The organism is Gordonia jinhuaensis (assembly GCF_014639795.1).
GTDB lineage: Bacteria > Actinomycetota > Actinomycetes > Mycobacteriales > Mycobacteriaceae > Gordonia_B > Gordonia_B jinhuaensis.
Genome location: NZ_BMGC01000003.1, coordinates 57,672 through 171,772, shown reverse-complemented (window position 1 = coordinate 171,772; position 114,101 = coordinate 57,672). Strand labels below are relative to the sequence as shown.

Genomic DNA, 114,101 nt, shown 5'->3' with positions numbered 1-114,101 from the left:
TACCGTCGTTGACACGGTGGCCCAGTGCACATGCGACACGCCCCCACGGGGTCGGCAGAGCGCTGTCTCGGCAGGTCACCGCCCCGTCCGGTGCAGGCGGTCCGACCGGTCTACGGTGGGCGGGGTGCAGCGCATGACCCCGACCCCAGAGGTCGATCTCGACTTCCCCCGCGAGTGGTTCGAGTTCTACGACCCCGCCGATCCCCACCACCTGATCGCCGCCGATCTCACCTGGTTGTTGTCGCGGTGGACATGTGTTTTCGGCACCCCTGCCTGCCAGGGGATCGTGGAGGGGCAGGAGGACGCGGGTTGCTGCTCGCACGGCGCGTATCTGTCCGACAAGGACGACCGCAAACGCCTCGCCAAGGCCGTGAAGATGCTGACCGCCGACGACTGGCAATTCCACGAGAAGGGGTCGGGCAAGGACCCGCTGGGCAAGCGCGGCTATCTCGAAGAAGGTGAACTCGAGGACGAGCCCGCGCTGAAGACGCGGCTACACAAGGGTGCGTGCATCTTCCACAATCGCACCGACTTCGAGCACGGCCCCGGATGCGCACTGCACCGGATGGCGCTGCGCAAGGGCCTGGAACCGCTGACCGTCAAACCCGACGTGTGCTGGCAGCTGCCGGTCCGGCGGCTGCAGGAGTGGGTGGAACTCGCCGACGGCACCGAGGTGCTCAAGACCACCATCACCGAATACGACCGGCGCGGCTGGGGGTCGGGCGGTCACGATCTGACGTGGTACTGCACCAGCTCACCCGACGCCCATGTGGGCTCCACCCAGGTGTGGGAGTCCTACGCCCCCGAGCTCACCGAACTGCTCGGACAAGCCGCCTACGACGAACTCGCCCGGGCCTGCAAGCGCCGCAACGGGCTCGGTCTGATCGCCGTACACGCGGCGACCGAACGCGCCACCGGCCACCGCGACACCGACATCAAATACGAGAAGCTCTCGGACTGAGGCGGCGCGGCGCTGGCACTGCCCGGCTCACGGCTCGAGCTTGTAGCCCAGCCCGCGCACGGTGATCAGATGTTTCGGGTTGCCGGGATCGGCCTCGATCTTCGAGCGCAACCGCTTGACGTGCACATCGAGTGTCTTGGTGTCGCCCACATAGTCCGCACCCCACACCCGATCGATCAACTGCCCTCGGGTCAGCACCCGGCCGGAGTTGCGCAGCAGGTATTCGAGAAGGTCGAACTCCTTGAGCGGCAACGTGATCGGCACGCCGTTGGCGGCGACGGTGTGGCGTTCCACATCCATCGACACCGGGCCGGCCTCGAGCAGGCCGTCGTCGACGATCCCGTCGTCGCCCGCGTCGGAGCCGCGGCGCAGCACCGCCCGGATCCGCGCGATCAGCTCACGTGCCGAATACGGCTTGGTCACGTAGTCGTCGGCGCCGAGTTCGAGGCCCACGACCTTGTCGATCTCGGAATCACGCGCGGTCACCATGATCACCGGAACCGACGAGCGGGTACGCAACGACTTGCACACCTCGGTGCCCGACATGCCGGGCAGCATCAGATCCAGCAGCACGATGTCGGGCGAGACGCGATCGAACTCACCGAGTGCGCGGGAGCCGTCGGCGACGATCGTGGTCTCGAAGCCCTCTTTGCGCAGGAGAAACGCCAGCGGGTCGGCCAGCGATTCCTCGTCTTCGACGATCAGCACATGTGTCAACGGATCAGTTCCTTCTGGTGGGTGGGAGTCGGGCGGATGGGGGTCGACGGGCCGTGCCTGTCGACACGGGAGGTACCGCCGCGCTGAGAGCGGTCGGTCGAATGGTCTTCGATGCTGGGCGAGGCGAGCAGCTCGTCGTCGGGCACCACTCGCGGGATGCTGAGGGTGAAGGTCGACCCGGTTCCGGGTTTGCTCCACAGTGAGATGTGTCCGTCGTGGTTGGCCGCGACGTGTTTGACGATGGCCAGCCCCAGGCCCGTCCCGCCGGTCGCCCGCGATCGCGCCTTGTCGACCCGGAAGAAGCGCTCGAACACCCGCTGCTGGTCGCGCGGGGCGATCCCGATGCCGCGGTCGGTCACCGCGATGGCCACCATCTCGCGACCGTCGGCGTCGGTGACCAGCCGTCTGCTCACCGACACCGTGCTGTTGGCCGGCGAGTAGGCGATCGCGTTGTTGATGAGGTTATCCAAGGCCGTCAGTAGCAGACCGCGGTCGCCACGCACCCTCAGCCCACTGGGTCCATCCGACGACAGATACGTCTTGGCCGCCTCGGCGGGGATCTGGGCGTGCGACAGCGCGTCGGCGATCAGCGCGTCGACGTCGACGATCTCGAGGTCGGTGAGCGGTTCGGAATCCTGCAGGCGCGACAACGAGATCAACTCGTTGACCATGTTGCCCATTCGCGTCGACTCCGCGATCACACGTCGTCCGAAGTGATCGACCGCTTCCGGGTCGTCGTTGGACTCCAACAGCGCCTCGGTGAGCAGGCCGATCGCGCCGACCGGAGTCTTGAGTTCGTGAGAGACGTTGGCGACGAAATCACGTCGGGTGGCCTCCACACGTAGGTTCTCCGAGTCGTCGGTGCCATAGATGACCGCATAGCGTTCGGTGCGCGCGGCATCGGCCCGCCGGCCATCCGTGGAGGATCCGCCGGCGAAACCGCGCTCGGTGACCGGATTGTCGCCGGGCACCGCCGACACCAGTCGCGCCAGACACCGCACGCCGAGCACCGGACGGCTGGTGACACGGCCGGTCGACACGAAACCGCTGGTGTAGTGGGGCGGGCGGAATTCGAAACGCACATCGAGGTCGTGATCGACGAGCATGTCGAGGTCGTGGTCGGTGTGGATGCCCGCGCGCTGATCACCGTAGGCGGTGGTGGGCGGCTCCGAGGCCATGATCGGCCGCTCGAACATCGGCTCCACCGCGCGCCAGATCTTGTCGTCGATCAGCTGGTCGCGCACCAGCCCCAGATGGTGGGCCTGTTCGTTGTAGAGCACCACATCGCGGTGGCGGTCGACGACCACGATGGCCGATTCGGTCTCCCCGACGATCAAACCCAGGAGCGCGGCGCGGCTCATCCGGCCGCGGGCAGTCTCGGTACCCGGCTCGACCAGCACCGACGGATGGATGTCGGCCACCTCGGCTGGTTCGACGGCACCCGCATCACGCCTGCGCGCGAGCACTGCACAACCCAGAGTCGCCAGACCTGCGACGAGCGCGACCAGCCCGACGACGAGAACAATCAGAGCAGCGGTCACGCGAGCACCTTACGACCGCTTGAACACAACACTTCGACAGAATGCGGCCACGAAGCCTGTCGTCACAAGTTGCCGTCTCACAGTTGGGTCCGAATTCACCAGATCTTCAGTTTGGGACACCGCCGCACTCCGAGCGGCGATGTCCGTCGCGTCACCGACCCCCCGGGGCGGCGACCATGTCGGAGTATTCGGGATGTTTGCCGATGTAGTCGGCCACATAGCTGCACAGCGGGACCACCGTACGGTCCTTGCCACGCAGGTCATCGAGGACGTATCTGACGAGCTTGGACGCGTAGCCGCGACCGCCGTACTGCTGGTCGACGACCGTATGCGTGATCACCACGCTGCCGCCCTCGTCGACGTAGTCGAGGTAGCCGACGTATTCGCCGTTGACCTTCGCCTCATAGCGTTCCTGCTGAGGCGAGTGAACGACCTGGACCAAATCCGTGCTCTCCTGCGATGCCGCCATAACCCACGGTACCGCGGGCCGGTGACCGTCGGAGGAGACGATTCGATTACGCCGGGCTACTTCTGTCCCTGCGCGGCGACTGCGGCCGCTCCGGCCTCGGCGGCCTCGGGATCGAGGTAGTAGGCCTTCTCGGTGGGCTTGAGATCGCTGTCGAGCTTGTAGACCAGCGGGTTGCCGGTGGGGATGTTCAACGAGGCGATGTCCTCGTCGGAGATCCCGTCGAGGTACTTCACCAACGCACGCAGCGAGTTGCCGTGAGCGGCGATCAGCACGGTCTTGCCCGCACGCAGGTCGTTGCCGATGACCTCGGTGAAGTACGGGATCAGTCGTGCGACCACATCCTTGAGGCATTCGGTCAGCGGCACCTCGGACAGATTCGCGTACCGCGGATCGTGGGTCTGGCTGTACTCGGATTCCGGATCGATCGGCGGCGGCGGGGTGTCGTAGCTCCGACGCCAGAGCATGAACTGCTCCTTGCCGTACTTCTCGAGCGTGTCGGCCTTGTTGAGGCCCTGCAGCGCGCCGTAGTGGCGTTCGTTCAGACGCCAGTCGCGGGTGACCGGGATCCAGTGACGATCGGCCTTGTCGAGCGCGATCTGCGCGGTCGAGATCGCGCGGCGCAACAGCGATGTGTAGAGCAGTTCGGGAAGCAGGTCATGCTCGACGAGCAGGTCGCCCGCATGCGCAGCCTCCGATCGACCCTTGTCGGTGAGTGCCACGTCGACCCAGCCGGTGAACTGGTTCGAGGCGTTCCACTCGCTTTCGCCGTGGCGCATGAGGATCAGCGTGCCGTTGCTCATACGTCGAGTTTTCCACACCTGGGCCGTGACCGGCAGTCGGCTGTGTGCAACCGCAGGACCGACGTCGGTGAACCGCGTCGCGATCGGGGTGCGCAGGTGCGCACATCCTTCGAATTGCGAAGGTGGCGTGCCACCGTGCACAGTTCGCATCGAGCCGCGTCGGTGTGCGCCCGGCTCGCTACCGCGACCACCGCGCGAACGAGTCTGCTCGTGCGACTGCCGGCGGCAGCCGCACAACGATGCATCAGTGGAGGACATGTGACCGGCACCGAGACCACAGACAACGCCGAGGCGCTCGACTATGGCGCCAAGGTGATCGCGATCGAGCCGGGCGGAGCCGAGTGGATACCTCCCGAAGCCCGTCACGGACATCCGATCTCGCTGTTCTGGACATGGACGTCGCCGAATATGGAGTTCGCGACGATCTTCGTCGGTTTTCTCGGCGTCGCCGCATTCGGACTGAACCTCTGGCAGGCGATCGTCGCGATCATCATCGGCAACGCCCTCGGTTCCATCACCCACGGATTCCTCACGGCCCGAGGACCGTCCATGGGTGTGCCGCAGATGGTGCTGGGCAGGTTGTCGTTCGGCTACTTCGGCAACGCGGTGCCCGCGACCCTGATGTCGTTGATGAGCGGCGTGGGCTGGTTCGCCACGAACTCGGTGAGCGCGACATTCGCACTCAACACACTGACCGGTCTGCCGAAGGTACCGTCACTGGTCATCGTCGTCATCGCCGAGCTGGCTCTCGGATTCTTGGGCCACAACATGATCCACGCATTCGAGCGGTTCGCCTTCCCCATTCTCGCGATCATCTTCGTGATCGCGGCGATCGTGATCTTCACCAAGACCGACCCCTCCTACCGTCCCAGCCACCACGGCGGGTCGGCCGGATTCCTGCTCACCATCGGCGCGGCGTTCGGCTACACCGCCGGCTGGAATCCCACCGCAACCGACTACAGCCGCTACCTGCCGACGTCGGTGCGCGGCTGGGTCGCCGGCGTGTACGCGGGGGCCGGACTGTTCTGGTCGACCACGCTGCTGATGATCGTCGGCGCCGCATCGGCCACGATTCCCTACAGCGGCAACGGAAGTCCCACCGATCAGTTCACCTCGCACTTCTCCACCTGGCTCGCCGATCTGGTACTGATCGCCATCGTGCTCGGCGGGGTGTCGGCGAATGCGGTGAACGTCTACTCCGCGGCGATGTCGTTCTCGGCCGTGGGATTCAAGACCAAGATGCACATCCAGCGGGCCGCATCGGCGGTGCTGTTCGGGGTGATCGGGTTCCTCGTCGCGTGGTGGGCGTTGAAGGATGCTGCGAGCAGCTACGAGAACTTCCTGCTGATCATCGCCTACTGGATCGGGCCATGGCTCGGGGTGGTCTTCGTCGATCAATTCCTGCGGCGGGGACACGACGTCAGACCACTGCTCTACGACCGATCGCATGCCAACTGGTGGGGGCTGATCTCGTTCGCGATCGCGGTGGTGGGATCGATCCTGTTGTTCGCCAACCAGACCGAGTTCCATGGTTACGTCGCCAAGCACGCACCGTCGGTGGGTGATATCACCTTCTTCGTCGGCTTCGGCATCGCCGCGATCCTCTACGCGATCGGATTCCTGGCGACCGACAAGAACGCCGCGACCACAGCACAGGTCGCCGAGGAGGAAGTGAGCACACGATGACGCTCAGCGCGCAGGCCATGCTCGACGCGGCGGTCGAGGAGGCGCGCCTGGGCGCCTCCGAGGGCGGGATCCCCATCGGCGCAGCACTGTTCCGCACCGACGGGACACTTCTGGGGCGGGGCCACAACCGACGGGTACAGGACGACGACCCGTCGTCGCACGGCGAGACAGATGCGTTCCGCAACGCCGGCAGACAACGCACCTACCGCGACACGATCATGGTGACCACCTTGTCGCCGTGCTGGTATTGCAGCGGTCTCATCCGCCAGTTCAACATCGGAGCCGTGATCATCGGTGAGGCGCAGTCGTTCTCCGGTGGTCACGAGTGGCTCGCCGAGAACGGCGTGTCGGTGACCATCCTCGACGACCCGCGCTGCATCGACCTGATGAGCACCTTCATCACCGACCACCCCGACATCTGGAACGAGGACATCGGCGAGTAGGTCGAGTGGTGATGTGCGGGCGGGGCTGGTCGCGCGGGTGCTGTGTGCGTGTGAACTGGTTGCGTCGGTGCTCGCGCGACCACTTCCCACAAACGCGACCATTGCAAAGGTCGCGTACACAAAAACTGGTCGCGTACGTCCACGCGCAACCAGTTCTGGACGGCGCTACCAGTTCACGACGGCGCAACCAGTTCTGGACGGCGCTACCAGTTCACGACGGCGCAACCAGTTCACGAGCGACCACCGACCGACGAGCCGTCGGTAACAGGCCACACATCAACAGGCCACACATCCCCCGTAGACAACACAATCGGCGGACACCTCCTGATGAGGTGTCCGCCGATGTCGACTAGCTGTACGTGAGACGCGGTAACGATCAGCCCCAGCCGGAGGCGATCGAGGAGTTGGTGGCGCTCATGTCCTGGTTGCCTGCCTGGGCAGCCGAGATGATCGACTGCAGGACCTGCTGAACATCATTCGAGCTCGAGATCCAGTTCTGGTAGACCTGCTGGAAGGCGTCGGCCGACTGCGGGTCCTCCCAGAGGCTGGCGCACTGGTTGCGGATCGAGTTCATCTCCTCGTTGAGCTGCACGAGCTGGCTCTGCTCGGAGTGTGCCTGCTGCAGGAGGCTGTCGATGCCGGCGTAGTCATAACGCAACTGGTCGCTCATGGTGGCTCCTTAAAAGGTGTTCGAAAGTCGTTGGGGTGTAGGTGAATACGTGACGCGTGAGCGCGGGCGATCAGCCGAGGTTGAGGCCGCCGCCGGCCGACTTCAGCGACGAAGCAGCCTGCTCTTCCTGCGAGGCGTACTTGTTCATGTTGTCGTTGAGCATGTCGATCATCTGCTGCATCGACGTCTGCATCTTGTTCGCCGCCTCGTGGTACTCGGCGCCGACCTGCATGAATGCCGCCTGGGCCGAACCCTTCCAGACACCCGAGGACTCCTGGACGGTGCTGTTCACCCGACCAAGCAGTGCGCCCATCTGGCTGTGTGCATCCTTGGCCTTGTTGATGGCCGCATGCATCCCCTGAATATCAAGCTGCGTTGCCACAGTGGCTTCCTTTCGTCGTCAGGCATCCGCAGTCGAACGCCTTCGTGTAGGTGTCTGCGATTGCGACGACACCACGTCCCCCGTGCACTGTCACAACAGCGCGCCGTCGGGAAGATTCTCTGCCAGTCGGCGAAGTGCCGCGGTCACTCGATACCCCGGTCCGGGAGCAATCGACGTCCACCAGTCCTCCACCGATCTGTTTGTCTCAGCGACGATTCGACCATAGGACGTGTCGAGCACAGTCACCACAGCGTCGCGGGACAAATAATTCAGACGCATGACAATTTCGGTCTGCCCGCAACACGAGGTGAGCGCCGAACCCATCCGACGGGCCGCCATCTCCCCCACGCCGAGCCCGAACAGCGCCTCGGCGTACTCGATGTCGGTCTCGCAGCCGCGCAGCGCGGCCTCCATGTCGTCGGTGGGAAAACGCATCTCGGCGACGTCTGCACCGTCGGTCTCACCGATCAGCGCGCCGAACACCGACACGAACAGTGCCGCGTCGTCGTCACTGTCGGAGGCGTCGATCGAGATCTGGTCACCGAGCCGACTCACGCGTACGCGGCGCGCACCGTCACCGGCCAGGCACACACGTAAGGTCTGGTAGGCGTCGACGCGCCGACATTCCGCTGTCCAATCGGGAGATCCGAGCACGCGCAGCATCTGCACGAGATCTGCGTCGATCTCACCGTCGTCGGCGATGTAGTCACGCTCGACGAGCCGCCGACGCGCTGCGGCAAGCGCCTGATCGCGCTCGGCGACGGTGTCGTGCCGTTCGGTCATGGCGATCACATCAGGCATGGTCTGCACATCCATCGCCGCACACAGCGCGATCAACTCGTCATTGTCGACGTCGAATGTCCGTGGATCGCCGAGGAGCCGCATCATCGCCCACCCTCCGCCGGGTCACGGGATGGCGGCGCGGCTGTCGTCTTGTCGGGAGCGCCGAGAACCGCCGGAGCGACACGGCTTTCGCCATCGGAGACGACCTGGGTGGTCTCGGCGCGCGTGGCGAGATGCAGATCCGAGGCGACGCTGTGTGCCTGGTTGGACACGCTGGCGACAGGTGCGGGCGGGACCAGTGGAACGGCCTGGGTGGTCTGGACGACCTCGTCGACCTCTGCCACCGCAGCCGGCTGACTGACACCGGTTGCCGCGGTCTGCAGACGAAGGGTCGACTGGCGGGCGGTGAGCACACGCTCCTCCACCATGCCCATCGGACTGGCCATCATCGCGGCGAGTCCAGCCATCAGCGCCTGCGTCCCGGGCACATCCGCCGCTGCCTGCTCGCCAGGCAACGCCGCCCGGTCGGTCTTGGCCTTCTCCTGCCTGGCGATGTGGCTGTGGACGAGCTTCTCCGGCGCCGACACCGGCTCCCACGGATGCGACACGGGGGTCGTCGCGGTCTCGTAGGACTCCATCACACGGGCCGCCTGTGCCGTGGTCTGCCGCATCGAGGACTCGACCTTGGCCATCCCCCCGGCCAACGCGGACCCGGCGGGGAAGGCCAGGTGGTGCAGAGACTCCTCCAGCTTGTTCAACGCCGTGATCTCCGCCGGATCGGGCATCGCAGTGCGCGCGACGGCGTTGGCGACGGCTTGGCGCTCGGCGGCGACCGCGTTGTCCTTGGCCATGTCCGCGGTCTCGGTCAACCACGACGACACCTTGGTCAGCGCACCGATCATCTCGTTGTCACCCTTACCCCGCCAACTGTCGGAGAGGTTGCGGATCACGACGGCCAGTTCGTGGTGCAGATCGGTGAGCACGCCGGCGATCTGCGCCCACGACATACCGGCCTCGAAGAGTGGCTTGGGACCCGGACCGTGGTGCAGGTCGCGCGCGAGTCGTTCGGGTTCGCGTGCCTCCCACACGATTCCGGTGAAGCCTTGCATGGCCCTTCCCTCACTCATCCTTCACGAGACAGTGGTGCGACGACTCATTCGTCGCAGTGAATCCCGCGAGATCGCGGGACATGAACAACAGGAACAGATCAGCTTCCGGCGATCTCCGCCGCCACCTGGTCGTCACGCCCGACGATCGCATGCGTCTGAGTGCGGATCACATCGGCGACGTCGCGGATCGCAGCCACACCCTTGAGCACCTGATCCTCGAAGCTGTCCGCGACCTCGTTGAAGGTCTTGGCAGCAGCCACCGACACCTCGTCGCTGCCTGCCGCCGGAACCGTGAGGGCGTCGCGATTGGCCGCGACGGCCTGCTCGAGCTTGCCCGCGATGTCGTCGAGATGCGCCGCCGAGTCAGCGGTGCGCTGTGCATCCACCGACAGTGAGTTACTCATGATGTGTCGACTCCCTTTGAATCACGAAAAACAAATTCCCTTGAGTATTTCTGAACGTGAGAACCTCTGAACCGCGGTGGCACGAACGGATCATCACGACTTGTCGCGGCCATCTCCGAACGGGTCACCCTCGATCTCCGGGGGCTGCCGCTTCGGTCTCGGCGGCGCCGAGAACGGTCGGACTGGCATTGGGCAGGTCGCCGACGATCTCGGATGCATTGCGCGCGGTGGCGAGGTGGTTGCGCGACTCCGAATCGTTGTTCGCGTTTGCGGCCGCCGCGAGACCCGCACCTCCGGGCATGACGCCGCCGGGCGAGGCTACCGGCCGACGCATCATCTGCTCTTCCTCGGCAGCGGCCATCCGCGCAGCGGCGGCACGAGAGCTGTTGGGCGACAACGAATCCGGTGTTGCCCTCGGAGTGAGCGGAGTGCTGGCGGAAGCGGCAGAAGTACCGCCGGTGCCGAGTAGTCCTCCAGCCCCGGTCATTGCGGCACCCAACGCACCGAACTCGCCACCACCGAATCCGTCGGCACCGCCGGCGGCTTCGAGAGCCTGAGCCTCCGAGAGTTCTGAGCCCGCCCCACCACCGAAGTGGTCGAGTCCGTGGAAGTCTCCGGTGGCATCGATTCCCGCCCGACTGATGCCGCCACCGGAATGCACGTTGCTGATGAACGATTCGATCGGAGCAGACGCGGTCTGCACCACCGTCGAGGCCATCCCGGGAATCTCACCGGCCAGCTGCGGCACCGCGGTCACGAGGACCGGCTCTGCGGTGGCCATCATCGATCCGGTGTGCACCGCCAGCTCTGCGCGTGTTGCTGCGACGACGGCGGTGCCCTCGGCGATGCTGTCCGTCGCGAGAGTCATCATGGCGAACTGTCCGGGCGGCGTCACGATCATCGGCAGGATCGCTCCCGCAATGGAGAGGAACTTGCCGATGACACCCTCGAGCAGCGCAACACCCTTGGCGACCACGGCCATCGCCGCCTGCACCTGCACCGAGATGTCGGCGCTCTGGCCGCCGGTCTGCCCACCGTTCTGATGCGCCTCCAACCCCTTGGCCATGGTGTTGCCGAAAGCCGGGCCGCTCCAGAACGGCTCGAGCGCCGAGATTGCCTGCGTACCCAGGCTCATCATCGACTGGAGTGTCTGGAAGATCCCGTCGAACAATTGGGTGGGATCGAACGGCGCGTCTGCCATGCTGCCGCTGCCGAACCCCGCGAGCAGATCGGTGAGCGGCTTGATCAGCGCCGTCAGATCGATCTGCGGCAACGGGGGCATGTGCGGCAACGGCGGCAGCGAGGGCATCTGCGGCAACGGGGGCAAACCGAGGTGGGCGAGCACATCGGGCACCGGCATATTCAGCAGCGGCGCAATCGGACTGTGGTCCAACAGATCCTGGACGGTGGGGCCGGATGCGGTGCCGGTCCCGTCGGTCACAGCCCCGTAACCGCTTTGTTCAGCGCACCGGAGGTGCTGTGGTCGGTTCCCTCGTACTGGGCGGCACTCATCGCGGCGCTGATCGCCGAGCCCTGGTGCACTGCAGCGAGCTGTGCCAGCGATGTGACGTTGGCGAACTGCGCGAGACCGAACGAGGCCAGGAAGTCCTGGCCGATCAAGCCGAAGAGCGGGACCATCACAGCCATGTTGGCAGCGAGATCCATGCTGCCGGCGGCGGTGACGGCATCGCCGATTGCCGCAGATGTGGCCCCGTAGGCCCGGATGGCATCAGGATCGGCATGAAAATCACCCATTGTGTTCCCCCTGTTCTCGGTCGCACACCCCTCGCGACGGTGTGACCTTATCGGATATCGGCGTGGTGCTCCATTGCACCTTTAGCAAAGTTCACCACATTTGTGATGTTTCATAATTCGTTACGGTCGCGTTGGTGATGTGTCCAGATTGAGCGGTCCTGCGGCGTACGCGCCGCCGGAGTGGTCATCGGCAATCGCGGTGTCGAGTATCGAGGAGATGGAATCGCTCGACAGGATCCCGTTGCCGTCGGTACCCCCGTCGTCCGCCATCAGTGCGGTGTCGAGCGATGCGGAGATCGACGCCGCCGACAGCGGGACGTCGTCGGATCGAGGTGTGACCGTGCTCGACCCGCTGCTGCTCGCCGCCGCAACCCCCGATGTGGCGACCGGGGTCGACGACGGTGACGGGGTGACCGTCGGCGGGGTCACCGGCGGTGGTGTTCCGGCCGGAGGCATCACCGTGGGCGGGGTTACCGGCGGGGCTACCGGAGCAACCGTCGCAGAGCTCCACGATCCGCCGCCACCGCTCACGTAACCGCCCGACTCGTATGCACTGCCACCGTCGTTGCCGCCGCCGTATTGACCGCTGCCGTATTCACTGCTGCCGTGACCCGAATAGGTCGAATCCGACAAACTCGGGGCCGATGCGGCGTGACCGCTCACCTCGTCATGGTGACCGGTGAGCAGGTCGCCGACCTTGTCGAGGCCATCGGCCACCTTGCCTGCGACGCTGCCGGCGGCCTTCATCTCGCCGCCGACGATCTTCTGCGCACCTCCGACGGGATCGCCGGTGACGGCAGTCACCACACCGCCAGCCATGTCGGAGACCCCTGGCGCACCGGCCACGGAGGTCGCTGCGTCCTTCGCCGCGTCGATACCCTTCTCGGTGGCACTCGAGACACCCTCGCCGACCAGGTCGGCCGTCGCCTCGATACCTTTCTCCACCTTTTCGGAACCTTCGCGCACACCGTGTTCGAGTGTCGACTCCACGCTGGACGAGGCGGTCTCGCCGGCACCGTCGGCGGCGCCTTCGATACCGCCGTCGACGGCCGCCTTGCCGATCTCACCGACGTCATATCCCTTGCGGAATCCGAACATGTTCTCGATGGTCTCTTTGCCGATCTCCTCGGCACCGCCCTTGAGAGCCCCCTTGGCCGCCTCCTCGGCGATCTCGACGGCAGCCTTGCGGACCAGTGCCTGTACCGCGTTCTTGGTGACCGCCGACTCGATCTCGCCGACCAGTTCCTTGATGATCATGCGCAGGGAGATCCGCGTTGCGGCCATCGCCGCACCGGCCTCCAGTGCCGACGCGCCGAAGGTCTCGATCGCCGTGGCGGCGGCCTGGACCAAGACGATGGCGAGCTCGCCCAGCGAGACGGCGTAGGCGCCCTTGGCGATGACCGTCTGGATGGAGGTCTCGGTGCACATGAGACCGCACTTGTCGAAGTCGCCGGCCACCTTCTCCAGCCCCGACGGGCCGGTGGCGAGGTCGGTGAAGTACCGGGCCATCTGGTCGTGCACGTCACCGCGGATGACCTCGCCGAGCGCATCCGACCCCTGCTGGACCTCCCCGGAGATCGAGCGCAGTTCGTCGGCGCATTCGCGGTAGGAGTCACCCATCTGCGAGAGGGCACCCTCGTCGGCCTGAGGCCACTCGTCGACACCGAGCATCTCGGCGACCCATTCCAACGGAGCGGGCAGCGGTGCGCCGCCCATCAGTGCAGCCCGGCCTGAGTCACGCCCGCCGCATTGGCCGTCTCCTGTTCGAACAGGAACTCCTCAGTGCGTCGCACGCCGTCGGCAGCGGCGCCGAGCGCCTGCGAGGCGTGTTCGATGTTGGCGCGACCGTTGTCGTGCGCCTCGGTGTAGCCGTATCCGAAGGTGCCGCCGGGCTCGTCGTCGCCCCACACTTCTGTTCCCTTGCTGTCGATCTCCGAGGAGATCTTGCCGAGCAGCGTCTGGAGTCTGTCGTGGGTGTTGCTGAATGCTCGCGCCGACGCGGCCAGCCCCTCGAGATCAGCGAAGAATTCACCGGAACCCATATCAGCTCACCACTCCTCACGGTCGGTCAGGCCGAGCCGACGACGTGACTCTGCGTCGGGTCCGGCCATACTGGGTGCAGCGGGACGACCCAGTTCCGCGAGCCCGGGGATCGACCGCAGCCGCTCGCTGAGTCCGGATGTGCCGGTGACCGCCTGGATCTCGGCCGTCTTCTCGGCGACCTTGGCCGCAACCTTCGTCGCGGCAGCCTGCGTCGTCTCGGTGATCGTCACTGCCAGCTCGTCGGTGTCGAGCTTGTCGAAGGCGTCGTCATCGATCTCGGTCTTGATCACCACACCGGCGGCGTTGACCCAGATGGTCACCAGGCGGTCGCGCGACTGCGCCCACTCGGTGAACGCCTTCGCCTCGTTCGAGAGCCGGGTGACCTCCCGGATCTGATCGGCCAGAGTCGCCTGCAGTTGCTCGAAGTCGACCGCTGCGTGCGCCGATGTCATGGCCCCCCTCATTCCTCCGATGACCTTGCGGAAGGGATAGTAAGCATGTCAGCGGCACTCTTCCCATCTTCTTGTGGCCGCCGGCGGAGAAGTCCCAGGACGCGTGTCCCCCATGCGAGCGACACTGTCGTCCAGGTGACCGACACTGCGTTCGGCCCGGTCGATCCTGCGCCGACAGGAGTGCCATCATGTGTCACGAACACCGGTGCCGGGACTGACGAGTCCGCGCGACGCTTCTCGACGCTGCCGCCACCGCATGCCGACCGCAAAGGAGTCCCGTGGCTGTCCGATACGACGACAACGACGGTTACGACCGCGAGTACGACGAGTTCGGCGACGCCTACCGTGACTACGAGGACACCTACGCCGACGATCCGCAGTCGCCGGAGCAGGGCGGCTCCGATGCGGTGGCCGCCTCACTTCCCACGGTGGGCCACGCATCGTCGCCGAGTGGCGGGATCGTGGTGGCCACCACCGAACAGGGTCTGCCGACCAGCATCCGTCTCGAGCGCTCGGAGATGGACAAGCCGGCGCAGACCCTTGCCCGCGACATCCTGTCCCTGTGCCGACTTGCCGGCCGACGTGCGGCCGCCGCACGACGCGAGGAGATGATCGCCGCCGGGGTGGGATCGGAGGCGCTGTCATATCTCAACCTGCCGACCACCCGGGATGTCCTCGAAGAAGAGGCTCGCCTCGACGAGGACATGGGTGCCGACGAGCCGACGACCTGGATGAGGAGGGCGTGATGGACCGCGACACCACCGCCGCGCGCAGCGGATTCCCGCCGCCGGCTCCGATTCCCGCCGAACCGCCGATGCCGCCCGACATCGGCGTCACGATCGACGACCTGATGGCCGGGGCACGCCGCGCGCTCGACGCGATGCAGTCGGCCACCGAGAACATCGCCGGTATCTCGGCGAGTGCCACGTCGGAGGGCGGCGAGGTGAGCGTGACCGTGAGTGCGATCGGCGAGATGACCCACCTGCAGATATCCGATGCCGCGATGTCACTGGCCCCCGCGCAGCTCGCGGAGCTCGTGGTCTCGACGGCTCAGGTGGCCGCCGGGGAGGCCTTCGGCGCGATGGGCCAACAGATCACCGAACTCAACGAACGCCTCCACGAATGACATCGACTCGAGTGCTCAGCAGGCGATGGCGCCGAGCACGGCGTCGGTGAGCTCCCGACGGCAGATCACCAGATCGGGCAGATACACCTGCGCCTGGTTGTAGAGCAGCGGGGATCCGTCGATCCTGCTGCACCACAATCCCTTGGCCGCGCAGACCGACACCGGTGCGGCCGAATCCCACTCGTATTGCCCGCCGGCGTGGACGTAGGCGTCGGCTTCGCCGCGGACCACCGCCATGGCCTTGGCGCCCGCCGATCCCATGGCGAGCACCTCGCCGCCGATCGCCTCGGCGACCGCCGCAGAGAACTCCGGCGGACGTGACCCGCTGACCACCACGCGCGGCTTCGGTGAGGTCCGGGGCTCGGCGAGACCCGCGGTCGCCTCGACCGGATCGGCTGTACTGGTGTAGGTCACACCCAACGCCGGTAGCGAGACGGCACCGGCGGTCAGTCCCGACCCTTGCTCCCACAGCGCGACATGCACAGCCCAGTCGTCTCGCACACCGGTGCGGAACTCGCGGGTGCCATCGAGCGGGTCTACGATCCACACCCGGTCGGCATCGAGGCGGCTGCGATCGTCGGCCGATTCCTCCGAGAGCACCTTGTCGTCGGGGCGTTCGGCGGCGAGTCGGTCGAGGAGGAAGTCGTTGCTGCGCGCATCCCCTTCGTCACCGAGGGCATGATCGTTGAGGCCTGAGTCGGCCCGGATCCTCATCAGCAGCGCACCTGCCGCGGTGGCGAGCTCTCCGGCCAACCAGATGTCGTCGTCGACGCCGGTCATCATCACCCTCTTCTCCCCGAATCCACTGTGGATTCTCGATCCTCGAATGCGTTCTCGCCGAACGTGATCTACAGCCCGAGTTGTTCGATGATCTCCTCGGCCACCACCGCCGGGCCGCCGTCGCCAGGCACCACATGCACCTCGGGCTTCTCCGGGGCCTCATAGGGCGAGTCGATCCCGGTGAACGACCGGATCTCACCGCGGCGGGCACGGGCGTAGAGCCCCTTCACATCTCGTTGCTCGCACTGTTCGATCGGGGTGTCGACGAACACCTCGTAGAACGGTAGGCCCTGTTCGTCGTGGACCTCCCGCGCCCGTGCGCGTTCAGAGATGAACGGACTGATCAGCGACACCAGCACCACCGTGCCGGCGTCAGCCATCAATGCAGCCACTTCAGCTGTGCGCCTGATGTTCTCGCGACGGTCGTCGTCGGAGAAGCCGAGATCGGAGTTCAGTCCGTGGCGCAGGTTGTCGCCGTCCATCACATAGGCCGGACGTCCACGGGCCACCAGGGATCGCTCGATCTCGGCGGCGATGGTCGACTTACCCGACCCCGACAGACCCGTGAACCACACCGTGGCACCACGATGGGGACGGTCCTGTCTGGTCACCGACATCTGTTGCCACACAACGTTCGTGTCGTGGCTGACCGGTCCGGTCACCGTCGCGACCGCCAGCGTGCGCACGGTCGGGGACTCCTCGGCCAGCAGCGCGATGGTCCCGGTGAGGCGATTGTTGCGGTGCGAATCGACCACGACGGGGGCGTCGGCGTGGATGGTCACACGCCCCACCTCGCCTGCGCCTAGTCCCGATGCGACCCGGTCGCGATGCCGGGTGTCGGTGTCGAGTCGATATTTCAGGTCGCTGATGGTGGCAGGGGTGAGTCGGCCCGGGGTCGCGATCGTGACCCTTGTGCCGCGCCGCAACACCACTTCCTCGCCGTCCCCGCCGTCCCCACCGACCACCATCACCATCAGGTCGAGGTCGGTGGCGACATGCGGACGGTTACCGGGTCGCGCAATGACGTCGCCGGCGGCGACCGTCACGCCTGCGGGCAGGTCCACTTCGACGGCCATCGGCGAGAATGCTTCGGCCAGAGTCTCTTCGGAGCCCTGGACGCGACTCGGCGAGGTGAGCGCGCCGATCGTGGTGTGCTCGCCACCGGGGAGCACCACCACCTCGTCACCGGTCCGCAGCACACCACCGCTGATCGAGCCGAGAACAACCGATCGCTCACCCGCAGTGCCGGTGTACTGCACCGACAGCCGTCCGTCGATGAGGTTGCGATCGGAGGCGATGTGGATGTCGTCGAGATGGTCGAGCAGGATTCGCCCGCGGTACCACTCCATCGCCTCACACGGTCGGCGTACGCACTCCCCTGCCGCCTCGGAGACGGGAACGAAGGCCAGATCACCGAAACGCAGCCGCGAGGAGAACGACACCACATTGCGACGGATCTCTTCGAAACGGCTCTGAGAGAAGGACACCGACTCCATGCCGGTGACACACACCACCACATGCGGTACGCCGTACATCGACACCGCGAACGCGGCCCGGCGAAACAGGTCCCCGGTCGCAGAGCCTGCGGTCACATCAGAATCGGCGGGGAGCACCAGCAGCGCGACGTCGGCACGCGCGAGCGCGAGCGCGTCGTGGGGATCCATGTCGTCACCGGCACCGAGATCCCCGACCACGAGGTGTCGGCGTGGGGTATCGGCGAATCCGGTGCGTACCGCGGCGTTGCCGTCATCCTCGGCGCACAGGGCGGCCACCAGGTCGTTCACCGCCTGCCCCGGCGCACCGAGCGCGACCACCCGTACCAGCTCGGCCGAGCCGAATCGGTCGCCGTCCTGATCAGCGCCGTCGAGATAGCGCTGCAGGTCGGTGGTCGTCCAATTCCAGAACGGGTCGACCACGACAGCGCCCGGCCGGTTCCCCCGGGCGTCCGCGTCGGCGGTCTCGCGCAGCCAACCGGGGGCGGCGAGCGACCCGAATGCGCGGATGCACAGGCGGTCGAGCGCCGGTCGGCCGTGGGGTCCGTGCGCGCGGACCACCACGTCACCCGGCACGCAGGTCGCGGCGATCTGGCGCAGCAAGGCGATCGATTCGGCCTCGAGGGTGTCGCTTCGAGACAGGCGATATCCGTCTGGTCGCACGCACGTCCCCTCGGCGGTCTCTAGTGTCCGGTCGACTCTCATGATGCCCGCATCGGCGCTCTTCGCGCTCCACCGCGCCACAACGGCCTGTCCTTCGCTACCGTTGTGGAGCCTCGGGGGAAGGCGCGATCGTCGTCGCGTGCGCTCACACCTGCCCTCGTGGTGACCCGCTTGTCAGGAGACGATCCGGACCGGCTGGTCGGGATGGATGCGGAGCGACCGAAACTCCGGATCCATCTCAGCTCGGACGAACTCAACTCGGACGAGTCCACATTCGCATGAACACCGTATTCGCATGAACACCGTCGCATCAGGAGCACACATGACAACGTCGCTGAAAGAGGCCGTGGCCGACCCGGCCACCGCGGATGCCATCGCCAAGGATCTCGCGGGCGTGGTTGACGCGGAGGTGTCCGACAAGAAGGGTCTGTCGGGTACCGCGCTGCGTACCGCTTTCGGAGCGGCCAAGAAGGTCAAGCCGCAGCTCGTCGAGCGCGCCACCGCCACACTGCTGCCCGAGTTCGCCTCGGCACTCGACCCGCTGTGGTCGTCCAAACCCGAAGGCACATCCTTCGGAGCTCACCTGTCGGCCAACTCCGATGTGGCTTCCGACGCTCTGCTCTCGATCACCGATGCACAGTCACAGTCGGCTCCGCAGGCGCTGCAGAAGGTGTACGGGACGCTGCGCGGCAAAGCGAAAGACAATGTGATCGAAGCGCTTCCGCGTGTCGGGGATGTCTTCGACAAGCACGTGCACTGATACATCCACTGCACTGACAGTGCTCCACCCACTGCGCTGATGCGCCCGCGATCAACAAGCAGTCGTCGCGCGGGCGCATCGGTGCAGAATCACGATGGTGGAGACCCCTCTCCCCACCCGCGTCCGCACCGGTGCGGCGGCGGTCGCGGGTTATCCGGCCGTCACCGCGATGAGGACGAGCCCGGTCGACAGTGCGGCCAGCGAGGCCACCATCGCGAGCACACGCCAGACCCGTACCGGCGTACTCGCCGCGGGAGGTCCTGCGCCCTCGGTCGGCGTGTTGGTGTTGGTTGCGCCGGAGATGTCCATCTCGACTCACTTCCTTGTGGTCGTCATCTGCCTCTGCTCGGCAAGCTCATGACACCGAATCGCCCCCGACCGCAGGTGAAGACGCGGCCGGTCGCCGTGGTTCGAACCCCTGTCGGGGCGAGGCAGACCATCGTTGTCATGCGTGGCAAATGTGACACAAGTGACAGTTGATACGCTGAACTCTCTGTGCATGTCGGCATAACGATTGCGCAACACCCCGACCGCGATAGCGTTGAACCGTGGGAGCCCAGACGAACGTGAGCTCACAGACCCGGTGGCAGACGGCGTGGCTCATCACCGTCGTATGCCTTGCTCTGGCGCTCGTGGTGGCCTCGATGGCGGCACTGAACACCGCGCTGCCCGAGATCGCGCCCGAGATCGGCGCCACCTCCAACCAGATGACATGGCTGATCGACGGATACACGCTCACACTTGCAGCACTGCTGCTGCCCGCCGGCGCGATCGGTGATCGCTTCGGTCGTCGCGGGATCCTGATCGCCGGTCTGATCGTGTTCGCGGTGGCCTCGGTCCTTCCGGTGTGGATCACCGATCCGAATCTGATCATCGTCACCCGTTGTCTGGCCGGCGCGGCAGCCGCGTTCATCATGCCGGCCACCCTGTCGCTCACCTCATCCGGTGTTCCGACGTCGAAACGTCCACTGGCCGTGGCGATCTGGTCGGGAGTGGCCGGTGCGGGTGCGATCATAGGATTCTTCATCACCGGACTCCTGCTCGAATTCTTCGCCTGGCACTCGATTTTCATCACCTTCAGCGTCACGGCCGCGGTCATCGCACTGCTGTCGTTCACCATCGGCAGTTCGAAAGACCCGCATCCCAAGCGTTTCGATCTGCTCGGTTCGATCACAGTGCCGGTGGCGGTGGCACTGTTCGTCTACGGACTCGTCGAGGCACCACATCGCGGGTGGAACAACCCGCTGGTGATCGTGATGCTCGTACTCGGCGTGGTGCTCGGCGCCCTGTTCGTCCTCATCGAACTCCGCGTCACCGACCCGTTGCTCGACGTCCGGCTCTTCGGCAACCGCGCGTTCTCCGCCGGCGCATTGTCGGTGCTGTTGTCATTTCTCGCCTCGTTCGGCGGCTTCTACGTGCTACTGCAGGATCTGCAGCTGGTCTTCGGGTACTCGGCACTCAAGTCGGCGTTCGCCCTGGTACCGATGGTCGCGACGGTGATGGTGTTCTCACTGCTGTCCAACTGGTTTGCCGTGCGGTTCAGTCTGCGCACCGCGCTGGCTCTCGGCGCCTTCCTGATGGGGCTCGGGCTCGTGCTCATCGGGACCGTCGACTACACCACGTACTGGCCGTTGATGGGGATCCTCGTGGTGGTGGCCATCGGCATCGGTATCGCGGCTGCGCCGTCGACAACCGCAATCATGGTCAACACCCCCGAACGCAGCCACGGTGTCGGTTCGGCGGTCAACGACACTGCGCGCGAGCTCGGGGCGGCAGTGGGTATCGCGATCGCGGGCTCGATCGTGGCCGCCGGCTACACCAGCCGTGCACATGCCACCACCGACCTCGCCGAGCAGGGGTTGCACCGGCAGGCACAGGCCGCCGCGGCCGCGGGTAATCAGGACGCCGCATCGCAGATCGAATCGCTGATCCCCGGGGTCGGCGAGCACATTCACCGGTCATTCGCCGAAGCCGTTCAGGTGGCACATCAGATCAGCGCGCGATTGCCCGGCCCGCTCGGGCACGAGATCTTTGTCAGCGCCCAGAACGCCTTCATCGAACCGATGAACCAGGCGTGCATCACCCTCGGCTCGATCGTGATCTTCTCGGGTGCAGTGTTGGCGGTCCTCACCCCCGACCGCGTGGACGCCTCACGGCGCCCGGCCGGTGGAGACGATGCCGGCGAAGACGATGCCGGCGCAGGTGCTGCCGCCGGATCTCAGATCGAGGATCCAGACGCCCCCGGCGCCGATTCTGCTGAGCCCGACTCCCCTGGTGCGGTGGGTTCCGACAGCGACCGGTGATGGCAAAAATCGTCCCCCGCAGCGCCGCCAAGGGCAACATGCCCTCGCTTCGGCTCAGGGGGACGATTTTTGCCGCGACCGACCGGCGGTCGACTCAGTACCGGCTCAACCCGCGCACATTCTCGGCTCGGCGCATCGCCTCGTAGCCGTCGTTGATCTGGTCGAGGGTGTACTCGTGGGTGATCATCTCGTCGAGCTTGAGCTGGCCCTCCATGTAGAGACGCAGCAGATGCGGGATGTCGTAGCGGATGTTGGCGTTGCCGAACCAGGATCCGGTGAGCGTCTTGCGCATCGAGGTGAGGTCGAAGAGGTTCATCGCCACGTCGTTGTCGCGGGGATCGCCCACCGACACCTGCACGCATGTCCCGCCCTTGCCCACCAGACTCATCGCCGGCGCGATGAGAGCACCGTCGGCCACCGCCACCGTGATGATGACCTTGTCGGCCATCGTTCCCCAGGTCAGCTCGTTGAGCAGCGGCAGTGCCTCGTCGATACTGGCCGCGGTGTGGGTGGCGCCGAAGATCTTGGCCTGATCACGTTTGAACGGCGACGGATCCACGAGCACGACGTGGCGGGCACCGGCCAGTGCAGCGCCCTGCACCGCACCACAGCCCACACCACCCATCCCGAGGACCACGACGGTCTCGCCGGCTTCGACTCCGGCGGCATACGCCGACGAGCCCCACCCGGTGGTCACGCCGCAGCCCACCAGCGCGGCCTTCTCCAGCGGGATGTCGTTGGTGATCTTCACACACGATGCCTCGTTGACCACGGTGACCGGGGCGAAGGTTCCCAGCAGACACATGATCCCGGCGTCCTGACCGTTCACGTGGTGGCGCGCGGTGCCGTCGGAGATCTGCAGACCGGTCAGCAGATTCGCACCGAGATCGCAGATCGATGACTTGCCGCGGGCACATGACGGACAGCGACCGCAGGCCGGGATGAAGCCCAGACACACGTGATCGCCCACCTCCACGGTCTTCACACCGGGCCCGATCTGGGTGACGATGCCCGCACCCTCATGCCCACCGATGAACGGGTAGGTGCCCGAGGGCATGCTGCCGTCGCGGACATGCTCGTCGGAGTGGCACATGCCAGAGGCTGCCAGTTCGACCTTCACCTCGCCGTACTGGGGGTCGTCGAGTTCGAGCTCCTCGACCTGCCACGGGGTTCCGGGTTCGAATATGACTGCTGCGCGGGTCTTCATTGACTGCCTCTCCTCTGGGATGGGACTCGGCAGGCACACCCGCCGTTCCAGGGACATCCCGGTCACGTGATGCCCCTCATGATTATGGACGAAAGAGACCTGCGACACTCCTGCTTTGGCCATGGCAAGCAGCGGTGACGGCCGACTCCCAGGCTGGGGTCCTACTATTCGGCTCGATGGCCGACAACAACGCGCACCATGTCGCCGCCGGTGACACCGCAGACGACGACAAGCCGCAGAGCGCGGACGCGCTTCCCGACGAGGTCGCCGCAGAGACGGTGCCCGCACCGCCGGGTAAACGACCCACCACGCGCATCGCCGCGGTGTTCGCCTCGTTGGCGGTCCCCAACTACCGGCTCTACTTCGGCGGGCAGGCCATCTCGCTGATCGGCACCTGGATGCAGGCCACAGCACAGTCGTGGCTGGTGCTCACCCTCAGCAATTCGGCGACCATGCTCGGCGTGGTCGTCGCACTGCAGACCGTCCCGGTGCTGGTTCTCGGACCGTATGCGGGCGTGGTCGCCGACCGCGTCGATCGCCGCACGCTGATGATCGCCCTGCAGTCGATCATGGGTGTGCTCGCCGCGATCTTGGCTGCACTGACCTTGTCGGGAGTGATCGCGGTGTGGCAGATCGCGATCCTCGCGGTGGCGCTGGGCATCAACAACGCCTTCGAGAACCCGTCGCGCCAGGCGTTCATCCATCAGATCGTCGGCGAATCCCTCATCCGCAACGCGGTGACGCTGAACTCCGTGATGGTCAACGCCGCCCGGGCCATCGGTCCCGCGGTGGCAGGCGTTCTCCTCGCCGCCGTCGGGGCAGGCTGGTGTTTTGCGATCAACGCGGCGAGCTTCGTGGCGGTGGTGGTCTCATTGGTCGCGATGAACTCCGCGCAGATCATCTACGAGAAGCCCGTGGCTCGTGCGAAAGGCCAACTGCGCGAGGGACTCGTCTACGTGTCGCGCCGACCGGTGCTGTGGGCGCCACTGGTGATGATGGGACTCGTCGGCACGCTGGCCTACGAATTCCAGGTGTCGCTGCCGGCCGCGGCCAAGGAGTCCTTCGACGGCGGATCCACCGCATACGGATTCATGACCTCGGCGATGGGCGTCGGAGCGGTGGTCGGTGGCCTCATCGTCGCCGCCCGCGGGTCCACCGGACTCCGACCGCTCACGCTGGCTGCGCTCGGCTTCGGCATCACCATCGCGATCACCGCAGCAGCACCCTCGCTGGCCGTCGCGATCATCGCACTGTTCTTCGTCGGCTGGCTCAGCGTCACGTTCATGTCGACCGGAAATGCGACGCTGCAACTGAACTCGTCGCCGCAGATGCGCGGCCGGGTGATGTCGATGTGGTCGGTGGCATTCATGGGCACCACCCCGATCGGCGGTCCGATCGTCGGCGCCATCAGCGAGGCCTCCACACCGCGGGCAGGCCTGTGGGTCGGCACTGCGGCATGCCTTGCCGCCGTGGCGATCGGGGCGGGTGTCATGCGGGCGGGCCGAAGCGCCGGGAGCGGATCAACCGCATGACCGGCGGCATCGACCCGTCGATCAGAAGATGCGCGGAAGATCCGTCGAGACGCTGTCGGTGAATTCGGGATCCCTCTTCTCCAAGAACGACGTCACGCCCTCGGCGGCGTCGTCCATCGTGCCGCGATAGAAGATCCCCTTCGAATCGGCGGCGTGCGCCGCATACGGGCTGTCGGCACCCCCCATACGCCACATCAACTGTCGCGTCAGCGCCACCGAGACCGGTGCCGTGCCATCGGTGAGTTCCCGTGCGGCGGCGATCGCCTCGGCCAGCACCTGATCCTTGGGGACCACCTTCTGCACCAAACCGTGTTCGAACGCCTCTGCGGCGCTGACCATCTGACCGCCCATCGTCCAGCGCAACGCCGTCGGCAGCCCGACCAGTCGCGGCAGAAACCAGCTCGAGCACGCCTCGGGAACGATGCCGCGGCGGACGAACACGAACCCGAACCGTGCGTCGTCGGAGGCGATCCGCAGGTCGGCGGGCAAGGTCATGGTGACACCCACGCCGGCCGAGGGTCCGTTGACCGCGACCACCACGGGTTTGAGCGATTCGAAGATCCGCAACGACACCATCCCGCCGCCGTCGCGCGGCACCTCACCGGGGGCACCGGTGCGCAGTTCGAAGGTGCTCGACCCGCCGCTGAGATCGGCACCCGCACAGAAGGCGCGGCCCGACCCGGTGATGACCACCGCTCGCACCGAATCGTCGGCGTCGGTGTCGTCGAGTGCGGCACGGATGGCCGAGCCCATCTCGGCGGTGAAGGCGTTGAGACGCTGCGGGCGATTGAGCGTGATGACGGCGATCTCGTTGTCACGGTGGCACACCACCGGTGCGGTGTCGGTGGTCTCGGCAATGGCGGTCATCCTCGCGACGCTACCCGGGCGCACAGCGCACAAGGGCCGCAACCGTGAAAACGGTTGCGGCCCTTGTGTCTAGAGAACCTCAGCGGGGTGATCGCCGACTCGGACTCACTCCGAGTCGCTGGCTCCTGCGGTCAGCTCGGCGGGAGCGTCGGGAACGGCTGCGGGCTTCGGCTCACCCTTGAAGGTGAACTTCGCATCCTCACCGGCTCCTTCGCCATCCCAGTTCTCGACGTCGACAAGGACGATCTGTCCCGGACCGACCTCGTTGAACAGGATCTTCTCCGAGAGCTGATCCTCGATCTCACGCTGGATCGTGCGACGCAGCGGTCGCGCGCCGAGCACCGGGTCGAAGCCGCGCTTGGCCAGCAACGACTTGGCCTTCTCGGTGAGCTCGATATCCATGTCCTTGTTCTTCAACTGCGTCTCCACGCGGCCGATCATGAGGTCGACCATCTGGATGATCTCGCCCTGCGTCAGCTGGTGGAACACGATGACGTCATCGATACGGTTGAGGAACTCGGGCCGGAAGTGCTTCTTCAGCTCGTCGTTGACCTTGAGCTTCATCCGCTCGTAGTTGCTCTGGCTGCCATCTCCGGAGGAGAAGCCCAGACCGACCGCCTTGGAGATGTCGGATGTACCGAGGTTCGAGGTGAAGATCAGCACGGTGTTCTTGAAGTCGACCGTGCGACCCTGACCGTCGGTGAGTCGTCCGTCCTCGAGGACCTGCAACAGGGTGTTGTAGATCTCCGAGTGGGCCTTCTCGATCTCGTCGAACAGCACCACGGAGAACGGCTTGCGGCGCACCTTCTCGGTGAGCTGACCGCCCTCTTCGTAGCCGACGTATCCCGGAGGGGCACCGAACAGACGCGACGCGGTGAAGCGATCGTGGAACTCACCCATGTCGATCTGGATGAGCGCGTCGTCCTCGCCGAACAGGAAGTTCGCCAGCGCCTTGGACAGCTCGGTCTTACCGACGCCGGACGGGCCGGCGAAGATGAACGAGCCCGACGGGCGCTTGGGGTCCTTCAGACCGGCGCGCGTACGGCGGATCGCCTTGGAGACGGCCTTGACCGCATCCTCCTGGCCGATGATCCGCTTGTGCAGCTCGTCTTCCATGCGCAGGAGACGGGTGGTCTCCTCCTCGGTGAGCTTGAACACGGGGATACCGGTCCAGTTGCCCAGGACCTCGGCGATCTGCTCATCGTCGACGGTGGCCACGACGTCCATGTCGCCGTTACGCCACTGCTTCTCCCGCTCGGCGCGCTGGGCGACGAGTTGCTTCTCCTTGTCGCGCAGACTCGCGGCCTTCTCGAAGTCCTGCGCGTCGATGGCGCTTTCCTTCTCCTTGCGCGCCTCGGAGATCTTCTCGTCGAAGTCGCGCAGGTCTGGCGGAGCGGTCATCCGGCGGATGCGCATCCGCGCGCCCGCCTCGTCGATGAGGTCGATCGCCTTGTCGGGCAGGAACCGGTCGTTGATGTAGCGATCGGCCAGCGTCGCCGCGGCGACGAGTGCGCCGTCGGTGATCGACACCCGGTGATGCGTCTCGTACCGGTCGCGCAGACCCTTGAGGATCTCGATGGTGTGCTCCACCGACGGCTCGCCGACCTGGACCGGCTGGAAGCGACGCTCGAGTGCGGCGTCCTTCTCGATGTACTTGCGGTACTCGTCGAGGGTGGTCGCACCGATAGTCTGCAGCTCACCGCGGGCGAGCTTCGGCTTGAGGATGCTCGCGGCGTCGATGGCACCCTCGGCGGCACCTGCGCCGACGAGCGTGTGCAGCTCGTCGATGAACAGGATGATGTCGCCGCGAGTGTTGATCTCCTTGAGCACCTTCTTCAGGCGCTCCTCGAAGTCACCGCGGTAGCGGCTGCCCGCGACCAGCGATCCGAGGTCGAGGGTGTAGAGCTGCTTGTCCTTGAGTGTCTCGGGCACCTCGCCGTTGACGATGGCCTGCGCGAGACCCTCGACCACGGCGGTCTTGCCGACGCCGGGCTCACCGATCAGAACGGGGTTGTTCTTCGTGCGGCGGCTCAGCACCTGCATGACCCGCTCGATCTCCTTGGCCCGGCCGATGACCGGGTCGAGTTTGCCGTCGGCGGCTGCAGCGGTCAGGTTTCTGCCGAACTGGTCGAGGACCAGTGACGTCGACGGGGTGCCCGACTCGTTGGCGCGACCACCGGTGCCGGCCTCCTGGGGCTCCTTGCCCTGGTAGCCCGAGAGCAGCTGGATGACCTGCTGACGCACGCGGTTGAGGTCGGCCCCGAGCTTGACGAGGACCTGTGCGGCGACGCCCTCACCCTCGCGGATGAGGCCGAGCAGGATGTGCTCGGTACCGATGTAGTTGTGGCCGAGCTGCAGTGCCTCACGCAGCGACAGCTCGAGCACCTTCTTGGCACGCGGGGTGAACGGGATGTGGCCGGACGGGGCCTGCTGACCCTGTCCGATGATCTCCTCGACCTGGCTGCGGACGCCCTCGAGCGAGATCCCGAGGGACTCGAGTGACTTGGCCGCGACACCCTCACCCTCGTGGATGAGGCCGAGGAGGATGTGCTCGGTGCCGATGTAGTTGTGGTTGAGCATGCGCGCTTCTTCTTGCGCGAGCACGACAACTCTCCTGGCGCGGTCGGTGAACCGTTCGAACATTGTTCTCCTCTGGGACGTTTACCGCTCCACTGCCGTGAGGTGAAATGGATACAGATCACCTACGCAGCAGCCTTACCCACACTCTAGTGGGCTGTCATCGGCGACACTCAAGATGCGCCACCACAGATGTGCGCAATCGGGCGCTTCGCCGACGGAGTCCCTTACACAACGCGCAGGTGGGGCGGATGTTTCCGCACCGAGTACGCCCACAGCGAACGAGGCGGGCGATTTCGGCTCCATGCGGGCTGTATACCGAGATGACCGGCATGATTCAGCCGAACATCCGACACCGGCGGCAACGACGGGCGCAGAACCGACGCGCAGAGATCTCGCGGAGATCTGCCGTCGGATTCCGGGCGTCCGAAACGATGATGAGTGTGTGAGCGCAGGACACACCGGCCCCCGGGCCCTCCTGGAGGTCTACGACGAAGCGCTGCCCGCGGTGTACGGATACGTCTTCCGCAGGTGCGTCGATCGTCGCGTGGCCGAGGACGTGACGTCCGAGGTCTTCCTCGCGGCGATGGACGGAGTCCGCCGCGACACCTCGGTGGTGCCGACCACGCCCTGGCTGATCGGCATCGCACGACACAAGCTCGCCGACCACTGGCGGCGTGTGCAACGCACCCCCGAGCCGGTATCCGAATTGCCCGAGGCGGCCGACGACGACTGGGACGCGCACCTGGACAGGATGCTCGCCCACGCGACGTTGGCGCGGCTGACGCCGGTCAACCGCGCGGCACTGACGCTGCGCTACGTCGACGATCTGACCGTCGCCGACTGCGCGGATGTGCCGGGCCGCACCGTCGGGGCCACCGAGGCTCTGCTCACACGGGCGAAGCGCGAATTCCGCAACACCTACCCGCAGACCGCGTCGGCGGAAGGAGGTCACGCATGAGCGGCAACGACACTCCCCCACCGCTTCCGGACGGCACCGGCAATCCGCTGCGTGTCCTGCGCGCCGCCGACATGCCGGACTGGAGCCAACCGTTCGAGCCCGACCCGCGATTCGCCGACGCACTGCGCGAGCGGCTGATCCGCGGGCTGACACTGCCGACAGGAGTGGACATGAACACATCCGAACTGACCAGGTCGCTCACGGATACGACCGTCGAACGTCCAGGAGCGCTGCCCTACCTGACGGTCGGGGATGTGGCCGCCGCACTCGACTGGTACGTCGAGAACCTCGGTGCCCGCCTGCGCGGCGCGCCGATCACCATGCCCGACGGGCGGATCGGACATGCCGAACTCGAGATCGGGGGCGGAGCAATCTACCTCGCCGCCGAATTCCCGGACATGGGACTACGCGCGCCCACGCCCGGGGCGGTATCGGTGAGTCTGATGCTGTCGGTCGACGACGCCGATGCGGCGGCACGTCGGGCGGAGGCGGGCGGCGCGACACTCACCCGCGCGCCCTACGACGCCCACGGCACACGCACCGCGACCATCGTCGACCCGTTCGGGCATCGCTGGTTGCTGACCGGACCGGCACCCGCAGACCCGCACGGCACCGACGATCCCCTCCGTCCCGGCGACATCGGCTTCCTGTCGGTCAACACCCACGACGCCGCGCGGGCGCGAGCCTTCTTCCACGCCGTGCTCGGCTGGGAGTTCGCCTCCGACGGCCGGCACGTCAGCTCGCTGAACCATCCGGTCGTGGTCGTCGAGACGACCGGTCCGGCGACGATGTTCTGCGGCTATGCCGTCGACGACATCGACTCCGCGTGCGAGCGCATCGAATCCGCCGGCGGCCGGATCACCGCCGTCCCCTATGAGCACAACGGCCGGATGACGGCCGACGCGGTCGACGACGCCGGGGTGGAGTTCGCGATCTACGTCGCGTCGCCAGAGGAGCCTCGCCCTGACCAGTACCCGCGCGCGGACGGCGACATGTCGTATCTGACGATGCACACCCGCGACAGTGCGCGCTATCGCGCGTTCTACGGCTCAGTGCTCGGGTGGCGGTTCGCCGCCGGTCGCATGGCCGACGGCTGGGAGGCCGACGGACCTCACCCCCAGATCGGGGTCGCGGGGGGCGCTGATGGCGAGTCGGCCGTTCCGATGTGGAACACACCCGACATCGCCGACGCCGTCGCGCGGGTGCGGGCAGCCGGTGGCCGGGTGATCACCGAACCGGAGCGTCAGGCATACGGGCTGATGGCACTGTGCGCCGACGACCAGGGTATGCAGTTCTATCTCGGCGAATTATTCTGACGGACAGAGCATTTCGTCATTGAACGGAGCTTTGTTCACTGGCAATACCGAGCCGACAAGAGGCCTGGCGAGCGACATTGTCATTCGATCGGATGAACTCGCCACACCGGCTTGTATCGAACTGAAGTTCGAGTAGTCTTGTTGTCATGGCCCCGATGCGGTCCTCGATCCCGAGACCACCAGCAGCTCCTCAGACGGGGAGTTGCTGACACGGATGCGCGAGATCATCACGGTGATCAACACGGCATTCTTCGTGATGGTCGAATGCATACGCGAGGCCGAGCAACGTCGATGGGCACGGAAGCGCGGCGATCGACTCACCACCGCGTTGACAAACCTGGGCATGGCACCGGCAGTCGCCGCACATGTAGTCCAGCTGGCATCGCGGTGGACGCTCTTGAGCAAGAGCGTGAATTACTTTCGCGAGGGATGGCTGTCGCTGGAGCACGTCTCACGATCCGGGACACGGCCCTGTCGATCAGCAACGAACGTGACAGCGCAGGACCACACGGTGGCATACCGGTCAACGAAGACACCTCGTTGAATTGCCTGCGCGTGAACAACAGCAGCGAACACGGCAGAGTTCTCATCCGTGCAGATCTGGATGTGGTGACCGGCGCACGGGTGGCCGAACGGCTGGCATGTGACGCGGTCATCCAGCTCGCCGGCCTCGACGGCAGCGGTGTGCCGCTCGCACTCGGCCGCCGGCAGCGATTGTTCTCCGAGCACCAACGAAAAGCATTGCTGCTCCGCGACAAAGGCTGCATCGAGTGCGGTGACCAGCGCCCGTGGGTTCATGCCCATCACTGATGACACTCGGCAACGCCGCCTGACCGACGATCACAAACGTGGCACGGAACAGCCTGCGCCACTTGTCCTTTGAGAACTCCACAGTGAAACAGGTTCGCCAGAGCCGTCTGGGCCGGGACACACCCGCCCCGGCCCAGACGGCTACTGGTCGGCGACGCGCTCGGAGTGTGCGTGTGCGGAGTGTGCGTGTGCCGCGTCGTAACGCTCGCGTGCCGACTCGACCTGCGGCAGCGAACTCTCGGTGAGTTCGATCAACGCACCGACGCGCTCGGCCATCGCGCGGCCGAGGTCGGTCAGCGAGTATTCGACCCGCGGCGGAATCGATTGGAGAACCGTGCGCGTGACAAAACCGTCCCGTTCGAGTCGCTGCAACGTGTGCGAGAGCATCCGCTCGCTGACGCCGTCCACGCGGCGACGCAGCGCATTGAACCGGAAATCCCCCTCGGCGAGGGCGCCGAGGGCAAGCATCGACCATCGGCCGGTCAGATCCAGGAGCACATCGCGCGAGGAGCAGGCGCGCGAGAAGACGTCTGCCTCCAGGCTCGGATCAGGAACGGGCGTGCTCATCGGCCCGATTCTACCCACGTGCGGCGCATGCACATCCCATCACCGGTGGACTGCACGGACTGAGTGTGCATGCAGAAAAGTAAGTGCTAACTTTGAGTGGTTCCCGGCTCGAGGCTGGAATCATCGGAACTGGATCGAAGCGACCTTCATCGAAAGGACAGCCCATGACCGTCTATGGAGTGACCGGAGCGACCGGCCACCTCGGCACCTTCGTCATCACCGGCCTGCTCGCCGCCGGCGTGGAACCCGGTGACATCGTCGCCGTGGCCCGCAGCAGCAGCAAGGCCCGAGATCTGATCGACCGTGGGGTGACCGTGCGTATCGCCGACTACGAGACCCCGGAGGCATTGGCGGACGCATTCGCCGGGGTCGAGCGATTGGTGATGATCTCAGGCTCGGAGGTGGGCGCACGCGCCCAGCAGCATGCGAACGTGGTCGACGCGGCAGTGGCCGCCGGCGTCGGGCTCATCGCCTACACCAGTCTCCTCAATGCCGACACCTCGAAGATCAACCTGGCCGAGGAACACCGGTTCACCGAGAAGTACATCAAGGACTCCGGTATCGACCACATCTTCCTCCGTAACGGCTGGTATTCGGAGAATTACGCCGGCTCGTATGCCGGAGCGGTGCAGTCGGGCACCCTCTACGGCTGCGCCGGAGAAGGCAAGATCGCACCGGCGTCACGCGAGAACTACGCGCTCGCCGCGGCCATCGCGGTGACCAAGCCCGAGCCGGGCCGCATCTACGAGCTGGCCGGATCCGAACACCTCACCCTCACCGATGTGGCCAAGGCATTCACCGATGTCGCGAAGTCCACCGGTGAGAACGTCGGCGAGATCTCGTATGTGGACCTCGGATTCAACGGCTACCACGACGCACTGGCCAAGGCTCAGGTCCCCGAACCGCTGCGCACCTTCCTGCCCGACTGGGACGCCGGGATCGAACGCGGCGATCTCGATTCGGATTCGCGCGACCTGCAGGATCTGCTCGGAACCGAGAGCACACCGTTCGAGCAGACGCTGGCCAAAGAGGTCTGACGGGTTGGCCCGGGAAGCACCCGGGCCAACCCGCTCACCCGGGCAATCCCGGTGCCACCGGAACACATCTCACGGCGCGGGGATGCTCGGGGTCGAGTGCGTTGAGTACGAAACCGGCGGTGCGTGGTGAGGCGACCAGTGACAGGTGGTCGGAGCGGTCAACCGCGCAACCGTCCTGCACCACGATGTTGGTGGTGGCCGGCCCGGGTACGTTCCCGTCGGTCCACGGGACCACGATGCCGTCGTGACGGGACATGATGTTGGTGTAGACAACCCCCGGAACATAAGGCGTACCACCGGCATTGATCGCGCGCATGAACGGTGAGCCGTACTGCTCCTCGTTGCATTCCGGATACGGCCAGAGGGTTGCCGGGTCGCCGCCGAGGCGCGCGATCGCGGCCACGGCCTCGTTGCAACCGCTGGAATCCTGGCCCTTCCAGTAGGGCGCGATCGACACGTAGCGATCGACCTTCGTCGCCCCGCCCAGATATTTCACCCAGTAGTTCGGCATCAGCGTGCCCTCGGAATGCCCGACGATATCGACCTGATGCGCACCGGTGTGTGCGAGCACACCGTCGACGAAGCGGGCCAGCTGGTGGGCGCTGTCGCGCATCGAGATGAAGCCGCCGAGTGCGCTGATCGGCCACGAGGTACCCGGTAGCGCACCGTAGGTGAGCGCGTACACGCAGTACCCCGCGTTGTGCAGCACCGGGCCCAGTGTGGCCCAATTGGTCTGACGGTTCCCACCCGTACCGTGCACCAGCACAACAGGGTTGGGATGCTGAGTACTCGGTCGGCAATTCGGGTCGTTGGTGCCCGGCGCCGAGCCGCCGGGGTGGGCGAGTTCATCACGCGCACCGGCGAAGAAGTCGTAGGTCACCGGCAGCGGCGCCTCGCGTGCCTGCGCAGGTGCGCCACCGACCACCGCTGCCAGCACAGCCACCGACGCCGTGATCGCCGCAACGGCCGTCCGCCGCGCCACACGAGATACCCTGATCGCCACATCACCGACACTAAACTCCCTCCCCGGTCGGTGTCTCGATGAGAGACTGTGGCCATGTCGACCTGGCGCTCCACGCTGCGACGGCTGCAGCGTCCCGGCATCGCGGTGGTCAGCACGATTGCCGCCGTCGCGATGGTGGCCTGCGTGATCGTGGTCCTCACGATCGGCCGATCACACGACTCCCCTCGCGCTCCCGGTGACCTGCGGTCGTATTCGGCCCCACCACAGCCGATGTGGACGATGAGCCCGGCCCAGGCCGCCGGGGTGGACCCCGCGCAATGGTCACCGGCGCCGCAGGTGGTGGGAGTGCACGGCGACAGGTGGCTGCTCACCTCACGCGGTGGCGACGGGAGCCGGGTCACCGAGGTGCGGGCGGAGACGGGCACACCCATCTGGTCGGGCGGACTCGACGTCGGACTCGGCATGTGCGCCTTCGACGACGCCGGTCACCTCGGCTGCGTCCGCCGCCCGTTGACCGCAACCACCGCCAGCTTCGGGCTCCTCGATGACAGCGGAAGGTTCCACCGGTCGGCCGACGTCGAGGACACCGCCGGAATGGTCGGTGTGACAGATGGTTTCGTACTCATGTCGAAGGTCGGCCACCGAGTGACCGGCGTCGGCACCGACGGCTCGACCACCTTCTCGACCACTCTGACCTCGCCGGCCACACTGCGCTGGTCGGATGCGACGCTCACGGCCGCACGCGCTGACGGCGGTGCCTCGATCCTCGACGCCGCTACCGGCGAGCAACGCTACAGCTGCACCTCGTGCACACTCACCACCTATCCCAGTGGCGTTGCGGCCGAGATCGATTCACCCGACGGCGACGCATCGAGTTCGGTGACGCTGCTCGACACCGCCGGACACATCACCGCAACCGAGACCGATACCGCACTGGTGGCCGGACCGTCGCCGCTACCCGTGCTCACAGGCGCCGGACCCACCACCGTATTCGCCGACCATGGCACCTACGAGGCGCGTGATCTGACACCGGGATCGGCCCGGCGATGGCGATCCGATAGCACAGACAACTCGAAATCCGGTGCGCAAGCGTGTGGTTCGATGTTCTTCCTCCCCAAGATCGACCGCAGTCGCCAGATCCTCGACCTCGGCTCCGACGACACGGTCGGCACCCTGGCGCAGGCCTCGGTGAACCGACCCGACACCGACCTCGACCAGCTCACCTGCCTGGGTAGCCACGGCCACACCGCGATCTTCACCGACACCGACACCATCACCGCCGTCGACGTCGCCCGGGGTCGGGTGAGCTGGCAACTACCGTTCAACGGCACGGTGGAGGTGGTCGACGGATATCTCGTGCTGCGCCAGGGGACCGAACTCAGCGTGCTGCAACCGAACTGAACGGCGGATATCAGCGCGGTTCAGCGTGGCGACAGGAAGGCCTGCAGCGCAGCCGAATACAGGCCCACATCTGCGGCGGCCATCATCTCGCGCGCGCTGTGCATCGCGAGCTGCGCGGCACCGACGTCCACCGTCTTCAGACCGGTGCGGGCGGCAGTGATCGGGCCGATGGTCGATCCGCACGGCAGATCCGCGCGGTGCACATAGCGCTGAAGCGGAACGTCGGCCTGTCGGCAGGCCAGCGCGAACAACGCCTCCCCCTCGGCATCCGAGGCATAGCGCAGGTTCTGGTTGACCTTGAGTACCGGGCCACCGCCGAGTGCGATCTGATGTGCGGGCTCGTGTCGGTCGGGGTAGTTCGGATGGGTGCCGTGGGCCATATCGCCCGACGCGCACACCGAGGCTGCCAGCGCGCGCAGGAAATCGGCACGATCACCGTTGTGCGACAACACTATTCGTTCGAGTGTGGTGAGCAGGAAGTCCGACCCGGCGCCACGTTCGGAGCCGCTGCCCACCTCTTCGTGGTCGAAGAGGGCCAGCACCCGCACCGCGGAGGTGTTGTCGCCGTCGAGCAACGCCCGAAGTCCGGCATAGCAGCTGCCCTGATTGTCCAGGCGCGGCGAACTCACCAGATCTCCACGCGCACCGGCGATTCGCGCCGGAGTGACGTCGTGGGTCATCAGCTCCCAGCCGAGCACGTCGGCCGGGTCGACGCCCTCGTGGTCGCACAACCAGTCGATGAACGAGCCGTCCTCGCCGAGCGACCAGATGCCGTTGACGTGACGCTGAGGGTCCGGGTGCACACCCTTGCGATCCTCGGACAGGTGGATGGCCAGCTGCGGCACCCGCAGCACCGGCTCGTCGACCTTCACCAGCACGGTCGTCACGTCGCCGCCGTGACCCACCGAGATCCGACCCGACACTCCCAGGTCGCGGTCGAGCCAGGAGTTCAGCCAGGCACCGCCGTAGGGTTCCAGACCGACCAGTGACACACCCGCAGAACGCAATTCGGGATGCTGTTTGAGCCGGAGGTTCGGACTGTCGGTGTGGCCACCGACGATGCGGAACGCCTCCGGAGCGGTACTGGCGTCCCAGGCGATGATCGAACCGCCGCGGACCACGAAATGCCGGCCCGGATCGTCGGGCCACACGTCGGTCTCGGCGAGCTGATGGAAACCCGCCGAACGCAGCGTGGCCGCGATCGTGTCGACCACGTGGAACGGCGACGGCGAGTCGTTGACGAAGGAGCACAGTCCTTGCGCCGTCGCACTGGTCGGGATGCTCACGCCGATTCGAGTACCGCGTCGAGCACCGAATAGAACAAACCCAGTCCGTCGTCGCTGGGCCCGGTCAGCGCCTCGGTGGCGTGCTCGGGGTGCGGCATCAAACCCACCACCCGGCCGTCCTCGCTCGCGATCCCGGCGATGTCGAGCATCGAGCCGTTCGGGTTGTCCCCGGCGTAGCGGAACACGATGCGGCCCTCGCCCTCGAGTTCCTCGAGCTTCTCCGGAGAGGCGACGTAACGGCCCTCCCCCGACTTGAGTGGGATGAGGATCTCGGCGTCGCGGTCGAATCGTGAGGTCCACGCAGTCCAGTTCGACTCGACCTTCAGCCACTGGTCGCGGCAGATGAAGTGCAGGCCCTCGTTACGGGTCAGCGCGCCGGGCAACAGACCTGCCTCGCAGAGGATCTGGAAGCCGTTGCAGATGCCCAGGACCGGCATGCCCTTGCCGGCGGCCTCGACCACCGAACTCATCGCGGGTGCGAAACGCGCGATGGCACCGGCCCGCAGGTAGTCGCCGTAGGAGAAGCCGCCGGGCACGATCACCGCGTCGACACCCTTGAGGTCGGCGTCGGCGTGCCACAGCGCGACCGCTTCGCCACCGGCGTTGCGGACCGCACGGGAGGCGTCGACGTCGTCGAGGGTCCCGGGGAAGGTGATGACACCGATCCGCGCGCTCACGACCGGGCACCCTGAGCGTCAGGCACGCGGGTGACCGCGAAGTTCTCGATGACGGTGTTGGCGAGCAGTTCCTCGGCGATACGCTCGAGGTCGGCGTCGTCGACCGAGTCGTCGACCTCGAGTTCGAAACGCTTGCCCTGCCGGACGTCGACGATGCCGGAGAATCCCAGTCGGCCCAGAGCTCCGACGATCGCCTGCCCCTGCGGGTCGAGGATCTCGGCCTTGGGCATCACGTCGACCACCACTCGCGCCATAGCGGTTTTCCCCTTCTTGTCACTACCGTCATCCGAAGCGCTGCCCGTGATCGGAAAGTACTGCCCGTCGCCGGAAGCACCACCGTCGTCGCAGGACAGTCGCTGCACTACGCTGCGGGTTCACTGTACCCACCCGCGGTGCGCCCTCACGCGACGGTGACGTCGATCTCCGGGGTGGACGTGACGCTGATCTCGGTGCCGCCGACGCCAGGGGCCGACGCGAGATCGGCCAACCGGTCGGCATAGGTCGCCGGACGCAGGCCGTGATGCAGTGCGACATCGACACAGTCGCATAACGTGCGCGCGACGAGCGGTTCCCCCAGGTGCCTGGCTGCGACGTGCAGTCGCACCACCCCACCGCGTCGCGCGGTTCGGCCGGCGGTGCGCATGAGCATGCGCAGCCACCACGCGTCGTCAGGGAACCCGTCACCGATTCCGATCACCCGACCGCGCACCTGGGTTCCCGACCGCAGGTCCTCGACCACGCCGAAGCCTGCGTTCACCCTGAACCCGACGGCCGGCAGAGCGGCCACCGCACCGGGTGAGGCGCTCCACCTCGGGGCGGCGAAGATTCTGGTGCGCAGGCCCGCCTGCTCGAGTGCGCGATCGGCGGCGGTGAGCCGAAGCATCGCCTCATGTCGGGAGATGGTGGCGAACTCAGCACGCCGCTGCCGTGTCGAAGCCTGGTCGTAGCCGTGCAGCACCACCGCATCGGCCGGGGTCCTCCCGCTCCCGATACGGCGGGTGCGCAACCAGTCGCAGGTGGCACTGTCCTCACCGAGCCGGTATCCGTGCTTGCGGCGCGGGGCGACCAGCCACGACAGCGGCAGTCCACGCTCACCGAGTGCATTCGCGAACTCCGCCGAGCTGGTGAGCGTGCGCTCGCGCAGACCCGACACCGAGACGACCAGCAGACCCGTCATGGTGGTCAGTGTGACCGGTCATGGTTGTGCGCCGGTTGCCACCACATGGCGACCGGCGGAACTCCTCACATCACGAGGCGAGCGCGCCCTCGATCGCCTCGATGACCTCCGGTGATTCCGGTTCGGTCCGCGGCCGGAACCGGGCGATCACCGTACCGTCGGAGCCGACGAGGAACTTCTCGAAATTCCAGGCGATGTCCCCGGCCTGTCCGTCGGCATCGGTCGCCTGGGTGAGCTCGACGTAGAGCGGGTGTCGGTCCTCGCCATTGACGTCGGTCTTCTCCAGAAGGGGGAAGGTGACCCCGTAGGTGGTCGAGCAGAAGGTCGTGATCTCCTCGGCAGTGCCGGGTTCCTGACCGGCGAACTGGTTGCACGGCACACCGAGAACCGTCAGTCCGCGATCTCCGTACGTCTTCGCCAGCTGTTCGAGTCCGGTGTACTGTGCGGGGTCAGCCCGCACTTACTTGCGACGTTGACCACCAACACCGGGCCGCCGAAGGCACCCAGCGTCGTGGTCTGTCCGTCGATCGTCGTCAGGGGAATCGTTTCGATGTCGGCCACGCCTGCGAGGGTATCCCCGGAACCCGACATCACGCCGACGATCAGTGCTATGGATCATAGTACGATCGTCATGTGATCCATTCGGTCAATAATTGAGTTGGTCGCAACAGTTGCAGCACCGTAACTTTTGCGGAGTGACGAGTAGTTCACTTCAGGAAAGCGTGGGCGGGTTCCCGGTGCCGTCGAACCCGGTGCCGACCACCCCGCAACGCGCTCCGTCACCGGAAGAGACATCGGCGATGCTGTTCGATTTCATGGCCCACCTGGGGTGTATCTCCGATGCCCGGGCACTCGATTCGATCATGCATACCGAGCTGTCGTTGTCGCACTTCCGGGTGTTGATGCAGTTACGCCTCTACGCACACCCCGTGCCACTCCACGAGCTCGCCGAGGCGACGTCGTTGTCACTGGCGTCGACCGGACGCAACGTCGACAAGCTGGTCCATCTCGGACTGGTCGACCGACGGGAGGATCCGCGCGACCGGCGGGTGAAGCTCGTGAGCGTCACCGAGAAGGGCCGCCACGAACTCGACGAGATGTCCGGGCGCCGCGACGACGCGGTCCGCGAGATCCTCCGACAACTGCCCGTCGATCTCCGCGTCGGGCTGCACCAATCCCTCGACGCCATCGTCAACGGGGGCTTCTGGGACTGCCCACCGGGCGCCTCCCATCCCACCCGTATTCCACCTGCCCGTAACACCGACACCGAAAGCGAACACGGCGTATGAGCCAACAATCCACGCAGACGACGACCGGCGGTTCGTCGGAGAAGATCGACAAGGCGGTCATCCGGATCGCGATCGTCGTGGTTCTCGGCGCGATCATGTCGATCCTCGACACCACCGTCGTGTCGGTCGCGCAGAACACCTTCCAGACCGAGTTCCACACCAGCGCCGCCAACGCGGCGTGGACGGCCACCGGCTACACCCTGGCGCTCGCTGCGGTGATCCCGCTGTCGAGCTGGGCAGCGGCGCGGTTCGGTACGCGCAAGATCTATCTGATCTCCATCGTGCTGTTCGTCCTCGGATCGGTGCTGTGTGCGCTGGCCTGGAACATCGGCTCGCTGGTCGCCTTCCGCATGCTGCAGGGTGCCGGCGGCGGCATGCTCATGCCCGTCGGCATGATGATCCTGACCCGCGCCGCCGGACCCGAACGGGTCGGCTCGGTGATGGCCGTGCTGGGTATCCCGATGCTGCTCGGCCCCATCCTCGGCCCGATCCTCGGTGGTCTGCTGATCGAGTACGCATCGTGGCACTGGATCTTCCTGATCAACCTGCCCATCGGCATCCTGGCGTTCATCTACTCCTATGTGACGCTGCCCGGCGGGGAGGAGACGTCGAAGCCGACCTTCGACTTCGTGGGTCTGCTGTTGCTGTCGCCGGGTCTGGCGATCTTCCTCTACGGCGTGTCCGAGAGCAATGCCGCGGGCACCTTCCTCACCGCGAAGGTCCTGATCCCGATGGCCGTCGGCGCGGTGCTGATCATCGCGTTCGTCTTCCACTCGCTGCGCGGCAAGAACCCGCTGCTGGACCTGCATCTGTTCAGGAACAAGACGCTGCGCTGGGCCGTCATCACGATGACGCTGTTCATGATCGCCTTCTTCGGCGCGATGCTGCTGTTCCCGCAGTACTTCATCGGTGTGCGCGGCGAGTCGACGCTGATGGCCGGACTGCTGGTGGCGCCACAGGGGCTGGGTGCGATGGTCACCATGCCCATCGCCGGGCGGATGACCGACCAGATCGGACCGGGCAAATTCGTCCTCGGCGGCATCGTGCTGATCGTGGCCGGCATGACCACCTTCGTCTTCCTCGGCGCCGACACGTCGTACTGGCTGCTGTGCAGCGCACTGTTCGTGATGGGTCTGGGCATGGGTATGACGATGATGCCGATCATGTCGGCGGCACTGGCCACACTCACCGCCGACAAGGTCGCCGATGGATCGACGCTGATGAACGTCGTCCAGCAGGCCGCCGCATCGATCGGCACCGCGGTCATCTCGGTGATCCTGGCCTCGCACCTCAAGTCGAGTCCCACCTCGGGGATGGCGATCCTGTCGAACACCGACCCGAAGACCTACGACAAGCTCGCCGGCGCGCAACAGGTCCCGGCCACCCCGCCGCATGAGTGGTTCGAGTCGGCCGCGAATGCGTTCGGCGACACCTTCATCGTGGCGGTGGTGCTCATCGCGATCACCTTCCTGCCGTCGCTGATGCTGCCGCGCAAGCGGATCGCCAACAGCGACGCCAGCTCGGCACCGGTCGCCATGCACTGACCGCGCCCGCGCCCGTACACAGATGACATGGCTCCGGGTCGCCGACCTCCTATACGGGGTTGGCGACCCGGAGCCATGTCACTGATGTACTCGGTTCCGCGCGCTGCTATGCCGCACCGCTCTGCCGGAGCAGCCAGGCGTATTCGAATGCGGTTTCCTCCCACTGCTTGTAGCGGCCGCTGACGCCGCCGTGGCCCGCCGACATCTCCGTCTTGAGCATGATCGGTGCGTCGCCGACCGTCTTCTCCTGCAGCCGGGCAACCCATTTGGCCGCCTCGGTGTAGAGCACGCGGGTGTCGTTGAGTGAGGTCTCGGCGAGGATCGCCGGATAGGACAGCTCGTCGACGTTCTCATAGGGCGAATACGACTTCATGTACTCGTAGACTTCCTTGCTCTGCAAGGGGTTTCCCCACTCATCCCACTCGATCACCGTCAGCGGCAGCGACGGGTCGAGAATCGAGGTGAGCGGGTCCACGAAGGGCACCACCGCGAGGATGCCGTTGAACAGCTCCGGCGCGAGATTGGCGACCGCACCGATCAGCAGACCACCCGCCGATCCGCCCTCGGCCACCAGTTGCGACGGTGTGGTCCACCCGGTCTTGACCAGATGCCGAGCCGAATCGACGAAGTCGGTGAAGGTGTTCTTCTTCGTCAGCGTCTTGCCGTCGTCATACCAGTGCCGACCCATCTCCCCGCCGCCACGGATGTGGGCGACGGCGAACACCATCCCCCGGTCGAGCAGCGACAGCCGCGACACCGAGAACGACGGATCCATACTCGACTCATAGGAGCCGTACCCGTAGAGCAGCAGCGGTGCGGGCTTGTCGATCCCCTTGCGGTACACCAGCGACAGCGGGATGCGCGTGCCGTCGGCGGCCACGGCCCACTCGCGGTGCTGTTCGTAGTCGTCGGGGTCGTACCCGCCGAGGACGGGCTGGCGTTTGAGCAGGAACCGTTCGCCGGTACTCACCTCGAGTTCGAAGACCTCGGTGGGCTCGATGAAACTGGTGTAGCCCAGGCGAAGTCGCGGGGTGTGCCATTCCGGATTCGCCGCAAGCCCGGCGCTGCACAGCTCGGCGTCGAACTCCACCTCGTCGAAGACGATGTTGTGTCCGTGCGCGCCGAGATCGGCGATCGCGACCTTCGGCACTGCATCGGCGCGATAACTGAGCACGAGGAACCGTTCGAAGGCCTCGATGTCCTCGATCCGGATCTCCGAATCATGCGGCACCAGCACCTCCGAATGCGCGGGATCGTCCACGGGCGCGATACGCACCTCGAAGTTCTCGGCATTCTCGTTGTGCAGGATCAGGAGTCGGTCCTCGCCGTCGATGACGGCGTGTTCCACGCCGTACTCCACGCCCTCGCGTCGGGGTAGGACCACCTCGAACGAACCGGTGGGGTCATCGGCGGCGAGCAGATGTACCTCGGAGGTGATCTTCGAGCCCACCGAGATCACCAGATACGCGTTCGACCGCGTGGTCCCGATACCCACCCAGAACCGCTCGTCGGGTTCGTGGAACACGGTGACGTCCTCGGTGCCGGCGCCGATGTCGTGGCGCCACACCGTGTTCGGGCGCCAGGCCTCGTCGACGGTCTGATAGAACACGTGCTGCCCGTCTGCCGACCAGACCGCGCCGGGCGCGGTGTCGGTGATGACGTCGGCGAGGAACTCACCGGTGGTCAGATCCTTGAATCGCAGCGTGTAGCGCTCGTCGCCGACGGTGTCGACGCTGTAGGCCAGCCGGTTCCCGTCGTCGCTGATCGAGAAAGCCCCGAGGCTGTAGAAATCGGTCTCGGCCGCTTCGACGTTGGAGTCGAGCAGGATCTGTTCACCCGGAAGCGTCTGCCCTTCGGCGATGTCGGGCGGGGTCCAGTCGTCCTCGGCGGCGATCGGCGCGCGGGCGCGGATGGCGTACTGCTTACCTTCCTCGGTGCGCGCGTAGTACCAGAACCGGCCACGCCGCGTGGGCACCGACATGTCGGTTTCCTTTGTGCGGCTTTTGATCTCGTCGTAGATCTGACCCCTGAGGTCGGCAAGGTCCGCGGTCTGGGCCGCGGTGAACGCATTCTGCTGTTCGAGGTAGGCGATCACCTCGGGATCGTCCTTGTCGCGCAACCACTCGTACTCGTCGATCACGGTGTCGCCGTGATGAGTTCGCTTGAAATCGACCTTCTTGGCTATCGGGGGTGTCACCTGTCCTGCGGTCATGGTCAGACTCCTTTCGGCCAGTCGGCGAACGAACGGCCCGAGATCCGCTCATAGGCCTCGATGTAGCGTGCGCGGGTGCGTTCGGCGATGTCGACGGGCAGCGACGGTGGCTGCTCTCCCGACGAACGATCCCATCCGGATTCAGGACTGGTGAGCCAGTTGCGCACGATCTGCTTGTCGAAACTGGGCTGCACCTGACCCTCGGTGTAGGTCTGCGCATCCCAGTACCGCGACGAGTCGGGGGTCAACACCTCGTCGGCCAGCACCAGTGTGCCTTCCTCGTCGAAGCCGAACTCCAACTTGGTGTCGGCGAGGATGATGCCGCGTGATTCCGCCACTCCGGCACCGGTGGCGTAGATGTCGAGGGTGGCCTCACGCAGCCGCGTGGCGACGTCGGCGCCGACCCGCTGGGCGGTCTGGTCGAACGAGATGTTCTCGTCGTGGTCGCCGAACTCGGCTTTCGTGGCCGGGGTGAAGATCGGTTCGGGTAACCGGCTCGCCTCGACCAGGCCGGCCGGGAGTTCCACCCCGCACACCGCGCCGGTCGCGCGATAGTCGATCAGACCCGAACCGGTGAGGTAGCCGCGGGCCACGCACTCCACCGGGACCATGTCGAGTTTGCGGACCACCATCGCCCGGCCCACCACCTCGGCCGGGATCCGGGGATCCTCCGGTCCGCCCGCGAGGTGATTGGGCACACCGAGTTCGTCGAACCAGAAGAAGCTCATCGCCGTGAGCACCCGCCCCTTGTCGGGGATCGGCGTGTCGAGGATGTAGTCGTAGGCGGAGATCCGGTCGGTGGACACCATCAGCAGGGTGTCGTCGTCGATGGAGTAGAGCTCGCGAACCTTGCCTGAACCGATGTGGGGATAGGAATGCAGTGGCGGGCGCATGAGTCGAGGTTAGACGGTCAGTCCACGCCGGCTCGTCTGCGCCGCAGGCCTGCGGATCGGACAGGTCGGTCGGATCCGACACTCCGACCCGACCAGGGCGTGACAGGCGAGGGCCGGTGATGCACGCTTGACCACATGAGCACCCCGGAGGCGTATGCGTCGCGTCGGCCGCGCATCCGCATCGTCTACTGCACACAGTGCAACTGGCTGCTCAGGGCCAACTGGATGGCCGCCGAGATCCTCAACACCTTCGGTACCGACATCGGCGAGGTGACCCTGGTGCCCGCGACCGGCGGGGTCTTCCGCATCGAGGTCGACGACACCCTCGCCTGGGAACGCGCCCGCGACGGCGGCTTTCCCGACGTGGTTACACTCAAACGCCTTGTCCGCGACATCGCCCTGCCCGAATGGAATCTGGGTCACGGCGAACCGCGGACATCGATGTCCGCGCACGACACGACCAGCTGAAGGGGCACCCATGAGTACCTCCACCACCGGTGACGTCCGCGCCGCGCAGCGCATCCTCGCCGATGCTTTCACCCGCATGGACGATCTCGCCGAGGAGCTCACCGCGTCGATCGACGACGTCGTCGCCAAGTACCGCCCCGACCCGGAGTCGAACTCGATCGCCTGGCTGGTGTGGCATTCGGCGCGTGTGATGGATGACCACGTGTCCGAACTCGCCGGCAAGCCTCAGCTGTGGGACACCTGGCGGGAGAAATTCGATCTGCCGTTCGGGCCCGAGGCGACCGGCTACGGCCAGCGCCCCGCGGATGTGCGCAAGGTGCACCCTGATCTCGACAAGCTCTACGCCTATTTCCACGCGGTCTACGAGCGGGTGATCGAGTACATCGAGTCGCTGACACCGGAGGAACTCGACCGGGTGGTCGACCGCCGCTGGGATCCGCCGGTGACCGCGTCGTCGCGGCTCGTCAGCGTGCTCGGCGACGTCACCCAGCATCTCGGTCAGGCCTCGTATGTGAAGGGCCTCGCCGAGCGCGCCGACGCCGACTGAGTCTCTCAGCCCGGGCACAGTCCCGGGCCGCGTGTCACGCCGCGGCGGCCTCACCCCGCGCGAGCAGTCGCGCATAACGCCCGCCTCGCGCGAGAAGTTCGTCGTGGGTTCCCTGTTCGGCGATCTGCCCGTGGTCGAGCACCACGATCTGATCGGCGTCGCGGATGGTCGAGAGCCGGTGGGCGATGGTGATCGTCGTACGACCCGCACTCGCCGCATCGACTGCCGCCTGGACCGCGCGTTCGGTCTCGTTGTCCAGAGCACTGGTCGCCTCGTCGAGCACGAGGATCCGAGGATCACGAAGCAGCGTGCGCGCCAACGCGATCCGCTGCTTCTCCCCGCCGGAGAACCGATAGCCGCGCGCACCGACCAGCGTGTCGTATCCGTCGGGCAGACCCATGATCAGATCGTGCACCTGCGCAGCTCGGGCAGCCTCCTCGATCTGCTCATCCGTCGCATCAGGACGGGCGTGGCGCAGGTTGTCACGGATACTGGCGTGCAGCAGGTAGGTCTCCTGCGACACCACACCGACGATGGTCGCGAGATCACCCAGCGCCATGTCGCGCACGTCCACGCCGTCGATACGCACCGCACCGGAGTCCACATCGTGCAGACGTGACACCAGCGAGGCCAGAGTGGTTTTACCCGAACCGGTTTCGCCGACCAGTGCCAGCGAGCCACCGGCAGGCAGATCGATGTCGATATTCGACAGCGCATCGCGATGGGCACCGTCGTAACGGAACGACACGGTGTCGAACTGCACCGAACCTCGCGGATCATCCACTGCCACCGGGTGATCCGGGTCGGCGATGGTCACCGGCAGATCGAGGTATTCGAAGATCCGGCTGAACAGCGCGAGTGAACTGTTGATCGACACACCCACGTCGAGCAGGCTCATCAGCGGGCGGAACAGCGCCGCCTGCAGCCCGGTGAAGGCGACGAGCGTGCCGATCGTCATGCCGCCCGAGGTCGCGGGCAGCCCGGCGATCAGATAGAGCAGTGCGGGGATCGTCGCGAAGATGATGTTCATTGTCGCCATCCGCCACCGACCCGACAGCTGTGAGCGGACCTCGAGGTCGACGAGCGTGCGTGAGGTGTCGGTGAAGCGTTGCGCCAGAACGGGTCCGGCGCCGAGCGTCTTGGCGAGCTGGATGCCGCCGATCGACAGCGACTCCTCGATCTGGGTCTGCATGTCGGCCAGCGTGCGCTGACGGCGGGTGGTGATCTCGCGGCGCATCTTCGCCACCGTGCGCGTGAGCCAGATGGCCGGCGGCAACACGATGAGCGACAGCAGCGAGAGCTGCCAGCTGAGGACCACCATCGCGACGACGGTGCCGACAACGGTGGTGAGGTTGGAGGCCACCGAGGTGGCGGTGGTGGTGACGACGGTCTGCATCCCGCCGATGTCGTTGGTGAGCCGGCTCTGCACCTCTCCCCCGCGGGTGCGGGTGAAGAAGCCCAGCGACTGGCGTTGCAGGTGGGCGAACACCTTGGTGCGCAGGTCGTGCATGACGCGCTGACCGACGGTGGTGGAGATCCAGGTCTGCAGGACGCCGAGGATCGAGCTGACGACGGTGATACCGATCATCGCGACCACCGCCCACACGAGCAGCGTGACGTTGCGCTCGGGGATCGCATGGTCGATCACGGCACGGACCAGGAAGGGGTTGGCGAGTGTGATCACCGACGAGGCGACGATCAGGATCATCACCACGGCGATACGCAGCCGATAGTTGCGGAAAAGCGCAGCGACGCGGCGCAGGCTCACCGGGTTCTCGTCGAGTTGGGCGCGGTCGGCCGGATCGAGCCGGGCCGGACCGCCGCGGCCGCCGGAGGGCATTCCCGCAGGTCGGGTCATGGGTGGTGAAGTTGTTGTTCGCGACGTCGTCGCATGTTGGGGGCTCATCGATCGAACCACCCCTTTCTGTCGATTGCTGAGGTTTCCTCACAGAGTGTAGCCGGTTATTGAGGTAAACTCATCAATGTGTCAGATCATTCCACTGATGCCGACCGGGAGTCCGACCGAGAGACCCTGCGCGACCTGGTGATGACCACGGCGCGCGCCCTGCGCCGCCGCTGGTTCGGCAACCTCGATCCGTGGGGACTGTCCCCGCATGAGGTGCGGGCGCTCATGGTCGTCGACAGGCTCGGCACCCCGCGGCTGGGTGAGGTCGCCCGACGGCTGCACATCGCGCCGCGCTCGGCCACCGAGGTGATCGACCGCCTCGACGAACGCGGGCTCACCGAACGACTCCCCGACGAACACGACCGGCGCGCCCGCTGTGTGCGCACCACCGAGGCCGGACGACACATGCTCACCGAACTGCGCGCGGCGCAAGGTGTGGGAGCAGACGACTACTTCGCGGTGCTGTCGGAGGACGAGCGCGAGCAGCTCGCCGGGCTGCTGCGCAAACTCACCGACGCGCAACCGCCAGACGATGATCACCGGCATGCAGACCTCCGCGGGCACCGTAAGCACATCTGAGACTGGCGCACAACAGTTGTCGTCGGTGCGGTCCTCGTTCTTCCACTCGTGCACAGCACGCTCTAGCGTCGCGTCGTCACCCCCGACAACACGCCACACCGACGACACGCCACAGGAGTCGACCCGCATGTCCACCGACCAGAACGCGACCACCGACGAGAACCCCACTCCGCACTACGCCTTCGAGACCAACCAGATCCACGCCGGACAGACCTCCGACGCCACCACCCGCGCGCGGGCCCTGCCGATCTACCAGACCACGTCGTTCACCTTCGACAACACCGACCACGCCGCGTCCTTGTTCGACCTGTCGGCGACCGGTCACACCTACACCCGCATCATCAATCCGACGCAGGATGCGGTGGAGGCGCGCATCGCGACCCTCGAGGGCGGCGCAGGCGCTCTGCTGGTCGCCTCGGGTCAGGCCGCCGAGGCGCTGACCATCCTCGGACTCACCCGCGCCGGCGGACATGTGGTGTCGAGCCCCTATCTGTACGGCGGCACCTACAACCTGTTCCACTACACGCTGCCCAAGCTGGGTATCGAGGTCAGTTTCGTCGACGATCCCGACGACCTCGACCAGTGGCGTGCGGCGATCCGCCCGAACACCGCCGCGTTCTACGGTGAGTCGATCGCCAACCCGCTCAACCACATCCTCGACATCGAGGGCATCTCAGAGGTGGCCCACGACAATGGGATTCCGCTGGTCGTCGACAACACCGTCGCCACTCCGTACCTGCTGCGCCCGATCGAACACGGCGCCGACATCGTGGTGCACTCGGCCACCAAATACCTCGGCGGACACGGCACCGCGATCGCCGGCGTGATCGTCGATTCGGGGACATTCGACTGGACCCAGGGCCGCCACCCCGACTTCACCACCCCCGACCCGAGCTATCACGGACTGGTGTTCGCCGATCTCGACCTGCCACCGTTCGTCACCAAGGTGCGCGTGCAGCTGCTGCGTGACCTCGGATCAGCCGTCTCGCCGTTCAACGCCTTCCTCATCGCCCAGGGCATCGAGACACTGAGCCTGCGCGTAGAACGCCACGTTGCCAACGCCGAGCGTGTCGCCGCCTTCCTCGCCCAACAGCCCGAGGTCGAGAGTGTCGCCTACGCCGGACTCGACTCGTCGCCGTGGCATGAACGCGCCCAGGCGCTGCTCCCGCGCGGTGCGGGTGCGATTGTCACCTTCGAGCTCGCCGGCGGTGTGGATGCGGGCAAGAAGTTCGTCAACGCACTGACCCTGCACAGCCATGTGGCCAACATCGGCGATGTGCGCTCGCTGGTGATCCACCCCGCCTCGACCACCCACTCCCAGCTCACCCCCGAGGAACAGCTCGCCGCCGGCGTCACCCCGGGCCGGGTGCGATTGTCGGTGGGGATCGAGAACATCGACGACATCCTCGCCGACCTGACGCAGGGGCTGGCCGCGGCGGCCGAATGATCGGCGCTGCTCGGCCGCGGCCGAACGATCGGCGCTGCCCGACCGTTACGATCGTGGCCGATGACCAGCCGTGATGACAGCCGCACACCCACTCTCGTCGTGCTCTCGGGGCTACCCGGGGTCGGCAAGACCACCCTGGCACGCATGGTCGCGGCACAGATCGGCGCGATCCACCTACGCCTGGACACCATCGAATCCGCGCTGGTGAGCGGGGGTGTGATCGAGCGGGCCGGCGGCTGGGAGGCGGTGCCCGACGCCGGATATCGGGTGGCCTATGCGATGGCCGGCGACCTGCTGCGCACCGGCCACAGCGTGATCGCCGACAGTGTGAACCCGCTGCCCGTCACGCGGGCGGCGTGGGCGGCGGTGGCCTTGTCGTCTCGGATACGGCTGGTCGAGGCGGAGGTGTACTGCAGTGACCCCGACGCCCACCGCCGCCGGGTCGAGCAACGAGTCTCCGACCTCGACGGACTGGTCGTGCCCACCTGGGCGCAGGTGACCAGTCGCGAGTACGAGCCCTGGGATCACGACGTGCTGCGCGTCGACACCGCCGACGGCACAGAACATGCCGCAGCCGTTCTGGCCACAGCGGTGCGCTGACCGCCGCGAGTCGGGCTACAGAATCGGTGCCGGGGTGTACTTCGCCGCGTCGGGGTTGGCCTCCACCAGCGCCTCGACGGCGGCGATCACGTCGGCGGTCTGGGCCTGCGCGGCGCCGATGAAGGCCGCCTTGTCATCGAGCAGGGCGTCGAGGTCGGCGCGGTCGAGCGGAATGCGCTCGTCGGCGGCGAGACGGTCGAGCAGGTCGGGTTCGCGACCCTCCTCGCGCATCGCGAGCGCCACGGCGACCGCGTTCTCCTTGATCGCCTCGTGTGCGGTCTCGCGCCCGACACCCGCACGCACCGAGGCCATCAGCACCTTGGTGGTGGCCAAGAACGGCAGATAGCGGTCGAGTTCGTTGGCGATCACCGCCGGATAGGCGCCGAATTCGGCAAGCACCGTCAGGAAGGTCTCGAGCATGCCGTCGATGGCGAAGAAGGCGTCGGGCAGTGCGACCCGGCGCACCACCGAACAGAACACGTCGCCCTCGTTCCACTGCGCTCCGGCGAGCTCGGCGACCATCGAGGCGTAGCCGCGCAGCACCACCTGCAGGCCGTTGACGCGTTCACAACTGCGGGTGTTCATCTTGTGCGGCATCGCCGAGGACCCCACCTGACCGGGCGCGAAGCCCTCGGTGACCAGCTCCTGACCGGCCATCAGACGGATGGTCTGGGCAAAGGACGACGGTCCGGCGCCGAGCTGGACGAGCGCGGAGACCACGTCGTGGTCGAGCGAACGCGGGTACACCTGCCCCACCGAGGTGAACACGTGCGCGAAGCCCAGATGGTCGGCGATACCGCGTTCGAGGGCGGCGAGCTTGTCGGCATCGCCGTCGAGCAGGTCGAGCATGTCCTGCGCGGTGCCCATCGGCCCCTTGATGCCGCGCAGCGGGTAACGGTCGATCAGCTCACGGAGGCGGCTCAGCGCCTGCAGCACCTCGTCGGTCGCCGAGGCGAAGCGCTTGCCCAGCGTGGTGGCCTGTGCGGCGACATTGTGACTGCGGCCGGCCATCACCAGCTCGGAATACTGCGCGGCACGATCGGCCAGCCGCGCCGCCACGGTTATCCCGTGCGAGTAGATGTACTCCAACGACTGCTTGATCTGCAGTTGCTCGACGTTCTCGGTCAGGTCCCGGCTGGTCATGCCCTTGTGGATCTGTTCATGACCGGCCAGTGCGTTGAACTCCTCGATCCGCGCCTTCACGTCGTGGCGGGTGACCCGTTCACGGTCGGCGATCGAGGCGAGGTCGATCTGGTCGACCACCCGCTCGTAGTCGGCGATGACACCGTCGGGGACGTCGATGCCCAGGTCGCGCTGCGCGGACAGCACCGCGATCCACAGGCGGCGCTCGAGGGCGATCTTGTACTCGGGCGACCACAACCGCGACATCTCCGGAGAGGTGTAGCGAGCGGAAAGGACGTTGGAGATGGTGGGCTTGACCTCACCGGACACACTGTCGGCCACGTGCCCATTATGACGGTGCACGCCTGACCGGGACCGCGGGGTCACCAGCCGACGGGCAGATCCCCTCCCGAACCCGCCTCGGCGTGCTCGGCCCTGTCGGTGTCGGCCCTGTCGGTGTCGGGCTGGTCGGGGTGGGGCTGGCCGGTGGTGTCTGGGTCGGGTCGGTCGGCAGACGCATCCGCTGCCGGCGACGGTTCGACCGACGCCGGCGCGAGATCGTCGATCACGTCGCAGAGCGCCAGCCGCATCGCGGTGACGATGTCACGGTCGTGTTCACTCAGTGCCACGGCCACACTGCCGTGTTCGATGGCGACCAGGGTGGCCACTCGATCGACGTCGCTGTCGCGTCCGCAGCGTGCGAGCACGTCGTGATGGATGTCGTAGAGCAGTCGCTGATGGGCGATCAGGGTCGGCGCCAGCCGCGGCGATCGCGAGGCGAGCACCATCGCCTCGACCCGCGCGGTGAGCGCCTGGAGATCGGGATCGGGTCCGATCATCACCTGCGCGAGGATGCTCGCGGTGGCGTCGCGTCCGCGCCGTGCGGTGGTGAGTGAGTCCGCACGCGCCGAGATCGCGGCCAGATCGGCGCGACAGGTGTGCGCGACCGCCTCCACCACGAGGTCGTCGATCGACTCGAAGTAGTACGTGGTCGACGCCAGCGGCAGATCCGCGCGGGTGGCCACGGCGCGATGACGGATCGCGTCGCTCCCACCTTCACAGAGCAGTTCGCCGGCCGCCGCGATGAGCCGCGCACGACGCCGCATGCCTTTGGGAGTAGCGGCCGAGGTCACAAAGCGTCATGCTGCCAAATCTCGAACCGACAACAGCCTGAATTCGCGATATTGGTGAATTCATGGCGGACGGAACCCATTCTTTCGGACAGTTGTGCAATTGCCGGAGATTGTGGTGATCGAATTGAAGCGGTGCCGCGTTCCCCCGACCGAGAGCCGCTGCGGGGTCCGATTCACCTGGTGAGAACGGGTTCGAGACGCGCCAGTGCTGCGCGGACTGTTTCGGTGGACCCCGCGAACGACATCCGGATCGTCTGATGGCCGGTCACGGTGTCGAAGTCGACACCGGGTGCGATCGCCACCCCGGTCTCGGCCAGTACCGACTCACACCACGACAGCGAATCGTCGGTGAGATGGGAGATGTCGGCATAGATGTAGAAGGCGCCGTCGGGTGGGGCGATCTCGGTCAGCCAACAGTCGGCGAGTCCCTCGAGCAGGACGGCGCGGTTGGTGGCGTAGCGAGCCACGTGGGCGTCGAGTTCTGTCCTGGCCTCGTCGCCGAATGCGGCCAGCGCCGCGTACTGGGAGATCACCGGGGCGCAGATGGTCATGTTGGCGGTGAGCCGCTCGACCGGTCGCCGCAGGTGCGCGGGTACCAGCATCCAGCCCAACCGCCATCCGGTCATCGAGTGGTACTTCGACACCGAGCCGACCACCGCGGCTTGCCGGCTGGTCTCCCAGGCACAACTGGTCGCGCGACCGTAGCTGATGCCGTGGTAGATCTCGTCGGAGATCAGCAGGGTGTCGTGATCGTCGCACCAGCGGGCCAGCTCCGCGATCTCCTCGGGGTGCAGGATCGTGCCGGTCGGGTTGGCCGGGCTCGCGACGATCACCCCCGCCGGTGGCTCGGTCAGTTCGTCGAGCATCGCCGCGGTCAGGCGGTAGCCGACCTGCGGCCCGCAGTCCAGTTCGACCACCCGAACCCCCAACGCCGAGAGTGTGTTCCGGTATGCCGGGTATCCCGGGCGTGCCATCACCACGGTGTCACCGGCGTCGAAGGCGGCCAGGAACAGCAGGGTGAAGGCACCCGAGGATCCGGTGGTGATCACCACGTCGTCGACGTCGACCGAGATGCCATAGCGCCGTGCGTAATCCGCGGCGATCGTGGCCCGCAGCGAGGCAAGCCCCACCGACTCGGTGTACCCGAGGATCTCGGTGTCGAGTGCGGCATGTGCGGCCGCTCGCACCGCGGCCGGTGCGGGGGTGGAGGGTTGTCCGGCTGCCAGCGACAACACGTCGCGACCTTCGGCGACGCGCTGCGCGGACGCGGCGAGCACATCCATCACATGGAACATCTCGACGGAGGATCGGGTGGATTCGTTGCGCACGAGTCGAGCCTAGGCGTCGCCGATCGGCGAAACGGTCACGTGAGAGCGTCGTTGGCGACATATATCGCCAACGACGCTCTCAGGTGACTGATATGCACACCGTTCAGAAGGAGATGCGACCCTCTTCGGCGGCCAGGCCGATGTCGGAGCGGAAATGCGAACCCAGGAGCTTGATCTGGGCGAGCCGCTCATAGGCCTGGGCGCGGGCGGCGGCGAGGTCGGGACCGGTGCCGACGACGCTCAGCACGCGTCCACCCGCCGACACCACGCGTCCGTCGTCGGCCAGTGCGGTACCGGCATGCAGCACGCCGTCGGTGTCGGCGCCGGAGATCACATCACCCAGCCGCGGTGTGCCGGGATAGTTCTCGGCGGCGAGAACCACCACCACCCCCGACCCCGATTTCCACTGCAGCTCCGGCAGTTCGGCGAGCGTGCCGGTGGCGACGGCGTTGAGCGCCGCACCGAGCGGGGATTCGAGCATTGCCAGCACGGCCTGGGTCTCGGGATCGCCGAAGCGGCAGTTGAACTCGACCACCGCCGGTCCGTCGGCCCCGATGGCCAGCCCGGCATAGAGCAGTCCGCTGAACGGCACCCCCCGACTCGACATCTCGGCGGCGACCGGCTCGACCACCTCGGAGACGATGCGATCGACCATCTCCTGCGGGAGCCACGGCAGCGGGGTGTAGGCGCCCATGCCGCCGGTGTTGGGGCCGCGGTCGCCGTTGCCGACCCGCTTGTGGTCCTGCGCGGGCAGCAGTGGGACCACGGTGGTGTCGTCGACGAGACAGAACAGCGAGACCTCGGGTCCGTCGAGGAAGGATTCGAGCAGCACCGGATGACCGGACTCGAGCACGTCGGCGGCGTGGGAGCGGGCCTTGGCGCGATCGGTGGTGACCACCACTCCCTTGCCGGCGGCCAGCCCATCGTCCTTGACCACCCAGGTGGGGCCGAAACGGTCGAGCGCGCCGTCGAGTTCGGCAGGCGAGTCGACCACCTCGGCGCGCGCGGTACGCACCCCGGCGGCGGCCATCACATCCTTGGCGAAGGCTTTCGATCCCTCGATGCGCGCCGCCTGCGCCGACGGACCGAAGGTGGCGACACCGGCCTCACGCAGGGCGTCGGCGACGCCGAGGACCAGCGGTACCTCCGGGCCGATCACCACCAGGTCGGCACCGATCTCCCGAGCCAACCCGACCACCGCCTCCGACGAGGTGGGGTCGACGGCATGGTTGGTGGCAACGGCCGCCGTGCCGGTGTTACCGGGGGCCGCATGCAGGTCGGTGACCGACGGGTCGCGGGACAGCGACAGGAGCAGCGCGTGCTCCCGGCCTCCCGAACCGATGACGAGTACTCGCACGTGTGCGCACTTTACCGGTGATCGGCCCCGGCCCGAACCCCCACGTGGTCCAGGCCGGGGCCTCTCCTCACCCCTGGGTCCCTCAGCCCTGGGGCCTCAACCCTTGGGCTGGGTGAGGTCGTACACCGTGACGGTGCCGACGGTCCTGGCGGTGAAGGTCGACTCCACCCAGTCCCGGATCTGCGCGGAGGTACCCGAACCGCTCGACCCGCCGAAGCCGCCACCGGCGATGTAGTAGTAGATGCGGTGTTCGGCGACGTAGCGCTGGAACTGCGCGAGCGTCGGCGACGGGTCGGTGCCGTTGAAGCCACCGATCGGCATCACCGACCGTTCGACCGCCAACTGGTAGCCCGAAGCCGTGTTGCTGCCGGTGGCAGCGGCGACCCAGGTGTAGCTCGACGGCACCGCCTCGAGCAACGACGTCATCTCCGCCGACGGACGTGAGCCATCGAGAAGACCGCCGCCGGGTCCGCCCATGCCGCCGAATCCCTCGCTGCCGGTCATACCGCCGGCAAATCCACCCTGGGTCGAGCCGCCCTGGGTCGAGCCACCGGGAGCGGGCATGCCGTTCATACCGCCCTGCGCGTTGCCGCCGCCGGGACCACCCGGCACACCGCCACCCTGAGGACCGCCACCCTGAGGACCGCCACCCTGAGTGCCACCCGCACCCGTACCGTTCGCTGGACCCATACCGTTTCCGGTGCCCCCGAACATGGTCGGCCCGACGCGACCGCCGCGCCAGTGGCCGCCGGGACCGAATCCGCCCATCGTGCGCGGACCCGCCGACGGGATGGATCCCTCATGTGCGGTGGCCAGGGTGTCGACGGTGTAGGCGGTCGGGCCGGCCAGCCCCACGAACAGTGCGAGTGCAGCACCGATCATCGCGACCGACCGGATGCCGGGGATCATCACGATGAGTGCGCCCAGAGTCGCGGCCAGCAGGATGAGATACCGCAGCCACGGCACGAAATCACTGGCCCGGCCCAGCAGCACGAACGACCAGATGCCGGTGATCAGCACCGTCGCGGCGACCACCACACGCACCCACCAGCGCTCGCGCGCACGCCACGCCATCCATGCACCGCCGCCGATCAGTGCGGCGATCGCCGGGGCCAGCGCCACCGTGTAGTACGGGTGGAAGATGCCGGCCATGTAGCTGAACACGGCCATCGTGACCAGCAGCCACAATCCCCACACCGCGAAGTAGGCGCGACGCAGGTCGGTGCGGGCGGCCTTGCCGCACAGCACGATCCCGAGTACGCCGAGGATCAGTGCAGCGGGGATCAGCCAGGAGATCTGGCCGCCCTGCTCGGGCTGGAACATCCGGAAGAAGCCGGTCTGCCCCCACATGCCACCGCCGCGCCGGCCCGCGCCGCCGGGGCCGCCCATACCGCCCGGGGCACCTGCGAAGCCGGTCGCATAGCCACCGCCGGTCGCAGCGGCGTCGCCCGTCCCGCGCCCGGGGACCACACTGCCGGTCTCGTCGCCGGAGAGCCGACCGAAGCCGTTGTAACCGAACGTGAGCTCGAGAATCGAATTGTGCTGCGAGCCACCGATGTAGGGGCGGGAGTCCTTCGGCCACAGTTCCACGGTGAGAATCCACCAGCCGGCGCTGACGACCATCGCGGCCAGTGCGGCGACCAGATGTCCCAGCCGGATGAGCCACGTCTTGCGACCGAAGGCCAGATAGGTGATCGCCAACGGCGGGATCACCAGGAACACTTGCAGCTGTTTGGTGAGGAAGCCGAATCCGACGAGGACGCCGGTGAGCACCATCCACCGCACGCGCCCGTCCTCGATGCCCTTGAGTGTTGCGGCCACCGCGCCGATCATCAGCAGCACCAGCAGCGCGTCGGGGTTGTTGAAGCGGAACATCAACGCCGCCACCGGCGTCAGCGCCAGCGTGATGCCGGCGAGAAAACCTGCCGCCGGGCCGAAGTACTTGCGGCCCATCCAGTAGAGCAACCCCACCGACGCAACGGCCATCAGCACCTGCGGCACCAGGATCGACCAGGAATTGAGGCCGAAGATCCGCACGGCGATACCCGGGATCCAGAGCGACATCGGCGGTTTGTCGACGGTGATCGAATTCGCCGCATCCGAGGAGCCGAAGAACCACGCCTTCCACGACTGCGACCCGGCCTGGATCGCCGCGGAGTAGAACGAATTGGCCCAGCCGTTGGCCGAGAGGTTGCACAGATAGGCGACCAGTGTCGCGATCAACAGGACCGCGACACCCACGGGCTCGGCGAACCGACGCGCCGAGACGGCGGACCGATCGGTCCGCCGCCTCGGGGTGCCGGTGCTCTGGTCTTCGCGCGAGAGCGCATCGCCACGGGCAGTGCCGTCGCCCACGGACACCGTCATACCGTCACCCCGTTCGTGGGATCGTCGGATCCCAGATGTGTACGGAACACCCAGCGCAGCGCGACGAACCGCGTCAACGTGGCCACCAGGTTCGCGATGATGAGCACCGCCAGCTCCACATGCTTCCCGGCCTCGGGGAACCAAGCGTGCAGTGCCGCAAGCGAACCCGCGGTCAGCGCCCATCCGAACAGGAACACCCCGATGCCCTGCAGATGATGACTCATCGCGCCCTTGCGGCCGTGCACCCGGAAGGTGAAGCTGCGGTTGGCCGCGGTGTTGAAGACCGCGGTGATGAGCAGTGCGGTGAAGTTGGCCGCCTGCGACCCCATCGACGGATGCAGCAGCAGGTAGAGCACCGCATAGGCGATGGTCGAGATCACGCCGATCACGCAGAACCGGGCGAGCTGACCGACCATACCCCTCGGCACGCCTTTGACCTGCGGGTCGGTCAGCTCGGGTCGGCCGATCGAGTCGCGCAACTGAGCGACCGGCAGATCCCCGTTGGCCAGCGCGCGCGCCACGCGCCAGCAACCCTTGAGGTCCTCGGTGGCCGTGGAGACGATGTCGACCTTCGAATTCGGGTCGTCGATCCAGTCGACGGGTACCTCGGCGATCCGCAGGCCGATGCGCTCGGCGAGCACCAGCATCTCGGTGTCGAAGAACCAGCCGGTGTCGCGGACCAGTGGCAGCACCTGCCGTGCGACGTCGGTGCGCATGGCCTTGAACCCGCACTGGGCATCGGAGAACCTGGCTCCCATCGCGGTGCGCAGGATAAGGTTGTAGCTGCGAGAGATGAACTCCCGCTTTGCTCCTCGCACCACCCGCGACGAGCGGGCCAGCCGCGAGCCGATCGCCACGTCGGAGTGTCCCGACAGCAGCGGCGCGACCAGCGGCATCAACGCGTTCAGGTCGGTCGACAGATCCACGTCGACATAGGCGACCACGTCGGCGTCACTGGATCGCCAGGTGGCATTGAGTGCACGTCCGCGGCCTTTCGCGTCGAGGTGGACCACCCGGACCATCTCGGGCATCTCCTCGGCCAGCTGCACGGCCTCGGCGAGGGTGTGATCGGCCGACGCGTTGTCGGCGACGGTGATCCGTGCGCTGTAGGGCGTCTGGTCGCGCAGGTGGGCGGCCAGGCGCATCACACAGCTGCGCAGATCCTTCTCCTCGTTGTAGACCGGCACGATGACGTCGATCTGCGGGTGGGCGGGAGTGCGGTCGGCCACCACTGTCATCTGATCCACTGGATCAGGCTCACCCGTCGCGGCCCAGCGGTTGATGGTCTCAGCTGTCATGGCACCGATGTTCGGTTGCCCAGCTGTCTGCGCTCTGCGCTCGAACTGTCAGATTGCTGTGAGACTTTCTTACCGCTGACCTCGGGTTACGCCGATGTAACCGAGTCGCCTGATCGGTTCGACAGCAGGTGCGAAAACGCCCTCAGGCGCGGCCTGTCAGGCAGCGCCCCAGTCAGGCAGTGGCCCTGTCGGCATATCCGAGGTCGGCCAGCGCCGCGCGGATGCGTTCGGCGGCATCGTCGAGGGCGGCCGGATCCGGGTTCTGCTCGGCCTTGGTGAGGTCGAAGGATTCCAGCGTGTGCGCCGGGAACACGTGCAGGTGCACGTGGGGTACCTCGAGGCCGGCGATGAGCAAACCCATCCGCGGTGCGTCGAACGCCGTCGCCGAGGCCTGCCCGACGATCTGGGCCACCCGGCTCAGATGGGCGAACAGGTCGGGATCGAGCTGTTCCCAGTGATCGACCTCCGCACGTGGCACCACCAACACATGCCCGGGGGTCACCGGATTGATGGTGAGGAATGCGACCACCTCGTCGTCACGCCAGACGAAGCGTCCGGGGAGGTCGCCGTTGATGATCATGCTGAACACCGATGCCATGGGGCCGATGCTATCCCCCGGGCCGGACCGCGGCCGCGACGGTTCGCGCCGACCGCGAGTGGGGGCGGATCAGTCGCGCACCCGAGGTATCCGCACCCAGAATCGCGCACCGTGCCCGAGTTCGCTCTCCACACCCACCCGGCCGCCGTGCGCGGCCACCAGCGCCGCGACGATCGACAGACCCAGTCCGCTGCCGCCCTCGGAGCCGGTCGACGAGTCGCGATAGCGGGAGGTGTCGGCGCGGTAGAAGCGCTCGAAGAGCCGGACCTTGTCCTCCGGCGCGATCCCCGGGCCGGTGTCGGCGACCACGAACAGCGCGTCATCCCCCTCGGTGCCCACGCTCACGGTCACCGAGGCCTCCGGCGGGGTGTGCCGCAGCGCGTTGGTCACCAGATTGGTCATGACCTGTGCGAGCCGGCTCGCGTCGCCGATCACCGCGGGGATGCCGGGGCCGTCGATCATCGTCATCGTGATTTCGCGCTCGGGCGCGATGGCCCGTGCCGAATGCACGGCGTCGGAGGCCACCATGAGCAGGTCCACGTACTCGTGCTCGAGCGGGCGGCGTGCGTCGAGCCGCGCGAGCACCAGCAGGTCCTCCACCAGCAGCCCCATCCGGCCGGCCTCCTTCTCGATACGCGCCATCGCCTCGGTCGCGTCGGGCAGCGCACCCTGCCGGTAGAGCTCGGAGAATCCCTTGATCGAGGTGAGCGGCGTCCGGAGTTCGTGACTGGCGTCGGCGATGAACCGGCGCATGTTCTCCTCGGAGGCGCGGGCCTGATTCTCCGAGGCGGCGGTCGCGGCAAAGGCACCCTCGATCTGGTGCAGCATCGTGTTCATCGAGTCGGCGACCCGGCCCACCTCGGTGTTGGCGGGCATCTGCGGGACACGCTGGTTGAGATCACCCTCGGCGATCGCCTGCGCGGTGGCCTCGACGCGTCGCAACGGCCGAAGACTGGTGCGTACCAACGCATATCCCAGCGCTCCGGTCGCCAGCAGTACGGCCACCCCGATGCCCAGCTGCAGCCACACCAGGCGGGTCACGGTGTCGTCGACGTCGGTCAGCGGTATGCCGACGATGGCATCACCCACCTCCGAGGACGACTTGATCACCCGCCAGCGGGTGCTCGACCCGTCGCCGGAACCCACGGTCACCGGTTCGGAGGAGAACTGCGAGGGGTCGGAGACGTCGGGGGCGCCCTCGGGTGGCACGTTGACCAGCACCACGACGTCGTTGGCGCGGATCTGTTCCACGTAATACGGCGAGGGCGGGCGCCGGCCGAGATCACCCGAGGGGTTCTGGGTTTCCATCGGCGGCGGCTGGCTGCGTGGCCGCGCCCAGCTGCCGGCGGCTTCACGCAGTGAGTTGTCGGTGCGTTCGATCAGCTGGTTGCGCATCGCGGTGGTCACCGCGAAGCCCGACGCCGCCAATCCCAGCGCCACCAGGACCAGCACCAGCCCGACCAGCGACACACGCAGCGGTATCCCGCGACGCGGGGGGCGTTCGGAGTGCGATGTCACCGGGGTTCGCGCATCACATACCCCACACCGCGCAGGGTGTGGATCAGCCGCTTGTCGCCGGTGTCGACCTTGCGACGCAGATAGGACACATACGATTCGACCACGTTGACCTCACCGCCGAAGTCGTAATTCCAGACGTGGTCGAGGATCTTGGGTTTCGACAGCACCGTGCCCGCATTGATCATGAAGTAGCGCAGCAGCGTGAACTCGGTCGGCGACAGCGACACCGGCTTGCCGTCCTTCCACACCTCATGGGTGTCGTCGTCGAGTTCGATGTCGGAGAACGTGATTCGGGAACTGGCCGGTTCACCCTCCAGATATCCGCTGCGCCGCAGGATGACCCGCAGACGCGCGACCACCTCTTCGAGGCTGAACGGTTTGGTCACGTAGTCATCGCCGCCGATGGTCAGCCCGTTGACCTTGTCCTCCACCGCATCCCGGGCGGTGAGGAACAACGCCGGGGCGGTGATGCCGTCGGCGCGCAGCCGGCGCAACAGCCCGAAACCGTCCATGCCGGGCATCATCACGTCGAGGATCAGCGCATCGGGTTTGAACGTCCGCGCCCGGTCGAGCGCGCCCGGGCCGTTTTCGGCCGTCTCGACCACGAACCCCTGGAAGCGCAACGACACCGACAACAACTCGAGAATGCTGGGCTCGTCGTCGACGACCAGAACCCGCGGACCTATGTCACTCATGATCGCCACACTCCCACCGCCGACTGATGCAATTCTGCATGAACGCTGTGAGTCGGCTGGGAGTCATAGGAGCCTCGGCTGACATCGCCCCTGACCCCGGCCCGTATCGGAAAGGGTCCGCATCGCCGAGTTGTTCGACCTCACCGCTGCCGGTGCGGTCAGCTCACCCCTGCGGCGTCAGTGCCGCGATCACCGAGAGCTCGACCACCTGCTCGTCACCGCGGAGCACCTGCACTCCGACACCGGTGACCGCCGGACGGTGTTCGCCGAACTCGCCGGCGAGCGCCGACAGTGCGACACCGAGGTCGACCTGCATCGACTCGGCGACATAGACCGTCACCGACAGGACATCGGCCAGCGAGCCGCCTTCGGAGTCGAGCAACGCACCGAGCACGCGGATACAGAACTGCGTCTGCCCCTGCACGTCGCCGGGGTCGACGGTCGCCCCGTCGGAGTCCTGCGGCAGCAGGGTCGCGGTGAAAAGCCGGGCACCCGGTGCCGCGACTGCGGCCGCGGAGAACCGCGGCATACCGTTGGGGTCGTCGGTGGTTTCCAGCCCGAGCAGCTCGATGGAAGACATGGCTGTCATCGTATGCGCTGCCTGCGGCGACCTGAGACGGTGCCGACACCCGCCGAACACATCCGGCGTCACGACGCCGAGTGCAGCGGGTTCGTCGTTTTCAGAGCCCCCTGTCAGGATTGAACTGACGACCGCTCGCTTACAAGGCGAGTGCTCTACCACTGAGCTAAGGAGGCAGGTGTTGTCCGATCGGATCGGCGTGCGTGAGTATATCGGGCGCATGCTGTCGCCGTTGCAACGCGCCACCCGTCGTGAGTCGACGATCGACACGATCACGTTCGACGCCTCCGCGCTGTCGCCGCGCAAACCGATCGATCTCACCGACGAGCAGGCCGTCACCGAGGTCCTCGACCTGGCCACCAAGGTCGGTTCGGTCGAGCTGGACTCGGGCACCGGCGCGGTCGACACCTCCACACAGGTGCGCTTCGTCGCCGCGATGTACGGCATCACCGACGTCGACGTCGACGTCACCTTCAGCACGATCTCGGCGTCGGCCCGCCGGGGGACGCGACCCCCGATCACCACCATGCGCACCGTCGCCTACCGGTCGCTGGATTTCACCCGGCTCGCCCAGATCGACCGGCTGATCCGTCGTATCCGCAACCGCGCGATCGACCCGTCGGAGGCCCACGCGGTGGTCGACCTCATCGTCGCGGCGCCGCACCCCTACCCGCGCTGGCTGGCGACGATCGCCTGGGGTGTGATGGCCGCGGCGATCGGCATCTCGATCGGCGGTAGCTGGCTGGTCGCGATCACCGCCTTCGTCTCCACGGTGGTCACCGACCGGGTGAACCGCGGACTGAACAAGCGCGGCGTGCCGCTGTTCTACCAACAGGTGGTCGGCGGCGCGATCGCGGTCATCCCGGCCGCACTGCTCTACAACGTGGCCCGGGATCTGCATCTGTCCATCGCGCCGTCGCTGGTCATCGCCTCGGGCGTGGTGGTGCTGCTCTCGGGCCAGTCGCTGGTCGGTTCGGTGCAGGATGCGATCACCGGCGCACCCGTGACCGGTGTGGCCCGCTTCTTCGAGCTGTTGCTGATGACCAGCGGCATCATCGCCGGTGTCGGCATCGCCCTGCGGGTGTGCAGTTCGGCGGGGATCCATCTGCCCGCCATCACCTCGGCGACCTCGTTCGCACCCGCCGACTCCACCGCACGCGTGGCGGCCGGCGGTGTGGCGGCGCTCGCGTTCGCGGTCGCCTGCTATTCGGAGGTCCGGGCGCTGCCGGTCGCCTTCCTCGCCGGTGCGATCGGCGTGGCGATCATCGTCGTGCTGCAGGATTACCTGTCGGTCGGCGCGGTCATCGCCGCCGGTGTCGCGGCGAGCATCGTCGGCCTCGTCGGTGGTCTGCTGGCGCGCCAGGCGCTCACACCACCGCTGGTGGTCGCGGCTGCCGGCATCACACCGCTGCTCCCCGGTCTCGCGATCTACCGCGGCCTCTACGGCCTGCTCAACGACCAGACGCTGGAGGGTTTCACCCAGATCGCATCGGCGATCGCGATCGCCGGCGCGCTGGCCGCCGGAGTGACCCTCGGCGAGCTCATCGCCCGCACCCTGCGCCGACCGAAGCTGGCCACCGGCCGCCCGCCGGTGATCTTCACCGCGCGCTCGTTGCGCGAGCTGCGCAAGGTGGCCGGCCATCGCGTGGCCGCCAAGGTCGTGCCGTCACGTCCACGACGCACCACCGTCGACCCCACCGCGCCGACGGTGCCGATGGCCATGCGTCCCACATCGCCGACCCGACCTGCGACACCACGCCGGAACCAGCCCCCGCGACGGGTAGACTCGGGACGACAAGACACGACGAATTCGGGGCACCCACCTGCGGAACCGGATTCGCCGGATCCGAGTCCGCCACCCCGACGGACCACGAGCCACGTGAGGACACATGCCAGCGAAGACGAGCGACAAGACCGAAATCCCTGACGAGGATCTGGGCCCTGTCGCAGACGAGACCGCCAACTCCGCCCGACGCGTCGTCGCAGCATATGCAACCGACGCCGACGAGTGCCGGGTGCTGCTGTCGATGCTGGGTATCGCCCCCGGCGACGCCTGATCCGTGGTCTCCGGCGAGAGTTCCACCCCAGACCGGTCCGGGACGCAGAGCCCGGCATCCACCGACGAACACGCGCGCGCCGACTTCGTGGTGGTCGCCAATCGCCTCCCGGTGGACAAAGAGGTGCTCGACGACGGCACGGTTCGCTGGAAGCAGAGCCCCGGCGGCCTGGTGACCGCACTCGAGCCGATCCTGCGTGAGAACACCGGTGCGTGGGTGGGCTGGTCGGGTACCGCCGACTCCGCCGAGAACCCCGAGATCGACGGCGTAATCATCCGCGCCGTTCCGCTGTCGAGTCAGGAGATCGCCGAGTACTACGAGGGCTTCTCCAACGCCACACTGTGGCCGCTCTACCACGATGTGATCGTCAAGCCGGAGTACCACCGCGAGTGGTGGGACTCCTACGTCGAGGTGAACCGTCGTTTCGCCGAGGCCGCCTCCGAGGCGGCGTCGGAGGGCGCGATCGTGTGGGTGCAGGACTATCAGCTGCAGTTGGTGCCGAAGATGCTGCGCATGCTACGGCCCGACCTGCGCATCGGCTTCTTCCTGCACATTCCGTTCCCCCCGGTCGAGCTGTTCATGCAGTTGCCGTGGCGGCGTGAGATCGTCGAGGGACTCCTCGGCGCCGACCTCATCGGATTCCATCTGCCCGGCGGTGCACAGAACTTCCTGTACCTGGCTCGCCGGCTGGCCGGCTACAGCTCCAGCAAGGGCACCGTGGGCGTCCGCGGCAAATTCGGTGTGGTGCAGGTCGGTTTCCGCACCGTGCGGGTGGGCGCCTTCCCGATCTCCATCGACTCCGCCGATCTGGATGCGAAGGCCAAATCGCGCACCACCCGCAAACGCGCCGGCGACATCCGCAAGGAGCTGGGCAACCCCAAGACCATCCTGCTCGGAGTCGACCGCCTCGACTACACCAAGGGCATCGATGTGCGACTGCGGGCGCTGAGCGAGCTACTGGCCGAGAAGCGACTGGATCCCGACGAGATCGCGATGATCCAGCTGGCCACACCCAGCCGCGAGCGGGTCGATTCCTACAAGCGGATGCGTGCGGGCATCGAGCAGCTGGTGGGCAACATCAACGGCATGTACGGCACCGTCGGACATCCCATCGTGCAGTACCTACACCGCCCGGTGCCGCGTGACGAGCTGATCTCCTACTATTACGCCGCCGACGTGATGCTGGTGACCCCGCTTCGCGACGGGATGAACCTCGTGGCCAAGGAGTACGTGGCCTGCCACAGCGATCTGCGCGGCGCCCTGGTGCTGAGCGAATTCACCGGTGCGGCAGCCGAATTGCGCAGCGCCTACATCGCCAACCCCTATGACATCGAGGGCGTCAAAGATGCCATCGATGCGGCGGTGCACCACGACGTCGACGACGGCCGGCGCCGTATGCGCGCGATGCGCCGCCAGGTGATGACCCACACCGTGTCGCGGTGGGCGGCGAGCTTCCTCGGCGCACTGCAGGCGACCACCGACGTCACCCATTCCGGCGATCGCGGCATCGACATCGTGGAATCGGGGGAGCCGGTGAACGCCGGCCCCGATGACAATCCGACCGGCGGGGATGCGCACGAGGGTGCCCCTACGCACGGTGACACCCCGGCGACCGACAACACCCCTGCCCGATGACACGTCCGCTCCCGGTGACCTCGAGTCGACTGCGGGAGCGGCCTGACCGATTGGTGGTCTGATCGTATGGCGGACAACGAGACTCACGGTTCGGCCACGCACACCGGCGATGCCGCTGTGGCGCGGGAGCTGCCCGGCGATCTGGTCGCGGCGCTGCGTACCGCCGCATCGCTGCCCCGACTGCTGGTGGCCAGCGACTTCGACGGCTGCATCTCGCCGATCGTGGCCCACCCGGCTGATGCGCGACCGATCCCGGCGTCGATCGACGCGCTCGAGTCGCTCGCGGCGATGACCTCGACCACGGCAGCGATCATCTCCGGTCGCGCGCTGGCCGACCTGCGCGAATTGTCAGGGTCTCCGACGGGTGTGCATCTGGTGGGCAGCCACGGCAGCGAGTTCGACACCGGATTCGCGCTGGCGATCACCGACGACGACACCGCACTGCTGTCGCGCATCGTCGACGAACTGAACACCATCGCAGCCGATTACGAGGGCGTGACGGTCGAGTCCAAACCGGTCAGCGCCGCCCTGCATGTGCGCAACGCGTCGCCGGCCGACGGTCAGGCCGCCCTCGAACGTGTGCGGACGGGGGCGGCCACCTGGGACGGTGTGCAGTCCACCGAGGGCAAGGCGGTGATCGAACTCGCGGTGATCGACACCGACAAGGGCGTGGCGATTCACACCTTGCGCGAACAATCCGGCGCCGACGCGGTGGTCTACCTCGGCGACGACGTCACCGACGAGAAGGCATTTCGCGTGCTGACCGGTAACGACGTCGGGATCAAGGTCGGCGACGGTGAGACCGACGCAGGCTACCGGATCGGCGACCCCGACGACGTGGCGACCACGCTCACCACCATCGCCGCACTGCGCGGCGATGCGATCGCGTCGTGGCCGACCCTCTAGCCGCAACCAGCCGAGTCGCCCTGTACACCGGGACCAGCGCCGAGATCGGCGACTCAGCCGATCGACACCGGCGAGGTGTAGTCGTCGGTGGGTAGGTCACCGTCGACCACCGCGGTCACCCCGTAGGAGTTCATCGTGATCGAGCCGCCGTGGTTGTCGAGGAATGCCGTGTCGGCAGCATCGCGACCGGTCGCGATGCGCACCAGCGACTGCCGAGGCGCGAGCTTCGTGCCGTCGACCACCAGCCAACGCCCGTCCACGAGAGCCTCGGCGACAGCGTGGAAATCCATCGGATCGCAGCCGGGGGCGTACACGGCAACAAGGCGCGCCGGGATGTAGAGCGCACGCAGCAGCGCGACCGTCAGGTGTGCGTAGTCGCGGCACACGCCGGCGCCGGCGAGCAGCGTGTCAGTGGCCCCGTCGATCGGATCCGACGCACCCGGCAGATAGCTCAGGCGCGAATTCACGTATGCGGCAACCTCGTTCACCAGCGTCTCGGGCTTTTCCGTCACATCAAACTGTCCGGCGGCGAAGCCGAAGAACTTGTCGGATTCCGCGTAGCGGCTCGGCCGCAGGTACAGCGACCGGTCGGCGTCGGTGACCGTGAGAGGTTCGGCCGCCTCCGACACCGTCGCCCGGTAGGAGATCATCACAGTGCCGGACTCGACGGCCAGTCGGTGGATGCGGGTGCCGGCCAGTCCGCGGATCTCCTCGGGCTCGGCGCGCGCACCGTCGATGCTCACCGACAGTTCCTCATCCTTGACCAGACCCGGCAGGTCGGCGACCGCGATCTGGAACTCCAACTCGGTGGGGGCCTCGACGGTGATGTCGAGCATCGAGGACATGGTGCGGGACAACGGCGACATCGTGGCTCCTGGCATGGCGAGTGGGATGGGCCGCGATCAGACGGGGCCCGGATGAGACGGGGCGAGAGATGAGACGGGGCGAGAGATGAGACGGGGCGAGAGATGAGACGGGGCGAGAGATGAGACGGGGCGAGAGATGAGACGGGGCTAGAGATGACGAACAGGCGAGAGTCTCGACGGTAAGAATCTCGGTGACGAGAGTTCACGGATGTGAGATGGATCGTGTGGTGTCCGGGCAGTCTTCAGACACGGCCGCGCTGACATTAACATCGACCGCATGACGTCCGCTTCCTCCGACCCCACCACCACAACCTCCGCAGGCTCCGATCCCACCATCTCCCCCGGCGACGCCAAGGTGGCCGTCGTCACCGGCGCCAGCTCGGGGATCGGCGAGGCAACGGCCAAAGAGCTTGCCGCACAAGGATTTCACGTGGTGGTCGGGGCACGTCGGTTCGATCGGGTATCGGCGCTGGCGCGCGAGATCGGCGGAACCGCGGTGGAACTCGACATCACCGACCAGTCTTCGGTCGATGCTCTGGTCGCCGCGCTGCCACGGGTGGACGTGCTGGTGAACAATGCTGGCGGCGCCAAGGGGATGGCGTCGGTCGCCGACGCGGTGATCGACGACTGGACCTGGATGTGGGAGACCAACGTGCTGGGCACCCTGCGCATCACCAAGGCGCTACTGCCCGGCCTCATCGCCTCGGGGGACGGACTCATCGTCACCGTCACCTCCACCGCCGCACTCGAGGCCTACGACAACGGCGCCGGCTACACCTCGGCCAAACACGCCGAGGCGGTGCTGCACCGCACGCTGCGCCTGGAACTGCTCGGCCAACCTGTGCGCCTGACCGAGGTGTGCCCCGGCATGGTCGAGACCGAGTTCTCGATGGTGCGCTTCGGCGGCGACCAGGCCCGCGCCGACGCGGTCTACGAGGGTCTGACCCCGCTCATCGCCGACGACATCGCCGAGATCATCGGATTCGTCGCCTCGCGGCCGTCGCGGGTGAACCTCGACCAGATCGTGGTGCGCCCGCGCGACCAGGCGACGTCGCGACGCAACATCAAGACCGGATAGCCGTCCGGCCCCAGCTGGGCGCACCCGCCACGACGACATCGCAGCCGCCGGATGCGGGGAAGTCCGCGCACTCCGGGGCGCCGATAAGCGCTCTACATCTGGACATATCGAACTAATTGCCGTCGCTCAGTCGTATGAATGATGAGAAATTCTCGAAACCGTACGGCAGACCGATATGTCCGTAGATATGCAGGATGTCGCGCTTTATGTCGAATGTTGAACACCTGTACGTGGACATCTCACAACGGATTCCGACATTTGCGGCCTTCCATTCTGCGGATCGTTGAGTACTTTTGTCGTGGCGGTGAACGATCATCGCGACCGCATTCGAAAATCTCGGGCGACGTCTGACATCCGGCGGCGTTCGACGACCAGGACTGCGGACCGGTGATCGCCAACCCGATACGTGGACGGCATCGTCGCCGCCCATTGATGCGACCGAGCCGGTCCCCATGCCCCGGACCGGCTCGGCCGTGTCCGCTCGATACCGTCCGGCTCGGCCGTGTCCGCTCGATACCGTCCGGCTCGGCCGTGTCCGCTCGACACAGACCCGGCTCGGCCGCGTCCGTGTGACCAGCCCCGGTGGACGCGAACCGGGGCGACGACTACTTGTTGAGGTATGCCGGAGAATTCGTCCCAGGAGACGTCAACGGAATCACCCATCGCCTTCGTCTTGTTCGGCGCCGCAGGCGACCTCGCCAAGCGCATGGTGCTGCCGGCCTTCTACGAGCTGGCCACACACGGACTGCTCCCCACCCGCTGGGCACTGATCGGTGCCGGGCGCCGGTCCTGGAGTGACGACGAGTTCCGCGCGCACGTCCGCGATTCGCTCAACGAATTCGGCTCCGCGCCCGACGATTCCGACTGGGAGGAATTCGCCGGCAACCTGCGCTTCGCCGGTGGCGGCTTCACCGTCGACGATCCCGGAGCTGTCCTCGACGTGCTCGGCGACTACCCCAAGGACACCTGGCAGCTCGTGCACTACCTGGCGGTACCGCCGACCGCGTTCGGACCGCTCACCGAAGCATTCGGGGCCCACGATCTCGCGGCGGGCTCACGAGTTGTCTACGAGAAGCCGTTCGGCACCTCTCGGGACAGCTTTCACAAGCTCGACAAGCAGGTACACGACGTCTTCGACGAGAAGCAGGTGTTCCGCATCGACCACTTCCTGGGCAAGGAGAACACCCAGAACCTGCACGTCCTGCGATTCGCGAACGGACTGTTCACCGGCGTGTGGAACAACCGGCACGTCGAACAGGTGCAGATCGACGTGCCCGAAACGCTGAACATCGACGACCGAGCCAAGTTCTACGACTCCACCGGAGCGGTGCTCGACATGGTGGTGACCCACCTGTTCCAGGTGGCGGCCGAGGTGGCGATGGAACCGCCGCTGTCGCTGAGTGCCGACGACCTGCAGACGGCACGCGAATCGGTGATCGCCGCCTTCCGTCCGCTCGACCCATCCGAAGCCGTGTTCGGCCAGTACGAGGGCTACCGCGACGTCGACGGCGTCGCCCCCGACTCCACCACCGAGACGTTCATCGCATTGCGGATGTGGGTCGACACCGACCGCTGGCATGGTGTGCCGTTCCTGCTACGCACCGGAAAGTGTCTCGGTAGGTCTGCACAACGGGTCAACCTGGTGTTCCGCAACCCCGAGGACGGTCCGATCACCCACATCCCCGCCGACGGCAACGTGCTGAGCTTCGACCTGTCGGGTGAGGGTGCGATCGACCTGAGGATGACCATCAAGAAACCCGGTCCGGGGCTGTCGCTGTCGACGGCGCATATGGAGCTGCCGCTCAAGGAGGTCGCCGACGGGCTGTCGCCGTATTCGCGATTGCTCTCGGATGTGCTGCGCGGTGACCGGTCGCTGTTCACCCGGCCCGACGGTCTACAACACGTATGGGATGTGGCCACGCCGCTCATCGACAACGAGGGCACCCCGCTGCCCTATCCGCAGGGCTCGATGGGGCCGTCGGAGGCCGACACGCTGGCCGGCCCGGCGGGATGGGTCGAGCCGGCCCCGCAGCACGACTGAGGCAGGGCGGGCCGGGGGTCAAGGCCGGCGAGCTACATCCAGCGGTCGAGGTTGGTCGCCGCGCCGATCAGCGCCAGATGAGTGAAGGCCTGCGGGGTGTTGCCGAGCTGTTCGCCGGTCAACCCGACCTCCTCGGCGTAGAGGCCGAGGTGGTTGGCGTGGGTGAACATCTTCTCCAGCGCGAGTCGCGCGTCGGCGTGGCGTCCGACGCGGGTCAGTGCCTCCACGTACCAGAAGGAGCACAGCGAGAAGGTGCCCTCTGCGCCGGTGAGTCCGTCGCGCCCGTCGCCGGCGTCCCCATCGGATTGGTACCGGAACACCAGCGAATCGGAGACCAGGTGGGTCTCCACCGCATGCAGCGTCCCCAGGAACCGCTCGTCGGTGGGTGAGAGCAGTTTCACCATAGGAGCCAACAGCAGAGCGGCGTCGAGTCGGTCGCCGTCGAGCGTCTGGGTGAACGACTGCAGTTCGTCATTCCAGCCGCGGTCCATGATCTGGCGGTAGATCGCATCACGCTCGCGCTTCCACCACTCGGTGTCACCGGGAAGTCCGCGCTGACGGCTGATGCGGCCCATCCGTTCGAGCGCGACCCAGCCCATGAGTCGTGAGTAGACGTAGTGCATCGGTTCGCCGCGTGGCTCCCAGATGCTCTGGTCGGGTCGATCCCAGTTCTCGCACAGCCATCCGGCGACGTCGCACAGCTGCTGCCACGACCGCCACGAGATACCGGGACCGTACTTGTTGAACAGGTACACCGAGTCGATCAGCTCGCCGTAGATGTCGAGCTGGAGCTGACCGCGGGCATCATTGCCCAACCGCACCGGCGACGATCGGCGGTAGCCCTCGAGGTGTTCGAGGCGCTGCTCGGCGGGCACCGGGTCGCCGTCGATCGTGTACATCAGCCGCAGCGGCGGATGATCGGCGTCGCAGCCGGCCGTCGACTCGAACCGGTCGGTGAGCCATCCCATGAACGCTTCTGCCTCGTCGAGGAAACCCAAGCGCAACAGCGCGAAAAGGGAGAACGCGGCGTCGCGGATCCACACATAGCGGTAGTCCCAGTTGCGTTCACCACCGATCTCCTCGGGCAGGCCCATGGTGACCGCGGCGATGATCGCACCGGTGGGTTCGTGGGTGAGGAGTTTCAACGTCAGCGCAGACCGGTAGATGGTCTCGCGCCAGCGTCCGTGATAGGTGCTCCGCGACACCCAGTTCTGCCAGAACCGGACCGTCGCGTTCTGCACCTCGTCGGAGGCGTCGTGATCGAATCGGGTCTCGGTGATCTCGGATGATGCGAGAACGAAGGTCGCCGAATCCCCCACGGTCAGATCGAATTCCGCGACCACGTCGCTGCCGTCGGCGACGAGGTCGACAGTCGCGCGCAGGTGCAGCGACAGGTCCTCGGTGACGAAATGCGCCGCCGAGTCAGACTCCCAGCGCAGTCGGTGCGTTCCGCGCCCGTAGTCGAAGCGTGGCCGGATCTCGGTGCGGAAACGAACCTTTCCGCGCACACACGTGACCCGACGCACCAGACGGGTGCGGTGATCGGGATCTGCGCTGCGCACCAGCGGCATGAAATCGGTGACCTCGGCGACGCCGTCCTCACTCTGATACCGCGTCACCAGCACGTTGGAATCGGGGATGTAGAACTGCCGGTGGGTCACCTCGCCGTCGAGCTGGGTCAGCGACCAGCAGCCACCGGCCTGCGCATCGAGCAACGATCCGAACACACTCGGGGAATCGAAACGGGGACAACAGAACCAGTCGATCCGGCCGTCCACGCCGACCAGCGCAGCGGTACGCAGATCACCGACCACACCGTGATCGGCGATCGGCAGGTAGTCCACACCATCGCTCATTCGATCGTCTGCTAACCCGCAGGTGCAGGCGAGAGCTTCGGCGCATCCGACGGCGTGGCCGGAGCGTCCTGAGACGACGAGTCGTCACCACCGACCAGAGCCGACATGCTCTGCCAGGTGGGCCAGTCGATGGTCCAGTCGTAGATGTCGCCGTCGGCGGCCGAGAGGTCGATGCGAGTGTTGGTCACCTCCACCGGATCTCCGTAGATCGCGGTGTTGAAATACGACTCGGCGTTATCGGTGGAGAGATTGATGCATCCGTTGGTCACATTCGACGACCCTTGTACCCCAACGGTATTGGGGTTGGCGTGGATGAACTCGCCGTTGTTGGAGATACGCACCGCCCAGCGCTCGTGCACATTGAAATACCCGGCGGCCGGGTTGCTCATGTAGAAGTCGGGATGCTTCTCGCTCACCACATGGATGCCGGTGCGCGTGACGTTGCGGTCCACGTCGCCCTCGCCATAGCTGCAGGGATAGGTCGCACTCGGCGAACCGTTGGTCACCACCACGATCTGGTGGGTGTTGGCATCCGCCTTGACGATCTGCGATCGACCGATGGTGAAGTTGCTGGTCACGTCGGAGGCACCGTAGGCACCGTCGCCGTGGTCGAGACCGTAGAGTTTGCCGACCATGGCCACCGTGGTGCCCGGTGCCCAGTACTCCTTGGGCCGCCAGTGCGCCCGCGAACCGTTGTCATCGGGCAGCCAGGCCCAGCCCCCCTCGGTCGCCGGGGTGGTGGTCACCTTCAGCGCCTTCTCCACCGCCGCCTTGTCGGTGATGTCGGAGTCGAATTTGAGGATCAACGGGGCGGCGATACCCACCGAGGCGCCGTCGGCGATGTTGATCACCACATTGACCTGCGACTGCGGGTCCAGGGTGGTGAAGGCCCCCTGCAGCGGGACCGTCTTGCGGTCGGTCCCGGTCGCGGTGCCCGACCACGTGTACTGCACGCCGTACCCCAGCGGCTCGGCCACGGTGACGGTCGTGCGGTCGTCCGACAGCTCGGTCTTCACCACGGTGCCACGGGCATTGGTGAGCTTCACGTCGGTGTTGAAGGTGCCTTCGGAGACCTTCGCCGAGATCGGCGCGGTCGGCGACGGGACGGCCGTCAGCTGCGGGCTGTAGGTGATCTGCGCGACCGGCGGCGGGGGTGTCTTGCTCGTCGACGCGGTCGAGGCAGACTCCGACTTCGTTCCACATGCGGCGGCGGTGACGGCCACCGCTCCCGCGCCCAGCACACCCAGGACGCGGCGGCGACTCATCAGTACCTCACGAAAGTGACGTACACCTTTACGATCTTCGATCACGGTGGTCAAGCGTACCTGCCGGCCCGAATTGCGACGTACGCTCGTCATGCACGCCTCGGTCGCGGCATCAGGCACGTCGACATCGGGTACGTCGGCACCGGGCACGTCGGCATCGTGGTCAGAATCGGTCACCACTGCCTATCGGCCCGAATCGCGAATTGGTTACCCGTTGCGAATGATTTCCCGTTCACCCGATTCCGCGGGCGTCACCGAATACCGAGATCGGATATGCGCGGGCAGATGATCGGCTGCACACAACGCGCACAGCGCTGCGAACGCTCACAACGCACAGTTGACCAGGATCGGCTCGGGCACCAGCTGCACGCCGAAGCGGCGTGCGACCCCGTCGCGGACGTCGCGGGCGAGGTCGAGCAGTTCGGCGGTCGTGCCGTGACCGCGATTGGTCAGGGCCAGGGTGTGTTTGGTCGACAGGCGCACGGGTGCCTCGGCACCGGGATAACCCTTGCCGTATCCGGCGTTCTCAATCAACCACCCCGCCGACAGCTTGGTCCCACCCTCGGCCGGATAGGTGGGCACCACGGTCTGATCCCCGAGTTCGGCCGCGACCCGGGCGGTCACCTCCGACAGTCCGGCGTCGGTCACCACCGGATTGGTGAAGAACGAACCGGCACTCCAGGTGTCGTGGTCGGCGGCGTCGAGAACCATCCCCTTGGCCCGGCGCAGGGCCAGCACCGCGGCGCGCGCGGCGGCCACCGGCACGCGGGCGCCCCGTTCGACACCGAGGGTGGTGGCCAGTTCGCGGTAGGTGATCGGCGCGCTGAGCCCGTCGTCGGTCAGCCAGAACGACACGGCCGCGACCACACCCTCACCCGAGCGTTTCAGGCTGCTGGTGCGGTAACCGAACCCGAGATCGTGCGGGCGGGTCCAGCTGGTCACCGCACGCAGCGGATCGACCACCTCGGCGCCGCGCAGCATGTCGGCGACCTCCACCCCGTAGGCGCCGACGTTCTGCACCGGGGTCGCCCCGGCCATCCCGGGGATCCCCGACAGGCATTCCAGACCGCCGAGTCCCCGCTCGACCGTCTCGGCGACCAGATCGTCCCAGACGGTGCCGGAGCCGGCGGTCACATACGGGCGGTGCTCACGGTGCAGCGGGTGGTGTTCGCTGTCGTAGCGGGTCCAGGCGTTGGCGACGCGCACCACGGTGCCGTCGAATCCGTCGTCGGAGACCACGAGATTCGAGCCGCCGCCGACCAGCAGCCAGGGATCCCCTACCTGCGCGAGGTCGACCACCTTGTCGACCAGTTCGGTGTCAGTCGCGGCGACCTCCACCGAGCGTGCCGCACCACCGAGCCGCAGTGTCGTCATCGACGACAACTCTCGTGACCCGCCCGCAGTCATCACCGATGAACCCCTCTCCGGGATGTCACACCCGACACCGACACACACACGCACCCGCGAGTGCGCATCCTCGTGCGCACTCACCTCTGGCGGCAACGGTAGCGTTGGCGATTATGCCGAGCACTCTGCACCGTACGATCAGCCACTCGATGCCGATCGCCGACTACTGGCGCGTCCTGCGCACCTCCTCGTACTGGACCGATCTTGCCGCCGGGATGCCCACGCCCACCTCCGTCGAGGAGGTCGACATCGACGACGGGATCGTGGACGTGACGCTGGTGCACACCATCCCCGAGGCCAACCTGCCCTCGGTGGTCACCAAGATCCGGCCGGGGGATCTGCTCATCACGCGCACCATCAGCTGGCGTAACGCGGTCGGGAGCCTCGACGGCGAGTTCACCGCGACGGTCCAGGGAGCGCCCGCCTCCGCGGAGGGCACCGCAACCGTGCACAACTCCGGCGAGGGCAGCGTCGAAGAGCTCAGCGGCAAGGCCTCGGTGGGCATCCCGTTCCTCGGCTCCAAGATCGAGGCGATGATCGTGGAGAACCTCGACGAGCTGTTCGACTCCGAGGCGCGCGTCACCGACGAGTGGTACACCGAGCACCGCTCCGAACTGGCGGGCTGACAGCGCCGGAGGACGTTCCGGCGTCGACGTGCGGGACGCGATGCGGTCGCTCGCCCGGTGGATCAGCGCCGACCGGGTAGCCTCTTGAGCCATGGCACGACGGCTGAGTTACTCCGCCCGGTACACCCATCCGGCTGACAAGGTCTACTCCGCGCTGGCCTCCCGCGACATGTGGGACGCCCGCATGAAGGAGTTCCGCAAGCTCACCCCGCAGTCGGAGATCGTCGAGTTCATCTCCGGCGACGAGGGTCTGTCGGTGACGCTGCTGCAGACCATCCCGCGCACACAGCTGCCCGCGATCGCCCAGACGGTGATGAAGAAGGACATGGTCATCACCCGCAAGGAGTCCCTGGGACCGCTGGCCGCCGGGACGACTGACGCCGGCACCGGTGGCGCTGATGGGGGTGGTGCCGACGGGAGCAGTGCTGATGGGGGCGGCGAGCCCGCCACGGACGGCCGGCGCGCCGAGGGCACCTACACGGCCTCGATCCCGGCCGGTCCGGGCAGCCTCAACGGCTGGCAGGAACTCTTCGACACCGAGACCGGGTCGACCAACCGACGCACCACCGAGGTGAAGGTCTTCCTGCCGTTCATCAACGGCAAACTCGAACAGTTGATGCTGGTCAACCTCGTGGACCTGTTCCGCAGCGAGGCGGAGTTCACCGCCGGATGGATCGACGAGAACCTCTGAACCAGAACGACCCCGCCGCACGTCCGGGCGTGCCCTCGGCACCTCGGTCACGACCGGGCCGATCAGGGGCAGGCCGGGCACGACCAGAGGGGCGCATCACCCGCGGGACGACCGGCATCAACCGCCTGCGCCGGGTCGACCGGTGGATGACCCATCACCCCGACATCGCCGAGGCGCTGCGGGAGTCGCCGACGCCCCTGGTGGTCGATCTGGGCTATGGCGCGCGCCCGGACACCACGGTGGAGATGGCCCGGTGGCTGCGTCGGATCGTCGACGATCTGCCCGTCACCGGACTCGAGATCGACCCCGAACGCGTGGTGGACGATCGTGAGGGGGTGCATTTCGCGCTCGGCGGTTTCGAGCTCGCCGGGTTGCGACCGACGCTGGTGCGCGCCTTCAACGTGCTGCGCCAATACGACGAGGACGAGGTCGGGCCGGCGTGGTCGCAGATGCAGTCGGCACTGGCGCCCGGCGGTCTCATCGTGGAGGGCACCTGCGACGAGATCGGTCGGCGTTGCTCGTGGGTGCTGCTCGACGAAGACCGTCCGCGCACGTTGACGCTGGCCTGGTCGCCCGAACACACCGACCGCCCGTCGACACTGGCCGAGCGGCTGCCCAAGGCGCTGATCCACCGCAACGTACCCGGCGAGCCGATCCACGATCTGCTGACCGCGGCCGACCGTGCGTGGGAGCTGGCCGCCCCGCTGGCCCCGTTCGGCCCGCGGCAGCGCTGGCGTCGGGCGACGCAGATCCTGCGCGACATGGGCGTCGACTGTGAGGTGAGCCGCACACCGACGCGTGACAACATTCTCACCGTCGGCTGGGACACCGTGGCCCCTCTAGGCTGAACGGCATGCGAATCGCCCTGGCACAGATCTCCTCGTCTGCCGACAAGTCCGAGAACCTGGCCACCGTCGCCGAGTACGTGGGCCGCGCCGCCGAACGCGACGCCGACCTGGTGGTGTTCCCGGAGGCGACGATGTGCCGATTCGGTGTACCCCTGAGTCCGGTCGCCGAGCCGGTCGACGGTCCGTGGGGGTCGGCGATCGCCGACCTGGCCCGCGACGCCGGGATGACGATCGTGGCGGGGATGTTCACCCCGGGTGAGCCGCGCGACGACCGCTCGCGCGTGCGCAACACGCTCATCGCGGCCGCGCCCAACGGTTCGGTGACCAGCTACGACAAGGTCCACCTCTACGACGCATTCGGTTTCGAGGAGTCGCGAACCGTGGAGGCCGGCACCGAGCCGGTGACCATGCAGGTCGGCGACGTGACGGTCGGGTTGGCCACCTGCTACGACATCCGTTTCCCGGGGTTGTTCCAGACGCTGGCGTCCCAGGGTGCGTCACTGATCGTGGTACCGGCCTCATGGGGTGCCGGGCCGGGCAAGCTCGCGCAATGGCGTCTGCTGGCCGCCGCGCGTGGGCTCGACTCCACCAGCTATGTGGCCGCCGTCGGCCAGGCGCTGCCCATCGACCCGGCTGCGCGCGAATCGGGTGCGCCCACCGGCATCGGTCACTCGCTGCTGGTCGACCCGCTGGGCGTCGTACACGGTGAGCTGGGCACTGCGCCGGAGTCGGCGGTGTTCGACCTGGACTTCGCGGCCGTGGACGCCGCTCGCAAGAGTGTCGCGGTGCTCGCGAACCGTCGATTCTGACGCCGTGACCCTCACCCGGTTCTCAGGGAAGTCTCACGATCGGCACCGACAGAGAGGGCACAATCGGGCGTGATGAACGAACCTCACGGAAATCAGCCCACCAGGCCGCTGCCCGACGGCTGGTACCCCGCCGATGGCCGCTCGAGCAGCCCGCAGGCCGGTCCGCCGCCGCGGCAACAACCCCCGGCGGGTGCGCCCGGTCCACAGCCACCCAAGCGCAATCGCGGGATGATCGTCGGGATCAGTGCGCTGGTCCTGGTGCTCGTGGTAGTGATCGCCGGCGTCGGCAGTGAGCTCTACCTGCGCCACCGCATCACGGCGTGTTCGGAGAAGGCATTCGGCGAGGTCACCGGCACCTCCACGTCGGTGTCACTGTCGAAGACGCCCATGCTGTGGCAGTGGGCCTCGGGCAACACCCCGTACTTCCAGGTCGACACCAACGACGACGGGAACTCCGACGGGAGCCCCCACATGTCGCTGCACGGTCGCGCCAACGACGTGTCGTCCAAGGACGACGGCTTCAGCGCCGGGTCGCTGACCGCGAGCGGCAGCCTGCCGTTCTCCCGCGTGGTCGATCTCAGCAACCAGGGGTCGGGCAGCGGCGCCACCGCAGGTGGCACCGACCAGAGCGGGCAGTCGGGCCAGACCGACCAGTCGGCCTCGCCGGTCCAGATCGACAAGATCGTCGGCGACCCCAGTGCCGGCACCGTCACTGTCAACGCCAGCGTGACGATGCTGGTGAGCATCCCGGTCGAGGCGACGGTGACCCCCACCATCACCGACGGCAAGCTGTCGTTCAAGGTGGACCGCGCCAGCGCGCTGGTGTTCGGACTGCCCACCGACGTCGCCCAGTCGATCGTCGACACGCTCTCCTCGTCGATGTTCCCGCCGGTCTTCGACAAACTCCACTTCGACAAGCTCGCCGTGAAATCCGACGGTGTCGATTTCGCCGTGCACGGCCAAGACGTGCTGTTCAACAAGGAGACCCTCGGCCCCACCAGCGGTCAGACCAACAGCTACTCGTGCGGGGTGTGAGGCCGGGTCGGGGGGCGGTCGACTGCTTCCGATGAGTCGGGGCGCAGTCGAGCGATCTCCGTCGTCGCGGCCGCCACTCGTGGATCGTCGAGATCGTGGTGCTCGTCGTGGTCGTGCTCGCGCTCAGCTGGGGTCTACAGACGTTCGTCGGGCGGCAGTACGAAGTGTTTTGAAAGAAGCCGTTTCGCTGCTGTAGTCGGGCATCGATGCAGCGCTCACGCAGGGGCGTTCCGTCGACCGTGACCCCGACGTGTTGCGCGGCGCGGCATTCCACGGTCTGGCCGCCTACGGTGATGACGCGCTTGACCAGGTCGTTTTCGTCTGGTGGGGCGAAACCGAACCACGACAGACCGTCCTGTATCGCGTGGACGAAGGCATTCGAGGAGCGCTTCGACGTCCAGTCGTCATCCCAGCTCGACGTCGGCGCCGCGAACACCACGACATCACCGGGTTTCGGATCACTGAAGCGGTACGACAGTTTGTCGACGACGATGCGATCGTTCGTGCAACCGCTGCAGCCGTGGAGCGTTTTCTCCATCGACTCCGAGGGAACCACGGCAGAGTTCGCTTCATCATCTACCCGTCCTCACGCATCGGGTCCGTGGCGTCGATCTCGCCCCACTGACGCGACGGCGTCCAACACGCGCTGGTCAGGCCAACAGCTGGGGCTGCCATGGCCGGGAGAACTGCGCTCTGTCATTCACGTGAATGATTTCTCTGGCAGCCCCTTCAATAGAACGTGTGTTTGAGTAGTCTTGAATCATGACCCCGAGCGAGTTGGCCGATCTCATCGCCGACACCGTTGCCGCACAACCCGATTCCGATGCCGCACTGTTCGCCGACGCCCAGTCGTGGGCGCGCATCCGCAACCTGACCGATGCGCGACTGGTCGAACTGGCCGCAACGATGGACCAGTGTGGTCTGGCCCGCAGGCACGGCAGACGACTCACCGAACTACTGGTCGCTGCGGGGCTGGTACCGGCGGTCGCTGCGCGGATCTCGCGGCTGTCGACGCGCGTGACGGCGCTCGGACCCACTGCAGGCGACCTCACGCACGGGCGTTTCGGTGCCGAGGTCACCGATGCGATCACGGCTGGCATCGCGGTGATCGAGCGGCGATCCGGCGGCCTCGACGACACTGCGCGTGAGGACTGCGAGGCCAAGCTCCTTGCCCAGGCCCGCTCATGTGCTAGCCCCGCCCAGATCGCCGACACCGCCCGAGGTATCGCGAATCAGCTCGCGGCCGATTCCCCCACCGGTGTCGACCCAGCAACCGATCGAGGCGCCAACGAGCTGACGATGAGCACGACACCGGAAGGTCGCGTCGCTCTCGTCGCGGACATCGACGCAACCAGCGCGGCCGTCATCACCACCGCGATCGAAGCGCTTTCCGCACCCCGGCCCGAACCCGACGGTTCATCGGATGCGCGCTCTGCGGCACAGCGCCGAGTCGACGCGCTGGTGCAACTGGCCTCGATGACCGGCAGCACCATCGCCAAGGCACAGGTATCGGTGATCGTGCCCGCCGCACAGCCGAACCTGCCGCGAATCGGGTGGATGGGCATCGTCCCCACTCTCACCGCAGAAGTCCTCGCCTGTGATGCGCGCGTGGAAGCGATCGTCGCCGACGACAACGGGGTGCCACTGGCGATGGGCCGGACTGAGCGCATATTTCCGCCAAAACTCAAGCGTGCCATCGAAATTCGCGACAAGGGCTGCGTCAAGTGCGGTGCGCCCGCCGCCTGGTCGCACGCACATCACGTCAAATACTGGTCGCACGGCGGGGTCACCGACCTCGATTGTGGCTGCCTGCTCTGCCCGGCGTGCCACGCGGCGGTACATCACGACGGCTGGGAGATCGTGATGGGTCACGATCGCCACCCCTGGCTCCGGCCGCCCGCCACCGTGGACCCCAGTCGAACGCTGCTGCCGTCCTATCACCGCCGCACCATGACCCTGGCCGCCTGAGCATGATCATCCGAGTTCGATCACCGGACGTGATCACCTGAGCAAGAACCGCAGACAACCGCGCACCTTGACGACTCCCCTGTTCTTTGACAACTCCATAGTGGAAGGGCCTTCAGCCAGCACCGGCTCAGTTGAAGACGACGGTCCTCGAGCCGTACACGAGGACTCGATCCTCCAGATGCCAGCGCAACCCGCGTGCGAGCACCAGCGTCTCGATGTCGCGACCCTGCCGCACCATGTCGGCCACCGAGTCGCCGTGATCGATGCGCGTCACGTCCTGCTCGATGATCGGTCCCGCGTCGAGATCGGCGGTGACGTAATGACAGGTCGCGCCGATGAGCTTCACCCCGCGCTTGTAGGCCTGGTGATAGGGCCGCGCCCCGATGAACGACGGCAGGAAGCTGTGGTGGATGTTGATCACCCGCTCACCCCAGTGCCGGCAGAGCTCGTCAGGCAGGATCTGCATGAACCGGGCCAGCACCACCACATCAGGTGCGAAACCGTCGACCACCTCCCGCAGCATCGCAAACGAGGGCGCCTTGTCGGCACCCGGCTCAAACGGCACATGCCGGAACGGAACACCGAACCGGGCGGTCAGGTCCTCGAGGTCACGGTGGTTGCTCACCACTCCTACGATCTCGGCGGGCAGCTCCTTGCGGTAGGCGCGCGCGAGCAGGTCGCCGAGGCAATGGCTCTCCTTGCTCACCAGCAGCACCACTCGTTTGGGCGCCGCCGAGTCGGTGAGTGCCCACTGGGTGCCCTCACCGAGGGAATCGGCCACCTCGGCGGCGAACCGAGCACGCAACTCGTCCAGCGAGACGGCGACGGAATCCGCGCGAACAGCCTGTCGGGTGAAGAACCACCCCGAGTCCGGGTCGGAGTGATACGCCGCCTCAGTGATCCACCCGCCCACGTCCTGCAGAAATCCCGAGATGCGAGCCACGATGCCCACCGTGTCCGGGCAACCGAGCGTCAGCACATAGCGGTGTTCCTCACCCGAAACCACGGGCGTGGGGACGGTCGACGACTGCGGGCGGCGTTCGTCGGCTGGAGAACGCTCGGCGGGGGAATGTTCGGCATGGTCGGCAGATGTCACAGCAGTCCAGTGTGCCAAGCTCGATGCCATGCCTGCCTCAGCACCTACCGAACTGCGCCGATCCGACGTCGCGGCGATCGTGGATCACACCCTGCTCAAGCCGGAGGCGACGCGCGCCGACGCACAGGCCACAGTCGCCGAGGCGATCGATCTCGGCGTCTATGCGGTGTGCCTGTCACCGTCGATGCTGCCCATCTCCACCGGCGGCGCGGTGAAAACCTGCGCGGTGGCGGGCTTCCCCTCGGGCAAACACCATTCGCTGGTGAAGGGCGCCGAGGCGCGGTTGGCGGTCGAGAGCGGCGCCGACGAGATCGACGTGGTGATCGACGTGGGCGCGGCGCTCGCCGGTGCACTCGACGAGGTGTTCACCGACATCCTCACCGTCCGCGAGGCCATCGGCCCGGACGTGGTGCTCAAGGTGATCGTCGAATCGGCCGCACTGCTCGAACTCGGCAACGATGAGTTGCTGGCCGCGGTGTGTGAGCGCGTGGTGGCAGCTGGTGCGTCGATGGTGAAGACCTCCACCGGTTTTCACCCGGCCGGCGGGGCCAGCGTCCGCGCGGTCGAGATCATGCACGCAGCGGTGCCGGAGCGGATCGGCGTGAAGGCCAGCGGCGGCATCCGCACCGCGCAGTTCGCCGCCGAACTCATCGCCGCCGGGGCAACCCGACTCGGCCTGTCCGGCTCACGCGCGGTGCTCGACGGCTTCCCCGAGTGAATCGGCGCCCACTACCGCCGCGTCTTCGGTGATCGCGAGCAGTCGCGCAATCGACTCGTTGACCGCATGCGCGGACTCCACGGTGCTCATGTGGCCGGTGTCGGTGAGCACCTCGTATTCGGCGAGCACGTCATGTGCGCGCAACCGCTCGGCCATCATGTCGGCGTGCAGCCGCGGGGTGAGCCGGTCGTGGTCGCCGACGACGATCGTGGTCGGCACCGTGAGCGCGTCCAGCCCGGCCACCACGTCGAGTCGGCCGAACAGACGTGCCCAGCGTGAGCGCACGCGCGTGGGGGTGTCGAACATCATCTTCTCGCAGAACCGCACCGCTTCGGCGGTCGCATGGTCATCGAGCGCCAGATACTGCCCGAGACGTCGCGACAACGGCGAATGCAGCACGGGGACAGGCGTGTACGCCACTGACGAGGCCACTGCACGCCGCAACGGGAGTGCGAACGACGGCAGGTCGGTGGGCACGATCGCCAGCTCGTGCAGGATGTTGATCGCGCCCGTCGAGGCCAGCAGCACACCGCGCGCGTACTTCTCGACAGCCTCGGGATAGTTGCGAGCCCACGACAGGATGCTCATCCCGCCCATACTGTGACCGCCGATGAGGGCGCGTTTGCCCTCGGGGACAACGGCTTCGAGCACGGCGGCGAGATCTGCGGCGAGGCGATCCTGGGTGAGGTCACTGGACCCGACCGGTGAGAGGCCGTGGCCGCGCTGGTCGTACACCACCACGCGATAACGGTCGGCGAAAGCGTTGATCTGCGGATACCAGTACGAGCCCTGACAGGTCCAGCCGTGCGACAGCACGATCACCTCACCGTCGGCCGGGCCGTAGGCCATCACGTTGAGCGGGCTGCCGTCGTCGGCGACCACACGAATGAGTTCTGCCGGGGCTGTGGGTTCGTCGAGCAACGGCTCATGCGGGGCCTGCCTCGGATGCGGTGCGAGCGCCACCTCCTTGGCGAGCGCACCGACGACGGTCACCACCGGCGCCAGCGCTACGCCCACACCCAGCCCGATCAGCGTCTTGCCCAGTGTTTTCATCGCCCGCCTCCTGTAGCCGCGCGCGCGGCGGCGTCGCTGTCGTGCCCGGATGTGTCGCTCTCACCGACCTCGGGGCCGGCATCGGAATCAGCGCCGGCACTCGAATCCGGGCTGGCATCCGAATCCGGGTCGGCATCCGAATCCGGGCTGGCATTCAAAGAATCCGGGCTGGCATTCAAAGCAGCCTCGGCTGTGCTGCCACCGGCCGCCTCGCCATCCTGACCACCCCAGATCTCCGACGCCTCGGCGAGCGCCGTGGAGATCGCATCGTCGAGCGCCTTGCGGAAGGTGGTGAGCACGATGTCGTGCGCCATCGGACGGACCGACTGGATCAGCCCGGCGATCTTCGAGACCTCTGCGTCGCTGGTGGCCAGCAGCCGCCCATCCTCGCCGAAGTACTGATCGGTGATGAGGGAGACGAAGCTGCGGGCCACATCTTCGAGGTCACCCTGCACCCGCTCCCACCGCTCCAGCAGCAGTTCAAGCGGGATGCCACCCTTCACCAGCGCCTCGGCGCCCTCGAGCACCTCCGGGTTGGCGATCGCATAGTCCTTGCCCTCACGGACCAGCAACCCGAGTCGCTGCCCCAGCGCGATACTGGTGTCACTGGCGTTGAGAGTCCGCCGCAATTCGGTGACCGTGATCGTCGCCGCTCGTTTGAAGTTGCGCCACCGGCTCGGCTTGGGTGCGTCGTGCAGCACCGACTCCACTTTCAACCCGTGGTGGGCGGCCAGCAGGAGTTCGCTGATCGTGGCGAAGTTGTAGCCGCGGTCGAGCATCCGGGCGATCAGGTTCAGTCGCACCAGGTGTTCGTCGGAGTACCAGCCCGTCCTGCCCTTGATACGCGGCGGCGGCAACAGGCCGCGGTCCTGGTAGACGCGAATGTTGCGCACGCTGACACCCGAGACATCCGACAGTTCGTTGATTCGGTACTCGGCCACCGACTCAGTGTAGCCAGCAGGCATCATCGCCCAACGCCGGTGATCTGCGCGCCGATAGCGCGGCGGGAACGCCGCCGATCAGCTCTTGCGGAACCAGTGCCTGCCCTGGATGGAATCGACACGCGGGCGCACGTCCACGAGGTACACCAACACCGCCACGATCCCGATGATCCCGAGCAGCGAGATCGCTCCGAAGATCCAGATGAACACCGCGGCCAGCGCCAGCACGATCACCCAGAACTTCTTCGACTGCTTGTCGACGGCGGTGAATGCGTCGGGCCGCTGGCTGATCGCGTGGACCAGTGCGACGACAGCCGCCACCCCTCCGACGATGGTGAGCAGCAGCAGAATCAGACTTTGGCCGTAGTGCAGGACCGAGACGACACCCATGACCATCACATTACTGTCGGATCTGCCCGGTCCGGGTCCCCTGGGGGATCCGAACCGGGCAGTATCTCAGCGACAGTCTCTCGGACTGGCTCTAGGACTGGCTCTCACCGGCAGTGTCTCGGACCAGGTCTCGGACCAGCTCACCGACACGGTCGACGAGCACTCACTCCTCGGTGGAGGTCGTGTCCTTGGCGCCGGTGCTCTTGGTGGCGCTCTTGGCCGGTGTCGTCTTGGCCGTGGTGCTCTTGGTGGTGGTCGACTTGGTCGGGGTCGACTTGGTGGTGGAGGTCCGCGTGGTCTTCGCGGTGCCGTTGGTGGTGGTCGTATGCGCCGCCGCCATCTTCTTGGCCGGGGAGTCCTTGGCGGTGCGGGCCTTGCCCTCGACAGCGCCGGCGGCACCGGCGATCTTCGAGGCGGCCTCGTTGGCCTTCTCCTCGGCGTCGGCTCCGGCCTCGAGGAGGTCATTGCTGATCTCCTCGCTACGTGCGGCGGCGCGGGTGGCGAGCTTGGCGGCACGCTCCCCCACCGCACGGGTCTGCGACGACACGGTGCCGAGGGTGTCCTCGGTCAGGTCGACCACGTCGTTGTAGGCCTTCTCGGCGCGGCTGAGCTGCTCCTGGAACGCCGGCTGCGCACGGAACCGCTCGAGAGCGTCCTCGCCACGCTCGGCGAGTGCGTTGTAGATGCTGGTGGCCACCTGCAGGTATGCGTCGGCGACCTTCTTCATCTCCTCGGGGCTGAGTTTGGTGCGCAGTTCCTCGATACCGGCCGGCACCTCCTCGGGCAGCGACTCGATGCGCGACTTGGTCTCACCCAGTCGAGCCGATGCGGCCTCGGTGGCACTCTCGGTGCGGGTGCGCAGCGTCGAGAGAACCCCGGCGACCTGGCTCAGCGCGAGATCACCGGCGCCGACGGCGGCGTAGATCGGATTGGCAATACGGTCGGTGTTCGTCATTTCTGTTCCCCTGTCGGTTGGGTCGGGCCTGTCGGTTGGGTCGGGTCGATCGGGTGGGTCGTCTCCCCGCTGCGGTTGGACGTGCGGAACGACTCGTAGATCTCCAGCAGCATCTGCCGCTGTCGCTCGGTGAGGTGCTTGTCGGCCAGGAGAGCGTCGCGAACCGGGCTGGCCGCGTGCTCCTCGAGGATTCCGGCCTGCACGTAGAGCACCTCGGCGGACATGCGCAGACCTTTGGCGATCTGGCCGAGTACCTCGGCCGACGGTTTGCGCAGTCCGCGTTCGATCTGGCTGAGGTACGGATTGCTGACACCCGCCCGCTCGGCGAGCTGCCGCAAGGACACCTCGGCAGACATGCGCTGCGAACGGATGAAGGCACCGATGTCGTGCGCGGCGCCCGCCATACTCGATGCGGCCGCCATACTCGACGCGGCAGCCGCGGATGCCCTGGCCGCCACGGTGTTCGAGAGCTGATCATCGTTCGAGAGCTGATCGTCGACGCCGGAGTCCTTGTCGGTCCCGCCGCCGTGCGGGGTCGTCTCACCGCCGCCGATCACGCCTGCGCTGTCGGGGTCCCCGGTGGGCTCGAGGTCGCGTGGGATGTTCGGCATAGTCGGTCACTTCCTGTCATGCCGTCTGACTCATCGGCCTGACATCACCCATTGTGACCGCATCTGCTTGCTCGTGCAAGCACTCTGCTAACAGCAGTTGCTCATTGTGAGCCAACTCACTGGAACTGCACCACCGGCTCACTGCGACTGCAGCACCGGCTCAGTGGAACAGCAGCACCGAGATCGTGTAGATCACCAGGCCTGCGAGTGCACCGACCACGGTTCCGTTGATGCGGATGAACTGCAGATCCCGGCCCACCTGCAGCTCGATCTTGCGGCTGGTCTCCTCGGCGTCCCAGCTACGGACGGTGTCGGTGATCACCGAGATGATCTCGCGCGAGTAGTTCTCGGCGATATGTCGGGCCGCGCGCACGGTCCACTGGGTCATCTTGTCCTGCAACGCCTGATCACCCTCGATGCGCTTGCCCACCTCGATCACCGAATCGGCGAGCGTCGCGCGCAAGGTGCCGTGCGGATCGGCGATGAGCTCTTCGATGACGGCCTTACCCGCCTTCCACGCCGTGGAGGCCGCACCGGTCACCTCGTCGCGCCCGATGAACTCCGACTTGACGCGCTCCAGACGTTCGATGGTCGCCGGGTCGTGCTGGAGGTCGTCGGCGAACTTCGCGGCGAACGCCCGCATCGCACCGCGGACCTCGTGGTCGGGGTCGTCACGCACTTTGCGCGCGAACTCGACCAGTTCGCGGTGGATCTTGTCCCCGACCAGCAGGTTCACGAACTTTGGCGACCAGCTCGGACCGTCCCGGTCGACCACGCGATCGATCACATCCTGACTGCCCACCGCCCAGTCGTATGCCCGGTCGCAGAGCAGCTGGATCACCGGCTCCACCCGGTTCTCGGCGATCAACTGCTCGAGGACGCGCCCGGCCGGCGGCCCCCACTGCGGCTCGGCGACCCACCGCACCGTCGAGGTGATGAAGCGTTCCACGTCCTCGTCGTCGAGCATCTCGGCGACCAGCCCGATCAGCCGACCGGCCTCGGCGGAGATCTGCTCGGAGTGGGCCGGGTCGGCGATCCAGTGCGAGACGCGTTGGGGCAGCCGCAACGATTCGACGCGTCCCTCGATCACGGTCGGGGTCAGGAAGTTCTCCTCCACGAACTCACCGAGCTGATCGCCGATCTGGTCCTTCTTGCGGGGGATGAGGGCCGTGTGTGGTATCGGCAGACCCAGCGGCTTCTTGAACAGCGCGGTCACCGCGAACCAATCGGCGAGTGCGCCAACCATGCCGGCCTCGGCGGCTGAGCGCACATACCCCACCCATGCGGCGACGTTCGCGCCGTCGCGATGTTCGAGCCAGCGCATCAGGAAGTAGATGACCGTGGCCACGATCAGCAGGCTGGTGGCCACCACCTTCATCCTGCGCAGGCCCGATCGACGTTGTTCGTCACCGGTGCTCAACAGACTCGGCCCGCCCCCGCGATGCGAGCCCCCGTCATGAGAGCGGCCGCCACGCGAGGCGTCGCCGCGCAGAGATGAATCACCGGTGTCGGCGGTGGGGGTGTTCCGGGCGAGATCTGAGGTCACCCCTCACTATTACCCGGCGGCGCATATCGAGCCAGTCATCTGCACGGGACACGCCTGTACGGGCAGCCGCTCACGTAGTGTTGCCCCATGCCCACGCGACCCAATCCCGCCGCCGCCGCGCGCGCCGCGGTGGCCGTGGCCGCCAACGCAACCAAACACCTCCCCGACCTGTTGGGGCAGTCGAGCTCGGCACCCGAGTCGACCTCCGGTTCCGACGCCGCCGCACCTCGCCCCGACGGACGGCGCGCGCGCTGGCAGCATCACAAGGCCGCCCGCCGGGAAGAACTCGTCGACGGCGTCCTCGACGCGGTGCGTGCGTTGGGCGCCGATGCCGGGATGGACGACATCGCCTCGCATATCGGGGTGTCCAAGACCGTTCTCTACCGCTATTTCACCGACAAGAACGACCTGTCCACCGCCGCGATGGCCCGGTTCATCGAGACCACACTGGCCCCGCGTCTGGCCGACGCCCTCACCGAGGAGGTCGACGAGTTCACCCTCACCCGCACGACGGTGTCGGTGTACGTGGACACCGTCGCCGAGGAACCGGCGATCTACAACTTCGTGATGTCGTCGAACGCCTCCACCGGTGCGGTCGCAGACTCCGAGCGGCTGGTCGCCCAGATGCTCACCCATGCGATGAACAGCCGGTTGTTCGAGCGCACCTTCGACACCTCTGGCTCGGAGACGTGGTCGTATGCGCTGGTCGGCGCGATCGAGCTGGCCACCCACTGGTGGATGGTCGAACGGCGGGTGACCAAGGAGCAGCTCGTCGACTACCTGACCATGATGGTCTGGAGCTCAATCGTCGGCGTGCTGGCGGCAGGCGGCTCGCCGGAGGTGTTCGCCTCGATGCCCCACCCACTGCCCGACCCGCCGACACTGCCCAACCTGCCCGACAGCGCCGGCCGGGTCAGCCCGTAGCGGCTCGCGCCCACCGCGCGGCCAGCGACCGAGCCGTCAGCGGCTCGCGCCGACCGTCGCCTGACCGGCCGCCAGCCGACGCCGCTCACGCCGGGCAGCGGCGACCATGTTGCGCAGCGACGGCTCGAGCTGCCAGTAGTACCGCGTCTTGAGGCCGAAGTCCGGGTTCACCCACAACCGCTCCGCGCCGATCACCTTCGCGGCCCGCTGGATCCGGTCGTCGATCTCGTCGATCTCGGGGATATGAGCGCTACGGCTCTCGTAGACACCGGGCCCCACCCCGCGCGCGATCGCGGTGCCGCGCTCGGCGAGCTGGCTCAGCACCCAGTCGATCGAGCGCGTCGCCACGATCGAGGTCACGTCGGCGTCGAGCTTGTCGAAGGCGTCGACCACCTGGGCGATACTCGAATAGCCGATATGCGTGTGGATCTGCGTCGCGGGTTTGGCTCCGCCCGCGGTCAGCTTGAACGCGTTGACCGCCCAGTCGAGGTATCCCTCGCGACCTCGCTCACGCAGCGGCAGTAGCTCACGCATCGACGGCTCGTCGATCTGGATGATCTTGATGCCGGCCTTCTCGAGGTCGGCCACCTCGTCGCGCAGTGCCAGTGCGATCTGCTCGGCCGTCTCATACAACGGCTGATCTTGGCGCACAAAGGATCTGCCGAGCATCGTCAGCGGCCCGGTGAGCATGCCCTTGACCGGCTTCTCAGTCAGCGACTGCGCGTAGCTGATCCACTCGACGGTCATCGGGCCCTTGCGCTTGACGTCGCCGTAGAGCACCGGCGGTCGCACACACCGCGACCCGTACACCTGCACCCACCCGAAATGGGTGGCCGCGAAACCGTCCATCAACTCGGCGAAGTACTGCACCATGTCGTTGCGCTCGGCCTCGCCGTGTACGAGTACATCGAGGCCGATGTCCTCCTGCAGCTCGATCACCCGCTTGATCTCGGCCTTGAGCACCTCGACGTACTCATCCCAGCTCAGTCGGCCCTGACCGTATTCGTAACGGGCGGTACGGATCTCGGTGGTCTGCGGGAACGACCCGAGGGTGGTGGTCGGGACCAGCGGCAGGTTGAGCACCGCATCCTGTGCGGGTTTGCGCTCCTCATAGGGCGCCCGCTCGCGCATCTGCGGGGTGATGGCCGCAACACGCTGTCGCACATCGTGTTTGAGCTTGAAGTCCATCTTCCGCGGACGCTTGTACCACTCCTCCGGAGCGCCGTTGTAGACCGCCTTGGCCAACGTCACGACCTCGCGCACCTTCTGCTTGGCGAACGACAGGCGGTCGGCGACGTCGCCTGGGATGTCGTACTCGATCAGCAGGTCGATCGGCACATGCATCAGACTCGTCGAGGTCGACACCACGAGGTCGGGACACACCTCCTTGAGTTCGAGGAGGTAGTCCAACGTCTTGGCCTTGTCGGCCTTCCACACGTTGCGGCCGTTGATGACCCCGGCGTAGAGACGCTTGCGTTTGAGGCCGGGCACTTTCGCCAGCGACGAGGCGCTGATGCGCTCGGTCACCAGGTCGAGTCCGATCGCCTCGACGCGGGTGGCCGCGAGCACCGGCAGCGCCTCACCGAGGTCGCCGTACTGGCCGGTCACCAGCAGTCGCGGACGCACAGAGGCAGCCGAGAGCTGGTCGTAGACACGACCCAGCAGCGCCAGTTCCTCGGTGGTGCGGTCGCTGGTGAATGCCGGTTCGTCGAGCTGGATGCATTTGCAGCCCTGCTTGGCCAGCGCGTCGAGGAGTTCGAGGTAGACCCCGACCAGCTCGTCGATCCGGTCGATCGGCGAGAACCCCTGGGGCGAACCGGGTTCGGCCTTCGACAGCAGCAACAGTGAGATCGGTCCGAGCACCACCGGACGCAGCTCGATACCCTCGGACTTGGCGCGCGCGTGTTCGGCCAGCAGATCCTCGGCGTGCAGCGAAAACGGTGTCGCGGAGTTGATCTCGGGCTGACGGTAGTGATAGTTGGTGCCGTAGTACTTCATCAGCTCCAACGCCGGATGATCCGGCAGGCCGCGCGCCATCGCGAAGTACAGATCCAGCGGATGAAGATCGGCGGCCACGTCGTCGAATCGCGACGACCGGGCACCGAAGAGCAGCGCGTTGTCGAGCACGTGATCGTAGAAGGAGAACGTGTTACCCGGCACCTGCTCGAGGCCGGTGGCCGCGAGCTCACGCCACGTCTCGTCGGCGAGTTCACGGCCGGCGGCGACCAGCTGCTCGCGCGTGGACCCACCGTGCCAGTACGACTCGAGCATGCGCTTGAGCTCACGTCGTGCGCCGATTCGCGGATAGCCGAGAATCGATGAGCCGTACTCGATCTCGCCGTCGAGCGCCCGCCCTGCCTGTGTTCGCCCTGCCTGTGTTCGCGATCCCGGGTTCGTCATCCCTACCCTGTCCTGTCTGGCGAGGCCGTCAGCCCAGACGAGCTGTCAGCCCAGATGAACTGCGATGGCTACTTCGTGGTCTCGGGGTACTGGTAGAAGCCATGTCCGGACTTCTTGCCCAGACGCCCGGCCTCCACCATGCGCAGCAGCAGCGGCGGCGGCGAGTACAGCGGCTCCTTGAACTCTTCGTACATCTTGTCGGCGATCGCCTTGACGGTGTCGAGTCCGACGAGGTCGGTGAGCTTGAGCGGACCCATCGGGTGCGCACAACCGAGCACCATGCCCTTGTCGATGTCCTCGACGGTCGCGAATCCGCTCTCCACCATGCGGATTCCCGACAGCAGATAGGGCACCAGCAGCGCGTTGACGATGAAGCCGGAGCGGTCCGCCGAGCGGATCACCTGCTTGCCGAGCACATCGTGGGCGAAGTTCTCGGCACGCTCGGCCACCTCGGGCGAGGTCATCAGCGTGGTGACCAGCTCCACCAGCGGCAGCACGGGCACCGGGTTGAAGAAGTGCATGCCCACCACACGCTCGGCGTGTTCGGTCGCCATGCCCAGCTTCATGATCGGGATGGAGGAGGTGTTCGACGAGAGCACCGCGTTCGGGTCGGTGATCACCTTGTCGAGGGCGCGGAAGATCTCGGTCTTGACCTCTTCGTCCTCGACGATCGCCTCGCACACCAGTTGGCGATCGGCGAAGTCACCCAGATCGGAGGTGAAACGCAGTCGCCACGAGGCCTGTTCGCGTTCACGCTCGGTGAGCTTGCCGCTGCTGACACCGCGATCGAGCGACCGCAGGATGCGTGCCCGTCCGGCGGCAGCGAGCTCACGGGTCGCTTCGTAGACAAGCACATCGGTGTGCGCACGGGCGCAGACCTCGGCGATGCCCGCCCCCATCTGGCCGGCGCCGATGACCCCGACCCTCGTGATTTTCTCGCTCGCCATTTCTCAAGCTCCTCGAACTGGTGATGATTGGTCGCGGCTCATGTGAGCCGCGGGAAGGTGTGGGGCACATCGACATAAGTCGAGTCATCGCGCACATCGGTCGAGATATCGCGAGGCGGGTCGACCGGTGTCGCGCCCAGAAGTCTAGTGGGAAATCTGTTGGGAAAAGCGAAAAGCCAGGATGAGACTGAATGAATATCCATGCCCATCCCGGCTTTTCGTTCGTTTCCGGCGGTGATCAGCGCACGATCGTGATCAGACGAGCGGCGCTGTCACACAACGGGGCTCAGTGGAACTGGCCCTCTTCGGTCGAGCCCTTGAGCGCCGTGGTGGAGCTGTTGGGGTCAACGGTGGTGGCGATGCGGTCGAAGTAGCCCGCACCGACCTCACGCTGGTGCTTGGTGGCGGTGTATCCGCGTGCCTCGGCAGCGAACTCGCGCTCCTGCAGGTCGACGTAAGCGGCCATCTGCTCGCGGGCGTAGCCGTAAGCCAGGTCGAACATCGAGTAGTTGAGGGCGTGGAAGCCGGCCAGCGTGATGAACTGGAACTTGAAGCCCATCGCGCCGAGCTCGTTCTGGAACTTCGCGATGGTCGCGTCGTCGAGGTGCTGCTTCCAGTTAAACGACGGCGAGCAGTTGTAGGCCAGCAGCTGGTCGGGGTACTCGGCCTTGACTGCCTCGGCGAACTGACGGGCCAGCTCGAGATCGGGCTTGCCGGTCTCCATCCAGATCAGGTCGGCGTACGGTGCGTAGGCCTTGGCGCGCGCGATGCAGGGCTCGATGCCCTTCTGCACGTTGTAGAAGCCCTCGGCGGTGCGCTCACCGGTGATGAACGGCTTGTCGCGCTCATCGACATCGGAGGTGATCAGGGTGGCGGCCTCGGCGTCGGTACGGGCCACGACCACGGTCGGGGTGTTGGCGACGTCGGCGGCCAGACGGGCCGAGGTCAGGGTGCGGATGTGCTGCTGGGTGGGGATGAGCACCTTGCCACCGAGGTGGCCGCACTTCTTCTCCGAGGCCAGCTGATCCTCCCAGTGGGTACCGGCGGCGCCGGCCTGGATCATCGACTTCTGCAGCTCGTAGACGTTGAGGGCGCCGCCGAAGCCGGCCTCACCGTCGGCCACGATCGGCACGACCCAGTTGTCGACCGACTTGTCACCCTCGACGCGGGCGATCTCGTCGGCGCGCATCATGGCGTTGTTGATGCGACGCACCACGGCCGGAACCGAGTTGGCCGGGTACAGCGACTGGTCGGGGTAGGTGTTGCCCGAGAGGTTGGCGTCGCCGGCGACCTGCCAGCCCGACAGGTAGATGGCCTTGAGTCCGGCGCGCACCTGCTGCACGGCCTGGTTGCCGGTCAGCGCACCGAGTGCGTTGATGTAGTTGTCGCTGTTGACGCCCTCCCACAGGAGCTCTGCGCCGCGACGGGCGAGGGTGTACTCCTCGATGACGGAGCCCTGGAGCTCGGCCACCTGCTCAGCGGTGTAGTCACGCTTGACGTTTTTCCAGCGCGGATTGGTGTCCCAATCCTTCTGGATCTCAGCAGGGGTCCTCGGCTGTCCGACCGTGCTCATGTTCGCCACTTCTCTTTCGTTGGTTCTCACGTCCCCGGCTGTCGCACTTTTCGCAAGGCGACAGTCTCCTCAGGCATTGCCTGCACACAGGGTGCCACACACCAAACCCGCAGGTCCACCCGCCCTCAGGTGTAAATCCGAGCCATCTTTTTGCGCCATTTTGCAAATCTTGCGAAGATCGGATGTGTGAACCCGGACCGCCTGACGCCCAAAAAGTACGTCCGTACTGCAAGTTCTGACGGGCGACCGGCGCGACCGTGGCGCCACACACGCGGTACAGATGTCGACTTCCACACCCCAATGGCGCGATTTTGTGACTGCAATCACATGAAGCGGAGGCTGCACTGATGGCGAAGACCTATGCGGGAGCCCGTCTGCGGCAGCTGCGGACCGAGCGCGGTATGTCGCAGGTGGCACTTGCCCAGACACTCGAGATCTCGCCGTCCTATCTCAACCAGATCGAGCGCGATTCGCGGCCGCTGACCGTGCCGGTCCTGCTGCGGGTGTCCGAGGTGTTCGGGGTCGACGCCGACTTCTTCTCCAGCCAGGAGAACGCGCGACTGATCGCCGAGGTGCGCGAGGTGCTCATGGACGACGACGTGGCCACCGGGATCGACAGCCGCGAGATCGGCGAACTCGTCGACACCCACCCGGCACTGGCGCGTGCAATGGTCAACCTCCATCAGCGCTACCGGATCGCCGCCGACCAGCTCGCCGCCGCCACCGACGGTCGCACCGACGGCAGCATGCGCGGGTCGATCACCGCTCCGCATGAGGAGGTCCGCGACTTCTTCTACCAACGCCAGAACTACATCCACGAACTCGACACGGCCGCAGAAGATCTCACTACGCGCATGCGTATGCACAATGCCGACATCCGCGCTGAGATCCAGAACCGACTCGAGACGGTCCACGGCATCACGGTGGTGCGCCGCGTCGACATGGGTGACACCGTGCTGCATCAATTCGACCCGCAGACCCGACGGCTGGAGATCTCCCGGCATCTGTCCTCCGGACAGCGGGTGTTCCGACTGGCGGCCGAATTGTCTTATCTCGAATGTGGCGACCTCATCGACGGACTCGTCGACGAGGGCAATTTCACCAGCGACGAGGCCCGCACCCTCGCCCGCCACGGCCTGGCGAACTACTACGCGGCCGCAGCAGTTCTGCCCTACTCGCAATTCCACGGGGCGGCAGAGGATTTCCGCTACGACATCGAGCGGCTGTCGGCCTTCTACTCGGTGTCCTACGAGACGATCTGCCACCGCCTGTCGACGTTGCAGCGCCCGAATCTGCGCGGTGTCCCGTTCACCTTCGTGCGCATCGACCGCGCTGGGAACATGTCGAAGCGTCAGTCGGCCACCGGATTCCACTTCTCCTCCAGTGGCGGCACCTGTCCGCTGTGGAATGTGTACGAGACGTTCGGATCGCCGGGCAAGATATCGACCCAGATCGCCCAGATGCCCGACGGTCGCGCCTACCTGTGGGTGGCGCGCACGGTGGAGACCCGTGCCGCACGATACGGACAGCCCGGTAAGACATTCGCGCTGGGTCTGGGCTGCGAGCTGCGCCATGCCGGACGCCTCGTCTACTCCGACGGTCTCGAGATCGGACCGCAGGCGCATGTGGTGCCCATCGGCGCGGGTTGCCGTGTGTGCGAACGGCAGAACTGCCCACAACGCGCGTTCCCCCCGCTGGGCGCCGCACTCGACGTCGACGAGCACCGCAGCACCATCTCGCCCTATCTGACTCAGAACTGAGGCCGATCGGGCACCGCGACACACCTGTAATCCGCATCGGCCAATCCACACCGGCGAATGCGTGATGCAGGTCACCGCATCGGTGTTACGGTCGGTGCGGAAGCGACAACCACGGACGAGACGGGTCGGGTCTGGTCACTCGAGAGTCGCCGCGCCGCGTCCACCGCACAACGAGGTGCGTCCATGCGTCGATGGCGACTGATCACCAGAGCCCAACGTGGTACCAGAGTCCGACCGGGTACCGAAGTCCGACTGGGTACCGGAGTCCGACCGGGTACCGGAGTCCGACCGGGTACGGCGGCGATGCTGGCGTCGATCATCCTGGCCACCACAGCCCTCACCACGGCGTTCGCCGCGCCCACGATACTTCCGCCACCGGCCACCGCCGAACCACTACATGCCGAACCCCCTCAGTACCAACCGATTCCGTCGGCAGTGCCAGAGCTGATCGACTCGGTCATACCGCCTCCGCCGGCCACGGCATCACTGTTCCCCAGCCCGACCGGTGACCCGTTCTTCGACGACTCGCCGCGCGATCTCGCGCGACTGGCGCCCGGTGCGCTGATCGCGCACCGGGATGTGACGGCCACGGCCTCGTCGATCGTCCTCGCACCCGTCCGATGGGTGCGCCAGCTCAAGTTCCGCTCCACCGATTCCACCGGCCACCCGACCATCGCGACGGCCACCGTGGTCATGCCGCGTACGGCTCTGCCCTCGCAGGGCCGTCGGCCCGTGGTGGTCAACAATCTGGCCATCGATTCCCTCGGCACCACCTGCACGCCGGGATACCGCCTGGCCCGAGGCTTTTCCTTCGACGACCTGAACACCGAGTTCCTACCGCCCACCACCCAGCTCGCCGCGCTGCGCGGATATGCGGTGATCATCCCCGATCACGAGGGCCCGCGGATGGCCTACGCCGCACCGCAGATCGCCGGGCACATCATCCTCGACGCGATCAGAGCGGCAACGGCATTCGACCCGGCCGAACTCGCCGGGTCGCGCGTGGCGATGACCGGCTACTCCGGCGGCGCCATCGCCACCCGGGCCGCCGCCGATGCCGTGGATTCCTATGCGCCCGAATTGCGTTCACGTCTGGTCGGCGCCGCGATCGGCGGCGTGCCCGCTGACTTCCGCATGCTGGTGGGCTCGATGAATGCGAATCTGGGCACGGGTCTGCTGCATGCCGCGACGTTGGGTATCGCACGCGAGAATCCCGGACTGCCGCCGATGATGAACAACCTCGCGCGGTGGCTGGCCACCTCACCGATCAAGAACCTGTGCTCGACTCCGCTGACCGCGATGGGGGCGAGTTTCCTTCCGATGCAGATGATGTCACGTGTGCCCGACCCCTTCCACAGTGTGCAGGCGCAGCAGATCTTCGCCCTCGCCGACCTCACCAGCGGACGCTCGGGCACCCCGCTCTACATCTATCAGGGACAGCAGGAGTGGTGGATCCCTGCGGTCGGCGCGCTCGACCTCGCCCGCGCGCAGTGCGCGCTGGGTGTGCGGGTGGATTACCGGGCGATGTTCGGCGAGCACTTCACCACCTCGGTGTTGGGCTTCCCCGGTGCGATCAGCTGGATCGACGATCGGTTACAGGGGCTCCCCGCGCCGTCGACCTGCGGCACGTGAACGACTCCGACGATCCGGCCGTCTCATGCGGCCCGCATTCTGGCGCCCGGCACCACCGCACTCGGTTACCGTGTGGCCATGCCAGCACGTGTCGAACCCGGGACCCTGCGCTCACTCGGACCGATCAACGCCGCGATCGCGGCGGTCGCGGCACGGGTGATCGGCGCCCGCGACATGCATCTGTTCTCGACGCTGGGCCGTTCACGCGGGCTGTTCCGCGCCTGGCTCTACTACTCCTCACGACTGATGCCCTTCGGGAAACTCAGCCGCCGCGACAGTGAGATGGTCATCCTGCGCGTGGCGCACCTGCGCCGCAACGCCTACGAATACGGCCATCACAGCAGGATCAGCAAGCGAGCCGGCATCGACGATGCCCAGCGGCTGCGCATCGAGGAGGGACCCGAGGCCGGCTGGGGTGACCGAGAGCGAGCGATCCTGCGTGCGGTCGACGAGATGGTCGCCGACCGCGATGTCAGCGATGTCGCCTGGTCGGCGCTGGCACGCCATCTCGATCCCGCCGAGCTGGTCTCATTCGTCCTGCTGGTGACCCAATACGACGGTCTGGCAACCACGATCGACACGCTGCGGATCCAGCCCGACAGATGAGGACCAATGGCCCACTGTCCACGGGCGGTTTGCGGCGCACAATCAAGTCATGAAGTACTCCAAGCCCATTGCCGTCGGAGTCGACGGGACTTCGGCCTCCACCGAGGCAGTGCGGTGGGCCGCCCACAACGCACAGCTCCACGACGTGCCACTGGTTCTCGTCGCCGCCGCCGAACCCGTTGCACCGGCACTGGCCGCCTACGCCGTCCCCGAGGTCTACTACGACGCCGGACGCGAATACTGCGAACACATTCTCGACCAGGCCGATTCGGTGGTCCGCGAGACCGACAGCGCCGACATCGAGGTGCGCACCCGGCTGGTCGAGGGCGGGGCGCGCAGTGCCCTGCTGAGCGCGTCGGATCGCGCATCACTGCTCGTGGTCGGTGCGCCGAGTTCCGGACGCCTCGCATCGGGGCTGCTCGGCTCGGTGACCAGTGCCGTTGCCACACATGCCCGCTGCCCCGTGGTGGTGATCCGCGAACATGTGTCCCGTCCGCGAGTGGGTCTGGTGACGGTCGGCGTGGACGGCTCCCCGCTGTCGTTGAAGGCACTCGAGATCGCCGCCGATGAGGCCGCGTCACGGGAGGCCACCCTCGACATCGTCTACGCCTGGGATGCTCGCGGGCTCGATTCGGCCGACGAGCGGTACGCGCAGGCGCGACAGGCTGTGCAGAGCCGCCTCGACGACATCGTGGCCTCACTGATCTCCACCACGATCGCCGCGCCCCGGGTCACCTCTCGGCTGGTGGAGGATTCCCCTGAGTCCGCACTGGGCAAGGCCTCGGGCGACTGCGACCTGCTGGTGGTCGGCAGCCGCGGCCGCGGCGGTTTCACCGGGATGCTGCTGGGGTCCACCAGCCAGTCACTGCTCTACTCGGCGCAGTGTCCGCTGATGATCGTGCGCGACAAGTACACCGACGACTGACCTCGCGGCCATCTCGCCGCTCTCATCACCTCACTGCCGTCATCGCCTCACTGCCGTCATCAGCTCACCCGGCTCCGGCCGCGTGTCGTCACGACGAGTCGCGTGAGGAGTAGAGATGGGCGCCACCGCAGGCGAGAGCGATCACCGCTCCCACGATCGCGGTGATCGCCACCGAGGTCATCACCGACTGGTAGATCACCTCGATCGCCGCCCTCACCGTCGCCTGCACGCCAGGCAGACCGTTGTCGACGTGATCGGTCGCGATGTTCTTGCCCGCCCGGGCGGCCACCCAGAGGATCCCCGCGTCGAGCAGCACCGCACACCCCAGTGCTGCGAGCGCCAGCAGCCTCGCCCGCACCAGCACCACCACACCGATCCCCGCGACGATGCTGACCGCCAGCGCGATCCAGCTGATCCGCGTCACCCACTGTCCCCGCTCGTGCAGATAGCCGGGACTCACCGCGCGGTACTCGTCGCCGATCCGGATCTGCACCGTGTCGGGTACCGCGATCGGGATCAGCCGCAGGTCGAGGCTGCGCAGCATCGGCGCGACATCGATCACCCACTCCCCGTCGACCTCACGACCAGAGACCTTGTCGGTGAACAGCCACCTGTGGCCGGCGCGGTTGGCCGCCGCGAAATCATCGGGGAATCGGTCACTTCGGGTGTATACGGCCACCGCCTGTCGGACCAGTGGTGCGGGCACCGAGACGTTCTGACGAGCGGCCAACCCGAGCGTGATCCCGGTGAGATCTCCGGTCATCGCTGCGCGGACGTGGTCATCGGCACCCGCCGAACGGGCGAGTGAGACATAGCCGGACTCGTCGACGACGTTGCGGGACAACCACATCGACGGAACAGTCACCAGCACGCCGACCCAGGCGAGCAGGGTCAGCGCCAGCGCGACACCAATTCGCACGACACTCACCGTTCATCCCGGCACCAGTACACCGCTCACCCTACCGCGCGATCACGCGCGCGCGGGCCGACATGACCCGGTTCCGGCGAACTGCTCAGAACGACCGGTAGTCGCGCATCGCCAGTCGGGGTCCGCGCCGCGGCGACCGCGCACCCCCGAGGATGATCAGCCTGATCACCCGATACCGCTGTCCCGCATACGGTTCGAGTAGTTCGAGCATCCCGTCGTCGTCGACGGGCTCACCGATGAGCGTGGTACCCACCATCGAGGGGATGTGGTAGTCGCCCACCGGCACCGCGTCGACGTCGCCGACGGCGCGGGCGCGCGTCTCGGCCTCGGTCCACGGGCCCACCCCGCGCAACAGCGTCAGATGGTCGTGATGCTTCTCGACATTCATCGCGGTGGCACCCCAGATCGTGCGCATCCGAACAGGTTCGGCGCCGCTGCGATGCCACTCCCAGCTGGGGATCTCACGCCACCTACGCTGCTCGGGTGGCACCCGCATGTCAGGGGCGCCCGGGGCGACCTCACCGAATCTCATCAGCAGATGGCGCCACGCCCGCCACGCCTCGGCGCCGAGCACCTTCTGCTCGAGGACCGCCGGCGCCAGCGCCTCCCACACCCGGTCACTGCGGCCGATCCGCACACCCGTCGCGCGCGCGACCAGCGATGCGACGATCCGGTCGCGCGGGACGAGTCCCCCGGGGTCGTCATGCGCGCCGATCAATGCGGGCATCGACTCCAACAACCACTGCGCCCCCGGACCCCAGGCGCGGGCCGACACCGTGTCCCCGTCTCGGCTCACCGCGATGGTCCCGGCGCCGTCGGGGGTGTGCACGGCGCGCCAGATCGACCCGTCGGACCGGATTCGATAGGCCGGGTCGGCTCGCCCACGCCGATGGATCGCCAGCGTGCGGGCCAGGTCCAACGGCCATAGGGTGTGCAGCCGCCGGGTCATGCCGCCGGACCGGGCGACACCGGCGGCGGGGAGTGTGCGGGTCATCGGCACCGACTGTATCGGCGCACCCCGACCGAGCCGACCCGACCGCCCCTGTCGGATATCCGATCAGTCATCACCCACACCGCGCGCGGTCAGCGCCTCGCCGGTGTGGCGGGCCTGGGCGACCGCGCGCAGCACCAGCGGGATCAGCCGGGCGCGCGGGCTGCGTTCGAGTCCGCGAGCCCGGGCTGCGTCGGCGGTCTCGGTGGCCAGATCCAGTGTCGAGGGCACCGCGCGCAGGGTGAGCGCGAAGGCCAGCGCGACCTTCTCGGGGTCCACCCGCAGCGGTCGCAGCGGCGTCAGTATCCGGGTGATCGTGTCGAGGAGATCGTCGACTGCGGTGGTGGCGGTGAACACGGTCGAGGCCACGATGAGTGCGAAGACGGCCGCCACCGCCGCCGCGGCACTCGACCACCCGTTCTGCCACACGTGGTAGGCGCCCAGTGAGATGCCCACGATGGCGAATCCGCGCAGCGCCGACAGCAGCGAGTCCCGGCTCACCCGCGCCCACATCGCCAGACCGACCGCCAGCGCGAGCGCGCCGACGGCATACCACGGACCCGGCAGTGCGATCACCGCGATCGCGAATGCGAACAGCCCCGCAAGTTTGGCGCCCGGCGGCAGTCGGTGGAGGACCGTGGTGCCGGGCTGATAGGTGCCCAACGACGGTCCCCTCATGCGCGATCCCCCACGACCAGCCCGCGGTAGTACCCGACCGCTTCCTGCGCCTGCCCGTCGTAGACCACCGAACCCGACTCGACCACCAGCGCCCGATCGCATCGTGCGGCGAGGTCGAGGTCGTGGGTGACGATCACCACCTGCTGGGACAGCCCACACAGCACGTCGCCGACCCGTCGAGCGTTGCGCAGATCGAGCAGCGTCGTCGGCTCGTCGGCGACCACGATCTGCGGATCGGTGGCCAGCACCGAGGCCAGTGCGACCATCTGGCGCTGACCACCCGACAGCGCGTGGACGCTGCGCTGCGCGAGGTGGGAGAGCTCGAACCGGTCGAGTGCGGCAAGCGCCGCCTCGGTGCGGGCGGACTTGGCGCGGTGCTGTCGGCGCAGCGACAGGCTGATGTCCTCGATGACCGTCGGCATCACCAGCTGGGCGGCAGGGTCGGTGAACACGAAGCCCACCTGCCTGCGCACCCTGGCGCCGTGGCGGCGGGTGTCGATACCGTTGACCGTCACCGTGCCCGATGTCGGGTCGATCAGCCCGTTGATCAGGCGTGCGAGTGTCGACTTCCCCGATCCGTTCGACCCGATCACCGCGGTCAGGTGGTCGTCGAGGCGCAGCGTGGTGGGCGCCAGTCGGCCCTCGACCGCGGCTGCGGCGAATTCGATCATCAGTGATCCCGGATCATGCGCTGGTCCCGGATCATGCGCGGGCGCGGCGACGCTGCGGCAGCAGGTCGGGGAATGCGCGGTGCACGGCAGTGGCCACCAGGGCCATCACCGCGATCTTGATCAGGTCGCCGGGCCAGAACACCCAGTCGATGCGGAAGGCCGCCGAGAAGCTGGTCGGCACGCGCAGCATCAGACCGACGATGCCGAACAGGTGGATGAACACCGCGCTGGCCACGAAGCCGGCCGCGAACACCAGCGGCACACTACCGGCGGCCTTGTGCCGCGGCAGTCGCTCCACGATGAGTCCGCACAGCCAGGCGCCGAACGGGAACCCGATCAGATAGCCCGCGGTCGGGCCGGCGAAGACCGCGGGTCCGGCCGCACCGCCGCTGAACACCGGCAGACCTGCCAGACCGACCGCCAGATAGAGCAGCACGGCGAGGAATCCCCGCCGCGCACCCAGCACGGCCCCGGCCAGCAGCACACCGAATGTCTGCAGGGTGATCGGCACGATGCCCGCGCCCACATGGATGGCGGGCATCAGCGCACATGCGGCGATGAGCGCGGCGAATCCGGCGATCAGCGCGATGTCGGTCGCGCCGCGCGATCGGGCGGGGGCGGCCACCTGTTCGTCAACCATCTGCTGCTCTCCTCGGCACCGATTGGATTTCCGGTCTGCGAACACCGTCGACTGAACGGTGTTCATGTGAACAGCGTTCAGGCTAACGCCCGTCCTGCCTCCCCGTGGCGATAGGGTCGGATTCATGGCCCACACCCGTGACGACGTCGTCCGCACCGCACTCGAGGTGCTCGACGTCGCCGGACTGGAGTTCTTCTCCATGCGACGAGTGGCGGGCGCGCTCGAGGTGCAGCCCAGCGCGCTGTATCACCACGTGGCGTCCAAACAGGAGCTGCTCGCACTGATGGCCGACTCGATCCTCGCCGAGGTCGGCGTCGGCGATGACCTGCGCGCGACATGCCGGGCGATGCGCGAGGCCATGCTGTCGGTGCGGGACGGTTCCGACGTGGTGGCCACCGCTTCGGCCTTCCGACTCGGCGTCTCCGGTATCGAGACCGATCTCGCGGCACGCCTCGGTGACCGCGACGCCGCGCGCACCCTGCTTCTCTACGTCTTCGGCCAGGCCCAGGCCACCCAGATGCATCGACAGGCCGCCGCAGTCGGGATCGTCGCCGACGACCCCGGTCTCGACGCCTCCTTCGAGCGCGGCCTCGACATCGTGCTGGCCGGTATCGCGTCGGCGTCGTAGGCAACCGCGACACATCGGCACCCGAGCCCACAGCGCGTCGCGAATCCCCGTGCGCTGCAGGGATCAGGGCAGCATCACGGAATGAGTGCAGCGAATCGGACACCGCACAACAGACGAGTTGCGCTGTCGACGAACAGTATTGGCTCACGTCGAGTACAGCCGGGCATGACGGACGAAACACTCTTTCGCGATCACCACGACCGAGTACCGTGAATGGTGACAACAGAATTGGAGGATCAGATGACCACATCCGTCCACGCCGCGGTATTGCCCGATGTCGGCAAGTCCTTCGTCTTCGAGGATCTGACGCTCGACGACATCGAACCCGACGAGGTACTCGTCAAGATCACCGCGGTGGGCCTGTGCCACACCGACCTCGCGGTGCAGAGCGGCGACATCCCGGGTGCGTTCCCGTTCGTCCTCGGACACGAGGGGGCCGGGGTGATCGAGAAGGTGGGCGATGCGGTCACCGGTCTGCAACCCGGCGATGCGGTGGCGATGTCGTTCGCGGCATGCGGACACTGCCGAAACTGCCTGGCGGGCAAGGAAGCCTACTGCCTGTACTTCATGCCGTTGAACTTCGGCGGGATCCGCGAAGACGGCACCACCACCCTCACCGATTCCGAGGGCGCAGTCGTGCACGGCAACTTCTTCGGACAATCCTCATTCGCCACCCACGCGATCGCCGCGGCCAAGAACGTGGTGAAGCTCCCCGACGACGCCCCCACCGAGATCGCTGGCCCACTGGGCTGCGGCATCCAGACCGGCGCCGGAACCGTCCTCAATTCGCTCGACGTGCCCGCGGGTTCGTCGATCGTCGTCACCGGCACCGGCGCGGTGGGACTCTCGGCGATCATGGGCGCCAAGGTCGCCGGCGCCACCACCATCATCGCCGTGGACATCATCGATTCGCGTCTGGAGTTCGCCACCACGCTCGGGGCCACCCACACCATCAACTCCAAAAACGAGGACGTGACCGCGCGGATCACCGAGATCACCGGCGGCGGCGCGGAATACGGCGTCGACACCACCGGGGTCGGACCGGTCATGGCGTCGCTGCTGTCGTCGGTGGGATTCGGCGCGAAGGTCGCCTTCATCGCCGTCTCCAAGCCGGGTACCACGCTCGACGTGGGACTGTTCTCGGGCAAGACGATCGTCGGCGGCATCGAGGGCGATTCGATCCCGCAGAACTTCATCCCGCAGCTGATCAACCTCTACAAGGCCGGACAGTTCCCGTTCGACCAGTTGATCACCACCTATCCGTTCGACCAGCTCGAGCAGGCCATCGATGACACCAGGACCGGGACATCGGTGAAAGCCGTTCTCGTCATGCCCACCACAGAAAGCTGAGCATCCATGACCACATTTCTCATCACCGGCGCAGGCAGCGGATTCGGCAAGGAGATCGCACTGCGGTTGGCCGCGCAGGGACACGACGTGATCGCCGGCGTGGAGATCATCGCGCAGGTCAACGCGCTTCGCGCCGAGGCGATCACCCGCGACGTCGACCTTCGCGTGGAGAAGCTCGACGTCACCGACGAGGGTGATCGACTCAACGCCTTCACGTGGGATGTCGACGTCTTGCTGAACAACGCCGGCGTCTCCGAGGGCGGGTCGACCGTGGACATCCCGGCGGCGAATCTCCGACGACAGTTCGAGGTCAACGTGATCGGGCCGATCCTGCTCACCCAGGGCATCGCCAAGCAGATGGTGTCCAAGAAGGCGGGCAAGATCGTGTTCATGTCGTCGGTCGCCGGGCTCACCGTCGACCCGTTCACCGGCGCCTACGCCGGCTCCAAACACGCCGTGGAGGCCTTCGCCGACGCACTCGACCAGGAACTCGCTGAATTCGGCATCACGGTGGCGACCGTCAACCCAGGACCGTTCCTCACCGGGTTCAACGACACCATGTTCGAGACCTGGAAGACCTGGGTCGACGACCCGTCGACCCGCCTGTTCGACTACGAGAAGCTCGCCTTCCCGCATGAGCAGCACGATCCCGACGAGGTCATCACCACCACGATCGACGTGCTGACCGGAGAGGACACCGCCTACCGACACGTGCTACCCACGAGCACCGTCGACGACATCCGTGCCCAGACCGAATCCCAGTGGGACCGCACGCTCAACGACGGGCAGCGACCAGAACTCGTGCAGACCGCCTACGACATCACGCCGTACACCCCGGTGAACCCGAAGAGCTGACGAGCCGGGAAACACCGGCGCACACATACACGAATTCCCCTCGTCCCGCGCGTATTCGGCGCGGAGCAAGGGGAATTCGTGTTCCAGTGGGGTGCTCAGGCGCTCACAGGTTGATCATGTGACCCAGCGCGCCGTGGTAGGTCTCCTGCAGAGCCTCGCTCAGCGTCGGGTGGGTGTGCACGTTGCGGCCGAGCTCACGAGCGGTCAGATCCCACTTCTGCGCCAGCGTCATCTCCGGCAGCAGCTCGGAGACACTGTCTCCCACCATGTGCCCGCCGAGCAGTTCGGCGGTCTCGGCGTTGGTGACGAGCTTGACGAAGCCGGCGGTCTCGGCCATGCCGCGCGCCTTGCCGTTCGCGCTGAACGGGAAGGTGGTGACCTTCACATCGAAGCCGGCATCGCGTGCCTGTGCCTCGGTGAGACCGAAGCTCGCGACCTGCGGCTGGCAGAACGTCGCCCGCGGCATGAAGCGGTAGTCGCCGAGCGTCATGGTCTCGGCGCCCGCGATCGTCTCGGCGGCCACCACACCCTGTGCCTCGGCAACGTGAGCGAGCTGGAGCTTGGCGGTGACGTCGCCGATCGCATAGATACCGGGGACGTTGGTGCGCATGAAGTCGTCGATGGCGATCGCGCCGCGCTCGGTGAGCTCGACGCCGGTCTTGTCGAGCCCGAAGCCCTCGACGCGAGGGGCGAAGCCCACCGACATGAGCACCCGATCGGCGGTGAGCTCGCCGGAGTCACCCTTCTTGTCCTTGTAGGTCACCACGACCTTCGAACCCTGGTCGTCGACGGTTTGCACCGCGGTGGAGGTCAGCACCTTCACACCGAGCTTCTTGTAGGCCTTGGCGATCTCCTTGGACACGTCGACGTCCTCGTTGGGCAGCACCCGGTCGAGGAATTCGACGATGGTCACGTCCACGCCGTAGTTGGCCAGCACGTAGCCGAACTCCATGCCGATCGCGCCGGCTCCGACGATCACGATGCTCTCGGGCAGCTCACGGGTGAGGATCTGGGTCTCGTAGGTGACCACGTTGTCCGAGAGTTCGACGCCGGGAAGCAGTTTCACCGTCGACCCGGTGTCGATGATGCAGTTGTCGAAGGTGACCTCCTTGTCGCCCACCTTGATGGTGTGCGCATCGAGGAACTCGCCGTGCCCCTCGATCTCGGTGATCTTGTTCTTCTTGTTCAGGTAGTGGACACCCTTGGCGCTGGTGTCGGCCACGTTGCGACTGCGGTCGAATGCCGCCCCGAAGTCGAACGACACGTCGCCGCTGATGCCGAAGGTCTTGGCCTCGTGGGTGAATACGTGTGCGAGTTCGGCGTTGCGCAGCAACGCCTTCGACGGGATACACCCGACGTTCAGGCACACACCGCCCCAGTACTTCTCTTCGATGATTCCGACGGTCTGCCCGAGTTGTGCGCACCGGATCGCGGCGACGTAACCACCCGGACCTGCGCCCAGGACAACTGTGTCAAAGTGTTCAGCCACGAGGTCCACATTACGACTCCCCTGTTCGCGGGGCACACTGGTGGTCGTGTCACAGGCCCATACCCCGCTGACGATCGACGTCGCGTTGAGCATCGGGAGCCCCGATGTGGTGACCGCACTCGTCATCGTCGCCGTGCTCGCGCTCTACTGGTGGTGCTGGCGGCGATCGACGTTGTCGCTGGGCCGGGCCCTACTGTTCACCATCCTCGGAGCCGGGGTGTGGCTGGCCTCGGCGGTCAGTTTCATCGGCGCCTACGCCGACGTGCTGTTCTGGGTGCGGGCGCTGCAGTTCGTGCTGCTCCTGCTGGTGGTGCCGTTCGGCCTCGCGCTGGGGATGCCGCTGACCGCGCTACGCGACGCAGTCGGCGAACGCGGGCGTCGGCGCATCGACGCCGCACTGCGCTCACGGTTTCTCCGGGTGCTCACCAGCCCTCCAGTCACCTCCGCGGGCGTGCTCGCGTTGCCCTGGCTGATCTACTTCACCGGCTGGTACGAGACCATCCTGCGCAACAATGTGGTCGACGTCGCAACCCGGCTGCTGATGGTCGCGATCGGCTTCGGCTACTTCTACACCCGCCTGCAGCTCGACCCGGTCCCACGCCGCTACCCGCAGGCGCTGTCGCTGGGCATCACCGTGATCGAGACCATCGGCGACGGCATCCTCGGCATCGTCATCTGGCAGGGACCGCTGATCGCGGCCGGTTACTACGCTTCACTCGGCCGGCACTGGGGACCCGATATGCGGTTGGACCAGACCATCGGCGCGGGCATCCTGTGGATCCTCGGCGACGTGGTGGGCCTGCCGTTCCTGATGGCGCTGTTCGCGCGCTTCCGCGCCGACGAACGGGTGCGCGAACGCGAGGAGGACGCCCGGATCGAGGAACGCCACACCACCATGGCAACGACGGACACCACGTCGGGCGCAGCCGGGCCGACGCCGGCGCACCAGCACCAGCACGACGAACCTGCCGACACCGGACTCTGGTGGGAGAACGACCCCGGACTGCGCGACCGGTTCCGTCGGTGAGGGCAGACTGTGAACCATGACCGACCATCGCGGAGACCCTGACACCGATCCCTACCTCTGGCTCGAAGACGTCACCGGCGACACCGCACTGGAATGGGTCGCCGAACACAACGCCCCCACCGTCGCGGCACTGACGGGAACCGAGCGTTTCGCACAGATGCAGGCGCAGACCCTCGAGGTGCTCGACACCGACGACCGCATCCCGTTCGCCCGCAGGCGTGGCGAGTATCTCTACAACTTCTGGCGCGACGCCACCCACCCGCGCGGCCTGTGGCGCCGGACCACACCGGAGTCCTACCGCACCGAGCGCCCCGACTGGGATGTGCTGATCGACGTCGGCGCACTCGCACGCGAGGACGACGAGAACTGGGTCTGGAAGGGCGCGCTGGTGTTGCGTCCACAACGCGACCGCGCACTGGTGCTGCTGTCCCGCGGCGGCGCCGACGCCAGCGTCGTCCGCGAATTCGATCTCACTGCCCGCAGCTGGGTCACCGACGGGTTCACGCTGCCCGAGAACAAGTCCGACGTGGGCTGGATCGACCGCGACACCATCTACGTGGGCACCGAGTTCACCGACGGTGAATCCAGCGGTACCGATGACGGCAAGCCCGCACTCACCGATTCCGGCTATCCGCGGGTGGTCAAGCGCTGGACCCGCGGCACACCGCTGAGTGCGGCGACCACCGTCTTCGCCGGCGAGGTCTCCGACGTCGCGGTCGGTGCCACCTACGACGACACTCCCGGTTTCGAGCGCCACTTCGTCAGCCGGGCGGTGGACTTCTTCAACTCGCTCACCTACGAATTGCGTGACGGTGCAGCCGTTCTCGTCGACACACCGACCGATGCTCATGTCACCGTGCGTAACCAGTGGCTGTTCGTGCTGACGCGGTCGGAGTGGAAGCTCGAGGGTATGACGTATCCGGCAGGCGCCCTGCTGGTCTTCGACTATGAGGACTTTCTCGCCGGCGTCCGCGAAGCGACCGTGCTGTTCACCCCGGATCCCCACACCAGTCTCGAGGACTTCACGTTCACCCACGACCACCTGGTGATGGTGACCCTGTACGACGTGCGCACCCAGCTCGCGGTGGCCACACTCGGCGACTGGTCGCTGCGGGAGCTGCCCGGTGTACCGGCGCTGGCGACGGTCAGCGTGCTCGACACCGATCCCGACCACAGCAACGAGATCTCGTTGCTGTCGAGCAGCTTCACCTCGCCGCCGACGCTCCTGTACGGCACCACCGACGCCGGTGTCGAGGTGCTCAAGCAGTCACCGTCGTTCTACGACAGCTCGCAGGTGAGCGTGCAGCAGCATTTCGCCACCTCCGACGACGGCACCGCGATTCCGTATTTCGTGGTCAAACGCGACGACGTCGAATCCGGACCCACGCTGCTCTACGGTTACGGCGGATTCGAGAACTCCCAGACACCGGGGTACGCCGCGATCGCCGGGCGCAACTGGATCGACCGAGGCGGCATCTACGTGATCGCCAACATCCGCGGCGGCGGCGAGTACGGCCCGGCCTGGCACACCCAGGCACAGAAGGCGGGCCGGCATCTGGTGTACGAGGACTTCTCCTCGGTGGCCAAGGATCTGGTGAGCCGTGGATTGACCACCGTGGAACAACTCGGAGCCCAGGGCGGTTCGAACGGCGGACTGCTGATCGGCGTGATGCTCACCTCGTATCCGCAACTGTTCGGGTCACTGGTCAGTCAGGTACCGCTGATCGACATGCGGCGTTACCACCTGCTGCTCGCCGGAGCGTCCTGGATGGCCGAATACGGCGACCCCGACGATCCTGCGCAGTGGTCCTACATCTCGAAATACTCGCCGTACCAGAACATCCGCGCCGACGTCGACTACCCGCCGATACTGGTGACCACCTCCACCCGCGACGACCGAGTGCACCCCGGTCACGCCCGCAAATTCGTGGCGAGGCTCGAGGAAACCGGTCACCGGGTGCGCTATTACGAGAACATCGAGGGCGGGCACGGCGGTGCCGCCGACAACAAGCAGGCGGCGTTCAAGTCGGCGTTGGCCTATGAATTCCTGTGGCAGACACTGGCTCCCGGACAGGACTGACCATCAGCGACGCAGTGTCACCGCCGGACTCTCCCCGTATTCGGCCCCGTAGGTGGCCGCGAACCGGCCGAGATGTGTGAAGCCCCAGCGCACAGCGATGTCGGAGACGGTGTCGGTGAGTGGATCAGCCGCGGTCAGGTCCGCATGGGCGTGCCGCAGCCGTAATGCCCGGAGGTATTCCGAGGGCGTCGTGCCCAGGTGGGTACGGAAACCCGCCTGCAGTGCGCGCACGCTGACACCGACCTCATCGGCGATGTCGGGGATGGCGATCTGTTCACCCACTCTCGCGGCCAGGATGTCGGCCGCACGTCGTACAGGCCGGGGCAGAGCAGCAGCCGCGGCGGGTGCGTGCAACTCGGCGGAGTAGTTGTTGGCCTGGCTGAGCAACAGCTGATTCATCACCGTGTTGCCGAGTTCGGCGACAGCGAGGTTCTCGGACTCGACGCCCAGCAGATCGACGCATTCGACGAGTGTCCGCACCAATCGCACCCAGGCGCGTTCGGTGTTCCCGCTCAGCCGCATCGCCGGGTCGAATCGGATCGGATGACGTGGAGTCCGACCGAGCCGACGACGCAGTCGATCATGGAGTGCGGCGCTGTCGATGTGCACCAGGAGCTGCCGATTGCCGGTGAGCCAGCGCATCGAGACGGGGGACTCCGGCTGCAGAACCGACGCCACCGCCGGACTCGATTCCACCTCCCATCCTCGCCCGAGAATCCTCGCCTGCCCCGACAACGGGATCTGCACGAGGTAGAAGTCGTCGAGTTCCTTGGGATCGATCCGAACCGCACTGCCGTAGTCGAGGTAGTAGACCCCGACCGCGCCGAGCGCGACACCGTTGAACTGAGCCTCGAACCGCTCGTGGCGTTCGAGCGGAGCGAGTTGATGGCGACAGAATGCGTTGGCGACAGTCGCCCGCGCATCATCGACATCGCCGGATCGCGCGAGGGCAAATCGCCCGAGCGGGGTCGTGGATGACGGATACGCGGGGGCGGGGTCAGGCACTACGGTCATGGCGCTACTACTCCCTGGTGATGCCGCCAGATTACTGCGCTTTTCTGACTTCCGTCACGAAATCGTGTTAAGACTGCGTTCCGCTCATGCTTCGCCATCGTCAACTCTTCTCACGCCAACGCAATTCGGATACTCCGTGCGCTTCGCGCATAGACCCGCCACGTGGTCGTTCCTAGCGTGATCGTCCATCACCCCGACAACGCCGCCGTGATCCTCGGTGCACCGAACGGAGATTCCGATGACAGTTTCACCGCCGACCATTTCATCGCCGACCATTTCATCGCTGCCACAAGCGCACTCAGACGACACCGCGGCCCCGCTGGCCGGCCGGGTGGCGATCGTGTCCGGAGGAGCCACCGACATCGGGTGGGGCGTCGTCGCGAGTCTGTGCACCGCAGGTGCATCGGTTGTCGTCGCCGACATCGACACCGACCGCGGAAAACGTCTCGCCGACACCGACTCTGGGATCGTCTTCACCCAGACCGATCTCACCGACGATGTATCGCTGGCGACACTGGTGTCGACCACCGCCGACACGTTCGGCGGTATCGACATCCTCGTCAACCTCGCGTGTTCCTACGTCGACGACGGCTCGGCGACAACGCGTGCCGACTGGTTGAAAGCCCTCGACGTCAACCTCGTCAGCGCTGCTCTCCTGTCGGAAGCTGTTCGCCCCCATATGGTCTCGCGCGGTGGTGGGGTGATCGTCAACTTCGGTTCCATTTCCGCCAAGATCGCCCAGACCGGTCGCTGGGTGTATCCGGCGAGTAAGGCGGCAGTCGTGCAGCTCACCCGGTCGATGGCGATGGACTATGCGACCGACAACATCCGGGTCAACTCCGTCAGCCCCGGCTGGACATGGTCGAAGATCATGCGCGAACTCTCGCAGGGCGACCGCGCGAAGACCGATGCCGTTGCCGCACCCTTCCATCTGACTCGACGAGTCGGTGAGCCGACGGAGGTGGGCAACGTGATCGCCTTCCTCGTCTCTGATTCCGCTTCGGTGGTCACCGGTGCCGACTGGGCAGTGGACGGCGGTTACTCGGTCATCGGCCCCGAGGGGTGCGAGCCCGCCATCCCGCTACTTGCTCAGTAGCCACACTCCCCCATCCCGCCCCCATCCATCCCCGCCACAGAAAGCCATACCGAATCATGTCGATTATCACCATCATCGGAGCCGGACAATCCGGTCTTCAACTCGCAATCGGACTGCTGGACAACGGCTATGACGTCACGGTGGTCTCCGATCGCACACCTGATCAGATCGCCGGCGGACGGGTCACCTCCAGTCAGTGCATGTTCGGCTCGGCATTGGCGCGCGAAGCAGCACTGGGACTCGACTTCTGGAAGACCGAGTGTCCGAACGTCGAGGGGATCGGGTTCGCGGTTCCCGGACCCGAGAGCCAGCCCGCGTTCTCCTGGCAGTCACGTCTGGACCTGCCGGCGCAGTCTGTCGACCAGCGCGTGAAGATGCCGCGGTTCATCGACGAATTCATCACACGCGGAGGGAATTTCGTTCTGGAATCCGCGGACATCGCTGCGCTCGAGCGTCATTGCCTCCGATCCGACCTGGTCATCGTGGCCGCAGGCAAGGGCGAGATCGCCAGGCTGTTCACCCGAGACGACCAGCGATCCACCTTCACCGCACCCGCGCGCGCACTTGCCCTGACCTACGTCACCGGGATGACACCGCGCGAACCCTTCACCTCGGTGGCCTTCAACCTGATCCCCGGCATCGGCGAGTACTTCGTCTTCCCCGCGCTGACCGTCACAGGCCCATGCGAGATCATGGTGATGGAGGGTGTGCCCGGCGGTCCGATGGACTGCTGGAGCGACGTCACCTCACCGTCTGAACATCTCGACCGCGCCAAGTGGGTGGTCGACACCTTCACACCGTGGGAGTCCGCACGCACCAGAGCAGCTGAACTCACCGATTCCAACGGCGTACTGGCCGGGCGCTTTGCCCCCACGATCCGTCATCCCGTCGCCACCCTTCCCTCGGGTGCCGCGGTATTGGGTATGGGCGACGTCGTGGTGCTCAACGACCCGATCACCGGCCAGGGCAGCAACAACGCCAGCAAATGCGCGGCGTCGTATCTGGCGAGCATCCTCGAGCACGGAGAGGCACCGTTCGACGCGGCCTTCATGTCCGAGACATTCGAACGGTACTGGGACTACGCGAAATATGTGGTCGGGTGGACCAACGCACTGCTCGCGCCGCCTCCTGAACACGTGCTGGCCCTGCTCGGCAGCGCGGCCGGTGATCGCCGTATCGCCCGCCGCTTCGCCAATGACTTCGACGATCCCCGGGACTTCTTCAACTGGTTCATGGATCCGCAGCTCGCTGCCGCCGAATACCTCCAGCCGGTCGCGTCATGAGTCCCACGATCGCGATCGTGGGCGCCGGACAGTCGGGCGCACTCCTGGCACTGGCACTGCGACGCGACGGCTACGACGTCACCGTGGTCACCGACCGCACACCAGAGCAGGTGCGCAACGGCCCGGTGTTGTCGAGTCAATGCATGTTCTCCTCCGCGCTGGCGCTCGAAGCCGATCTCGGACTCGATCACTGGCCGGGTGTGGTCCCCGAGATCGGCCGCATGTCGATCACTCTGGCCTGCCCACCCGGAGCCACTCCACAGGGCGATGCCCCGATACACCTCGTCGGCAGTCTCGACGATCATGCCGCGTCGGTGGATCAGCGACTCAAGTGCGCGCAGTGGATGGACGACTTCGTCGATCTCGGTGGCACCCTGTCCATCTCGGAGGTTGGGCCTGCAGAGCTCGCCGAGATACAGGCGACACATGACCTCACCGTCGTCGCCACCGGGACGAACGCTCTCGCCGAACTGTTCCCGGTGGACGGTGCCCGGTCGGTGCTCACCGACCCGCAACGCGTGGCGACGATGGTCTATGTGACCGGTATGGAACCCGATCCCAGCGGAGCCGACCTCACCATGACCGTCGTCGCGGGCGTCGGCGAATGTCTGACGATGCCCGCACTGGCCGCGGGCGGACCGTGTCATATCGTCCTGATCGAGGCGTCCCTCGATGGTCCGCTCGCGCCGGCGACTCCGCCGCAGGGTGCTCTCGCCCATCTCGACTACATACGTTCAGCTGCCGACGCGTACTTCCCCGAGGTTGCAGAGCGCCTGGGCGCCAGCGAGATCACCGACCCCCACGGGTTCCTGCACGGCACCGTGACCCCGGTTGTACGCAGGCCTGTCGCCACGCTGAACAGCGGCGGCAGAGTCATGGGAATGGCCGATGCGGTGGTGCTCAACGACCCGGTCACCGGCCAGGGCAGCAACAATGCGGTTCACTGTGCGTTCGTTTACCACCAGGCGATTGTCGCGCGCGGCGGCCAGCCGTTCGACGATTCGTG

105 protein-coding genes, 1 tRNA gene and 3 pseudogenes (1 of these 109 only partly in view) are annotated in these 114,101 nt (G+C 66.7%); 46 read left to right on the top strand and 63 right to left on the bottom strand.

Translation table 11 applies throughout. The features are described 5' to 3' along the window. Positions 1-133: 133 nt before the first annotated feature. On the top strand, positions 134-961 hold the full coding sequence (locus tag IEW22_RS03435; RefSeq protein ID WP_188585184.1) for a hypothetical protein: 828 nt from the start codon (positions 134-136) through the stop codon (positions 959-961). Between the two features lie 27 nt (positions 962-988). Here the strand turns inward: IEW22_RS03435 and IEW22_RS03430 are convergent, their stop codons facing one another. From IEW22_RS03430 to IEW22_RS03415, 4 genes are all read right to left on the bottom strand, one after another. Further along, complete coding sequence (locus tag IEW22_RS03430) at positions 989-1,678, bottom strand: response regulator transcription factor (protein WP_188585183.1); 690 nt, start codon at positions 1,676-1,678, stop codon at positions 989-991. Further along, a complete protein-coding gene (locus tag IEW22_RS03425; protein ID WP_188585260.1) occupies positions 1,675-3,039 on the bottom strand; it encodes a sensor histidine kinase in 1,365 nt (454 codons plus the stop codon). Before IEW22_RS03425 ends, IEW22_RS03430 begins: the two co-directional genes overlap by 4 nt. 331 nt (positions 3,040-3,370) lie before the next feature. Further along, entirely contained in the window at positions 3,371-3,661 is a 291-nt protein-coding gene (locus tag IEW22_RS03420; protein ID WP_373284124.1) for a GNAT family N-acetyltransferase, read from the bottom strand. 83 nt (positions 3,662-3,744) lie between these two features. Next, positions 3,745-4,488, bottom strand: a complete 744-nt coding sequence (locus IEW22_RS03415) for a phosphoglyceromutase (protein ID WP_188585181.1) — start codon at positions 4,486-4,488, stop codon at positions 3,745-3,747. Positions 4,489-4,746: 258 nt separating this feature from the next. Between IEW22_RS03415 and IEW22_RS03410 the strand changes: the two genes are divergently transcribed. Both IEW22_RS03410 and IEW22_RS03405 read left to right on the top strand, forming a co-directional pair. Further along, the gene (locus IEW22_RS03410) at positions 4,747-6,174 is read left to right on the top strand and encodes a purine-cytosine permease family protein (protein ID WP_229742133.1); all 1,428 of its coding nucleotides are present in this window, start codon (positions 4,747-4,749) and stop codon (positions 6,172-6,174) included. Beyond that, on the top strand, positions 6,171-6,617 hold the full coding sequence (locus IEW22_RS03405) for a nucleoside deaminase (protein WP_229742132.1): 447 nt from the start codon (positions 6,171-6,173) through the stop codon (positions 6,615-6,617). Before IEW22_RS03410 ends, IEW22_RS03405 begins: the two co-directional genes overlap by 4 nt. A gap of 376 nt (positions 6,618-6,993) precedes the next feature. On the opposite strand, the gene IEW22_RS03400 is transcribed toward IEW22_RS03405, so the two are convergent. The 10 genes from IEW22_RS03400 to IEW22_RS03355 all read right to left on the bottom strand — a co-directional run bounded on the left by IEW22_RS03400 (position 6,994) and on the right by IEW22_RS03355 (position 14,215). Next, a complete protein-coding gene (locus IEW22_RS03400) occupies positions 6,994-7,287 on the bottom strand; it encodes a WXG100 family type VII secretion target (RefSeq protein ID WP_188585179.1) in 294 nt (97 codons plus the stop codon). 70 nt (positions 7,288-7,357) lie between these two features. Continuing rightward, positions 7,358-7,669, bottom strand: a complete 312-nt coding sequence (locus IEW22_RS03395) for a WXG100 family type VII secretion target (protein ID WP_188585178.1) — start codon at positions 7,667-7,669, stop codon at positions 7,358-7,360. A gap of 90 nt (positions 7,670-7,759) precedes the next feature. Next, positions 7,760-8,557 (bottom strand): ESX secretion-associated protein EspG, encoded by a 798-nt coding sequence (locus IEW22_RS03390; protein ID WP_188585177.1) that lies wholly within the window; start codon positions 8,555-8,557, stop codon positions 7,760-7,762. After that, on the bottom strand, positions 8,554-9,579 hold the full coding sequence (locus IEW22_RS03385; RefSeq protein WP_188585176.1) for a PPE domain-containing protein: 1,026 nt from the start codon (positions 9,577-9,579) through the stop codon (positions 8,554-8,556). The genes IEW22_RS03390 and IEW22_RS03385 overlap by 4 nt, the downstream gene beginning before the upstream one ends. Positions 9,580-9,659: 80 nt before the next feature. After that, positions 9,660-9,965: a PE domain-containing protein gene (locus IEW22_RS03380; protein WP_188585175.1), complete on the bottom strand. Its 306-nt coding sequence runs from the start codon at positions 9,963-9,965 to the stop codon at positions 9,660-9,662. Positions 9,966-10,089: 124 nt separating this feature from the next. After that, positions 10,090-11,406, bottom strand: a complete 1,317-nt coding sequence (locus tag IEW22_RS03375; protein ID WP_188585174.1) for a hypothetical protein — start codon at positions 11,404-11,406, stop codon at positions 10,090-10,092. Further along, positions 11,403-11,720: a type VII secretion target gene (locus tag IEW22_RS03370; protein ID WP_188585173.1), complete on the bottom strand. Its 318-nt coding sequence runs from the start codon at positions 11,718-11,720 to the stop codon at positions 11,403-11,405. The genes IEW22_RS03375 and IEW22_RS03370 overlap by 4 nt, the downstream gene beginning before the upstream one ends. A 120-nt stretch (positions 11,721-11,840) precedes the next feature. Further along, complete coding sequence (locus tag IEW22_RS03365; protein WP_188585172.1) at positions 11,841-13,436, bottom strand: WXG100-like domain-containing protein; 1,596 nt, start codon at positions 13,434-13,436, stop codon at positions 11,841-11,843. Continuing rightward, positions 13,436-13,762, bottom strand: a complete 327-nt coding sequence (locus IEW22_RS03360) for a hypothetical protein (protein ID WP_188585171.1) — start codon at positions 13,760-13,762, stop codon at positions 13,436-13,438. Before IEW22_RS03360 ends, IEW22_RS03365 begins: the two co-directional genes overlap by 1 nt. Before the next feature lie 6 nt (positions 13,763-13,768). Continuing rightward, complete coding sequence (locus tag IEW22_RS03355; RefSeq protein WP_188585170.1) at positions 13,769-14,215, bottom strand: YbaB/EbfC family nucleoid-associated protein; 447 nt, start codon at positions 14,213-14,215, stop codon at positions 13,769-13,771. A gap of 278 nt (positions 14,216-14,493) precedes the next feature. Here IEW22_RS03355 and IEW22_RS03350 point away from each other — a divergent pair, with 278 nt between their 5' ends. Together IEW22_RS03350 and IEW22_RS03345 are read left to right on the top strand one after the other, a co-directional pair. Continuing rightward, positions 14,494-14,961, top strand: a complete 468-nt coding sequence (locus IEW22_RS03350; RefSeq protein WP_188585169.1) for a hypothetical protein — start codon at positions 14,494-14,496, stop codon at positions 14,959-14,961. Continuing rightward, positions 14,961-15,341 carry a YbaB/EbfC family nucleoid-associated protein gene (locus IEW22_RS03345; RefSeq protein WP_188585168.1) on the top strand — a complete coding sequence of 127 codons (381 nt, stop codon included), beginning with the start codon at positions 14,961-14,963 and terminating at the stop codon, positions 15,339-15,341. Before IEW22_RS03350 ends, IEW22_RS03345 begins: the two co-directional genes overlap by 1 nt. Positions 15,342-15,356: 15 nt before the next feature. On the opposite strand, the gene IEW22_RS03340 is transcribed toward IEW22_RS03345, so the two are convergent. Together IEW22_RS03340 and cysC are read right to left on the bottom strand one after the other, a co-directional pair. Further along, the gene (locus tag IEW22_RS03340; RefSeq protein WP_188585258.1) at positions 15,357-16,124 is read right to left on the bottom strand and encodes a 3'(2'),5'-bisphosphate nucleotidase CysQ; all 768 of its coding nucleotides are present in this window, start codon (positions 16,122-16,124) and stop codon (positions 15,357-15,359) included. Between the two features lie 65 nt (positions 16,125-16,189). Continuing rightward, on the bottom strand, positions 16,190-18,277 hold the full coding sequence (gene cysC / locus IEW22_RS03335) for an adenylyl-sulfate kinase (protein ID WP_188585167.1): 2,088 nt from the start codon (positions 18,275-18,277) through the stop codon (positions 16,190-16,192). A gap of 322 nt (positions 18,278-18,599) precedes the next feature. On the opposite strand from cysC, the gene IEW22_RS03330 reads away from it, so the two are divergent. Beyond that, a complete protein-coding gene (locus tag IEW22_RS03330; protein ID WP_188585166.1) occupies positions 18,600-19,037 on the top strand; it encodes a DUF6918 family protein in 438 nt (145 codons plus the stop codon). Positions 19,038-19,187: 150 nt separating this feature from the next. Here IEW22_RS03330 and IEW22_RS03325 read toward each other — a convergent pair whose 3' ends face one another. Then, the gene (locus IEW22_RS03325) at positions 19,188-19,346 is read right to left on the bottom strand and encodes a hypothetical protein (RefSeq protein WP_188585165.1); all 159 of its coding nucleotides are present in this window, start codon (positions 19,344-19,346) and stop codon (positions 19,188-19,190) included. 239 nt (positions 19,347-19,585) lie between these two features. Between IEW22_RS03325 and IEW22_RS03320 the strand changes: the two genes are divergently transcribed. Continuing rightward, positions 19,586-21,340: an MFS transporter gene (locus tag IEW22_RS03320; RefSeq protein WP_229742131.1), complete on the top strand. Its 1,755-nt coding sequence runs from the start codon at positions 19,586-19,588 to the stop codon at positions 21,338-21,340. Between the two features lie 94 nt (positions 21,341-21,434). Here the strand turns inward: IEW22_RS03320 and IEW22_RS03315 are convergent, their stop codons facing one another. Continuing rightward, positions 21,435-22,547, bottom strand: a complete 1,113-nt coding sequence (locus IEW22_RS03315; protein ID WP_188585164.1) for an NDMA-dependent alcohol dehydrogenase — start codon at positions 22,545-22,547, stop codon at positions 21,435-21,437. A gap of 176 nt (positions 22,548-22,723) precedes the next feature. On the opposite strand from IEW22_RS03315, the gene IEW22_RS03310 reads away from it, so the two are divergent. Further along, entirely contained in the window at positions 22,724-24,079 is a 1,356-nt protein-coding gene (locus IEW22_RS03310) for an MFS transporter (protein WP_188585163.1), read from the top strand. A 21-nt stretch (positions 24,080-24,100) separates the two neighbouring features. Here the strand turns inward: IEW22_RS03310 and IEW22_RS03305 are convergent, their stop codons facing one another. Further along, positions 24,101-24,946 carry an enoyl-CoA hydratase-related protein gene (locus tag IEW22_RS03305; RefSeq protein ID WP_188585162.1) on the bottom strand — a complete coding sequence of 282 codons (846 nt, stop codon included), beginning with the start codon at positions 24,944-24,946 and terminating at the stop codon, positions 24,101-24,103. 105 nt (positions 24,947-25,051) lie between these two features. After that, a complete protein-coding gene (locus IEW22_RS03300) occupies positions 25,052-27,589 on the bottom strand; it encodes an ATP-dependent Clp protease ATP-binding subunit (protein WP_188585161.1) in 2,538 nt (845 codons plus the stop codon). 379 nt (positions 27,590-27,968) lie between these two features. On the opposite strand from IEW22_RS03300, the gene IEW22_RS03295 reads away from it, so the two are divergent. From IEW22_RS03295 to IEW22_RS03285, 3 genes are all read left to right on the top strand, one after another. After that, the gene (locus IEW22_RS03295) at positions 27,969-28,484 is read left to right on the top strand and encodes an RNA polymerase sigma factor (RefSeq protein ID WP_188585160.1); all 516 of its coding nucleotides are present in this window, start codon (positions 27,969-27,971) and stop codon (positions 28,482-28,484) included. Further along, positions 28,481-29,800 (top strand): VOC family protein, encoded by a 1,320-nt coding sequence (locus IEW22_RS03290; protein ID WP_188585159.1) that lies wholly within the window; start codon positions 28,481-28,483, stop codon positions 29,798-29,800. The genes IEW22_RS03295 and IEW22_RS03290 overlap by 4 nt, the downstream gene beginning before the upstream one ends. A gap of 429 nt (positions 29,801-30,229) precedes the next feature. After that, the gene (locus IEW22_RS03285; RefSeq protein WP_188585158.1) at positions 30,230-30,610 is read left to right on the top strand and encodes a hypothetical protein; all 381 of its coding nucleotides are present in this window, start codon (positions 30,230-30,232) and stop codon (positions 30,608-30,610) included. A 141-nt stretch (positions 30,611-30,751) separates the two neighbouring features. On the opposite strand, the gene IEW22_RS03280 is transcribed toward IEW22_RS03285, so the two are convergent. After that, positions 30,752-31,177, bottom strand: coding sequence for a winged helix-turn-helix transcriptional regulator (locus IEW22_RS03280; RefSeq protein WP_188585157.1), 426 nt, complete (start codon positions 31,175-31,177; stop codon positions 30,752-30,754). A gap of 164 nt (positions 31,178-31,341) precedes the next feature. Between IEW22_RS03280 and IEW22_RS03275 the strand changes: the two genes are divergently transcribed. Beyond that, positions 31,342-32,214, top strand: a complete 873-nt coding sequence (locus tag IEW22_RS03275; RefSeq protein ID WP_188585156.1) for an NAD(P)H-binding protein — start codon at positions 31,342-31,344, stop codon at positions 32,212-32,214. Positions 32,215-32,248: 34 nt separating this feature from the next. Here the strand turns inward: IEW22_RS03275 and IEW22_RS03270 are convergent, their stop codons facing one another. Continuing rightward, the gene (locus IEW22_RS03270) at positions 32,249-33,217 is read right to left on the bottom strand and encodes an esterase/lipase family protein (protein ID WP_373284123.1); all 969 of its coding nucleotides are present in this window, start codon (positions 33,215-33,217) and stop codon (positions 32,249-32,251) included. Positions 33,218-33,271: 54 nt separating this feature from the next. On the opposite strand from IEW22_RS03270, the gene IEW22_RS03265 reads away from it, so the two are divergent. Beyond that, positions 33,272-34,579, top strand: coding sequence for a hypothetical protein (locus IEW22_RS03265; RefSeq protein ID WP_188585155.1), 1,308 nt, complete (start codon positions 33,272-33,274; stop codon positions 34,577-34,579). A gap of 20 nt (positions 34,580-34,599) precedes the next feature. On the opposite strand, the gene IEW22_RS03260 is transcribed toward IEW22_RS03265, so the two are convergent. The 5 genes and pseudogenes from IEW22_RS03260 to IEW22_RS03240 all read right to left on the bottom strand — a co-directional run bounded on the left by IEW22_RS03260 (position 34,600) and on the right by IEW22_RS03240 (position 38,310). After that, a complete protein-coding gene (locus IEW22_RS03260; RefSeq protein WP_188585154.1) occupies positions 34,600-35,865 on the bottom strand; it encodes a M18 family aminopeptidase in 1,266 nt (421 codons plus the stop codon). Beyond that, positions 35,862-36,542, bottom strand: a complete 681-nt coding sequence (gene purQ, locus IEW22_RS03255; RefSeq protein ID WP_188585153.1) for a phosphoribosylformylglycinamidine synthase subunit PurQ — start codon at positions 36,540-36,542, stop codon at positions 35,862-35,864. The genes IEW22_RS03260 and purQ overlap by 4 nt, the downstream gene beginning before the upstream one ends. Next, positions 36,539-36,796: a phosphoribosylformylglycinamidine synthase subunit PurS gene (gene purS, locus IEW22_RS03250; protein WP_188585152.1), complete on the bottom strand. Its 258-nt coding sequence runs from the start codon at positions 36,794-36,796 to the stop codon at positions 36,539-36,541. The genes purQ and purS overlap by 4 nt, the downstream gene beginning before the upstream one ends. Positions 36,797-36,942: 146 nt before the next feature. After that, entirely contained in the window at positions 36,943-37,719 is a 777-nt protein-coding gene (locus IEW22_RS03245; protein WP_188585151.1) for a DUF2334 domain-containing protein, read from the bottom strand. Positions 37,720-37,789: 70 nt separating this feature from the next. Next, positions 37,790-38,310 (bottom strand): annotated as a pseudogene (locus IEW22_RS03240) (glutathione peroxidase). 104 nt (positions 38,311-38,414) lie between these two features. Here IEW22_RS03240 and IEW22_RS03235 point away from each other — a divergent pair. Together IEW22_RS03235 and IEW22_RS03230 are read left to right on the top strand one after the other, a co-directional pair. Then, positions 38,415-39,008 carry a MarR family winged helix-turn-helix transcriptional regulator gene (locus tag IEW22_RS03235; protein ID WP_188585150.1) on the top strand — a complete coding sequence of 198 codons (594 nt, stop codon included), beginning with the start codon at positions 38,415-38,417 and terminating at the stop codon, positions 39,006-39,008. After that, positions 39,005-40,552 carry a DHA2 family efflux MFS transporter permease subunit gene (locus tag IEW22_RS03230; protein WP_188585149.1) on the top strand — a complete coding sequence of 516 codons (1,548 nt, stop codon included), beginning with the start codon at positions 39,005-39,007 and terminating at the stop codon, positions 40,550-40,552. The genes IEW22_RS03235 and IEW22_RS03230 overlap by 4 nt, the downstream gene beginning before the upstream one ends. A gap of 106 nt (positions 40,553-40,658) precedes the next feature. Here IEW22_RS03230 and IEW22_RS03225 read toward each other — a convergent pair whose 3' ends face one another. Both IEW22_RS03225 and IEW22_RS03220 read right to left on the bottom strand, forming a co-directional pair. Then, the gene (locus IEW22_RS03225; protein ID WP_188585148.1) at positions 40,659-42,764 is read right to left on the bottom strand and encodes a S9 family peptidase; all 2,106 of its coding nucleotides are present in this window, start codon (positions 42,762-42,764) and stop codon (positions 40,659-40,661) included. Between the two features lie 2 nt (positions 42,765-42,766). Continuing rightward, a complete protein-coding gene (locus tag IEW22_RS03220) occupies positions 42,767-43,657 on the bottom strand; it encodes a phosphoribosylaminoimidazolesuccinocarboxamide synthase (RefSeq protein WP_188585147.1) in 891 nt (296 codons plus the stop codon). A 135-nt stretch (positions 43,658-43,792) separates the two neighbouring features. On the opposite strand from IEW22_RS03220, the gene IEW22_RS03215 reads away from it, so the two are divergent. Next, the gene (locus tag IEW22_RS03215; RefSeq protein ID WP_188585146.1) at positions 43,793-44,125 is read left to right on the top strand and encodes a SelT/SelW/SelH family protein; all 333 of its coding nucleotides are present in this window, start codon (positions 43,793-43,795) and stop codon (positions 44,123-44,125) included. Between the two features lie 10 nt (positions 44,126-44,135). Beyond that, positions 44,136-44,672 (top strand): mycothiol transferase, encoded by a 537-nt coding sequence (locus IEW22_RS03210; RefSeq protein WP_188585145.1) that lies wholly within the window; start codon positions 44,136-44,138, stop codon positions 44,670-44,672. Positions 44,673-44,706: 34 nt separating this feature from the next. On the opposite strand, the gene IEW22_RS03205 is transcribed toward IEW22_RS03210, so the two are convergent. Further along, positions 44,707-46,512 carry an ABC transporter ATP-binding protein gene (locus IEW22_RS03205; RefSeq protein WP_373284125.1) on the bottom strand — a complete coding sequence of 602 codons (1,806 nt, stop codon included), beginning with the start codon at positions 46,510-46,512 and terminating at the stop codon, positions 44,707-44,709. 207 nt (positions 46,513-46,719) lie between these two features. On the opposite strand from IEW22_RS03205, the gene IEW22_RS03200 reads away from it, so the two are divergent. The 3 genes from IEW22_RS03200 to IEW22_RS03190 all read left to right on the top strand — a co-directional run bounded on the left by IEW22_RS03200 (position 46,720) and on the right by IEW22_RS03190 (position 49,204). Further along, positions 46,720-47,157 carry a MarR family winged helix-turn-helix transcriptional regulator gene (locus tag IEW22_RS03200; RefSeq protein WP_188585255.1) on the top strand — a complete coding sequence of 146 codons (438 nt, stop codon included), beginning with the start codon at positions 46,720-46,722 and terminating at the stop codon, positions 47,155-47,157. A gap of 127 nt (positions 47,158-47,284) precedes the next feature. Beyond that, positions 47,285-48,604 (top strand): bifunctional o-acetylhomoserine/o-acetylserine sulfhydrylase, encoded by a 1,320-nt coding sequence (locus tag IEW22_RS03195; protein WP_188585143.1) that lies wholly within the window; start codon positions 47,285-47,287, stop codon positions 48,602-48,604. 60 nt (positions 48,605-48,664) lie between these two features. After that, positions 48,665-49,204 (top strand): AAA family ATPase, encoded by a 540-nt coding sequence (locus IEW22_RS03190; protein ID WP_188585142.1) that lies wholly within the window; start codon positions 48,665-48,667, stop codon positions 49,202-49,204. Positions 49,205-49,219: 15 nt separating this feature from the next. On the opposite strand, the gene purB is transcribed toward IEW22_RS03190, so the two are convergent. From purB to IEW22_RS03135, 11 genes are all read right to left on the bottom strand, one after another. After that, positions 49,220-50,668: an adenylosuccinate lyase gene (gene purB / locus IEW22_RS03185; RefSeq protein WP_268235457.1), complete on the bottom strand. Its 1,449-nt coding sequence runs from the start codon at positions 50,666-50,668 to the stop codon at positions 49,220-49,222. Positions 50,669-50,709: 41 nt separating this feature from the next. Continuing rightward, positions 50,710-51,459 carry a TetR/AcrR family transcriptional regulator gene (locus IEW22_RS03180; protein WP_308421350.1) on the bottom strand — a complete coding sequence of 250 codons (750 nt, stop codon included), beginning with the start codon at positions 51,457-51,459 and terminating at the stop codon, positions 50,710-50,712. A gap of 173 nt (positions 51,460-51,632) precedes the next feature. Further along, entirely contained in the window at positions 51,633-52,787 is a 1,155-nt protein-coding gene (locus IEW22_RS03175) for an aminotransferase class I/II-fold pyridoxal phosphate-dependent enzyme (protein WP_188585141.1), read from the bottom strand. A gap of 103 nt (positions 52,788-52,890) precedes the next feature. Continuing rightward, a complete protein-coding gene (gene purD, locus IEW22_RS03170) occupies positions 52,891-54,144 on the bottom strand; it encodes a phosphoribosylamine--glycine ligase (protein WP_188585140.1) in 1,254 nt (417 codons plus the stop codon). Between the two features lie 96 nt (positions 54,145-54,240). Next, positions 54,241-56,511: an ArnT family glycosyltransferase gene (locus IEW22_RS03165; RefSeq protein WP_188585139.1), complete on the bottom strand. Its 2,271-nt coding sequence runs from the start codon at positions 56,509-56,511 to the stop codon at positions 54,241-54,243. Continuing rightward, positions 56,508-57,809 (bottom strand): bifunctional glycosyltransferase family 2/GtrA family protein, encoded by a 1,302-nt coding sequence (locus IEW22_RS03160; protein ID WP_188585138.1) that lies wholly within the window; start codon positions 57,807-57,809, stop codon positions 56,508-56,510. The genes IEW22_RS03165 and IEW22_RS03160 overlap by 4 nt, the downstream gene beginning before the upstream one ends. A 172-nt stretch (positions 57,810-57,981) precedes the next feature. Continuing rightward, the gene (locus IEW22_RS03155; protein WP_188585137.1) at positions 57,982-58,407 is read right to left on the bottom strand and encodes an HIT family protein; all 426 of its coding nucleotides are present in this window, start codon (positions 58,405-58,407) and stop codon (positions 57,982-57,984) included. A 69-nt stretch (positions 58,408-58,476) separates the two neighbouring features. Beyond that, positions 58,477-59,925: a sensor histidine kinase gene (locus IEW22_RS03150; protein ID WP_229742130.1), complete on the bottom strand. Its 1,449-nt coding sequence runs from the start codon at positions 59,923-59,925 to the stop codon at positions 58,477-58,479. After that, complete coding sequence (locus IEW22_RS03145; RefSeq protein WP_188585136.1) at positions 59,922-60,620, bottom strand: response regulator transcription factor; 699 nt, start codon at positions 60,618-60,620, stop codon at positions 59,922-59,924. The genes IEW22_RS03150 and IEW22_RS03145 overlap by 4 nt, the downstream gene beginning before the upstream one ends. 163 nt (positions 60,621-60,783) lie before the next feature. Continuing rightward, positions 60,784-61,200, bottom strand: a complete 417-nt coding sequence (locus tag IEW22_RS03140) for a RidA family protein (protein WP_188585135.1) — start codon at positions 61,198-61,200, stop codon at positions 60,784-60,786. Positions 61,201-61,304: 104 nt separating this feature from the next. Then, positions 61,305-61,376: transfer RNA gene (locus tag IEW22_RS03135), tRNA-Thr, on the bottom strand. Positions 61,377-61,399: 23 nt separating this feature from the next. Here IEW22_RS03135 and IEW22_RS03130 point away from each other — a divergent pair. The 4 genes and pseudogenes from IEW22_RS03130 to otsB all read left to right on the top strand — a co-directional run. Further along, positions 61,400-62,842: pseudogene (locus IEW22_RS03130) on the top strand (threonine/serine ThrE exporter family protein); the annotation flags it as partial. 247 nt (positions 62,843-63,089) lie between these two features. Then, positions 63,090-63,257 carry a hypothetical protein gene (locus IEW22_RS03125; RefSeq protein WP_188585134.1) on the top strand — a complete coding sequence of 56 codons (168 nt, stop codon included), beginning with the start codon at positions 63,090-63,092 and terminating at the stop codon, positions 63,255-63,257. A gap of 87 nt (positions 63,258-63,344) precedes the next feature. Then, positions 63,345-64,892 (top strand): alpha,alpha-trehalose-phosphate synthase (UDP-forming), encoded by a 1,548-nt coding sequence (locus tag IEW22_RS03120; RefSeq protein WP_229742146.1) that lies wholly within the window; start codon positions 63,345-63,347, stop codon positions 64,890-64,892. A gap of 66 nt (positions 64,893-64,958) precedes the next feature. Further along, positions 64,959-65,798, top strand: a complete 840-nt coding sequence (otsB, locus tag IEW22_RS03115; RefSeq protein ID WP_188585132.1) for a trehalose-phosphatase — start codon at positions 64,959-64,961, stop codon at positions 65,796-65,798. A 53-nt stretch (positions 65,799-65,851) separates the two neighbouring features. On the opposite strand, the gene IEW22_RS03110 is transcribed toward otsB, so the two are convergent. After that, positions 65,852-66,664: a transglutaminase-like domain-containing protein gene (locus IEW22_RS03110; protein ID WP_188585131.1), complete on the bottom strand. Its 813-nt coding sequence runs from the start codon at positions 66,662-66,664 to the stop codon at positions 65,852-65,854. A 277-nt stretch (positions 66,665-66,941) separates the two neighbouring features. Between IEW22_RS03110 and IEW22_RS03105 the strand changes: the two genes are divergently transcribed. Both IEW22_RS03105 and IEW22_RS03100 read left to right on the top strand, forming a co-directional pair. Continuing rightward, positions 66,942-67,742: an SDR family NAD(P)-dependent oxidoreductase gene (locus tag IEW22_RS03105; RefSeq protein ID WP_188585130.1), complete on the top strand. Its 801-nt coding sequence runs from the start codon at positions 66,942-66,944 to the stop codon at positions 67,740-67,742. 619 nt (positions 67,743-68,361) lie between these two features. Beyond that, the gene (locus IEW22_RS03100) at positions 68,362-69,783 is read left to right on the top strand and encodes a glucose-6-phosphate dehydrogenase (protein WP_188585129.1); all 1,422 of its coding nucleotides are present in this window, start codon (positions 68,362-68,364) and stop codon (positions 69,781-69,783) included. Between the two features lie 32 nt (positions 69,784-69,815). On the opposite strand, the gene IEW22_RS03095 is transcribed toward IEW22_RS03100, so the two are convergent. From IEW22_RS03095 to IEW22_RS03085, 3 genes are all read right to left on the bottom strand, one after another. Next, positions 69,816-71,639, bottom strand: coding sequence for a glycoside hydrolase family 15 protein (locus IEW22_RS03095; protein ID WP_188585128.1), 1,824 nt, complete (start codon positions 71,637-71,639; stop codon positions 69,816-69,818). 11 nt (positions 71,640-71,650) lie between these two features. After that, complete coding sequence (locus IEW22_RS03090; RefSeq protein ID WP_188585251.1) at positions 71,651-72,904, bottom strand: L,D-transpeptidase; 1,254 nt, start codon at positions 72,902-72,904, stop codon at positions 71,651-71,653. Between the two features lie 324 nt (positions 72,905-73,228). Then, complete coding sequence (locus tag IEW22_RS03085) at positions 73,229-74,311, bottom strand: UDP-N-acetylmuramate dehydrogenase (protein ID WP_188585127.1); 1,083 nt, start codon at positions 74,309-74,311, stop codon at positions 73,229-73,231. A gap of 113 nt (positions 74,312-74,424) precedes the next feature. Between IEW22_RS03085 and IEW22_RS03080 the strand changes: the two genes are divergently transcribed. The 5 genes from IEW22_RS03080 to IEW22_RS03060 all read left to right on the top strand — a co-directional run bounded on the left by IEW22_RS03080 (position 74,425) and on the right by IEW22_RS03060 (position 78,320). After that, positions 74,425-74,937: a DUF2505 domain-containing protein gene (locus IEW22_RS03080; RefSeq protein ID WP_188585126.1), complete on the top strand. Its 513-nt coding sequence runs from the start codon at positions 74,425-74,427 to the stop codon at positions 74,935-74,937. Positions 74,938-75,028: 91 nt separating this feature from the next. Beyond that, positions 75,029-75,628, top strand: a complete 600-nt coding sequence (locus tag IEW22_RS03075; RefSeq protein WP_188585125.1) for a DUF2505 domain-containing protein — start codon at positions 75,029-75,031, stop codon at positions 75,626-75,628. Positions 75,629-75,774: 146 nt separating this feature from the next. Then, positions 75,775-76,476, top strand: a complete 702-nt coding sequence (locus IEW22_RS03070; protein WP_229742128.1) for a class I SAM-dependent methyltransferase — start codon at positions 75,775-75,777, stop codon at positions 76,474-76,476. 5 nt (positions 76,477-76,481) lie between these two features. Next, on the top strand, positions 76,482-77,285 hold the full coding sequence (locus IEW22_RS03065; protein ID WP_188585124.1) for a carbon-nitrogen hydrolase family protein: 804 nt from the start codon (positions 76,482-76,484) through the stop codon (positions 77,283-77,285). Between the two features lie 72 nt (positions 77,286-77,357). Continuing rightward, entirely contained in the window at positions 77,358-78,320 is a 963-nt protein-coding gene (locus IEW22_RS03060; RefSeq protein ID WP_188585123.1) for an LmeA family phospholipid-binding protein, read from the top strand. On the opposite strand, the pseudogene IEW22_RS20545 reads toward IEW22_RS03060, so the two are convergent. After that, positions 78,259-78,876 (bottom strand): annotated as a pseudogene (locus IEW22_RS20545) (S26 family signal peptidase); the annotation flags it as partial. The gene IEW22_RS03060 and the pseudogene IEW22_RS20545 sit on opposite strands and share 62 nt — an antisense overlap. Positions 78,877-79,082: 206 nt before the next feature. Here IEW22_RS20545 and IEW22_RS03050 point away from each other — a divergent pair. After that, positions 79,083-80,288 carry an HNH endonuclease gene (locus IEW22_RS03050; RefSeq protein ID WP_188585121.1) on the top strand — a complete coding sequence of 402 codons (1,206 nt, stop codon included), beginning with the start codon at positions 79,083-79,085 and terminating at the stop codon, positions 80,286-80,288. A 127-nt stretch (positions 80,289-80,415) separates the two neighbouring features. On the opposite strand, the gene purU is transcribed toward IEW22_RS03050, so the two are convergent. Continuing rightward, a complete protein-coding gene (gene purU / locus IEW22_RS03045) occupies positions 80,416-81,294 on the bottom strand; it encodes a formyltetrahydrofolate deformylase (RefSeq protein ID WP_229742145.1) in 879 nt (292 codons plus the stop codon). A gap of 118 nt (positions 81,295-81,412) precedes the next feature. Between purU and deoC the strand changes: the two genes are divergently transcribed. After that, on the top strand, positions 81,413-82,102 hold the full coding sequence (gene deoC, locus IEW22_RS03040) for a deoxyribose-phosphate aldolase (RefSeq protein WP_188585119.1): 690 nt from the start codon (positions 81,413-81,415) through the stop codon (positions 82,100-82,102). Here deoC and IEW22_RS03035 read toward each other — a convergent pair. From IEW22_RS03035 to IEW22_RS03010, 6 genes are all read right to left on the bottom strand, one after another. Further along, on the bottom strand, positions 82,070-83,155 hold the full coding sequence (locus IEW22_RS03035) for an alpha/beta fold hydrolase (RefSeq protein ID WP_188585118.1): 1,086 nt from the start codon (positions 83,153-83,155) through the stop codon (positions 82,070-82,072). The genes deoC and IEW22_RS03035 overlap by 33 nt on opposite strands. After that, the gene (locus tag IEW22_RS03030) at positions 83,152-84,096 is read right to left on the bottom strand and encodes a MerR family transcriptional regulator (RefSeq protein WP_188585117.1); all 945 of its coding nucleotides are present in this window, start codon (positions 84,094-84,096) and stop codon (positions 83,152-83,154) included. Before IEW22_RS03030 ends, IEW22_RS03035 begins: the two co-directional genes overlap by 4 nt. 78 nt (positions 84,097-84,174) lie before the next feature. Then, positions 84,175-84,486, bottom strand: coding sequence for a DUF2516 family protein (locus tag IEW22_RS03025; protein ID WP_188585116.1), 312 nt, complete (start codon positions 84,484-84,486; stop codon positions 84,175-84,177). A gap of 163 nt (positions 84,487-84,649) precedes the next feature. Next, positions 84,650-85,441, bottom strand: coding sequence for a heparin-binding hemagglutinin (locus tag IEW22_RS03020; RefSeq protein ID WP_188585115.1), 792 nt, complete (start codon positions 85,439-85,441; stop codon positions 84,650-84,652). After that, a complete protein-coding gene (locus IEW22_RS03015) occupies positions 85,438-85,863 on the bottom strand; it encodes a helix-turn-helix domain-containing protein (RefSeq protein ID WP_188585249.1) in 426 nt (141 codons plus the stop codon). Before IEW22_RS03015 ends, IEW22_RS03020 begins: the two co-directional genes overlap by 4 nt. Positions 85,864-86,212: 349 nt before the next feature. Beyond that, positions 86,213-87,430, bottom strand: a complete 1,218-nt coding sequence (locus IEW22_RS03010) for a DUF445 domain-containing protein (protein ID WP_188585248.1) — start codon at positions 87,428-87,430, stop codon at positions 86,213-86,215. A 255-nt stretch (positions 87,431-87,685) separates the two neighbouring features. On the opposite strand from IEW22_RS03010, the gene IEW22_RS03005 reads away from it, so the two are divergent. Then, complete coding sequence (locus IEW22_RS03005; protein ID WP_188585114.1) at positions 87,686-88,522, top strand: TetR/AcrR family transcriptional regulator; 837 nt, start codon at positions 87,686-87,688, stop codon at positions 88,520-88,522. Positions 88,523-88,558: 36 nt separating this feature from the next. Here the strand turns inward: IEW22_RS03005 and metE are convergent, their stop codons facing one another. From metE to aceA, 3 genes are all read right to left on the bottom strand, one after another. Beyond that, positions 88,559-90,922, bottom strand: coding sequence for a 5-methyltetrahydropteroyltriglutamate--homocysteine S-methyltransferase (metE, locus tag IEW22_RS03000; protein WP_188585113.1), 2,364 nt, complete (start codon positions 90,920-90,922; stop codon positions 88,559-88,561). A gap of 68 nt (positions 90,923-90,990) precedes the next feature. Continuing rightward, the gene (locus tag IEW22_RS02995; RefSeq protein WP_188585112.1) at positions 90,991-91,869 is read right to left on the bottom strand and encodes a 3-hydroxybutyryl-CoA dehydrogenase; all 879 of its coding nucleotides are present in this window, start codon (positions 91,867-91,869) and stop codon (positions 90,991-90,993) included. A 286-nt stretch (positions 91,870-92,155) separates the two neighbouring features. After that, positions 92,156-93,442 (bottom strand): isocitrate lyase, encoded by a 1,287-nt coding sequence (gene aceA / locus IEW22_RS02990; RefSeq protein ID WP_188585111.1) that lies wholly within the window; start codon positions 93,440-93,442, stop codon positions 92,156-92,158. A gap of 347 nt (positions 93,443-93,789) precedes the next feature. On the opposite strand from aceA, the gene ramB reads away from it, so the two are divergent. The 4 genes from ramB (at position 93,790) to IEW22_RS02970 (ending at position 98,365) form a co-directional block, all read left to right on the top strand. Further along, positions 93,790-95,202: an acetate metabolism transcriptional regulator RamB gene (ramB, locus tag IEW22_RS02985; RefSeq protein WP_188585110.1), complete on the top strand. Its 1,413-nt coding sequence runs from the start codon at positions 93,790-93,792 to the stop codon at positions 95,200-95,202. Positions 95,203-95,385: 183 nt separating this feature from the next. After that, the gene (locus tag IEW22_RS02980) at positions 95,386-96,834 is read left to right on the top strand and encodes a lipase family protein (protein ID WP_229742127.1); all 1,449 of its coding nucleotides are present in this window, start codon (positions 95,386-95,388) and stop codon (positions 96,832-96,834) included. A gap of 78 nt (positions 96,835-96,912) precedes the next feature. Next, positions 96,913-97,440 (top strand): carboxymuconolactone decarboxylase family protein, encoded by a 528-nt coding sequence (locus IEW22_RS02975; RefSeq protein WP_188585109.1) that lies wholly within the window; start codon positions 96,913-96,915, stop codon positions 97,438-97,440. 49 nt (positions 97,441-97,489) lie between these two features. Then, the gene (locus tag IEW22_RS02970; RefSeq protein WP_188585108.1) at positions 97,490-98,365 is read left to right on the top strand and encodes a universal stress protein; all 876 of its coding nucleotides are present in this window, start codon (positions 97,490-97,492) and stop codon (positions 98,363-98,365) included. Positions 98,366-98,453: 88 nt separating this feature from the next. Here the strand turns inward: IEW22_RS02970 and IEW22_RS02965 are convergent, their stop codons facing one another. The 5 genes from IEW22_RS02965 to IEW22_RS02945 all read right to left on the bottom strand — a co-directional run bounded on the left by IEW22_RS02965 (position 98,454) and on the right by IEW22_RS02945 (position 102,273). After that, a complete protein-coding gene (locus IEW22_RS02965) occupies positions 98,454-99,284 on the bottom strand; it encodes a hypothetical protein (protein WP_188585107.1) in 831 nt (276 codons plus the stop codon). A 94-nt stretch (positions 99,285-99,378) separates the two neighbouring features. Next, the gene (locus IEW22_RS02960; protein ID WP_188585246.1) at positions 99,379-100,242 is read right to left on the bottom strand and encodes a DNA-3-methyladenine glycosylase family protein; all 864 of its coding nucleotides are present in this window, start codon (positions 100,240-100,242) and stop codon (positions 99,379-99,381) included. Between the two features lie 108 nt (positions 100,243-100,350). Next, the gene (locus IEW22_RS02955; RefSeq protein WP_188585106.1) at positions 100,351-100,962 is read right to left on the bottom strand and encodes an energy-coupling factor transporter transmembrane component T family protein; all 612 of its coding nucleotides are present in this window, start codon (positions 100,960-100,962) and stop codon (positions 100,351-100,353) included. Continuing rightward, on the bottom strand, positions 100,959-101,633 hold the full coding sequence (locus tag IEW22_RS02950; RefSeq protein WP_188585105.1) for an energy-coupling factor ABC transporter ATP-binding protein: 675 nt from the start codon (positions 101,631-101,633) through the stop codon (positions 100,959-100,961). The genes IEW22_RS02955 and IEW22_RS02950 overlap by 4 nt, the downstream gene beginning before the upstream one ends. A 31-nt stretch (positions 101,634-101,664) precedes the next feature. Beyond that, the gene (locus IEW22_RS02945) at positions 101,665-102,273 is read right to left on the bottom strand and encodes a biotin transporter BioY (RefSeq protein ID WP_188585104.1); all 609 of its coding nucleotides are present in this window, start codon (positions 102,271-102,273) and stop codon (positions 101,665-101,667) included. Between the two features lie 124 nt (positions 102,274-102,397). On the opposite strand from IEW22_RS02945, the gene IEW22_RS02940 reads away from it, so the two are divergent. From IEW22_RS02940 to IEW22_RS02930, 3 genes are all read left to right on the top strand, one after another. Further along, entirely contained in the window at positions 102,398-102,901 is a 504-nt protein-coding gene (locus IEW22_RS02940; protein WP_188585103.1) for a TetR family transcriptional regulator, read from the top strand. A gap of 240 nt (positions 102,902-103,141) precedes the next feature. Continuing rightward, the gene (locus IEW22_RS02935; protein ID WP_188585102.1) at positions 103,142-104,251 is read left to right on the top strand and encodes an NAD(P)-dependent alcohol dehydrogenase; all 1,110 of its coding nucleotides are present in this window, start codon (positions 103,142-103,144) and stop codon (positions 104,249-104,251) included. Positions 104,252-104,257: 6 nt separating this feature from the next. After that, positions 104,258-105,106 carry an SDR family oxidoreductase gene (locus IEW22_RS02930; RefSeq protein ID WP_188585101.1) on the top strand — a complete coding sequence of 283 codons (849 nt, stop codon included), beginning with the start codon at positions 104,258-104,260 and terminating at the stop codon, positions 105,104-105,106. A 103-nt stretch (positions 105,107-105,209) separates the two neighbouring features. Here IEW22_RS02930 and lpdA read toward each other — a convergent pair whose 3' ends face one another. Further along, complete coding sequence (gene lpdA, locus IEW22_RS02925) at positions 105,210-106,595, bottom strand: dihydrolipoyl dehydrogenase (protein WP_188585100.1); 1,386 nt, start codon at positions 106,593-106,595, stop codon at positions 105,210-105,212. A gap of 46 nt (positions 106,596-106,641) precedes the next feature. Between lpdA and IEW22_RS02920 the strand changes: the two genes are divergently transcribed. Further along, positions 106,642-107,622: a cytochrome c oxidase assembly protein gene (locus tag IEW22_RS02920; RefSeq protein WP_188585099.1), complete on the top strand. Its 981-nt coding sequence runs from the start codon at positions 106,642-106,644 to the stop codon at positions 107,620-107,622. 16 nt (positions 107,623-107,638) lie between these two features. After that, on the top strand, positions 107,639-109,702 hold the full coding sequence (locus IEW22_RS02915) for a prolyl oligopeptidase family serine peptidase (RefSeq protein WP_188585098.1): 2,064 nt from the start codon (positions 107,639-107,641) through the stop codon (positions 109,700-109,702). A gap of 3 nt (positions 109,703-109,705) precedes the next feature. On the opposite strand, the gene IEW22_RS02910 is transcribed toward IEW22_RS02915, so the two are convergent. Continuing rightward, a complete protein-coding gene (locus IEW22_RS02910) occupies positions 109,706-110,716 on the bottom strand; it encodes an AraC family transcriptional regulator (RefSeq protein ID WP_188585097.1) in 1,011 nt (336 codons plus the stop codon). Positions 110,717-110,954: 238 nt separating this feature from the next. Here IEW22_RS02910 and IEW22_RS02905 point away from each other — a divergent pair, with 238 nt between their 5' ends. The 3 genes in view from IEW22_RS02905 to IEW22_RS02895 are tightly spaced (at most 56 nt apart) and all read left to right on the top strand, a layout consistent with a single transcriptional unit that may run on beyond the window. Beyond that, entirely contained in the window at positions 110,955-111,812 is an 858-nt protein-coding gene (locus IEW22_RS02905) for an SDR family oxidoreductase (protein WP_188585096.1), read from the top strand. Positions 111,813-111,868: 56 nt separating this feature from the next. Beyond that, a complete protein-coding gene (locus IEW22_RS02900; RefSeq protein WP_188585095.1) occupies positions 111,869-113,095 on the top strand; it encodes a styrene monooxygenase/indole monooxygenase family protein in 1,227 nt (408 codons plus the stop codon). After that, positions 113,092-114,101, top strand: partial view of a flavin reductase gene (locus IEW22_RS02895; protein ID WP_188585094.1) — the 5' portion only. Its footprint extends 733 nt past the window's final position; only the first 1,010 of its 1,743 coding nucleotides appear in the window; its start codon is at positions 113,092-113,094; the stop codon falls past the right edge of the window. Before IEW22_RS02900 ends, IEW22_RS02895 begins: the two co-directional genes overlap by 4 nt.

What these genes read in the sequence shown, in the direction of transcription:
- IEW22_RS03435 (WP_188585184.1), top strand. Translation starts at nt 134, where the DNA reads ATGACCCCGACCCCAGAGGTCGATCTCGACTTCCCCCGCGAGTGGTTC.
- IEW22_RS03425 (WP_188585260.1), bottom strand. Translation starts at nt 3,039, where the DNA reads ATGAGCCGCGCCGCGCTCCTGGGTTTGATCGTCGGGGAGACCGAATCG.
- IEW22_RS03415 (WP_188585181.1), bottom strand. Translation starts at nt 4,488, where the DNA reads ATGAGCAACGGCACGCTGATCCTCATGCGCCACGGCGAAAGCGAGTGG.
- IEW22_RS03405 (WP_229742132.1), top strand. Translation starts at nt 6,171, where the DNA reads ATGACGCTCAGCGCGCAGGCCATGCTCGACGCGGCGGTCGAGGAGGCG.
- IEW22_RS03400 (WP_188585179.1), bottom strand. Translation starts at nt 7,287, where the DNA reads ATGAGCGACCAGTTGCGTTATGACTACGCCGGCATCGACAGCCTCCTG.
- IEW22_RS03390 (WP_188585177.1), bottom strand. Translation starts at nt 8,557, where the DNA reads ATGATGCGGCTCCTCGGCGATCCACGGACATTCGACGTCGACAATGAC.
- IEW22_RS03385 (WP_188585176.1), bottom strand. Translation starts at nt 9,579, where the DNA reads ATGAGTGAGGGAAGGGCCATGCAAGGCTTCACCGGAATCGTGTGGGAG.
- IEW22_RS03380 (WP_188585175.1), bottom strand. Translation starts at nt 9,965, where the DNA reads ATGAGTAACTCACTGTCGGTGGATGCACAGCGCACCGCTGACTCGGCG.
- IEW22_RS03370 (WP_188585173.1), bottom strand. Translation starts at nt 11,720, where the DNA reads ATGGGTGATTTTCATGCCGATCCTGATGCCATCCGGGCCTACGGGGCC.
- IEW22_RS03365 (WP_188585172.1), bottom strand. Translation starts at nt 13,436, where the DNA reads ATGGGCGGCGCACCGCTGCCCGCTCCGTTGGAATGGGTCGCCGAGATG.
- IEW22_RS03360 (WP_188585171.1), bottom strand. Translation starts at nt 13,762, where the DNA reads ATGGGTTCCGGTGAATTCTTCGCTGATCTCGAGGGGCTGGCCGCGTCG.
- IEW22_RS03355 (WP_188585170.1), bottom strand. Translation starts at nt 14,215, where the DNA reads ATGACATCGGCGCACGCAGCGGTCGACTTCGAGCAACTGCAGGCGACT.
- IEW22_RS03345 (WP_188585168.1), top strand. Translation starts at nt 14,961, where the DNA reads ATGGACCGCGACACCACCGCCGCGCGCAGCGGATTCCCGCCGCCGGCT.
- IEW22_RS03340 (WP_188585258.1), bottom strand. Translation starts at nt 16,124, where the DNA reads ATGATGACCGGCGTCGACGACGACATCTGGTTGGCCGGAGAGCTCGCC.
- IEW22_RS03330 (WP_188585166.1), top strand. Translation starts at nt 18,600, where the DNA reads ATGACAACGTCGCTGAAAGAGGCCGTGGCCGACCCGGCCACCGCGGAT.
- IEW22_RS03325 (WP_188585165.1), bottom strand. Translation starts at nt 19,346, where the DNA reads ATGGACATCTCCGGCGCAACCAACACCAACACGCCGACCGAGGGCGCA.
- IEW22_RS03315 (WP_188585164.1), bottom strand. Translation starts at nt 22,547, where the DNA reads ATGAAGACCCGCGCAGCAGTCATATTCGAACCCGGAACCCCGTGGCAG.
- IEW22_RS03310 (WP_188585163.1), top strand. Translation starts at nt 22,724, where the DNA reads ATGGCCGACAACAACGCGCACCATGTCGCCGCCGGTGACACCGCAGAC.
- IEW22_RS03305 (WP_188585162.1), bottom strand. Translation starts at nt 24,946, where the DNA reads ATGACCGCCATTGCCGAGACCACCGACACCGCACCGGTGGTGTGCCAC.
- IEW22_RS03300 (WP_188585161.1), bottom strand. Translation starts at nt 27,589, where the DNA reads ATGTTCGAACGGTTCACCGACCGCGCCAGGAGAGTTGTCGTGCTCGCG.
- IEW22_RS03290 (WP_188585159.1), top strand. Translation starts at nt 28,481, where the DNA reads ATGAGCGGCAACGACACTCCCCCACCGCTTCCGGACGGCACCGGCAAT.
- IEW22_RS03285 (WP_188585158.1), top strand. Translation starts at nt 30,230, where the DNA reads ATGGCTGTCGCTGGAGCACGTCTCACGATCCGGGACACGGCCCTGTCG.
- IEW22_RS03280 (WP_188585157.1), bottom strand. Translation starts at nt 31,177, where the DNA reads ATGAGCACGCCCGTTCCTGATCCGAGCCTGGAGGCAGACGTCTTCTCG.
- IEW22_RS03275 (WP_188585156.1), top strand. Translation starts at nt 31,342, where the DNA reads ATGACCGTCTATGGAGTGACCGGAGCGACCGGCCACCTCGGCACCTTC.
- IEW22_RS03265 (WP_188585155.1), top strand. Translation starts at nt 33,272, where the DNA reads ATGTCGACCTGGCGCTCCACGCTGCGACGGCTGCAGCGTCCCGGCATC.
- purS (WP_188585152.1), bottom strand. Translation starts at nt 36,796, where the DNA reads ATGGCGCGAGTGGTGGTCGACGTGATGCCCAAGGCCGAGATCCTCGAC.
- IEW22_RS03245 (WP_188585151.1), bottom strand. Translation starts at nt 37,719, where the DNA reads ATGACGGGTCTGCTGGTCGTCTCGGTGTCGGGTCTGCGCGAGCGCACG.
- IEW22_RS03230 (WP_188585149.1), top strand. Translation starts at nt 39,005, where the DNA reads ATGAGCCAACAATCCACGCAGACGACGACCGGCGGTTCGTCGGAGAAG.
- IEW22_RS03225 (WP_188585148.1), bottom strand. Translation starts at nt 42,764, where the DNA reads ATGACCGCAGGACAGGTGACACCCCCGATAGCCAAGAAGGTCGATTTC.
- IEW22_RS03220 (WP_188585147.1), bottom strand. Translation starts at nt 43,657, where the DNA reads ATGCGCCCGCCACTGCATTCCTATCCCCACATCGGTTCAGGCAAGGTT.
- IEW22_RS03215 (WP_188585146.1), top strand. Translation starts at nt 43,793, where the DNA reads ATGAGCACCCCGGAGGCGTATGCGTCGCGTCGGCCGCGCATCCGCATC.
- IEW22_RS03210 (WP_188585145.1), top strand. Translation starts at nt 44,136, where the DNA reads ATGAGTACCTCCACCACCGGTGACGTCCGCGCCGCGCAGCGCATCCTC.
- IEW22_RS03205 (WP_373284125.1), bottom strand. Translation starts at nt 46,512, where the DNA reads ATGCCCTCCGGCGGCCGCGGCGGTCCGGCCCGGCTCGATCCGGCCGAC.
- IEW22_RS03200 (WP_188585255.1), top strand. Translation starts at nt 46,720, where the DNA reads ATGACCACGGCGCGCGCCCTGCGCCGCCGCTGGTTCGGCAACCTCGAT.
- IEW22_RS03195 (WP_188585143.1), top strand. Translation starts at nt 47,285, where the DNA reads ATGTCCACCGACCAGAACGCGACCACCGACGAGAACCCCACTCCGCAC.
- IEW22_RS03190 (WP_188585142.1), top strand. Translation starts at nt 48,665, where the DNA reads ATGACCAGCCGTGATGACAGCCGCACACCCACTCTCGTCGTGCTCTCG.
- IEW22_RS03165 (WP_188585139.1), bottom strand. Translation starts at nt 56,511, where the DNA reads ATGACGGTGTCCGTGGGCGACGGCACTGCCCGTGGCGATGCGCTCTCG.
- IEW22_RS03160 (WP_188585138.1), bottom strand. Translation starts at nt 57,809, where the DNA reads ATGACAGCTGAGACCATCAACCGCTGGGCCGCGACGGGTGAGCCTGAT.
- IEW22_RS03155 (WP_188585137.1), bottom strand. Translation starts at nt 58,407, where the DNA reads ATGGCATCGGTGTTCAGCATGATCATCAACGGCGACCTCCCCGGACGC.
- IEW22_RS03145 (WP_188585136.1), bottom strand. Translation starts at nt 60,620, where the DNA reads ATGAGTGACATAGGTCCGCGGGTTCTGGTCGTCGACGACGAGCCCAGC.
- IEW22_RS03140 (WP_188585135.1), bottom strand. Translation starts at nt 61,200, where the DNA reads ATGTCTTCCATCGAGCTGCTCGGGCTGGAAACCACCGACGACCCCAAC.
- IEW22_RS03125 (WP_188585134.1), top strand. Translation starts at nt 63,090, where the DNA reads ATGCCAGCGAAGACGAGCGACAAGACCGAAATCCCTGACGAGGATCTG.
- otsB (WP_188585132.1), top strand. Translation starts at nt 64,959, where the DNA reads ATGGCGGACAACGAGACTCACGGTTCGGCCACGCACACCGGCGATGCC.
- IEW22_RS03110 (WP_188585131.1), bottom strand. Translation starts at nt 66,664, where the DNA reads ATGTCGCCGTTGTCCCGCACCATGTCCTCGATGCTCGACATCACCGTC.
- IEW22_RS03105 (WP_188585130.1), top strand. Translation starts at nt 66,942, where the DNA reads ATGACGTCCGCTTCCTCCGACCCCACCACCACAACCTCCGCAGGCTCC.
- IEW22_RS03100 (WP_188585129.1), top strand. Translation starts at nt 68,362, where the DNA reads ATGCCGGAGAATTCGTCCCAGGAGACGTCAACGGAATCACCCATCGCC.
- IEW22_RS03095 (WP_188585128.1), bottom strand. Translation starts at nt 71,639, where the DNA reads ATGAGCGATGGTGTGGACTACCTGCCGATCGCCGATCACGGTGTGGTC.
- IEW22_RS03090 (WP_188585251.1), bottom strand. Translation starts at nt 72,904, where the DNA reads ATGAGTCGCCGCCGCGTCCTGGGTGTGCTGGGCGCGGGAGCGGTGGCC.
- IEW22_RS03085 (WP_188585127.1), bottom strand. Translation starts at nt 74,311, where the DNA reads ATGACTGCGGGCGGGTCACGAGAGTTGTCGTCGATGACGACACTGCGG.
- IEW22_RS03080 (WP_188585126.1), top strand. Translation starts at nt 74,425, where the DNA reads ATGCCGAGCACTCTGCACCGTACGATCAGCCACTCGATGCCGATCGCC.
- IEW22_RS03075 (WP_188585125.1), top strand. Translation starts at nt 75,029, where the DNA reads ATGGCACGACGGCTGAGTTACTCCGCCCGGTACACCCATCCGGCTGAC.
- IEW22_RS03070 (WP_229742128.1), top strand. Translation starts at nt 75,775, where the DNA reads ATGACCCATCACCCCGACATCGCCGAGGCGCTGCGGGAGTCGCCGACG.
- IEW22_RS03065 (WP_188585124.1), top strand. Translation starts at nt 76,482, where the DNA reads ATGCGAATCGCCCTGGCACAGATCTCCTCGTCTGCCGACAAGTCCGAG.
- IEW22_RS03060 (WP_188585123.1), top strand. Translation starts at nt 77,358, where the DNA reads ATGAACGAACCTCACGGAAATCAGCCCACCAGGCCGCTGCCCGACGGC.
- IEW22_RS03050 (WP_188585121.1), top strand. Translation starts at nt 79,083, where the DNA reads ATGACCCCGAGCGAGTTGGCCGATCTCATCGCCGACACCGTTGCCGCA.
- deoC (WP_188585119.1), top strand. Translation starts at nt 81,413, where the DNA reads ATGCCTGCCTCAGCACCTACCGAACTGCGCCGATCCGACGTCGCGGCG.
- IEW22_RS03035 (WP_188585118.1), bottom strand. Translation starts at nt 83,155, where the DNA reads ATGAAAACACTGGGCAAGACGCTGATCGGGCTGGGTGTGGGCGTAGCG.
- IEW22_RS03025 (WP_188585116.1), bottom strand. Translation starts at nt 84,486, where the DNA reads ATGGGTGTCGTCTCGGTCCTGCACTACGGCCAAAGTCTGATTCTGCTG.
- IEW22_RS03020 (WP_188585115.1), bottom strand. Translation starts at nt 85,441, where the DNA reads ATGACGAACACCGACCGTATTGCCAATCCGATCTACGCCGCCGTCGGC.
- IEW22_RS03015 (WP_188585249.1), bottom strand. Translation starts at nt 85,863, where the DNA reads ATGGCGGCCGCATCGAGTATGGCGGGCGCCGCGCACGACATCGGTGCC.
- IEW22_RS03010 (WP_188585248.1), bottom strand. Translation starts at nt 87,430, where the DNA reads ATGAAGGTGGTGGCCACCAGCCTGCTGATCGTGGCCACGGTCATCTAC.
- IEW22_RS03005 (WP_188585114.1), top strand. Translation starts at nt 87,686, where the DNA reads ATGCCCACGCGACCCAATCCCGCCGCCGCCGCGCGCGCCGCGGTGGCC.
- metE (WP_188585113.1), bottom strand. Translation starts at nt 90,922, where the DNA reads ATGACGAACCCGGGATCGCGAACACAGGCAGGGCGAACACAGGCAGGG.
- IEW22_RS02995 (WP_188585112.1), bottom strand. Translation starts at nt 91,869, where the DNA reads ATGGCGAGCGAGAAAATCACGAGGGTCGGGGTCATCGGCGCCGGCCAG.
- aceA (WP_188585111.1), bottom strand. Translation starts at nt 93,442, where the DNA reads ATGAGCACGGTCGGACAGCCGAGGACCCCTGCTGAGATCCAGAAGGAT.
- ramB (WP_188585110.1), top strand. Translation starts at nt 93,790, where the DNA reads ATGGCGAAGACCTATGCGGGAGCCCGTCTGCGGCAGCTGCGGACCGAG.
- IEW22_RS02980 (WP_229742127.1), top strand. Translation starts at nt 95,386, where the DNA reads ATGCGTCGATGGCGACTGATCACCAGAGCCCAACGTGGTACCAGAGTC.
- IEW22_RS02975 (WP_188585109.1), top strand. Translation starts at nt 96,913, where the DNA reads ATGCCAGCACGTGTCGAACCCGGGACCCTGCGCTCACTCGGACCGATC.
- IEW22_RS02970 (WP_188585108.1), top strand. Translation starts at nt 97,490, where the DNA reads ATGAAGTACTCCAAGCCCATTGCCGTCGGAGTCGACGGGACTTCGGCC.
- IEW22_RS02960 (WP_188585246.1), bottom strand. Translation starts at nt 100,242, where the DNA reads ATGACCCGGCGGCTGCACACCCTATGGCCGTTGGACCTGGCCCGCACG.
- IEW22_RS02955 (WP_188585106.1), bottom strand. Translation starts at nt 100,962, where the DNA reads ATGAGGGGACCGTCGTTGGGCACCTATCAGCCCGGCACCACGGTCCTC.
- IEW22_RS02950 (WP_188585105.1), bottom strand. Translation starts at nt 101,633, where the DNA reads ATGATCGAATTCGCCGCAGCCGCGGTCGAGGGCCGACTGGCGCCCACC.
- IEW22_RS02945 (WP_188585104.1), bottom strand. Translation starts at nt 102,273, where the DNA reads ATGGTTGACGAACAGGTGGCCGCCCCCGCCCGATCGCGCGGCGCGACC.
- IEW22_RS02940 (WP_188585103.1), top strand. Translation starts at nt 102,398, where the DNA reads ATGGCCCACACCCGTGACGACGTCGTCCGCACCGCACTCGAGGTGCTC.
- IEW22_RS02935 (WP_188585102.1), top strand. Translation starts at nt 103,142, where the DNA reads ATGACCACATCCGTCCACGCCGCGGTATTGCCCGATGTCGGCAAGTCC.
- IEW22_RS02930 (WP_188585101.1), top strand. Translation starts at nt 104,258, where the DNA reads ATGACCACATTTCTCATCACCGGCGCAGGCAGCGGATTCGGCAAGGAG.
- IEW22_RS02915 (WP_188585098.1), top strand. Translation starts at nt 107,639, where the DNA reads ATGACCGACCATCGCGGAGACCCTGACACCGATCCCTACCTCTGGCTC.
- IEW22_RS02910 (WP_188585097.1), bottom strand. Translation starts at nt 110,716, where the DNA reads ATGACCGTAGTGCCTGACCCCGCCCCCGCGTATCCGTCATCCACGACC.
- IEW22_RS02905 (WP_188585096.1), top strand. Translation starts at nt 110,955, where the DNA reads ATGACAGTTTCACCGCCGACCATTTCATCGCCGACCATTTCATCGCTG.
- IEW22_RS02900 (WP_188585095.1), top strand. Translation starts at nt 111,869, where the DNA reads ATGTCGATTATCACCATCATCGGAGCCGGACAATCCGGTCTTCAACTC.